This is a genomic window from Nocardia flavorosea, from assembly GCF_015477805.1.
In the GTDB taxonomy this organism is placed as follows: Bacteria; Actinomycetota; Actinomycetes; order Mycobacteriales; family Mycobacteriaceae; genus Nocardia; species Nocardia flavorosea_A.
Window position 1 is genome coordinate 230,687 of record NZ_JADLQL010000002.1, and the last position, 115,343, is coordinate 346,029.

Here is a 115,343-nt window from a genome sequence, read left to right on the forward strand (position 1 = left end):
GTGGGACCCCGGGCCCGGCCCGCAGTGGGAAACCGATGGTCAGCAGGCGCCGAACGGTACGGGTTTCCCGCCGGCGCCGCCCCCGCAGCAGGGATTCACCGGGCCCGCACCGCTCGCCGATGCCCCGGTGCCACCACACGCCCCGGTCCCGGACCGGCCGAGCATGCGAGCCGCCGACTCCGGTTCCGGCGAGTCCGCGTCCACCGCGCCGACGGCCTTCCAGGCCCCGGAATCGAACCGGCCCGGCCTGCCGATACGCAACCCGAGCGAACCGGCTCCCGAGTTCGATCGGCTGCGGCCGCACCATCCGATCCCGCCCCACCCCGCGCCATCGAACGATTCCGCGGGCGCATCCGCCCCGGACCGGCCGGCCGATACGCCCGCCACCGGCGCAGACGATTTCCGGCCCCCGCCGCCACCGCTACCCGACCCGCCTTCGACCGGCGGCGCCCCGGTGACGCAGCAACCACTGCGCAGGCTTCCCGATCTACCGCCACCGCCGCACGAACATTCGCCGGCGGACACGCCCGCCGAGTCCCCGGCGCCGACGGCCGATCCGGCAGTCGCTCCCGGACCGCGGCAGCCCGACTCATCGGACGGCGGTCCGCCTTCCCACAACGACGGTGCACATTCGCGTGCCGGCGGGCGCGTTTCGGCCGACAGCGCCCCGGGCCCGCACAGCAGCGGCGCACACCCGGTCGCAGACCGGGCCGAGTCGGACAACAGCATCGCTTCGCACAGCAGCGGCGCACATCCGGTCGCCGACCAGGCCGAGTCGGCCGACAGCGCCCCAGGCCCGCGCAGCAGCAGTACATACCCGGTCGCCGGCCAGACCGAGCCGACCCGGGCCGAAGGTGCCGGGCCGGACTCCGACCCGCGGTCCGGTGCCGTACCCGAGCCCGACAGTTTTCCGGCCGAGCGGTTCGCCCGGGCACCTGAGTCATCCCCCGCAGTCGAGTGGTCGACCGGCGCGGCCGGCCATTCGATTGCGCCGGCGCACCCTGCGGATGTCACGCCGCAATGGCAGGCGCCGGAGAGCGCACCCGTGCAGCCGGCGCCGAACGCACCCGGACCGCACTGGCAGGCGCCCGAACCCCCCGCCTGGCACTCGGGTTCGCAGCACGCCGTCCCACAGCAACCGGGTCCGGCGGCTGCCCCACCGGGCATACCGGCACAGCACGGTGGTCCGCCGACGGGCCATCCGGCCCCTGGCCCGCACCCGCAACCGAACCAGCCGCCGGCCCAGCAATGGCAGAACCAGGCGCGACCGGCCAATCCGGTACCGCCGCAGCAGGCCGGCCCGGCCGCCTGGCAGCAGCAGGGGCCGCAGGGTGGCCAGTGGCAGAACCCGCAGAATCCACAGAACCCGCAGAATCCACCGCAGCAGTTCGGCCCCAATGGGCCCACTCTGGACAATGTCTCGGTGCGGCGCGCCAAGAAACCGGCCGGCAGCGGCTGGCGCAAGGTGGTGCACCACGCCTCCGGCGGGAAGATCAACCCGGGAATGTCCGCCGAGGAGCGGCGGATGCTGGAATTGGTGGCGCGGATCCGCCAGCCCGTCCGGGGCGACTACCGCATCGCTGTCCTCTCACTGAAAGGTGGTGTCGGTAAGACCACCACCACCATCGGCCTGGGCTCGACCTTCGCCTCCATCCGCGGCGACCGGGTCATCGCGGTGGACGCCAACCCGGACTTCGGCACGCTGTCCCAGCGGGTGCCGTTGCAGACGCGGTCCACGGTCCGCGATCTGCTGCTCGATCCGGCGATCCAGCGGTATTCGGATGTGCGCCGCCATACGTCCCAGGCCACCAGTAGGCTGGAAGTACTGGCCAGCGAACGGGATCCGGCGGCATCGGAGGCGTTCAACGAGGACGAGTACCGGGCGGTTGCCCGTATCCTGCAGCGCTTTTACAACATCATCCTCACCGACTGCGGTACCGGTCTGATGCATTCGGCGATGGCGGGCGTGCTGCAACTGGCGCATTCGCTGGTGCTGATCTCCCCGACCGCGATCGACGGCGCGCAGAGCGCCTCGGCCACGCTGGACTGGCTGTCGCTGCACGGCTACCACCATCTGGTGCAGAACGCGGTGGTGGTGATCAATTCGCCGCGCGACGGCACCCCGAATATCGATGTCCAGCAGTTGCGGCAGTACTTCCTGTCCCGCTGCCGGGCCGTGCACATGATCCCGTTCGACCCGCATATGTCCGAGGGCGCGGAGATCGATCTGCCACGACTGAAAAAGGAAACCAAACGCGCGTACGTGGAACTCGCGGCCACGGTAGCCGACGATTTCGGCCGCAGCTACGGCACGCAGCACGGCGGCTGAACCCCGGTTCGGTGCCGTCCGCCCCGGGCGGCCGGCATCGCGCCTGCCCCGGACCGCGTCGGCTATCTGCCGCGCACATTCACCCGGCGGCCGATCTGCACTTCGAGTTCTGCGACGGCTCCGCTGGATCATCGATACGGCAACCGCAGCAACCTTCGTCGCACACCGCCCCACCGCGAGGTTCGAAGCACATCGCCGCTGCCGGTCGCTCAGGCGGGTCAACGGCACCACCGGGGTAGCGCTGCGACCAGCGCATGGGGACTTGCCGGACACCGGCATCGCCGGCCGGCCGAGAAGCGGGGCCGATGGTCGGCAGCCATATTGCCGATCTCGATATCGACGCCACCCGCCCCGGCGGTCGCCGTCGTGGAACTCGCTCCCGCGGCATCCGCGCGAGTCGGCGGTGCGTGAAGCACGTGTCATCGATGACGCGGACGAGACACCGACCCCGTGCCGACCGGTGAGCGAGCAGGCCCTTGATGCGCGCAGGCACCCGCCGCCCGGTCGGCCGATCCGCTCAGCACAGTCCGGAAAGCCGCCCCTACCGCCGGGCCGGACCGCCGAGCCGGACCGGCTTGTTCACCACTCCGGCAGTCGGCGCCGTCCGGCCATGACGTCCCCCACCAGTGCGTCGTAGGCGTCGGCCAGTTCGGCCAGATGATGCCAGGCGCTGTGCAGGAGTTCGTCGTCGGCGTCCAGGGTCATCAACGCGTGATGCGCGCGGACCGCCGATTCCGCGAGCCGGTCGATGATCGCGCCGACGGTCTCGGTGTGCAGGGTGACCCCGAGTCGATGTTGCGGGACGTTACGTCCCACCCAATCGTCGATCGCCAGCACCAATTCCATCCGCCGGCGATCGATCTCGACCAGTCTGTCGGGGTCGGTGACGATCGACCCGCCGCGTCCCACCAGTCTGCGCTCGTGGAGGACGGCGAGATCGCGGGTGTACCAGAGCAGCTGCCCGCCGACCACCCGATGCCCGCGCGCGGCTCGCACCAGTAGGTCGGAATTGGGCAGCGGACCGGGAGTCCCCTTCTGCGCCAAAGGATCAGCGCCTCGCTGGGCGCTGGGAAGAGCCATTACGACTGTTGTATCCGAACCTGTCACGGTTGCCTCGCCGTTCATCGCCGCACAACACCGGGTCAGTACGTTGATTACAATAAACCGCGAAAGTCGGCTGTCAAGCGATAACGGCCACCCCCGACACGAAAAGCGTACACTTCGTTACCTGGAGACCACCCGAGGAGCACGATGGCGGACGGTCCGACGTATCGACGGATCGCGGACCACCTCCGCGAGGAAATACGAGCAGGTAAGTGGGGGCCCGGGGACCGCCTGCCCAGCCATTCCGAACTCGCCGAGCAAATGCAGGTTTCGCTGACCACGGCCCGTAACGCCATCCAGGTGCTGGTGGCCGAAAACCTCGTCTATACGGCTACTTCCCGCGGCACCATCGTGCGGAGCCGCGAAGTCCTGGAATCCGTGGTGACCGACCATATCCGGCCGGACCGGCCGCGCGCGTCGCACGATATTTTCGAAGAGATCGCCCGCGCTGCCGGGCGTGTCCCGACCAAGGAGTTCAACGCCCGGATGGAGCCGGCGGATCAGCAGATAGCCGAACTGCTCGCTGTACCGGTGGATTCCTGGGTGCTGGCCCGTACGGTCGTCCAATTCCTGGACAACGAGCCGTGGTCCTGGGAAGTGAGCTTCTATCCCCGAGATCTGGCCGAGGCCACCGGAATAGATTCACCGCACGATATCGCCGAGGGAACGACCCGGCGCTTGGCCGACCGCGGGCATGCCGAAACCGCGCACCGCGATACGATCGTCGCTCGCCCGGCGAATGCCGAGGAGGCGACGGTTCTCGGGGTCGCCATCGGGACCGTCCTGCTGGATCATGTGCGCATCGGCGCGAATCACGATCGGGTCACCCGGGTCACCCGGCATCGATCCATCGCTGCCAGTAACCGCTTGGCCTACGAACTCGGTGACGCCGCGGGAACCGGCGTCATTCGTGGCGTGCTCGAACAGACCGAACGGTCCGGGATATGGTTCTAGCTCATGACCGTGCAGATTCGGCCGGCCGCCCCCGATGATCTGAACCTGATCTGTCGCCTGCGGCTACAACGCGCCTCATGGCTCGCCGCCCGCGGCTCCGATCAGTGGTCCACCGAGGCCGCCGGACTGTCGATCGACTACTTCGCGCGGGTGGTCGAGCGGGCGCTGACGGCCGGGGAAACCTGGATCGCGGAGGTGAACGGGGATCCGGCCGGGACGATCACCGTCAACGACCGCGCCGACAAACAACTGTGGACCGACAGCGAACTCGCCGATTCGCTGATCGTGCACTATCTGATCGTCGATCTGCGTTACGCGGGCCACGGCCTGGGCAGCCGGTTGCTCGCCCATGCCGCCACCGTCACCCGTGTCCGCGGCCGGCACTGGGTCCGGCTGGATGCCTGGACCACCAATTCCGAGTTGCACGCCTACTACCGGCGAGCCGGGTTCCGGCTGGCCCGAATCGCCGGCCCGGACCGCCGAAGCCCCTCCTGCGCGCTGTTCGAACGTCATATCGACAGCTGGCCCACCGATGACACCCTGGTCCCGGCGCGGCCGGCGAGCTTCCGGATGAGACCGCTGGCGCGCTACCCGATCGTCCTGCCGGCTTTCGGCTGACCGCCGTCCGGCCGGTGCAGCGCTACCGGCAGGACAACAATCTCCGGCAATTCGGGAGCAGTCGGGTCAGAGTGGATCCAAATGGGCGATATGCACCATCTCGATACCGCGGCTCCGCGATACCAGCACGCCCCGTCCGGGCGGGAGCTTGGTGGGCCGCACATCGCCGACCAGTTTGCCCTCGTCTTTGGAACCGCTCATGATCAGCGTTTCCACCGACATATTCTTCATGGTGCCCAGGATCGGATCGAACAGTGCCCGCGATACCCCACCGATACGGCGGGACACGATCAGATGCATACCGATATCGCGGGCCTGCGGCAGGAATTCGACCAACGGCTGGAACGGGTTCGCGCTGCCGGCGGCGACCATATCGTAATCGTCTACGACGATGTAGATTTCGGGTCCGGTCCACCAGCTGCGGTCGCGCAGCTGCTGTGGCGTGATATCCGACCCGGGAATACGTTTCGCCAGATATCCGGCGACCTCCTTGATCATCGGGCCGCAGGTCTGCGAGGACGTCGAGTAGCCCGCGAGCTGATCGCCTTCGACCACGCCGAGCATGGTGCGCCGATAGTCGATCATGATCACCCGGGCCTGCTCGGTCGTGGAGTTCTCCGTGATCCCCATGACGATATTGCGCAGCAGGGTGGTCTTACCGCTTTCGACGTCCGCGAACGCCATGAAATGCGGCTCGGCATTGAAATCCATGACCAGCGGCTGCAATTCGGATTCGCCGAGCCCCACGACGACCCTGGTGGCGTTGCTCTCGATGCCCCGTGCCCGCGCCTGCTCGAGCAACTCGGCGCGCTCGAACTTCAGCGGCAGCATCCGGACCTGCGGCGCGCGGCGGTTCGGGTACAGCTGCGCCAGTTCGGTCCGGGCCCGCGAAACCCCTTCGGCGAGACTCGCCGGGTCGGAGTCGGAATCGAGCCGCGGCAGAGCGATGAGCATATGCAGATGGTCCGCGGTCAGGCCGCGGCCGGGCCGGCCCACCGGCACCTGGTGCGCCACGCGGCGGCCCATCTCCGAATCGGTGGGATCGCCGAGACGTAGTTCGATCCGGGTGCCGATCTGGTCCTTGACCACCGGCCGGATCTCGGCCCACCGCGATGCGCCGATCAAGAGGTGGATTCCGAACGACAGCCCCTGTCCGGCAATCGCGTTGATCTGCGGCTCGAGCGATTCGAACTCTTCGCGGATGGCGGCCCAGCCGTCGATCACCAGGAAGACGTCACCGAACGCGTCTTCAGGAAAGGGATCGGCTATCCCCTGTTGCAGCGCCGCGAATTTGCGCCGGCGATACTCGGCCATCGATTCGATGCCCTGCTCGGCGAACCGCTCTTCGCGCTGCCGCATGAGCGAGGTGAGCTCGGCGATGGTGCGGCGTACCCGGTCGCCGTCGAGGCGGCCGGCCACCGAACCGACATGCGGGGTCCCGACCAGCCCCGCCATACTCCCGCCGCCGAAATCCAGGCAGTAGACCTGAACCTGTTCGGGGGTGTGGGTGGCGGCGGTGGCCATGATGATCGCGCGCAAGGTGGTCGACTTACCCGATTGCGGGCCGCCGACCACCGCCACATTGCCCTGGGCACCGGCCAGGTTGATGGTGAGCACATCGCGGCGCTGCTCGTACGGTTTGTCGATCACGCCGATCGGCATCCACAACTGGCCGTGCCGGTTCACCGGCGAACGCCAGTCGGGATCGGGCAGCAGCATATCCACCGTCGGCGATTCGTCCAGCGGCGGCAACCAGACCTCGTGCGCCGGCCGGCCGTGGCCGGTGAGCCGTTTGACCACCACGTCCAGCAGAGAATCGGGTACGCCCTCACCGTCCGGTACCGCCACGGCCGGCTGCGACGGCGGTGGCGGCAGTTCGAGCAGCGGGTTGACCGGGGCCGCGCTCTCCGCCGGCTCGGTGTCCTCGGCGTCGACCGTTTCGGGCACCTCGACGGGTGCGGCGGTGAACAGTCCGGGGCGCTGCCGGGCCACCGGGCCACCGTCCTCGGTGGCGGTGCCCTGCGGTGCCTCGTAGGGGCCCGATACGTAGCTGGCGTTGAACCGCAGCGGGTCGGAGGCGTCGCTTTTCAAATAGCCGGACCCGGGCACGCTGGGCAGATGATAGGCGTCGGTGATGCCGAGAACGGCCCGGGATTCGTTGGCGGAGAAAGTGCGCAGACCGATCCGGTAGGACAGATGCGATTCCAGGCCACGCAGCTTGTTCTCCTCGAGCCGCTGGGAAGCCAGCAGCAGATGCACGTGCAGCGAGCGGCCGAGCCGGCCGATCATCACGAACAGTTCAGCGAAATCCGGCTTCTGCGACAGCAGTTCGGAGAATTCGTCGACTACGACGAACAAGGCCGGCAGCGGATCCAGCGGCACGCCCGCGGCACGGGCCTTCTCGTAGTCGTTGACATTGGCGTAATTACCGGCCGAACGCAACAGTTCCTGGCGCCGGTTCATCTCGCCGGCCAGCGCGTCCTTCATCCGGTCCACCAGGGACAGCTCGTCCTCCAGGTTGGTGATCACCGCCGCGACATGGGGCAGCGGGTCCAAGCCGAGAAACGTGGCGCCACCCTTGAAGTCGACCAGCACGAGGTTCAGCGCGTCCGGCGAATGGGTCGTGACCAGGGAAAGCACCAGGGTGCGCAGGAACTCCGATTTACCCGAACCGGTGGCGCCGATACACAGGCCGTGCGGACCCATACCGTTCTCCGCCGATTCCTTGATATCGATCTCCACCGGCGTCCCGTCCGGGGTGATTCCGATCGGCACCCGTAACCGTTCCCGAGCAGTACGCGGCCGCCAGACCCGTGCCGGATCGATCTGGGCGGCATCGGAGATATTCAACAGCGCCATCAGCCCCGGATCGGCGGTGGTCCCCTCGCCCAGGCTCACGATCTGGGCGGCCGTCGCCAGGCGATAGCGTGCGAGTGCACGCGAGAACGCCTCTGCCTCGGCGGTGCTCACCGAATCCGCGGTGGCGAACCGCTCCACGCCCGCGGCGCTCTTCGCCGATACCTCGCCGTGCGAACACACCAGTTGCAGACCGCGCCGCGCAGCCAATCCTCCCTCGGGTGCGGTGAGGTCCACAACGGTCACCGAGTCCAGGCCCGATTCGGCGACCAGACGTTCGTTACCGCTGACATAACCGTCGTCGATGACGACCACCAGATGCAGCCGGCCCTGTGTGGGCTGCGGATTGCGCATGAACCGGCCGCGTTCGAGCAGCTCCGCCGACAGGGCGGTTTCCAGTTCGCCGAGCGACTGGTACATCATCCGCACCGAACCCATACCGTCGCGCTGTACCGGATGCTGTAGATGCGGCAGCCATTTCGCCCACGCCCAGACGGCGGCGTCGGGGTCGCTGCAGACGATCGCGACGGCCAGATGGTCCGGGCCGTGGAAGGCAGCCAGCTCCATGAGCATCGAACGCACCAGGGTCCGCGCCTCCGCCGCGTCGCCACCGATGTTGATGGCGGGGAAAGCGCGCAGCGACACCGCGGTCGGGAGCCGGTGCACCACCGAATGTGTGCGCACGAACCGGCGCAGCGCCACCGTCGAGACGGGCTCTAGATCCTCCAGCGGGCCGGTTTCCGGACGGGCCAGTTTGGTGGCGAGGCGGTGACTGCCCAGCCCGACGCGGACATGGCCGAAATCGGGGTCGTTGGGCCGGCGCTCCCACATGCGGCGGGTGCCGACCAGCGACAACAGATCGGCGGGTTCGGGATGACTCCAGCCGAGTGATTCGAGCTGTTTACCGCCGGTGCGGCGCACTTCCTTACGGATCTGGTCCAGATAACGGAAGTAGTCCTTGCGTTCCTCGTTCAGTTCGACCGCGCGTTTACCGCCGCCGCCCCGATACCCGGCCATCATGCCCACCATCGACATGATCATCATCATCGGGAACATCATCATGAAGGGATTGGCCAGGATATTGCGGCCCATCGTCGCCATCATGGCGATCATGCCGATCACCGCGAGCACCATCACCACCGGCATGATCTTCATCATCAGCGGTGCCGGAACAGCGCGCGGAACCTCCGGGGGCGCCGTCAGCGCGACCTCACCACCCGGTGCCCGCGGCGGGGCGATACGGGGTCGGCGTACAAAGCCTTCGGTAGCCATGGTTCCTTCTCACTTCGGCAGCCGGCGGACGGTCGCGAGCCGGGTCACGGGTCCGGTTCCAGGTCGAGTTCGCGTTGCGGGCGGCGGAACGGGTAGGCGATCGCCGCACCGACGGCCAGCCCGGAGAGGCACACCACCGAACCGATGATCGCGATCCAGCGCTGCCGCGGATCGGGTCCGGGCGGATGGACCGGCGCGGCGATGGGCCGGGCGGCCGCCGCGCCCACCCCGACCGGTTCGGCGGGCAGTTCCGCGGTGAGCGCGGCCAGCGGGTCGATCAGGCCGTGCCCGATCTTGTCGTCGCGGCCGGTGCCGGGACCGTGTGCGGTGCGGGTGATCCGGTCCATCACCTGCCCGGCGGTGAGTTCGGGAAACCGCGACCGCACCAGGGCTGCCAGGCCCGCGACGTACGGTGCGGCGAAACTCGTACCCTCCACCGACCGGATGCCGTCGCTGGTCTGTACGCCGTCGACCAGACCGGTGCCACCGGGTTTGCTGTCCAGCGAAACGATATTGCGGCCGATCGCGGCCACCTGCACCCACGGTCCGTTCAGCGACAACTCGGAGACCTGGCCGTTCGGTTCGACCGAACCCACCGCGAGCACATAGGGCGAGAACCAGGCGGGGCTGGCGACCGTGGCCACCGATTCCCAGCCGGAACCGGAATTCTGGTTCCGGCAGGCACCGTCGCTCTGCAGGTTCCCGGCCGCGGCGACGACCACCACATTGCGGTCGTAGGCGTATTTCACCGCGGCGCCGAGCGCACCGTCGGCGGTGTTCAGACCGGCCTGGGTGCAGGCCACTTCGGAAATATTGATCACCGTCGCCCCCATGTCCACGGCGCGGACCACCGCGCCCGCCAGGGTCAGCACGGTGCCGTAGCCCTCGGTACTGATCCGGCCGGGGGCGTCGCGGTTGTTGTTGTCCTTCTTCTCGTACGCGAGGCTCAACTGGCGGATGCTCAGGATCTCCGCGTCGGGAGCGACGCCGGCGAAGGCGTCATGGGGGCTGGGCTGGGCGGCGATGATCCCGGCGACCAATGTGCCGTGCCCGTCGCAGTCGACCGTGCCGTCGGTATCGGAGACATAGTCACCGCCCGCTTGCAGGCGCGGCAGCCGCGGATGCCGGTTGACTCCGGTATCGATCACCGCGACCTTCTGGCCCGCGCCTCGGCTGAACTGCCAGGCCGCCGGAAGATTCAGCACCTGCTGCGAAACCGGCGGCACACTGGGCGGTGCGCCGGTGAGCACCGGTTCCGCGCAGACCGTGCTCTGCTCGGTGGGTTCCAGTGGGGCCGGCCGGGCGCTGATCGCCTGCGCCGCGGCGAGCGCACCCGGGTCGATCACCGGCGGCGGGACGGCCGCCGCGATCGAACCGGGCAGCGCCACCGCACCGAATACGTTGAGCGCGAGCGTTATTCGCAGCGACCGGCGTGACGGACGGATACTCATATGCTCAGGTTCCGGGCCATACCGTAGATACCCATAATCCACAGCACCAGTGGGATCACCGCCATGATCAGGGCGTATTCGAAGAGTTCGATCGCCCGGCGGACCACCGGGGTCACCTCGACATGCGGCCCGATCACACCGAATCCGACAACCCCGAGAGTGAACGCGAGCAGAAGGCCGGCGCACAGCAGGACGAGATCGTGGTCCCCGATGGACAAGCCGGCGAGCAGCGCCACGCATATCGCGCAGGCGCCGCCGATCAACACGGCGGCCTGGGCGATATCGGCGAACGACCGGCCGCGTAACGCCAGAATGACCGCGGTGATGACCGCCAGGGTGATGCCCTGCCAGCGATAGGGTCCCAACGGGTCGGCGACCCCGAACGCCCCGATCACCGCGGTGGCGGTGCAGGCGGCCACGAGGCCGGTCTGGAACTGGTTCGCCCGCCGGGCCCGCTCCCCGAGCCCGGCCGCGGACGGCAACGCGGTGGCGCCGATCGCGCCGATTCCCTCGATGGTCGGCCGTGGTTCGTGATCGGCCGGATCGATCGCGGCGCCCGCCGTCGGCACCGGCGGCACCGGCAATCTGGCCAGCAGCGCCGCCAGCCGCGGCACCATGGACAGGATCATGATGCCGGCGACCAGCAGTCCGGCGCCGACCTTCGGCAGACCCGGATGCCAGATGAGATAGATCACCGCGGTGACCAGACCGATCACCGCGGCGGCTGCCGCGCACGAGAACAGCGTGGCGCCCACTCCGGTCAGCCGGTAGCCGAGAACCGCCGCCACCAGCAGAACCGAACTCCCCAGCAGCAGATGGGGCGCGCCGAGAGTGCCCGGAACCACCAGTGCGGCGCCGCCGAACACCAGCAGCAACCCGTCGGCCGACAACCAGACGCCGGTGATCTCGTCCCGGTATCTGCGCGCGGTGATCCCCGCCGCCACCAGTGCGCCCGTGCCCACGCCGAGCAACACCAGGCCCGGCGCCAGCGGATCCCCGGCCCCGCGGGACAGAACCAGCACGGCCAGTGTGGTGAGTACCGCGAGTACCGAGACGACCAGCCCCATCCAGCGCGCCGCCGCACCCGACCATCCGGTGAATTCCTCGGCCGTGAGCCGGGATACCGCATCGATCACATCGTCGAACAGCGCGGGCGCTTCCTTCGCGCCGACCTTGCGTAGTACCAGGAGTTCACCGTCGTACACCTCGGCCTCGGTGAGTGTGCGACTCGGCGCGATCGACGCACGACCCAGCCGAGCCAGGGTCCAGTGCTGGGCATCGAGCGGCCCCGTATCGTCCTCGGAATCCGGCAGGCTCGGGTTGCGCGATTCGATCAGCGCCACCAGCTCGCCGATGAAGCTCGCGATCGGCACCGTAGCGGGCAGCCCGACGTCGACCTGGGTATTTCCCCCGATCACCGAAACTCGGCTCAGTTCCGGTTCTTGCGCGCGGGTGGCGCTCGGCGTTTCGACCATTGCACTCATCTCCCCACCCACCTCCCGATCAGCAATTCACACTTCGGCCGCCGACAATTCATTTTCCCGCCATCTACAATTCGTTGCCGATTACCGGGTCGCGGCGAAATACGGTGTGTATCAGCATTTTCGGCAATTGTCGAGCACCTTCGGCTTGGCTGAACTGGCATTGCGTTCTCCCCGCAACCGAGCCTAATGTAACGGAGCGCCGACACGTGCGCGATCGGTACTCTGGTATCGGAGATAAACGTTCTCTATACGCCAATACAAGAATTCGGGGAGCGACTGCAATGACCGGCAATCGGCAAGCTCAACGCGCATTCGACGCCGGGGTTCTGTCGCTCGGATTGTCCATCGAGGGGCAGGAGTCCGCCCGCGACCTCGAGTACGCCAAACTGGCGTTCCAGCGCGCCACCGAATGGGATCCCGGTATGTGCGACGCCTGGCTGGGCCGGGCGGCCGCCGGTGAACTCACCAAGGAGGTGCTGTTCAACCTGCACAAGACCTGCGACGGCACGCTGTACCGGGAACAGCGCCGGGTGGGGTTGCGACCGCGGGAACTCGCCGGCCGCTTCCAACCCGGCCTCTACATCGACTACCCGCTGTCCAGTCGCACGGAGATCTTCCTCGCCTGGGCCGCGCAGTTGGTCGCGGACAAGGATTTCGACGAGGCCGAGCGGGTTCTGGACCAGCTGGACGAGTATCGCAAGGGCCAACTGGGCGACGCCGAACGCGAAGCCGACGGCCGGATCGCCGCGTATGTGCGCGCCGTGCTGCACTACACCACGCAGCGCTGGCCCGATGTGATGACCGTCCTCGCCGGATCGGCGGAATGGGACGACTCCTACCTTGCCGCGGGCGCGCATGTGATGGTCGGAACCGCTTGCGCCCAGCTGGGTTTGTTCGCCGAGTCGATCCGCCGGATGCAGGCCGCCGAACAGGGTCCGATCCCCGCCGCCCGGTCCACCGCCATGTTCTGCCGCGGCCTGTGCCTGCGCGAAACCGGTAACGAGGACGAGGCCCAGGCGCTGTTCGAGAAGGTGTACTCGCAGGCGCCGGATTTCGAGGCCAATGCTTCGGCCATGCGCGACCGTACCTTCCGTATCACGGTCACCAGCCGCGATGTCATAGCCGCCCGTACCGACAGGTGGGATCCGGCCAGTTCGCCCACGATGGAGCAGATGAACCGGGCCGAGGTGCAGGACAGAGCCAAGGAGACCCTGGCGGAAGCACGCGCGGAGCTGGACTCGCAGATCGGGCTGGCGTCGGTGAAAACCCAGGTCGCCAAACTACAGTCGACGGCGCAGCTGGCCAAGATCCGCGCCGAGAAGGGGCTGGCCAGTGTGCCCCGCGGCCAGCATCTGGCCTTCACCGGGCCGCCCGGTACCGGTAAGACCACCATCGCCCGGGTGGTGGCCAAGATTTACTGTGGTCTCGGTCTGTTGCAGTCGGAGAAGATGGTCGAGGCCAAACGCGCGGATTTCGTGGGCGAACATCTGGGCAGCACCGCGATCAAGACCAACAAGCTGATCGACAGCGCAATGGACGGCGTGCTGTTCATCGACGAGGCCTACACCCTCATCCAGACGGGCCTGTCCGGCGGTGACGCGTTCGGTCGCGAAGCAGTGGATACCCTGCTCGCGCGGATGGAGAACGACCGCGACCGCCTGGTGGTCATCATCGCCGGCTACGACGGTGAAATCGACCGGTTGCTCGCCGCCAACGACGGTCTGGCCTCCCGCTTCGCCAAACGCCTGCAGTTCCCGTCCTACAGCGCGAGCGAACTGGGGCGGATCGGCGAGGTGATCGCGAAGAAGCGCGATTCCGACCTGTCCGAAGCGGCGCTGAAGGTGCTGGTCCGGGCGTGTGACCGGTTGTACGCGATGGAGAGCACCGACCAGAGCGGACAGCCGCGCCGCGGGGTGGACCTCGCAGGCAACGGCCGCTTCATCCGCAATGTGATCGAAGCGGCGGAGGAAGAGCGCGAGTTCCGGCTGGCCAACGACGAATCCCTCGATCTCACCGATATCGACGAGGCGGTCCTGCGGCGTATCGAGGAACCCGATATGCGCCTGGCGCTGGCCACGATCCTGGAATCGCTGAACATCGGCTGGACCGACCCTGATTGATGCGCTGTCACCGGCCGCTGCGGCAGCCCTGCTGTCCGCTCCCGGTCCGAGCCGCACGGCGGGCATGGGTGACATTCACGTGCCGTCGTCGACCGGCGCGGCCAGGGCGGTCTGCCCGCGGAGCGCCCGGACGGTGCAGAGGTGCCCGCTCAGCCTTCGGTCAATGAATCGTGGCTGACCAGCGCCTCGCGGGGGTCCAGAGTGGGCCCCGGCACGAGCTGGCCGATGATCGCCCACGGCGCCAGATGCGGCGTATCGCCCAGGCCGAGAACACCGGCGGTAGCGGGATTCGGAACGCCGTACCGGATTCCGTTGTCGGCCACATAGAACAGGCTCCCGCGCCGCGGGCTACCCGGTTCCATACCGGTGATCTGGACATATTCACCGTGGGTGGGTTCGACGTATACCGCGTCCACCCGGTCGCCGCCGCTGTCGGCGGTGGCCAGCCGGACGGGTTCGGCCGAATCGGGCACCGGCAGTTCGGTGCCGATCAGCAACCCCACCGTGGCCCGCTCCCCCGGGCCGTCCCCGGCGCCTTCCTCCGCGGGCGCCGTACCGGGTGATTTGGACCAGGCGATACAGGTGACCGGCCCGTCTTCGGCGGGAACGATCCGCGGGATCTCGCCGGGGAAATCCGCTACGGGTAACCGCTGCACCACCGGAATCTCGTCCAGGACATCGGGAGGCAGCACCGGGACCTCGCTCATCCCTTGCGAATCGGCGTGGCGGATGACCTCGGCGGCAAAGGGCGAAACCGGCTGCACTCCGTCGGCGAGTACGACATACATCTCCGGGCGGACCTCATCGCCGACACCGGACACGGAAATGATTCCACCGACCGGCACGTCGGCCAGCAGACCCGGGCCCGGCTCGCCGGCGCGGTCGATGACCGGCGCCCGCAGTGGGGCGACCTGCGTGGTGGCGCCGAGGAAACCGGTGCCGACCGGTCGCGGCCGGTGAGCGGACAGACCGAGGGCGCGGGCGATCACCGAATCGCCCGGGTCGATTTCGGCACGCTTTCCGTCGTAGACCAGATAGGTCTTACCGTCGCGGGCCACCAGCAGCGCTTCGGCCGGAGTAGCCGCGCGGATCCGGTCGGTGAGGTTGGGCGCGCCGCCGACAACCGTGGTGGTCGCACCGGCCGCCGACGCCGCGCTTCCACCGGCCGGCAACTCGATGCTTTCGCACAACGACCAGTACGAATCACCACCCTGCGCCGAACCCGGGAGCGCGGCCGGAGCGCCGGGTATTCCGAGCAACGGACCACGCGGAATATCACCCAGTTTGTCGTCCTTGACCGCATGCGGCTCGGCATTGCTGCCGGTGATCAACCGTGCGGAGGCCAGGTTCAGCACCGGGTGCAGGGTCCGGCTGCCGTCGTCCTTCTCGACCACCACATACAGCGCCCCGCTGGACTTACCCGAGACGATCAATGCGTCACCGATCGCGCCTTGGGGCCGCAGGAAGGCCAGGATCGCCGCGCCGGCGGTGACGAGGATCCCGAGCACCAGACCGACCAGCAGGGAACGAATCTGGGAACGCATGGGATCGTGCAGCATCCGCACATCGCGGCGAACCAGGGCGTGGTCGAGACGGCGTAGCAGGAAACGGTACCCGTTCACCTGGGCACGGGTAGTCAGCTGTGCTGGCACTCGGGAACTCCATCGCGCATTCGACCGCAATCTCTTTCGACACGGTACCGTAATTCCCGATGGTTACGTCGGTCGATCTCGCCGAAATCGTCAATGGCACAACAGTCGGCGAATGCGGCCGAGGCAGGAACAAACAATTGTGAATGAAACAGTGAACGCTGATCGATCTGCAGGTGACATCTATTCTGAATCCCCGGTTCCGGAATACACCGACCGAACGGTCTCTCCGGATTCGGTGAATCCTCGCCGGTCGGCCTACGACACCTTGCGGGATCCCGAATTCTGGTTGTTCCGAATTTTTCCGCTGCGATTCGTCCTCTCCGGCGTACTGGTCGCGGCGGCGGTCGCCTGGATCGTGCTGGCGTTCGGTGCGTCGGCCTGGTACGCGCTCGGCGCGGGGGTCGTGGTCGGTCTCGTCGGTCTGGCGCCCATCGGTGGCCGGACCCTGATCGCGCGGATCGGCGGGGCCGCGGCCCGGCGCCGGCAGCTCCCTGCCGACCAGTTGGAACAGGCCGCCGCTTTCGATGTCCCGCTTCCCGAGGGCGGTGGTTACGGGGTCTGCTGGGACGGGGACCTGCTGCTGACCATGCTGCGCATCGATCCGCCGCCGGATACTCTCACGCTGTTGCAGCCCGGTTCGCTCAGCACCGAACAACTGCTGCCACTTCCCGAAATAGCCCGCTGCCTGGATCAATTCGATCTCACCCTGGCCGGTATCGATGTGGTGAGCACCGGAGCGCGCACCGCCGGCACGGGGGTCGCCGCCCACCTCTACGACCGGATCATCGGACCGCTCCCCGCGATCGCCCACCGCACCTGTTGGCTGGTCCTGCGACTCGATCCGCTCGCCAACGCCGAAGCGGTGGACAACCGCGGCGGTGGCGGCGCGGGCGCGCTACGCGCCGCCATCATCGCGACCCGGCGGGTGGCGAACCGGCTGGCCGCCCACGATATCGCCGCCTCGGTGCTCAGCGCGGCCGAAATGAACGCGGCGGTCCGCGAACTCACTCACGGGTTCGCGGTCGATATGATCACCGAATCACCGAAATGGCTCGAATCCCAGGGCCGCTACCTCGCGCAGTATCAGATCGGCGCCGATATGGTCGGCCCCCGCGGGCTCGCCGATATCTGGACCGTGCCCAGTCTGTCGACCACCGTGACGCTGCGCCTTCGGCCCGGTATCGGCCGCAACGATCCGCATACCGAACTGGCCGAGACCGTGGTTCTCAATGCCGTGGTCCGCTTCGATACGGTCGCCCCGCCGCAGCGTCCGCCGCTCGACGGTTTGCGCGAACTGTACGGAAATCAGCTGCGTATCCTGCTCGATACGCTGCCCGTCGGCCGCACCGGCCGCTGGGGGCGCGATGTGGCCTACCGCGGCACCCTGGCCGCGCTGAGCGAATTCACCGTGCCCACCGCCGGCTGCGGCCAGCTCATCGGCGCGGACGACCTGGGGCAGGGTATCGCCGTCCCCCTGATCGGCGAGGGGACCCGCCAACTCGAGGTGATCGGCACCTTGGACCTGGCGCAACAGGTCATCCTTCGCGCCACCGCGCTCGGCGCACATGCCATCGTGCACACCGCGCGGCCGGAGGCCTGGCAGACGATGGTGCGCAATCTCGACACTCCGCAGCTGCTCACCATCGCGCCCCGCGCCGCGGGCGCCAGCTACCACCCGCCGGGACCGCCGCCGCTGCCGACGGCTCCCTACCCGAGCACCACACTGCTCGTATTCGACGGTGTACCGGCGGTTTCCCACGCCGGTGGTGCGACCATAGTGCACGTGCGACAGCCGCACGAACCACCGGGCTCGGTCGATGCGGACGTTTCACTGATCCAGGACCCCGCCACCCCCAATCGCATCACGGTGCGCACGCCGGCGGTGACGACAACGGTGAACATGGTGACCACCCGCGAGGAAATGCACTACATCGGCGAATCGCTCGCCGCCCGCTGATCCGGGGTGCCACGGCCGCGCTCGCCGCGCCCGGTGAACGACTCTCGTCGCCATCGCGGGGATTCACCGCGCGCACCGATTCACCGCGCGCGGGATGACCCGGACGCTGTGCAGATCCTTTTCGGTGCTCTTGTCGACCGACTGGCCGAAGTAGACGCCCGGCGAGCGGACCAGCTGAGACACCACCGGGAACCGCTCTGCCCGGCCGGTACGAAGGGGGTTCGCGCAAAGGCCGACGGCCGGTTGGATCCTCATCCGATCCAACCGGCCGTGGCCGTAGGTACGCCGGAACGCCGGTTCCGGTCAGCCGAAGGCGGCGAAACCGTCGCCGATCTTCTTATCCGTCTCCAGCGCGCGCTGCAGCGCGTTCTCGACCGCGATGGCGAGCTGGTCCAGCTTGTGCAGGGTGTCCTCGAGTTCGGTGTTCACCGAGGCGTGCGCGGCCGTGAAGCCCTCCTGGGCGCCCTGACTGGCCATGGCCTGCAGGAAGTTGTCCTTGGCGGTGCCCAGGGCCTCGATCTCGCCCTGGATCTTGCTGCCTTCGGTCTTCAGCGAGTCGAACAGCGCCTCCATGGTGGGGCGGTCGTACAAAATATCGCTCATGTTCCCAATTCCTTCTCGGTCGAGCAGATAGGTGTCAGTGCTACGAAGCGGGATCTACAGGCTGGTGTAGCCGCCGCCGGGAATGAACGCGTCCTCGTCCATGCCCAGGATGGTCGAGGTGGCATCCTCGGTGGCCTTGGTCAGCTCGTCCAGCTTCTGATTCAGGCGGTCGGATTCGTCGCTCCACGCCTGCGAGGTGGTGACGAACGACGCGTTCGCATCACCTTTCCAGCCCGCACGTGCCGCATCGCCGGCCGAATCGACGGCCTTCACCGACAGCCGCAGGTTCTCGATGGCCGTGTACATTTCGCCGGTCGCCTTCTTGACCAGTTCGAGGTCGAGATCAACACCCTGAGTTGTCATTACGGTGTTCCTTTCGTGAGGTTGGTTTTCCGCCGAGATCGCGAGATCTCGGGCCGGTGGGTTGTCACCTGGGGAATTACGGTGTCAGCCACCTCCCCCCGGGCAGGCCGTCGAGCAACGTGGCGATTGCCTGCGTCACCCGGTGATCGCTACCCGTTGTGACCGTCGACCAGATCTGTTGATCCGGCGAGACCGTGGGCGCGACCGAGATCCGGCCGCGGTCGGTGTCGTAGACCGCGACGGCGCCCGGCGCGCGCGTGGTGCGACCGTCCGTATGGCTGTAGGCCACGATTTCGGTGAAGCCCCGGCAGGAGAAGAAGGCCGCGGCCAGCACCGTGGCGTCACGGTCGCCCACGCCGAGGGCGTAGATGGCATCGGCGAAATCGCCGGTGGTTTCGGCCCGGTCGAGCCGGGCGGCGAGGTCGTCGGCCGGTGCGCTGAACCCCGCGACCGCGGCGGCCTCGGCCGGACCCAGCGCCACGAGCAGTGGGCGGGCCAGCGCCTCCGGTGAACCGTCGCACCAGATCGTCGCGATATCGAAACGATCTCCCTCGCGCACCGCCAGAGCATGCTGTTCGCCGCGCCGGGCCAGGCACAGCCGTAGCGTGCGGTCCTCGGCGAAACCGCGGGCCACCAGCTCGCGGTCCGGCTGGGCCAGCACGAACAACGCCTGCGCTGTTTCGGGGTCGACATCGCCTTCGGTGTCGAAAACCCCCGCCGCGGTGAGCTCGGCGACGGCCCGCTCACGCGCCGCCCGCCATTCTTCGTAGGAGTCCTGCTGTGGTCCGGCGGCGAGTACCAGGGGCAGTGTCTGCACCCCCAGGCGTTCGGCGACCGCGAGCAGCGCGTCGTTTGTCAGGGTCGTCACGATGCACCTCCGGCCCGCGTCTCCGGTCCGGGAGCCGCCGGTTCGACACCACCCAGTACCGCCGGGGCGGCACGGAGTTCGTTCTCGGCGCCGAGGTGATCACCCTCGTCACCGGATAGCCCGGCGCGGGGGAAGCGGGAAGCGTCCGGAGCCGGCCCGCCGGCGCCGGCAGTCGCGCCCGGTGCAAGTGGGGCGGCGTGGGAAGAGGCTCCGGCACCAGTGACCGGGGTGGTTTGCGGGGCCGTTTCCGGCGTGGTCGCCGACTGGGCGTACAGGGGGGCGCTGTAGGCGGACGGTACCCGCGGCACGGCGGCCGGGATCGGAACGGACCCGATGCCCATGGCCGCCGGCGGCATGCCGCCTCGCACAGGTGGCGACGTCGCGGTAGTCGCCGTTGCGGCCGCGGCATGTTCGGCAGCCAGCGCGGTCTCCGGCGCGACCACCGGCGGTGCTGTCTGCTGCCACGGCAGCGCCAGGGGTTCGGTGGCCTTTTCGTAGTTCTCCATGACCCGGGAGGCCACGGCCTTCGCCACGTCGGAATCCTTGTCCGTCTCGGCGGCCACGGCTCGGATCGGCGCACCGACCATACCGGCGACCGATTCCAGCATCCGCTGGACCTGCTGGATCTGTTCGAGATCGGCGGTATGCGGCATGGCCAGCCGCGCCACTTCGTAGGCGGCCACCTGTGCCTGGAATTTCGCCGCGTTGGCCGCGGCAGCACCCGCCGCTTCCACCAGCCAATCCCGCAGTGTCGAAATCCGCTGCAGTACTTCGTTACTGCGCCCGGACCCCCATGCGCCGCGCATATCGGCGACGGCCTTCTCGTATTCCACCACCGCGGCCCCGAAAGCGGCAGCCAGCCGCGTCCATGCCTGTACGGCCTCGGCCATCGGCACCGACCCCGGACCGGTGGAGAGCTCGCGGGCCAGCCGGTCGGCCGGGCGCGCGGGCCACACCACACCGGTGAAGCCGGGTTGTGGCGGTTCGATCATCGCTGGGAAATATCCTTCGCTCATCGGCACTGCGGGAGCCGGTCAGACCTCGAACCCGCCGAGGTTCGCGGCATTGTCGGTTTCCATACCGTCGAACCGGCTGGTACCGAGCCGCAGCGTGGCCGCCAATTTGCGCATTTCCTGCACACTGGCCTGGGCGCTGGTCAGATACGACACCGCGACATCGTTGTGGGTCTGCGACGCCCGGCCGGATACCTCGTCCACCCCCGCCGGCCCCACGGTCAGCGCATCCTGAACCGCCGTCAGCTCGGCGGCGAGCCGATCGGCCAGCGAGTCCAGGCCCGACGACGCCTTCCCGGCCGCGGCCGGGTCGAATCGGACGCCGTCGTACACCTCGCCCATCTCGTTCTCCATGAGACCCTCCTGTGTTCTGGTTGCCGGCTCGTGTCAGAGCGTGAGTTCTTTGTCCGGCGGGGGCTCCGAGGTCGATTCCGCCGCACCGACCACGGGCACCGCGATACCTTCGATCGGCCCGACCACTTCGTCACCGTGTTCGGCCGAGACCGCACCGCGCGCCGAACCGTCGGTGACCGATTCGCCGTCGCGCGCCATCCCCGCCGCCCCCATCCCCGCGCCCATCGGCATATAGCCCGGGCTGTTCCCGGCGGCCGAACTCGCGGCGGCGGGGGCCGCCGCGGACGACATACCCGCGACCGAACCCGGTGACGTCGCGCCGAGCGCTCCGACCGGGCCGAGCGGGCCGGGTACCGCCGCCTTGGACCCGGGGAAGGCACCGAGCGGTGCGGGCGCGGCGCCTACGACACCGGGGCCCGCCCCGAGACCGCCGCCGGCACCCAGGCCACCCGATGCACCGGGCTCATCGGCATCCGGTGCACTGGAGTCGCCGTCGCCGGGCTCGCCGGCCGGCGGTTTCGGCGCGGACAGTGCGGTGTTCGCGGGCGCGAGTTTGCCCAGTGCCTGCGCGGCCTGGCCCGCCGAGCTGATCAGCGGCGTGACCATGCCGATCATCTGCATGAGCTGCTTCATCTGCTGGCTCGGGTCGACCCCGGTCGGCGCGTTGGTGATCTTCACCTTCTCACCGGTCCGGGCCAGCGCGGCGCCCTCGATGCCGAGCTCGCCTTTGGTCTTGACGGTGATGGCCAAGGCTTCGGCCGCCGCCTCGATCGCCGACGCCACCAGGTACGCCGCGCCGCCGCCCGAGCCCGCGTAGAGCGGGGCCAGTGCCAGTTTCGCGGAGAACGCGCCGATCACCACGGCCATTTCCCCGCGGCCGATCGCGACGCTGGTCGCGCCCTTGGCGAGATGGAGCTTCTCACCAGTGCTCTGCGCTTCGAGCTTCGCGGCATCGGTCTGCGCCTGACCGGCCTTTTCCGCTGCCTCCGTGGCCCCCATCCCCTGCCACAGGCTCATCGCGGCCTGTAACGCGGAGGTGCCCAATTGCATCACGGTCTGCATCACCGTCGACACCTGCGACAGCAGCTGCGTCGGGTCGATCCCCGGCGGCGGGGCCGGCGCGGCGGCCGCATCGCCCTCGGCGAGCGGCGGAGCCGGAGCCGGAGCCGGGGCGCCCAACTGCCCGGAGCCGAACGCCGATGCGAGATCGGTGAGCGGTCGCATGAGCGCACTCAGATCGAGCATCGGCAGCGGCGGCAGCTCCGGCAGCCCGGGTAGGTGCCCGAAGGCCGGCAGTTCCGGCAGATTCGGCAGGCCCATGCCGTTGAGAATGTCGTTCACCGGCATATCGAGCATGGGCGCCAGCGCGCTGCCCCGCAGCAGCTCCAAGACCGTCGGATCGAGTGGATCCGCGCCGGGGGGCGGCTGGGCGCCCGGGAGCGGGGCCGCTCCTGGAGTGCTCATGATCCGGGGTTCACCGCGCCGATATTCGCCGCGTTACCGGCGTCGGTGAGCTCGTAGTTCGCGGCGGCCTGGTGCGCGGTGAGCGCGGTGCCGGCGTGCACCGCGGCGAGCTCGGCGACCGAGGACAGGTGGTTGGCCTGCGCATAGGCGAAGGCGACGAGGAATTCCTGGCCGATCAGCCCGAACGCCGGTACCGCGAAACCGACCGTCGCCGCTTGATCTACGGCAGCGGTCGTCGCGATTCCGGCGGCCATGGCCGCGGATTCGCTGCCGTACCGGCGAACCGCATCGGGCACAACGTGCACGTTGTTCATGTCTGTTGTCCAATCCCGAAACATCCCACAATGTTTCGTCGTCAACGGTACCCAGCGGGCACCTCCGGTCGCGATCGCCGACCGGTTAACAGTCGGTGACTACCTCGTGCTCTCCGAATTGAAGGTGTCGATCAGCGCGGCCTTCTCGGCGATCGCCCGAGCAGCGGCCGCCCGCGCGGTCGCGACCAGTACTTTCTCGAACTCGGCGGGGCTCAATTTGTTGATCCCATCGGTGAAATCGAGCCCGGTGAGGGCCGCGTTTGCGTCCACTTCCACCGTTACCGAACCGTCCGGGGAGGTCTCGCCGACCACGATCGCGGCCATCGCCTCCTGCAGATCGGTCAGCCGATAGACCTGCTGCTGAACCCGGGCGATGAGTTCGTCCATCGTTTCGACCATGACAACCCCTCGAAATCCCTTCCGGACCCTAAACAGAACGGAGCCAGCTCTCCGGTTCGGTCTCGTACTCCTGCTCCTGCACCAACTCCTGGCGAGCAACCTCCGCCTCGGTCGGAAGACCCGCCAACTTCAGCATTTCGCTGGTGAAACCCTTTTCCTGGAGGTGCCTGCGCCGCTCGAGACCGGCCCGGGCCGCGGACTGCCGGCACAGCCGCAGGATTTCGGCGGCGAGCGAATCCGGGTCGCGGCGGAGTTCGCCGGGTTCGACGGAAATTGCGGTGGGCAGGCCCATCTCGGTGGTCCGGAGCCGAATGGATCCGTTGAGTGAATGGGCGGTGAACTCGGTGGGGAACTCGGCGTCTCCCGGAACTGCTGCGCTCATCGTCCTCCTGCCTTCGCTGGGGCGCCGCCGCCGGCGACGCGTGATCCGGACCCCGCCCGAGTATGGATCGGGAAGGTGAACCGGCGGTTATCGGTCGGCGTGGGATGTGGTGGGAATCGGTGCATGCTGCGCGAACACGGTGGACCGCCGGCCGATTTCCAAGGGTGGGAAGACATGTGGCGTACACGGTCACGCGCCGGATATACGCTGTCGCAGTCCAATCCCGGGACTCCCACCCCCGGACCCCACAATCGAATAAGAAATCGACCGGCGCGGCGCCGGCCGATCTGTCACGGTACGGCCCCGGTACGTTTCGGGTCGTCGGCAATGCCGGCGACGGTGTGCTCGCCGGTCCCACTGGGCCGGAGGGCTTCCGGCGACGGCAGCCGAATACCCGAATCGATCCGATACCGGCGAATGCACACATATTCGCCGCGCCGACCGCGGAACGCCCGATTCGTGCCTCCGGGCCGATAATCTGCTCTACGTGTACGAACGGACGGAAGATCCGCAATGAGGCGTATCGATCTGAACTCCGACGCCACTGCGATCGGCGACGACCTACGGCTCGAGTACGACGGTGAGCCGTTCACCGGTGAGGTAGTCGAAGAACTCGTACCGGGACAACTGCTGTCCCAGGAGTTCTACGTAGACGGCCTTCCACACGGCAGCACGCGAGAATGGTGGCCCGACGGACGCCTGAAATCCGAGGGCGAGAACTACCGGGGTCGACCGCGCGGCGTGCTGCGACGGTGGCACCCGGACGGGCGGCCCGCCGCGGCCGTCCTCTTCGACGACCACGGCGGATCGGTGGATGTCCGGGAATGGAACCGATACGGGCAACGGCGCTGAGCCGGTCCGGTCATCTTCGCTGCCGCTCGTCCTTGATCACCCGGACGATCTGCGCGATCTTCGAATTGATGGTCCCGGTGAACACTGACGCGTCCGCAGCGACTGCGACGGGCGGGTCCGAGTCCCGGATGAGATACCGGCCGTCGTCGACGAGATCGCGCCACTCGAGCTGAAACCGGGCGATCCCGCGTGGGCCGTAGATCGATGAGCCCTGCTCGACATGAATCGTGCCCGCCCGTTCAGCGGGCACAGCGAGAAAGGCGGCGCTACGCTGCGCGGGAGTCGGTGCGAACGAATCGTGCACAGCCGGGCCGCCCAGGGAACGGTCCGGTACCGCAGCGGGGCTCCGGGCCGGGAGGATCACCTCGGACTGCTTACCCATCTCACACGGCGGCATATTCGCCACCATTACCTCGGCGAGGCGTACGGCGTCGCATTCGACGACTGTGAAACCGCCGCTGTACCAGAAGTTCTCGTCCGGAAGCGTCCGCACGACGACACCGCGCGATTCCCTCCGCACCCCGATCAACCGAGTGGGGCTCTTGGGATCATCGGGATCACGGTGATCGCTTCCGCCGATGCCGATGCGGATATCGGGCGCGGTGAGCGCGGTGAGCGCTGGTTCGAATGCGGTACCCAGCCTGTCTCGCAGTTCATTGCGCGCCTGTCGCATATCCCTGCGGAACCGGTCCGGATCAGCGGTACGGGCGGTGTAGCGAAGCGGGAACGGCAGCCGGCCACCGGTCCGCTCCGACCACAGGGCATAGAACTCGATATCGGTGAACGACCACCGACGCGGCTCGGAGGTCACTGGTCGACCACCGGCTTCGCGACGATGGACGGGTCGCCGATGCCCTCCTCGAGCCATTCGGTCGAGTCGAGATAGTCGGCGCGTTTGTGGTCTTTCTGCTGGCCACCCTGGGCAGCGCCGGCGCCGCCGCCACCCATCGGCGCTCCGCCCATGGGCATACCCGGCTGCGACGCGGCGACCACCCCGGTGCTCTGTCCCGTGGCAGCGCCGGTCGCGACGGTCGCGCGGGGGAACAGCTTGGCCGCCTTCTCCACGTTGGGCACCGGCGGCGTCTTCGCGCCGGCCGGGCTACTACCACCAGCAGCTCCGCCACCACCCAAGCCGGCCGGCAGTTTGCCCGCTTTCTGCAGGGCCGACTGATAGTTCTTCACCGCATCCTGTAGCGCGGGCATACCGGGAAGACCGGTGATTCCGGCCTGCTGCAGCGCCTGCTGCGCGGCCGTCGACAATTGCTGACCCATTTGGCCCAACTGCTGCAGACCCTGCTGCGCCGCCTGCATCATCTGCTGCGACGACGCCTGCTGTTGCATTTCCTGCTGTTGCTGTTGCAGCGCCGCCTGCTGCAACTGCGCCTGTTCTTCGAGTTCGGCGCGCGCCTGTTCGATCTCGCGCAGTTGCGCCTGCTGTTCAGCGGTCAGTTGATGCTGTGGCTGCTGCAGCCCTCCGGTGGGCATGCCGGCACCGGTGCCGCCGCCGGCGCCTGCACCGCCGCCACCTCCCCCGCCGCCGCCGTTGCCGTTGCCGTTGCCATTGCCGTTGCCGTTGGTGTCGCCCGGGGGCGTAGGGGCCGGGAACTTCGGGATCACCCCATCCGTCAGCTCGACCCCCTGCTTGTACCAAGCGTTGTAGTGCGCCTGCGCTACGCTCTCGTATTCCGAAACGGCGGTTTCGCCGCCCTCGTTGTACGCCTCGTAGTACATCAACCGCGGCATCCCTACCCAGGTGCCCATGATCCATTGGGCCATATGCATGAGGTTGTCGGCCATTTTGCCCATCGCGGTCGTCAGACCCGCGCTGGTTCCCAGATAGCTGTTCACCGCCTCGCGGGCCCGGCCGGCGCCGGTGCCCCGCCAGCGATCGGAATCCACCAGGCCGCGCATCGCTTCGCCGAACGTGATGAAACCGGTGTCGAGCTGGATCTGCATCCGGTACCAGTAGGTGGCCCGATCCTCCATGAACGACGACTTGCCCGCGAGATGCTCGCCGAGGTAATAGGCCTTCGGATAGTCCAGATACTCGCCGGGGGGCACCTGCGCCGAGAAAGAGTAGGCCTGAGGGGTGCCCTGCAGCCCGGACAGACTCGCGGGAAGTGTGTACTGATTACCCGCTTCGCCGAAGTTCCCCAGATCCGGCCGCTTGGTATAGGTTTCGTCGACGAAACCGTCGATGGAATCGTAATGCCCGAAGACATCCCGGATATCATTGCCTGCCGAACTGGCCCGCACCCGCCGTGCGAACTCGCCCGCCGCATCCCGGTCCGTATCGGAGTACAACTTCCCGGCCAGGACGAATGCTTCGCCGAGATCGGTGACGTGCTGCCGGTGTTTCGGCATGACCTCCTCGTCGAAATCCGTCGCGGCCTCGTCCAGCTTCTCCTGCAGGCGCACCGCACCCGGATACTCCCCGACAATGGGTTTCCCGAACTCGGGCACCGGTTTGGTCAGCGGCGACAGCTCCTTGACCACATTGAAGATGCTCATCAGATCGGCACACAAATCCGCGGCCTCGCCCGCGACAGCTTCATCGAATACGAAACCGCCGCCGGCGGCGCTGTCCCTGAGGGCGCCCCAGGGGTTGTCGCCGGCCATATCTCACACTCCTGCCGAATCGGACATACAGGTGCCGGTTGTCGCCTGTGTCGGAAGTTCACCGAGACCGGCGGGCAACCGGGACAGCACGAGTCGCCACCGAAGATCGCATTCGGTACTTACCGTCGCCCCACCACCGGCTGAACATGCGCCGAATCCTTCTGATACGGAAGGTACCAGCGCATGAACGTTGCCGGATCGCCTCGCCTCCGACAGTGTTCGCCGCTAGATGAGCGTCCGGTTTCGATCGCGGAACCGACGCCGGAATTCCGGCAGATACTGCGACGGCGCGACCGAGGACGACGAACGTTCCAGCACGCCGTCGTCGGCCAGATAGAAGATCGCCCGGCCGGTCGCTATCTCGCCCGGCGCCACCGGGGCGAACACCATCCAGCCCCCGTCCACTCGGTCCGCGCGCAGATCCGCCACCGGGTATCCGGAGGTATCCGCACCGCTGTCGGTGAGGTAGCTGCGGACCCGGTCGATCGCCTGCTGCTCCGGGAGCGGTTCCGCAGCGGTGACACCGCCGAGAACCAGCTGGTAGAAAGCACTGTCGATATCGAACCCGTCCGCTTCGGGAAAGACATCGGTCAACATGGCACGCGTGACGGTGCCGGATTCCGCAGCGGCGACAAAGGTTTCGATCGCCGCCCGCCGCTCGTCGGACGGGTCCGTGTCCAGGACCAGGCCGGTCACGATCCGGACCACGGTCGCCGCATCCCAGACACCCGGGACCGCGGCAGCGACGGCCTCCGGCGCCGGGGATTCACCCCGGTACCAGCGGCTGCCGTCCCACCAGTAGCAGAAGGTGAGTTGTCCCGTGGCGGACCGATCGTTGAGTACCGGGCCCGCGACCCATTCCGGCGCACCGCGGAACACCGCCGGTAGCGACGCTTCACCGTTGTAGGCCGCGTCCAATTCCGGAGCGTTCCACACCCCGCCCGACAGCACGGCGCGACCCCCCGGCAGCGAATGCAAGGTGCTCCCGCTTCGGCTCGCGCCCTCGAACCAGCGCAGCCCCGGGGTGAGACGGGGGCCCCACTCCGACCGGACCGCGACGAACGCCGCGCACAGGGCGGCCCAGCGAGCAGCCATCACCGGAAACGGGGGCAGGCCCGCGACCGGGTCGCCGCTGACACCGGCCGACCGGTCCGCGGCAGCCCGGACCGCCGCCACCGACGGAGATCGCTGCTGACGATCTCCATGGAAAAGGTAGGCGGCCAGCCACACGGGAAGGGTCGCGCGGGGAAACGCCTCCAGATCGGCGCGGTAGATCTCGGGCGCGAACAGCTGGTCGTCGGGGAAGGGCTGGTCGCCGTAGTCGTGGTCGACTTCGATCTGCCCCGAGCTGGTCAACGTGAGCAGCAACCGCCACCACGGCCCGTCGCCCAGTCGAGCGGACAATTGCCGGTGCTCGCGGACCAGGGCCAGCACCTGTGGTGTCGGGGTCCAGCGCACCGCGCGCTGCTGCGCGTCGGAAAAAATGGCGAAACCGATATCGGCCACGACCGTCGAGGCGAAAACCGCGTCCACCCGCTGCCACCCCTCGGGCGCGACCGCACCCAGCTCCCGGGCGACCTGGTGCATGAGAGCACGGGCCTGCTCGGCGACATCCTGTTCCGAAACGGCCGGGGTCAGGGTGAAGCCGACATCGGGGTCGGTCTCCGTGGCCGGGTCCGGTGCCGCCGTCCCCGGTTGCGCCGGGCCACCGGGCGCTCCCGGGGAATCGTCACCGGCCACGGCGGTGCCTGGTACCTCTTCTGATTTCGTCACTTCGGCAGCTCTCCTCGTACCGGTCTCGCTCGGTCCGCATCCGCAATCCGGACGCGGCGCTCAGTCCTCGCCGCGGCGCATTTCCTCGAACTGACGGATCAGTTCCTCCCGATGCCGACGGGCGTTGGAGCCGTCGAGCTGGCCGGCGAACGCGGCGCGGGCAGCGTCGACGAGTTCGCCGGTGACCTCCGGGTAGGCCCGGGCGATATCCCACAGCGCCTCCTCGGTCTCGATGTCGAGACCGGTCTCGGTACGCAAACCGCCCCCGTTACGCACCGATTCGAGCATTTCGGCAAAGTTCTCCCGCAACTCGTCCTCGGTCGGATGGTCGATACGCATATGCTCCGCGCTCCTCACTGATGTCCTCATATGTGCTCCGGAAACCGCACAGCCGTTCCGCCCCCACCGATCATTCCCCGAACACCCGCGCACGGCGCTGCGGATCGGCGAGCACATCGCGCAGATAGGCAGCGAAGTCCAGCTCCTCCGGCAGCGAACGATACGTGAGCTCGCCGAGACGGGTGGCGCCCTGGAACAGCGTGAAGCGAGTGGTCCGATAGGCGACGGTGTCCAATTCGGCGATCACCTGATCGTCGAGGTCGATGGTGTGGGTGCCGATCCGCAGGGCGAGGCGCCCGTGCAGTCGGTACAGGATCACCGGGACTCCGGCAATCTCACCGTAGAGACCGCTGACGCGACCCTGGTTGGTGGGCGCCGCCTGCAATGCCCCGGTGTACGGGTCGAACTCCGAGGGAACCCCGAACCCCGCGAACGGCCGGACGACCAACGGGCCCTCCGCGACGCCCGCCGACCCGCCCCCCGGCGGAACCCCACGGTGCCCGCGGTAGCCGGTCCGCGGGTTCTGTGGCGCACCACCGCTGGGCCCGGGCGGCATTCCCGGTGGATAAGGCATACCTGGCGGGACCTGACCTCCTGGCGGGTACTGATCCGCGGACGCGGATCCACCGGGTGCTCCGGGCAATGGGGAGCCGCCGGGGGGATGACCCGGCGGGTACGGATGAGCCGGCGGCCGGACCTGATCCGGTGCAGCGGGGTACGCGGACAGCGGTGGTTCCGTCGGTTCCGCACGCGGATAGTCCGGCGGCGAACCTTGCGGCGGCGCGGGCACATGGGGAGACACCGGCCACTCCGGCAGCGCCGGTACCGGCGACTGCCCGGGGTACCGAGGTGGACCGGGGTCCGGTGGCGGCATCGGTCCAGGAGGAATCGGCGGAGCAGGCGAGCCCGGCTGCTCGGGCTGCTCCGGACGGCTGGGCGGAACCGGCGGCACCGGCGTTTCGGACGACGCCGGATGCTCCGGCGGCACGGGCGGCGACTCGGGTATGGCCGGCGGAATTGGAGACACGGGTGGTTCAGGCGGGACAGGGAACACCGGCGGCGTGGGCAGTGTCGGCGGTTCGGGCGGTGTCGGCGGTTCGGGCGGTATCGGCGGCACGGGCGGCACGGGCGTAGACGGCTCGGGCGGAACCGGCGGAACCGGCGGAACCGGCGGAACCGGAGGCACCGGCGGAACCGGCGGCACCGGCGGCACAGGCGGAACCGGCGGCACAGGCGGAACCGGCGGAACCGGCGGAACCGGCGGCACCGGAGGAACGGGAGGCTCAGGAATATCCGGGAGCGGCACCGGCCACGGCCGGCGTTCGTTTCGGAACAAGGGCGGAAAGTCCGGATCCCATTCGTGCGGTGGATGCGGGATGTGGGAGCGCAGGGACGAACCGCGTGGCGGTGGGGGCAGCGGGCGACGGTTCCCGGTGCCGTCCTCGTCCGGACGATCCGGATCACCGTTCCCGCCGCGGTCCGCGCGGGCGTTCGATCCGCCACCGGGCTCGCCTGGACGCGTCGCACTGCCGGGCTCGTCGGTACCTGCCTCCGGTTGCTCGGGCTCGCCTTCGGGGCTCGGATTCGGCTGCGAGCGGCCGCGGTCACCCGGCGCCGGACTGTCGGCTTCACCCGGCTGCGCACCGCCACGCTCACCCACTACCGGCTCGGCCCCATCCGGCCGCACATTCCCACGCGCACCGGCGCGCGGTCCGGTTTCGCCCGGCCGCACGGCATCCGCGCCGGAATTCGGGCTCGACAGCCAACGACTACGGTCGCCGGACACCGGACCGGGCACATCCTGCTGCACGGATTCACCGGCTGGGCCCTGATCCGGCTGCGGGCGAGGCCCGTCGCCTGCCGGGAAGCCTTGCTCGCCTGACGGTGCACCGTCACGCTCACCATGCACTCGACCGGTCTCATCCGGCTGTGCGCCGGTCACGGAATCGGCCCCACCGGGTGTGCGCATCCGGGTTTCCGGACGGTCGTCGGGCGAGGGCTCGGGTCCCCGGCGGGGTTGTTCGGCCGGGCAGGAGTGCGCCGGCGGGAGTTCTCGGGGGCCGGTGCCCTCCAGTTCCGGATCTGCGGTGGGCGACGGTCCGCCGTCCGCGAGGCGTTCCAGTTCGGCCGTTCTCCGGCCCAGTTCGGTCTCCGCGTCGATCACCCGTCGGGCCGCCTCCTCGTACTCGGTGAGCCGGCGCTGGTATGCCTCTTGTTCGTCGACTCGCGTGGTCCGTCCACGCAGTTCCTCGAGCCGCCGGTCCAATGCTGTATGCGAGGCCAGATCCGCTTCGTCGACGGGCAGGTCGCGGTGCGGTGGCGGCAGAACTGCCCGGGCGCGTTCGACGGCGAGTTCGGCCCTTTCTCTTTCCGCTACCAACCGGGCTTCGTCCTGTCGCGCCGCCTGCCCGGCGAGTTCGGCCAGGGCATCGATATCACCGGCGCGCCGGGTCACCTCGCCGCGGAGTTCGGCCTGCACCGCGGCGAGTTCGGCCGGTGTCAGCCGTTCGTCCTTGTCGAGCCGGCCGTCACGATAGATCTCGTACACCCGGTTCCAGCGCTGTAGTTCCGCTCGCACCGCGACGACTTCGGGACCGTCTTCGCTCAGTTCACCGCGCCGGAAGCGGTCGAGGACATCGTCCCAGCGTGCGAGGTCGGCGGGCGGTAGGTAGACCCCGATCGTGCGCGCGAAATCGGGGCCGGCACCGAGTTCGCCGGCGGGTAGTAGATCGGATTCCGCATCGAGCAGGCCCATGCGTTGCGGGGCGTCGGCGAGATGACGCAGGTCGGCGATGAGATCTACCAGATGCCGGACGGCCCGGTGATGTACCGGTATCTCGGCCCGGCCCACGCGCGGATCGACGGCGCGATCGCCGTGTACGGCGGGGTCGAAGATATCGATGTCGGCGAGCGCGGAGAGGTAGTCGGTGAGGGCGTCGACCAGGTCGGCGTGTGCGTACGTGCGGTACACGAGATCGCGGATACCGGCGTCGATCCGGCCGGGGTCCGTCACGGCGACCGTATCCGTGCGGGCGTCGAGGCGCCGCATCAGCCGCGCGGTCGCCGCGTCGACTGCCGTCTGGTCCAGTGCGGCCAGCGCCTTCGCGTAGTCGAGCATTCCGGCGATCTGCTGAATCCGGCGTGCCCCCGGCGTAGCGGGGTCGGCGATGATCCGGGCGGCCCGCTGCGCGGTCACCGGTGCCGCGCCGTCGGGGTCGGCCCGATGCGCCAGATTACCGCGGGCCTGGGCGACCTCGTGGTACGTGTCGACGTCCCAGGCCGTGCGGGCATGGTCGATGATCGCCTCGAGTTGGGCGGCGCGTATCTCGTTCGCATCGCGCAGGCCGGACAGTTCTTCGGCGAGGCGGCGCGGATCCGCCAGGTCGTCGTCGGCGATGCCCAGCCGAAGGGCGAGTTCCCGCATACCGGAGTCGATTTCGGCAGGCGTCCGATCGGCTGGACGCGGCCCGCCGGGATCCGGTTCGTCCGGGACGATCCGCCAGCCGTCTCCGTCGTCGACCAGGGTGACGTCGAGCCGGCGACCCTCGATCTGCTCGGTGAGATGCCGGACGCGCGGTGTGCCCGCGTCCGCCACGATGATCCGTTCGGGCCCGTAACCACCGTCGGGTAGCGGGTCGCCCGGGCTGACGTGCGTGACCTTGTAGAGCACGTCCAGGTCCCCGTTGTTCACCGCGTCGGCCAGATCCGGGTGGCGGGCGAGCGCGTCGGCCAGCACTCGATCGTGTTCGAGCCGGCCGTCGAGCACGGCCAACCGCAGTGGGCCTCCCGGCTGTCCGGGCGGCAGCAGCCCGATACCCGGTGGGTCACCGAACATGACCCCGCCGGCGGCGAGCACCCATTCCTGCCCGGCCATATCGCCGATCAGGCCGGTGAGCTCCTCGACCTCGGCATCGTGCCGGAGGAATTCCGCGGCGCGGCGGCCGAACTCGTCGACACGGTCGGCGGCCTGCTGGATCCGGTCCAGCTGCGCTGCCAGGACATCGGCCAGTTGGTCGGGGCCGAGTGTGTTCAGGTCGATATCGCCGAGCACCTGTGCCCAGACGGCGCGTTCGTCGCGGATCTGATCGCGGCGCAGCGCCCGCTCCAGGTAGCGGCGAGTGCCGTCGTCGCGTCCGGGCTGATCGCTGTCGAACAGGTCGCCCCATTCGCGCATCGGTTCACTGCCGTTGCTCACGCCCGCCCAGCCGAGCAGGCTCTGCCGTTCGGGCCACCGGCGCCGCAGTAGCTCCGGCAGCCACTCCGGTGCCCGGGACGGCTCGCCGTATGCGACGTCGACCTCGCGCAGGAACCGGGCCAGCGGGTTCGTATCGAAGAAGCTGGCGTCATCGCCGTAAGCGATATCGGCGTCCTCGGCGTTGTACCGGCGCGCCGCATCGGCCAGTCCGGTCAGCGCACCGATCCGGCGGGCTTGCTGATAGCGGATCAGATCGTGAACGCGCCGGACGTTCTCCGGCGTCGGATCGACCGGATCGACGCCGAATTCGCGGGCCATCTCGGCCAGCACCGCGGCCTGGGCGGCACGCTGTGCGTCGGCTTCGGCCAGTTCGTGGATCCAGTCGGCGATTTCGCCCGCGCTTCGGGGCACCACTTCGCCGTCCGGTCCGGCGCGAGCCGGGGCTTCGGGGATTGCTTCCGGGGCGGGCAGTGCCCGGTCCGTTCCGGCCGCCTGCCGTTTCAGGTCGTCGAGTTCGACCCCCAGCTCCCGGCGCACCAACTCGGGATCGGCTTCGTCGAGCCAGTAGCGGTATTCGTCGCCGTTCTCGTCCCGCGGCGGCGGAATATCGATGCTCTGATCGGCGACCCGGGAGGTGAACCGGCGCACGAACGGCAGCAACTCCCGCTTCTTCCACAGTTCGGCGGTTTCCTTGAGAATGCGAACGGGACTGAACTTGGTCTGCAGAACCTCGTACTCATCGCCGGGTACGCCCGGTGTCGGATCTTCGGTTTTCCGCAGCGGCAGCCCGGCCATATCGGCGAGCACCGACTGTCCGGCGCTGTCTATCCCGGAACCGGACGGATACTTCGGCATCTCGCCGACGTAGGCGCCGGTCACCCATTCCCAGAGCCGGCGCAGCCTGGATTTCCGCCGGGCCGGCGCGGCGGGCTCGACAGCCCGCTCGGCGGGTTCGGGCGCGGCGCTGCGCTCGGCGTGCGCCACGCGCCAGCCATGGTCGTCGTCGGCGACCAAGCGGGCGGGCACATATTCCCCGTCCAACGCAATGTTGTAGCGGCGGGTTTCTCCGGCGGCCGGTGGCTCACTGCCGGATTCCGGCTCCAGCCGGGCCGCCTGGATGGCGTCCGCCAGCGCCGCCAGCGCGTCGGCCGCGCGGACCGCTTCGGTCCGGGCGCGGTCGAGCGCCGTCCCCGGGTCGCGGTTCAGCTCTGCGGGATCGATACCGAGCAGGCCGGCCCAGATGTCGCGGGTGTTCTGCCGGGCGGCCCGGCCGGCCGGATCGGTGGCGGCGTCCAGCCGGGCCTGCGCTGCCGCCAGGGCTTCGACCGCGGCCGCGCGCATCAGGATCCGGTATCGCTGGTCGGCGACCGTCGCGGCCAGCCGATCGGGTGTGAGTGCGGCATCGTCCAGGCCGAGTCGGTGAGCCAACCGGTCGGCGGTGACGGCGACGGGCTCCGCGTGCGGTACGCCGGTACCCGGACGGGTTTCCGACTCCAGAACTCCGCGACCGTCCGCGCCTGCCTGTTCGGGCCGGTCCACCGCACTGGAGGGTGTGGACTCCGCCGCGGATTCCGGCCGAGCGGGTGTTGCGGGTTCGGCGGTACGGCCGGGGTCGGCCGAGTTCACGGGGGCGGCGGTTCCCGGCTCGACAGGCGCACCTGGGTCACCGTCCGCCGGCTCGACAGGCGTCGAGTCACTGTCCCGACCCGGCTGGGCGGCATCAGGGGAGACAGGCGGGCGGGCTTCCAGCCCACCATCGGCCCGGCCCGGTGGCAGCTGCGGTTCCGCCACGGGCAGGCCGGCCGGCCGCAATTCCGCACGTATCCCGGCGGCGAGTTCGGGGTCCGCCTCGTGCTGCCAGTACTGCTCGTCGCCGTAGCGTTCGTCGACAGTCAGATCGGCAAAATCGCCGGGGTGCCGCATCCGCGGGCCGTTGCCGAGATCGTCGAGGAACCCACGGGCGCGGGCGATTTCGGCGAGTTCGGCCAGCGCGGCGAGCGGAGCGCGCAGCTCACCGAAAACGGCTGTGCTGTCCAGCAGTTCGGCGAGGCGGCGCGCGTGGTCGGCGGCGGGCCCGGTCAAAGGCTGCGCAGTGCGCTGAGCGGGCTGGTCGGCCTGATCGCGCAGGAACGCGAGGAGGTCGCGCATCGGATTACCGGTCCGATGCGCCGAAGAACCGGGTCCGACGGGCGGTGGCGCGCCGGGCCCGCCGGGGTCATCCGGGCCGCCCGGTTCGTCCGGGGGCGGAGGCGGAGCCGCCCCGTTGTCCCCCGGTGGTTCCGCACCATCACCGGCAGGGACCGGGGGCCGGCCGCCCGGCCCCCGGGTGGGCGGAGCCCCCGCACCGCCCGGCTTCGGCCCGCCGGTGTCATCGGGGTCCTCCGGATCGCGGCTGCCCGGGTCCTGCGGACGCAACGCCGGCTCCACACCGGAGATCGCAGAGGACTGCTCGCCGGTCTCAGCTGCGGAAGGCAGCTCGTGCGTTTCGCCGTCCCGCCCGGGCGACACCGGCTCAACCGGCCAGACCAGCGTGTCACCACCCTCTGGACCGGACCGATCAGGCTCCTCCACAGTCGGCAACTCGAGCGTGTCACCGTCCCGCGCAGGCAGTTCCGGCGCGTCCGGCAATTCGCGGGTGTCGCCCACCGCGGGCCCAGGCGCACCTGTCTGCTCCACCACCGGCAGCTCAGGCGAATCACCGTCCCGCCCGGGCGACACCGGCCCAACCGGCCAGACCAGCGTGTCACCACCCTCCGGACCGGACCGGCCAGGCCCCTCCACAGCAGGCAACTCGAGCGTGTCCCCGTCCCGCGCAGGCAGTTCCGGCGCATCCGGCAGCTCACGGGTGTCGCCGCCGGCTGCTGGAAGGGGCTTCGGCGCGGCGGTGTCGCGGACAGGTGGGGGTAGGTAGGCGGGGTCCGGCTGGACGGGGAACAGGGCGTAGCGGCGACCGGCGCGCCAGTCGGTGAGCGGCGGGCGCTGGGCGTCCCAGTGATAACCCTGGCCGATGGCATAGGTATTGGCCGCCTGCCAGGTGGCGCCCGGATTGTCGATCAGGTACTGTGCCTCGGCCAGCGCGTCCTGGAGCAGCACGAAATCCGCGGGCAGCGGGTTTCCGTTGCGGAGGCGGTGCCACGCCTCGGCGATATCGGCCAGGCGGTCCATCGGCCGCTGGATCAGCTGCCCGGTGGGGTCGTCCGGGTCACGAACCCAATGGACGTCTCCCATCAGGTGGTTTCTGATCTGCTCGAGTTCGTCCGGGGTGAACTGCGCAACATCGTCGCGCATCCGGCCGACGAGCCGGTCGGCGATCTCGCCGGGATCGACGGCCCGCACGATTTCGTCCGGGTCGGCGCCGGGCACGATATCTGCCGGGTCCACCACCCCCAGCAGCAGCTCGCGGGCCTGGTCCACCGTATTGCGGACCATTTCCGCATCGTCGTCTACGAAACGATCGGCGACCTCCTCGGCCACCCGGTCGACGGCCGCTTCGATCCGCGCCAGCTGAGCCGGAATATCGCCCAGGGGCTCGATCCCGCCCAGTTCCTCGACCAGACGCCGCCGGACCAGATCGACGAACTCGCGGGCCGCCGCCCGCTGCTGATCGCGCCGATACTCTTCGATACCTCCGGCGATGCGGTCCAGGTCGCCGGGGTCTTTCAGGAAGTGGTCGTATTGTTCATCGGCCCAACGCTGCACCTCGGCCCACAGTTCGGCCTCGCGTTCCCATTCGCGGCGTAGCCCCTCCGGGACCTCGTTCAGCGCGGAAGCCGGTAGATGCTCGTATTCCTGCCAGCGGCGATGCATCGGTTGCACATCGGTTTCCGGCGGCGCGAACCATTCGTAGCCACGGAACACCGTGCCGAACGGCGGCAGCTTCTGCAGCCACGGCCGCGCCTGCACCCAGCGCCCGATCTCGGGATGCCGCTGGATCCACGCCTTGACCGCCGGATGCTTCGGTACCAGCGCGGCCATCAGCACCAAACGCATGACGTTGTAGGCGTCTGCGCCCCAGTGCTGGCCGAAGATCGCATTCGGATCGATGCCCGAGGTGTCGTACTGGGTCGGCGCCATCGGCGCGTTCACCGGGAAGGTGCTCTCCGGAATCTTGTGGGTGGGCAGTGCAGCCGACCCTGGCAGCGATACATCCTTGGGCATCGCGGGCACGTCGTCGACGAGCAGGGTGATGTCGTTGATGACGTCCTCGCTGGCCCAGCCGCTGACCCCGTCGGGCAGGTCCTTCTGGCTGTACTTCTTCGGCAGTTCGGAACCGTCGCGGTTGGTCACCCAGTCCGGCCGGGTCGGGTCGACCGGATGCCAGTTGCCCTCGCTGTCGCGCCATCTCGTCATATCGAGGCGGCGACCGGCGACCCATCCGGTGCTCAGCCGTTCGACCTCCGGCGCAGCCATACTGTCGTCGACCCGCCAGTTGTCCTCACGGTCGACGAGCACCCGCCGGTACTGCACCGTCGTCTCCGGGCGTACCAAGGCCTGCGCGACAGCCGAGTTGTTCAGCACCGCGTCGTAGAAGGCCGCGTCGTGATCGGCCCGGGGGTTCGCCGGGTCCGGGCGCGGCCCGAACACGATGATCCGTGGCTCGTCGCCGTCGACCAGGCCGACCCGGCCGGTCACCATCCGGCCACCCTCGGCCTCCACCAGACCGCGCCAGACACCCGCGACACGCGCCATATCGTCCTGCAACCGGCCGATCCGATTGTGTGCCCGGTTCACATCGTCGGCCGCGTCCGCCAGCGCATCGATCTGTAGCAGCCGCCGCTGGTAATGCGAAGGCCGCAGCCGGCCTTCACCGAACTCGCGGTAGGCGCCGTCGCGCAATGCCCGCATCACCGCATCGAGTTCGCCCGGTTCGAGGAAACTCGTTGTCAGTTCGTCGTTTTCGTCTACAAGCCCGAGCCGTCCTGCGAGGTCGTCCCGCATGACCCGGCGCGGTTTGATCCGCTGTAGCTCCGCCGCGCGCTCGCGGGCCAGCCGTTCCAGTTCGGTTGCGACCTCTTCGGGCCGGGGCCGGTCGAAATAGTCCTGATCCCGTTCCGATCCGCTGATCTGCTCGTCCAGTTCCCGTAGCCGGGCGCCGAGCTCGTCGAACTCGGTGGTCTGCCGGATCAGTTTGCGGAGGAGCTCCCGCCGGTGCTGCCGCACCTGCTCGGCGACCGGCGACCGATCCCGGCGCGGTCCCTCGTCGATTCCGCCGTCGTATTCGACAGTGTCGTAGCCGGTTTCCTCGTCGAGACGCAGGATGATCTGTTCGCGGGCATCGGGTCCGAGCGCGGTCCAGCCGGCCGGATGTTCGAGCCCGAGGTTACGGGCGCGATCGGTGATCTTGGCGCGCAGGAACTCCCGTTCCCGGACGAGTCCTTGCCGCTCGCGCTGGAGCCGGTCGTACTCGATCCGGCCGGCCAGGTTGCGAACCTCGGTGTCGGCGCGGATCAGCTGGGGCATGAGCTCGGTGATCTCGTCGACGAGGCGGGTGTCCTCGGTATCGAGATCCCGGCCGCGCAGGTCGCGGACGGTGGCTTCGATCCGTTCGGGTTCGAAGGCACCCGGGGCCACCGCGGTATGCAGGGCCGACGCGAATTCGGCGATTCGCGCCGTGAGCGCGTCGCGCCGCCGGATCGCGTCGGTAAGTGCCTCGGCGAGCAAGTCATCCGAGTCCTGGCTGCTATCCCGTTCTGCTTGCGGGCCGCCGACCGGATCTCCCTCGGCCGCCGGCCCCACAGGTTCGGGCTCATGCCGTTCGGTCTCGGGCTTTTTCCCCTCATCGACGGACTCCGCGTCCGCCGGCTTCAGCCGTCCGTCGCCGGTTTGCGGCCGCTCGTTCCCAGGTATCGGCTGCGGCCCCTCGGGATCCGGTGCATCACCGGGCTCTGGCCCCCCGGCCCCCCGCTCGTCCCCGTCGGACTCAGGTTTCGCACCCGCCGACTCGGATTCCTGCCCGACGGACTCGGGCTTCGCACCCGCCGACTCGGGCTCCTGCCCGACGGACTCGGGCTTCGCACCCGCCGACTCGGATTCCTGCCCGACGGACTCGGGCTTCGCACCCGCCGACTCGGGCTCCTGCCCGACGGACTCGGGCTTCGCACCCGCCGACTCGGGGTCCCGCCCGACGGACTCGAGTTTCTCGGCTGTGGGCTCCGGCTCGTCGCTGCCGGGCCGGGGTTTCTCGCTCGCCGGCACCAACTCGTTCCGGTTGTCCTCGGGCCCAGGCGGAACTTCCTCGGGTTCGTCACCCGCGGACCGCGGCCCCTCGCCCACGGCCGGCAGTTGCTCGCCCGAAAACCTGGACAGTTCCGCGGCGGCATCGGCGGCCGGCACCCGTTGGACGGCATTCGCTTCGCCGCCCGCACGTTCGGGCTCGGAGCCCGGGCCGGCCGGCGGCTCTGGGAGCGAATCGCGCGGCACCGCCCAGCCTACGGGCGGATCGGCGGGTTGCGGCGACGGTTGCGCTTCGGGATCGGATCCGGCGTCCGGGCCGCCGTCATCGGGACGGCTGTCGTCCGGGCCGGAATCCGCGTCCGGGCCGCCGTCATCGGGACGACTGTCGTCCGGACCGGCCGCCGGCCCGGGCGGGGTGCCTCCGTCCGGGCCGCCCAACATCTGTTGCAACCAGCGCGACCGATCCTGCGCCATCCGCGCGACCCATTCGGCCAGCACCGCGCGTTGTTCGGCCAACCAGTTGCCGGGGTCGATATCGGCCAGGAAGCGCAGGCTTTCGGCTTCCATCCGAGCCCGCCACGCGACGCTGTCCGCCTGGCCGAGCCGGACCCGGTCGAGCCGGTCGCGCGCATAACCGAGCTGTCTTTCGGCTTGCTCGGCCCGGAACTGAAGCAGGTGGTCGTCCGGGTGATCCGCGGCCCGGCGCCGGGCCCAGGCGGCCTCGTCGGCGGCGGCGTCGACGGCGATCTCCGCGCGGCGCAGCTCGATCCAGTCCATCAGCTCCGCATGCGTTTCGGGCAGCGGGGCGGCCGGCGGCGCATTCTCGGATCGCCCGCCGGGGTCGGCGCCGTCGTCGGGATCCCCGTCCGCGGCAGGCGGCGCCACCGGTGGTTTCCGGCCGCCTGCGCCACCATCCGAACCCGATTGCGCCGGCGCCCCACCGCCCTTCGGTTGGGACTGCGGCGGCGACTCAGCGATCTCCGGCCCAGGGTTCGACGGTACCGTCCCCTCGACATCCGCCCGGGACAGCACCTCGGCGTTCTCCAGCCCCGGCTGCGGCGGAGTCTCGCTGATCTCCGGCCCGGGCTGCGGCGGGGTCTCGGTGCTCTCCCGTTCCGACCGCGACGGCGTGTCACCGGTCTCCGGCCCGGGCTGCGATGGGATCCCACCACTCTCCGGCCCGGGCTGCGGTGGCAAACCGCGATCCGGTCCGGGCGAACCCGGACCTTCCGGTCCATGCGGCGGCTGCCCGGACTCGTCCACGAGCCGGCCGGGCTCCGCACCGGATACATCGGGCCGTGCGTTGCGGGCGTACTCGTCGAACAGCCGGAGCAGGGACAGGATCCGTTCGGCCCGGTCGCGTACCTCGCGCCGTAGTTTGTCGAGTTCGGCGGCGAGCTCGACCGGTGCCAGACCCTCGTGATTCTCGATCCGGCCATCGCGGTAGGCCTCGTAGATCTCCACGAATTTCGCATCGCCGGCGTCGGTGAGATCGACGCCGACCAATCGGGCCCAGTCGCGGTTCGGGGTGGGCCGCTGATCCGGGTCGTCATCGGGAATCCGGTGGCTGTCCGGCCGGCCCGCCGCGTCGGCGACGGCCTGCGCGAAATCGTCGGCGTCGACGGCCCGGACAGCGTCGGCGATGAGTCCGCGCAAACCGCCCATGGCGTCGCGGTCGTGCATCGGGAACCGGCCGTCGGCGATCCGCGGGTCGGCCGTTCGATCGCCGGCCGGGACATCGGTGTAGGGGTCGATACCGAACAGGGCGGTCACGAACTCGGCGAGCGCATCGCGTACCGGACCGCCCTGGCCGTCACGTTCCGAACGACGCACCAGTTGGAAGAGTTTCCGGGGATCGATCTCCCGGACATCCACCGCGATCTTCAGCGTCCCGTCCGGCATTTCGAGATACCGAGGCCGCAGCAGCGCCGCGACGTGCCGGTCGACCCCGGCACGCTCGGCTGCCGTCACAGTGGCCATCTTCCGCGCCATTTCGTCGGATACCAGCCGCTCAGCCAGGCGGTTTCGCGCCGCATCCACGGCGGCCGCATCGAATTCGCGCAGGCGCTTCGCGTATTCGGCCAGATCACCGAACTGCTGGCCCTGTAGCGCGCGGCGCTGACCGCGGTCGGCCATCCGGTCGGCCACCGTGTTCGGTGTTGCTGTCCGCTCGGGGGCGTGCGGGTCGGGCGCGAGGTTGAGCCCGAGGCGTTCGGCGAGCTGACTGCGCGCGTCGGTGAGTTCGTTGAAGAATTCGATATCGGTGGCGGACCGGATGAAATCGGCCAGCGCCTCCACCTGCACCGCCCGTACCGCATTGTCCAGCAGCAGATCCGCCACGGTCCGGCGCAGATTGTCCGCGAACACGGCGTCGGGACCGATGCCCAGTTCGTGCAGAGCCGCGGCGATATCGGCGGCGATCTGCCGCGCCGGGCGCGGGGCCTGTTCGCCGAGCGCCGCCCGATGGGCGTCCGCGGAGCCGGTGTACTGGTGCCATTCCCCGTCGTCGCCGCGCACCAGCAGCACCTCGAGGTCGCGGCCGGCGATCGTTTCGCGCAGATAGCGCATCGGTGGAACGGCGGCGGGATCCAGGACCGATTCGCCGGTCCAGTCGCGCCGGGCGGTCCGGTAGTCCAGGACCAGTTCGCCGCTGTCGAGTTGCCGCTGCAGGGTGGGATCGGCGGCGAGCGCGTCGGCGAGCACCTGGTTGCGGTCGCGCGGCCCGTCGGCGACGACCAGCCGGTCCGGTTGCCCGTCCCCGCCCGCGATCCGCACGACCTGCCGGTTCAGCAGCTCCCCCACCGGCTCACCGAGCTCGGGTTCGCTATGGGTGCGCCGGACCGCGTCGGCGAATTCGGCGACCCGCTGCGATCGCGCCACGTTTTCGGCACGCAACCGGTCCACCAGTCCCTCGGGATCGGCGAGCAGATCTTGCAGCGAGAGGTCGCGCATCGCGGCCCAGCTCGCCAGCTCGTCGCGGATCTGGTCGCGGCGCAAGGCGTTCTCGAAGAACCGGCGCAGCCCCTGGTCGCGACCGAGTTCGTGGGCGTCGCCCCACATCGGCAGCTGGTCGGCGCCGTTTTCCACGACCGTCGAGGCGAGCAGGCCGGGTTCGTGCCCGAACGCCGCGAGGATCTCGATGAGCAGCCGGCCCATCGGGTTCTGGTCGATGAAGCTGACCTCGTCGAGGAACGGCACCGCCCGGCCTGCCGGATCCGGGGCAGCGAATCGGCGCGGCCGCTCGGAGGCGGGAACGTCCTCGTCGAAGAAACCGTCGTCGTCGAAGAAGCCGTCGAGGTCGTCGTCCGCGTCCTCGGCACGCCGTGGCGGCCAGTCCAGTTCGCCGGGCGGGTCGGTCCGCGGCAGGCCCCTTTCGGTGTCGGCCGCGGGAGGCGGGTCCTGCATGGTGTACGGCAGGGTTTGCTCGACGAGATAGCGCCGGACGGCGGCGGCCAGGCCCTCGATGGCCCCGGCCGCGCGGGCGACCCGGTACTGCTGTTCGTCGATGACCCGGGCCAGTGTGTCCGGGCTGTCGTCGGGCAGGTCGACAGCCAGCAGCCGCCGGGCGGCGTCGGTCAGGCTCTCGCCTTCGGGCGGGGGCCCGACGGGTAGTTCGGGGCCCCGCTCCCGTTCCGCGGCCAGTGCGTCGGCCAGGCCCGCGGCTTCCTCGTCGGAGATGAGCCCGCGCTCGCGCAAATCCGCGAGGATCTGCTGCTGCTGTCCGGGGTCGGCGTCGGGCCGGCCGGCCACCGCCAGCAGATCCCGCAGCGCCGCCTCGGGGGTGATCCGGTCCAGGTCGAGGAGTTCGAGCAACTGATCACGCGCGTCATCCAGGTCACCGTCGGTGAGCCACGGCTGATATTCGGTACCGCTGTCGTCGGAATACATCGGCAGGAATTCGCCTGCCGTATCGCGCATCCGCGCCGACAGCCGGCCGAACAGCGGGATGTGCTCACGGTTGCGGATCCACACCGGTGTCTGCTGGGCGATGCGCAGCAGCGTGGGATCGGGCGGACCTGCTTCCGGCGCCGGCCCCATTACGGGATGGTCCGGGGTCGGCGGCGGCGGTGCGGGTGGCGGCGGCGCCGGGTTCGCGATATCGGGTATCCCGCCGACACCGTCTGCAATGGCCGCCTGTCCCCTGCTGTCCCAGCCGGAACCGGACGGGTACTTGACCTGTTCCTCGCGGTACGGCCACATTCGGCGGATCGCCTCGATTTCGCGGCGTATCTTGGCCGGCAGCGGCCGCTCCGGTTCGGCCGACCGCAGCCCTTTCTCCGGGTCGTCGCGCGTTTCGCTGCGCGGGGCTATCTGCATCTCGCTCTGCGGTACGAGCCGCCAGCGGCCCGGGCCGTCGGGTACCAGGTAGAACGGAATGCGCTCGCCACCGATATCGAGCACCAGCGGAAAGACGACCGCATCGGGAGTGATGGGACCGTCCTGCTCGCCGGATCCGTCGTCCGGTGATCGGCCGTCGCCGGGGTCCTCCGGTGAAGCCGCCGAATCCGGCGGCCCGGCAGGCGGCTTCTTCGCACCGCCCCCGGCACTCGCTTCGGGGCCGGGAGGGTCGGTGTCCCCCTTTTCACTGCCCCGGCCGGCATCCATGCGCCCCCGCTCCGGAGGACCGCCCGGTGCCGCGATACCGGTTTCGTTCTCGGCGTGCCGGATGAGCAGCTCGAACAGTTCACGGACCGGACGGACGGCGGCCGCATCGCGGCTCGCCCGGTCGGTGCCGCCCATCAGGTATTCGGCAAAGGCTTCGGCCACCGCCTCGTCCCCACGCAGGAGGCCGTCGTCCAGGCTGTAACCGCTGAGCTGGCCGAGCCATTCGCCGAAATCCGCGTCGGGGTCCGCGGCCGCCCGTTGCAGGAGATGATTCTGGGCCCCGCCGCCGGCGCGCAGCCCACCGGCGTGGTCCAGCGCATGACCGTATTCGTGGACCGTGACCGCGTAGACGGGCCGGCGCAGCATGGTCGGCGAGAACTGATCGTTACCCACGCTCTCGCGCACGCGACCGACGAAATCCTCGGGGTCGGTCGCATGTTCCCGATTGAGCGTGATATCGCCGGTGTAGAAGGTGGCCGACTCGTTGTCGAAGGCCGGTCCGGCGTCGGCGAGTACGCCCGTGCGCACCTGCCCGATACCGGTCGACCGGATATCGGCCTGCGGAAAGTCGCGGTACATATCGGAGACGGCGCGCGCGAACTCCCGGATGATCTCGTGATTCAGATCCGGTATGTCGAACCCGAAAACCTGGAAATCCGGATTGCCGGTGGCATCGCGCATGTGGTCGCGCAGCCGCTCACCGACCTCCATCGGCCACAAGCCGGACCATTCGTCCTGGTCCGGGACACCGAGCAGTTCGGCGTCGTCGTGCACATCGTCCGGAACCGGCGCCGCCTCCTCCGGCGCAGTGCCGTGGTCCGGGACGTCCCGCGGCGCGGTGTCGTCGTGGGTGTCCGGCGTGTTCTCCGGCGCGGTGCCGTAGTCCGGCTCACGCGCGGGCTCGGCCGGTGGCCGTTCACCCAACTCGGGGTCGGCCGGTGCGGGTTTGTCGAAAACCCGCCACATCGCCTCATACGCGGCCGTTTCCAGTCCGACCCGGGCGAACCGGATCTGGTCCCACATCCGCCCGAGCACCGCACTCGGCGAATTCCGGTCCGCCGCTCGCACCAGCAGATCGTGCAGTCGCACCATATGTGCGCCCGCGGTATCCCGGCCGTGGGTCACCACCTGGTCGAATGCCTCCTCGAGCGCCCAGATGGGTTCCAATTCGCCCGACGTGGTCTCGAAAGCGTGTCCGCTGAATTCGGATTTCAGCCAGTTGGTGTAGCCCTCGTCGGTCGCGTCGCCCAGGTTCTGGCCGAAGTAGTGCACGCGCAGCGCATTATCGACCAGTTTGCGCGCCGACTTGCGGCCGGCGATATCCAGTGCACGCGCCCACTGCTGGACGGCATTCGTATAGACGGGCCGGGTTTGCGCACCGGAGTTCCGGGCGTAGTAGTACTCGATGGATATCGGCTCCATCGCGAAACTGCCGATACTTTTCGCCGACCGTTCGTCGAAAGTGATCTGGGCGCCCCGCCGTGCCCCCGTTTCCGTATCCGGCGCAGGCAAGGTGAGTGCCAGGTGGTAGCCGTAACCGAATCCCACGCTGTGGATATCCGCCATCGGATAGCGGCGGGCCATATCCGTCAATGCGCGAGCATTTTCCCGCACGATGACCGGGTGCAGTCCCGGGCTGTCGAATCCGAACACCGCCAGGTCGGGTTTCCCCAGAATTTCCCGCAGGTCGGACTGCAGTTTCTGGCCCACCTCGCCCGGTGTGAGTGCGGACCACTCGTCGTTGTACGGCGCCCCCAGCGCCCATTCGGCGCGTTCGGCCATGACCAGCCGGTGCAAACCCACATCCGGGTCGAACCCGGTGGCACGCGGCTCGACACCGTCCTGAGCGACCAGGAGATCGTGCAGCAGGGCGAAATGCTGCCCCGCCCGGTCGCGTCCGCGCACCATCACCTCGGCGAACGCATCGACCAGCAGCGTTTCCGGCTTCACACCGACTCTTCGACCGACGCTTTCGGTCCCGAAGATATCGAACGTGCTCTGCATCCAGTCGGTGAACGCGAGCCGGTGCTGTTCGCCCAGCCGGTTGTACGAGTAGTGCGCGGCGAGGGCTTCCCCGACCAGCTCTTCGGCCAGCCGCCCGGTCCGTCGATTGATCGTCGCGGCGACCACGCGGGCGGTGTTCCGGTACGTCGATCCCAGATCTCCCCGCTCGGTCGAGTAGGACCAGCCGGAGACCAACCGCAGTGACCCGTCCACCGCATCGATCGCAGCGGAATGGGACAGCTGCCCGGGCAGGACTTCCACGCCACGCAAGGCAATCCCGGGGTGTCCGGACGCCGAATCGGCTACGGCCCGGGAGAACTCGCGCACCTGCGCCATATCCATAGTTTCCCGCCTGCGCCCTGAGTCGCCGTCCATCGAACGACGTAGCCCGGCATCGGGCGAAGGCACCCAGTCGAAACCGCGCACCTCGAAATCGGGATTCCCGGTCACCGCACGCACGTGATCGCGGAGTCTGTCCCCGATTTCCGCCAGGGTCAGCTTCGACCATTCGTCGTCCCCGGAGTCCCGGCCGGGCACACCGGAATCGACCGGGTCGCCGGGGCGCAGATGATCCAGGGAATCGCCCGGGACACCCGCGACCGGCCCCCGGTCCTGCAGGGGGACATCGAGATGATGGCGTAGCAGGTCGTAGATCAGCATCCGCGGTTCGCTGACCTCCGGCCGCTCCCGGCCAGTGACCAGCCGGGCCATCTCGACCTCGGAGAATGCCTCCGCCAACGCTTCGGCCTGGTCGATCCGGCCGTCCGGGCGCAGGCTGTATCCGGTCAGCGTGTCGCGCAACCATTTCGGGTAAGCCGCCGGGTCACCGCCGGCATTATCGCTGAAGTACCGGCGGAGCGCCCGGTCGAGCGCCGGTCGCGCGGCGCGTCCGCCCGCGTAGTCCACCGCGTGCCCGAACTCGTGCACGCCGACGGCGTAGGCCGGCCGAATGAGAGTGTTCCGATTGTATTCGTTATCCGCTACACCGCTGTGCAGCTTCTGCAGTAACCGATCGGCACTCGCGGCGTAGGCGGCGTCGAGTGCGATCGAATCCGCCCGGACCAGTCCGGTCACCGGGTCGGTCACCGGTTTGTTCACCGCTATCGCGTCGCCGAGATGCCCGATACCCACGCTGCGCAGATCGACCTGCGGATACCGGCGGGACATATCGACGATGGAACGTGCGAATTCTTGCACGACAACGGCGTTCAGCTCGGGCAGGCCGAAACCGTACACCTCGAAACCGTGGTCACCGGTCAGCTCCCGCATCACCTCACGCAATCGCAGCCCCACGTCGACCGGTGCGAGACCGGACCAGTCGTCGTCCGGCGCACCGAGCCGCTGCGCATCCGAGCGGTTGTCGAGCGCGTTCTCGATACTCGACAGCGCCGTCTTGGAGTCGTCGCTGGGAGACGCGCGGTCCGGCGCAGCACCATCCCGGCCGAAGTAACCCGGATCGTCGACCGGGGCAATCGCCTCCGGGTCCCGGCCGGAACGGAAGGACAACCGGCCCACGGCCCTGCTCAATCGACCGCGGGGTTTACCCCGGGAATTCAACTCCGCGGCGGGGTCGTTCAGCACACCGGCAATGCGTGCGGCGAGGCTCTCCGGCGTAGCCTCGGACATGCCCTGGAAATAGCGGGCGAAGGTCTGCGAACTACCGCCGGTGCCGACCGGGGCCGGAACCCGCCAGCCGCCCCGGCCGTCGGGTTCCAGCATGACCGATACGTGGCTCACGCCGAACTTGATGATTTCGAGTCGGTGATGACTCGGCGCCGGCGTGGCATCGGACAGCATGATCTGCCGGGTATGCATCCGGTGGGCCACGGCCGCCGGATGCGGTGCGTCCGGTGCTATCCCTTCGGCGAGGACCCGCTGGTGTCCGCGGTGCACGAACTCGGTGCGCAGCGTCCCGGCCCGATGCCAGCCGGGGCGCCGGGCAGCACGGTCATCCGCTTTCGTGTAGAACGCGTCGGGCCCCAACTGCTTCATCCAGTCGTTGAACCCGAGAGCGGTCTGTCCGGCCTGCCGGAACCGCAGATAGCTGTCCAACATCAAGTCGACGGCTTCGAAAGCGTCCGGGTGCCGGAAGCGGCCTTCGGCCTCGGCGGACGAAATGTGCACCGATTTCGGCTCGCCGTCGGGACCCAGCTCCGCAGTCCGATAGTCCAGCGCATGCGACCCGTCCCACAGTACATTCGAGTACTCTGGATGAGCCACCGCCAGCTCCATGAGGGCGGCGAGATGATCTCCGGGAGCAGCCACGACCCGCAACCACGGACGGCCGTGGCCGGTACTGCCCGGATAACGTGCGACCCGGTCGGTCAACCGCTCCGATTCGTCGCCGGTGGTGTTCCGGCCAGGGTGGTGCGCCACTATCCGGTCGAGTGCCCGACGCGCCACATCACCGTCGTCTTCTGGCCGAGCGGATGTTTCGGGTTCCGGCGTGTCTGTATCGCTACGGCCCGCCTTGGGGATGCCCCATTTGCCGCGGTCGTCGGAGTGGACGGCGCGCACCACGTCCATGGCGATCTCGGCCTCCGCGAGCCCGGTCTTGCGGAGGTAACCCTTCAGCGCGTCGACTCCGGCCTCGTAGGCGACCCGCTCGGGTGCTTCGGCACCGGGCCGCCGATCACGCCATGCCCTGGCCAGAGCTTTGTCATAGGCGTCGGTGTAAGCGCGCTCGGCCGGACCGACCGGCACGAACCGGCCGAGATCGCGCAGCATCCGCTGCGATTCGATCTCCTCGGCGAGGCCCAGTGCCCGCAACGCCTGGTCCCGCGGGTTGTCGCCGGGCCGGGGGCGCGGTGCGGGCGGGTCGGCGGCAAGGGCCGGCGCCACACCGTGGGCACGATCCCAGGAGGCGGCCAAGACTTCGCTGTGCGTCGAACCGTCGATCAGTGGCCCGCGCGTGTCGAGGTGGTCGAGTACGGCGCGGAAACCCGCACGATGGGCGGCCATGTAGAAGTAGCTGTACGAGCCGCCGAGTACTCGGCGATTCCCGTATGCCTTTTCGGCCAGCCGGTACGCGTCCTTGAAGGCATCGGCATACGTCTTCGCCAGCGGATCGGTGAGTTCCGACTTCTCGGTGTCCCGGTGTGGGTCGACGAGCAGCCGGAACGACATCGCGTAGGCATCGGCCAGGCGATCGAGCATCACGTGCACGTATTCGTCCCGGGGCAGGCCCATCCGCTCCCGCGTAACATCCACGTCCGCCAACTGCTCGGCCATCCGGGCCGCCGCGATGAGTTCGCGGGCGTGCTGGGCGGGGGTGTCGGCCGGATCGAGGGCGACCGTCCGGGTGATCGGATCGTATCCCGCCGCGGGGCCTGTCTGTGCCCGCTCGCCCCGGGGTCGGTTCGTCTGGGCGTCGAGATCCGCGCTCGAGCGGATTCGGACGTCGTGCTGCTGCAATGTCTCGGTCACCCAGCGCGGGAATTCCCACAGAACCGCCCGATCGCCGGCTGCGCGCAATGCTTTCAGCGCAGCACTGCGCGTTTCCTCCGCACGCTGCGAGGCCGTACTGCGCTCCTGCACCGGCGGGTCGGGATCGGCGGCCCGCGCGACCACATCCGCCGCGTGTTCCGTGGAATCCGCCGGGCCGGTGTTCTCGACCACGTACAGAACTCCGGATTCGTCCAGGTGCACCCGGACCTGATCCGGGGATATGTCGCCGGAGCCGAGTGTGCCCGCGAGATCCCGGCGCACCGCCGCGGTGATGTCGCCGAGCAGCCGTTCGCGATATGCGACCGCGCGGGCATGCCGGTCGGTCAGGTCCTCCAGTACGCGGATGTCGTGCTTGATACGGGCGTCATCGACGAGCCGGGAGCGCATGTCCAGCTCGTTGTAGACCTCCGCCCGGGACAGCGACTCCTGCCCCGGCCGCAGCCCGAGGGCTTCCCGGAGCCGGCCGGCCACCCGGTCCCACTCCGCGGCGGCGCGCTCCGCCACCCGGGCTGCCGCTGCCTGGTCGCGCACCGCGCGTTCGACGGCACGCGCTGCCTCCGCCGACGAGGGCGTGTACTCCCGCATATTCGTGCGGTTCGAGGGGGCCTGGACCGAATCCCACTCCGAACCCGCCTCCGACCGTCCGCTGAGACCGATCGCGGGATCGTCCGGGTTGTCGAACAGCGGGTTGCCCAGCAGCGCGCGAACACCGGCCGCGTGCACCGATTCGGGATCGGGATCGGAACCGGCGCGGAGCTCGGCGTCACCGGATTCCAGATACGCCTGTTCCACCGCGCGCCGGTGGGCCTGCGCCACCTCCCGGCGGCGCAGATCCTCGATCACATCGATGCCGAGTCCGCCCGGGTGGTCGTACCCGGCGTCGCTCATTTCCCGGTGGAATCCGGCCTGGCGGGCGAAGGCTTCGGCCTCCGCCGCGACCCGTGCCGATACGTGGGCTTCCCGGTCGAGTTCCCGGATCCGGGCCGGCGTCACCTCGACCCGGCCGGCCTGAACAGCTTCCGCCAGCGCCGCCGCCCGGACGATCGCACCGGCCTGCGCCGACTGGTCACGGCCCGCGGTGGAAACCACCACTTCCATGGTCCGGCCGTTGAAACCGCCGGGCCGGTCCGCGCCCTGCGGGTCCGCGTCGAACCGGATCGTCGCGCCGGCCTCTAGTAACACCGCGAGTGCGCGCCGCCCCAGCTGGGTACGCGACAACAACGCGAGCACCTCGGCCGCAGCCGGTTCCATCGGCCGCGCGGACCAGAGTGCATCACCGGCGCGCACGAAGTCGAGCTCTTCGCCGCGCTGCTGCTCCGCCCGGGCATGGTCGGGACCTTCAGCCGGATGATCCGACTCGTCGAACGGTATTTCCAACAGGTCGGGCTCATCCAGATCCTCTGCCGTCCGACGCTCGAAGCGGGGCGCGGCTCCGGCATCGCTGACCGCTGCGGCGGTGGGCGATTCGGGAACATAGGAGAGCAGCAGGTCGTAGACCAACTGCCGCACCGGAGACAGTGCCGGGCGCTCCGGCTCCGGGAGCAGCCTGGCCAGCTCCGCTTCGGCGAACGCCTCGGCAAGTGCCTCGCCCTCGAAGAGTGATCCGTCCTTGTGGAAGCCGTAGCCCGGCAGCCGGCTGCGCAGCCAGTGACCGAACTCCGTCACCGGCCCACCGACCTCGTGCGCGTAATGCTGGAGCAGTGCGTATTCGACAACCCACCGGGCTTCGCGGTGACCCACGGATTCGATCGCATGGCCGAACTCGTGCGCGATGATCCCGAAAACGGGCCGGATGAGAACGTTCTCGTTGTAGTACCCGATTTCGGCACAGGTGTGCACTACTTCCAGGAAGCGCTCCGCACTACGCGCGAACGGGGCGTTCAACGTGATCGATCGGGTCTGCATTTCCCCGGTCACGTCGTCGCGTTCTGTTCTGGCCGAGGCGATCGCAGTGCCGATCTCGGCGATCCCGGCACTGCGCAGATCGACCTGTGGATACCGCTGCCACATCTCGACGACCGAGCGGGCGAACTCCTGCACCACTGTCGGATTCAGCTCCGGCAAACCGAAACCGTATACCTCGAACTCGGGGTTCCCGGTGAGTTCGCGCATCACCTCGCGTAGTCGCAGACCCACTTCCATCGGCTCGAGCCCGGACCACCGATCGGCCGGGGCGGCAAGCCACTCGGCATCGGACGGGTCTACGTGACCGCGGTCGCTGTCGTCGCGCGGTACGTCGGGCCTGCCCAGGAATTCGGGCCTGTCGTCATACCCCTGCGGACGCGTCGCCGAAGGTTCGGGCCGCAGGAAACGGATCACCGCGCCGTCGTAATCCGGCCGCGCGCCGATCAAATCGGCCGGGTCGATGACCACTCTGGTGTATCCGTGCTCTCGCGCCATCTTGCCGGTATGTGTCCAGGCCGCCGCCTCCTCCAGCGTCATCTCCGGGTTGTCGCCGAGCAGCCGGTTGAAGGTGTCCAGGTTGTCCCGCAGCTCGTCGGCCCCGGACCATTCGCCGCGTACCTCGGTCACCAGATGTCCGAGACGGCGCATCGCCTCCTGGAACATTCCCCGGCCGTTGAGCGTCCCCTCCCCGCGTTTGACCTGGAACCGCAGCGCTCCCTCGGAATCGACCGTCGCGTGGACACCGTTGAGGCGGTCCGAACTTCCGTACCGGTTCGTGTACTGGTCGACGACCTGGTAATCGTCCACATCGGATCGCTGGTCGGGGCCGGTATCGGTCCGCAGCGGAGGCAGCGCGTGCTCGCGGAGTTCGGCCAGTCGCCGCATCCCCAGGTCATGCCAGTCCGCGTGGTCGGCGTCGGCGAACTGCTGCCGCACCTCGGCGAACCGCTCGATGTAGGCGTCGACGGCGGACCGGGCCATCCGATTGTTCCGATATTCGACGTCCCCGTCCGCGCCGCGCCGCAGCAGATGGTCGGAGAACGGACCGATATCACCGGGTACGAGACTCCCGTCTGTGAAGGCTGTCCGATTCGCGAAACCGACGGGCTGCCGATTCGGTGCGGACAGCCAGTCCGGCGCGCCGCGAGCCGGGTTGCCTGCCACGACGTCGAGTAGACCCAGTGCCTGTCCGGCCGGAGTATCGGCGTAACCGAGGGTCTCCGGGTCCTGCAGGATGTGTCCGTACTTCTGCTCGGCCGGCGTCCCCTGCCGGATCTCCTGATAGATCACGCCCGGCTCGGCCGTAACGGTGCGCGCCACCGGCGCACCGAGCGCGACGCCGGCGACCGCGGCAAGGTATTCCTTGGTCGCGTCCTCCGGGTCGGCGGCGGTGAAATCCTTGCGGATCAGCTCCCGCCCGTTTTCATACCGTATGCGTTCCACCCGGGCAGGGCCGGAAGTGGGCACCTCTTCCCGGCGCACCACGCCACTGTCCTGCGCCGCTCGCACGATATCGGCGAACGATCGAATCCCCCGCTCGGAATCCCAGGCGGCACCGTAATAGTCGGCATAGGTCCGGCCCGGGCCGAATGGGTGGTCGCCGATCAGCGGACGCAGCGCGTCCAGACCCGCGATATTGGCGAGCGCGTCGCGGTCCGCAGGGGTCCGCCCGGCCGTCCGCGCGTGCTCGGCGTCGAAGGCGTCGACATACGCCCGTTCCAGCGCGAGCTCGGGAATATCGTATCCGGCGGCGCGCAACTGAAGTACCGCGATGATCTCCAGCGCATGCGCACGGGCCTCCACGCCGAGCATGTAGTCGAGATATTCCTGCCGCGACTCGCCGATCCGCTGCTGCAGATAGACATTGCTGCTGCGGTAGTTCTCGGTTTCCACATGGATCGCCGCGTGCACCATGGCCGCGATCTGGACACCGTCGGGCAGAGCCGGATCCGGATCGAACACCAGTGTCCGGCGCGACGGATCGTAGCCGGGTTCGCTGTCGCCGGCGTATTCGAGACGAATATGGTTGTCCCGCAACGTTTGTTCGGCCCACTGACCCGCCGGCGTCGCCGCGAGCGACTCCCGGATACGCTCGGTCCGCTCGGCGGCAGCGGCGGTTGCCGGGTCTTCCGGCGGCGCTTCGCCCGGTCCACCATCGAATTTCTCCGGCGAGCCGGTATTCGATGGATCGAGGCCCTCGTCCGAATCCTGGCGACCACGGCCCGGCTTCGCGGGCGGTCGCTCCTCGGGTGGCTTCGCCGGATCGGCGTCCGGCAGGGCTCGCTCGCTGTCGGCACCGGAGTCGAGCCCCAGATCCGCTGGGCGCAGCACTCCCGCGCCGGTGTCGAACGCGTCGTAGTAGTTGTCGATGGCTTCGCGCCGCAACGCGCCGAAGACGATACGGGCGGGCTCACTGGCACCGGCACCGTTGAGCGCCACATCCAGTACCGCGTCGGCGAGCACCTCCACCCGGTTCAGATCACCGGTGTCGGTGAAGCTGTACCCGCTGAGCTGGTTGATCCACACACTGAATTCGTCCGGATCGAAGTGACCGTACCGCTCGGCGTAGTAGTCGACCAGCAGCTGTTCGACCCGCCCCCGCGCACGCATACCGCCGGCGAAATCCAGCCCGTGGCCGAGCTCGTGCACCGCCGTGGAAAAGGCCGGGCGCCGCGCAGAATTGCTGGGCGAATGGAAGTTGTGTTCCGACCGCTGCCTCGATGCGTAGAAATCGCCGGGGTTGCGCATCAACCGTTCGTTCAGCGTGATCGTATCGGTCACATACCGGGCGATATCGCTGGGATCCAGGTCGTAGGTCGCCGTTCCGCGTGCGTGGTCTCGCTCCTCGATAGGACCGATCCGAAGATTGCGCACATCCAGCATCGGGAACTGCGACATCATCCAATCGACCGCCCGCGCGAAATCCCGTACCAGCGTCAGATCCAGCGGCGGGATATCCGGGTCGGCCGGATCGGCGAAGCCGATGATTTCGGCGAAGTGGTAGCGCTCCCGCAGAGTCGACACGATCTCGTCGAGTCCCAGCCGCGACCACTCGTCACCGGAGGACGGTATAGGCAGATCGTCCCCATCGCGGTCGCCACCCCCGTCCGCGGGTTCCGGGTCGAGACCCGGCCGGTCCCGCGGTGGGCCCGATTGCTCAGCGGTGGCCGGCCCCCCGGGTTCGGGCTTATCCGGCAACCGCCGGGTACCACCGACGTCCGCCTGTTCCCGGTCGGCGACGGTCCGGTCGCCCGGGCGGCCGCCGTTGTCGATACCGCCGATCAGCTCGATACGCACCGGCTCCCCGTCGCGAGTCAGATCGAACCGGCGCACCGTGACATCGCCGTTCGCAGCGGTCCGCACCTCGTGGTATTCGACCTGAAGCAGCCCGTCGAGATGTGCGGTCAGCAGCTCCTCGCGCGCGCGGGTGAGCGCACGCCCCGTATCGCTGTCCGGGTCGATACCGCGGGCGCGCATCTGGTCGGGGCTCTCGGTGAGCACGGTGGCGAGGTTTTTGTCCATGCCGAGGGTCCGGACCAGATACTCCGGCGAACCTTGTTGCGCGGCGGAAATCCTGGACCCGCCGAGCGTGGAACCGACGCCCTTTGCCTCGACCACCAGCAGTTTCGGTGGCGAATCGGCGGTCGCGGGCACCAGCACCGCGATATCGACAACATTCTTCGCGCTGCTCCCACCCTCGAACGGCGACAGCTGGATCGCGCCGGGATGCAGGTGCGGATCCAAGGCATAGGCGAGACCACCGAGTTCGCCGAGCCGCTGCGAGGTGAGGACCTCCTGCCGAACCAGATCGTGGTATTGCTCGGCGTGGGAGCGCAGATCGTGCAGCAGCGCCAGGCGCTCCTGCCGATCGTCTTCGCTCCGGCTCTCGTCGTTGCGGACCTGCTGCTCTTCGCGCGCTATTTCCCCGGCGAGCTTGTTCGGCGTGAGGTAGCGGAGATCGGTGAGGTCGGCGTGGGCCACCACCCCTGCCTCGACGACGAGCGCTGTGAGGTTCTCGGCGAGCCGGTCACGCCGGGCCTGCTGTTCGAGGCGAGCGGCGGAAACCTCCGCCAGCTGTTCGGCCAGTGCCGGATCGACCGGGGTATACGGGGTGGCCTCGCCGGGCTGCGCCCGATGCCGGTACCCGCCTCCGGACAGCGGGTCGGGTACCCAGCCGTGCTGGTCGCGGAGCCGGAAATCATTGTCGCGGTAGGTGTTCGGTGGGTCGTTACGATGGTGCAGCCGACCGCCGGAATCGCGATAGTAGGAATCGTCGCCGGGTGTTTCGCCCGGTCGCGCGGCCCCGGGTTCCGTATCCGGCCGACCGTCGACCCCATCGTGCTCCGGCCGGTCGCGCTCGGAATCCGCCCCCGACTCCGGCGTGAGCGCATCCGGGTCCCCGCTGTCGTCCCCGCGCGTAGGCGTCCCGCGATCGTCCCGGCCGCCGCCCGCCTCGGCCTCCTCCGAGGCGAGCTGCGTTGCCGCGCCCCGGTCTGCGGGCTCGTCCTCTTCCCGGCCGGACGACTCACCCTCACCCCGGCCCGACGACTCACCCTCACCCCGGCCCGATGACTCACCCTCACCCCGGCCCGACGACTCACCCTCACCCCGGCCCGACGACTCACCCTCACCCCGGCCCGACGACTCACCCTCACCCCGATCCGACGACTCACCCTCACCCCGGCTCGAATCGGTGCCGTCGTCCGGCATTGTCCGTTCGTCGTCGCGCGGCCGATCCGAGACCCGTGTTTTCGGTGGGCGGCGCGCCTCGTCCCAGCGGTCGTCGGCGGTGGCGCGATGTTGTTCGGCGCTACGATCGGCCGCGTTCGCTCGCTCACGGAGGATATCGCCGAGGCCGGCCGGCCCCTCCTCGTCGAATCTGTCCGCGGACAAGCGCAGGACCTGTCCGCGCCGACGGTCCAACAGCGATTGCAGATCGGCGGCCTCGGCGGCCCGCCGTGCGGCGTACTGGTCCTCGGTTTCCCGGCGGCCCTGCCGGTTGGCCCGATAATCGTCCTGGTTGTGCCGCAGGTACTCCTCGACCGACGGCCGGATTCGCGCGTCGTGCCCGGAGGGCGGAACCACTCGCCCGGCACCGTCCAGGATCGTTGCCGACACCTTGCGGACCTCCGCCGGTGCATCCGGCGGGTAGCCACGGGTGGGCGGCGTCCCGGTCGGGTCCGAGACCATGATCCGGTATTCGCCGGTGAACCGATCGGCCACCACCCGCATCGAGTAGGCGTGCGATCCCACCCCGTGTTCGTCGACCGGCCCGGCATAGGTGTCGATCACCAATGCCCGCGGTCCCTTGCCCGCAGCCACCAGTTCCGCCGGCATTCGAGCAGCCTGCCGTATCAGTTCGTCGGCGACGGCCTGGTGCCGCGGCTCGGGCTCACCCTCCTGGTTCTGTTCGGGGGCCGGATAGTCGTAGAGCTTTGCACCGAGCGCGTTCTCGATGTCGGAGCGGTCCATCCCGCGCGGCCCCACCGGGTTTTCCGGCGGGGTGATCCGGGTGTTTCCGGTTTGCTCTCGCAGCTCGCGCAGGGTGAGACGCGCGCATTCGCCGCGGTTTCGCGGTTCGCCGGTCCCTTCGGGCTCGCCGGGATCACGGGGCCGGGTGTCATCGGTGTCATCGGGCGAAGGGCCGAGGTGCCCGGGATCGTCCGGGCTCGGGTCGGGATCGTCGGTGGCGTCCGGCGAACGGTCCGGATTGCTGTCGCCCGGATCGGTGCCGGGCCGGGTATCGCGGCGCGGCCCATGGGATTCCGGGTCACGGGAGCTGCCGCGCGTCCCGGAATCCCGCGACGCCGCGGTATCCCCGCGACCGTCGGCCGGTACCGGCAGCGGCAGCACGTCTTCCGGACCGATCCGGCCGTCACCGACATCGCCGGGCAGCCGGGCTGCGGCCGGCTCCTGCCCACGATCGGCCGACGAAGCATCATTGGCATCATGAGCGGGCACGCCGGTGTGACCCGCGCGGACACCTTCGGTGCCCGGGTACGGCACCCGATCGCCGGCACCCGCACGATCGGCAGCACCCGCACGATCACGATCACCGGCACCCGCACGATCGCTCGTCCGCGCGCGGGATCCGCTGTCGCCGGGGTTCGACGACGAGCGCGAATCGCCCGGGGTCCCGGGCTGTGCCCGGGAATCACCGCCACTGCCGGGAGCCTGGGACGAGCCGGTGGCAGCCGGACTCGAGCCGCCGGGAGTCGTACCCGTAGTGGCGGGCGAGGCGCCCGGGGCAGGTGTAGCGCCGGGCGCCCCCGCCGCCGGCGGCATCGGAGCCGCCGCCACCGGTCCGGCGACCGGCGCGCCGAGAACCGTCCCCGGGACCCCGGTCCGGTCGCCTCCCTCCGCGCGATCCGCGGTCCCGGTAACCCCGTCGCCGGGCGTTCGATCTGCGCTCTGCTGCGCCGCTCCGGTCTGCGTATCTTGTTGCCCGGCCGTACTTTCGGTGTTTCCGGAACGGTCTCGCGAGGAATCCGAACCGGTTTCCGCAACCGGTCCGCCGGGTTCGTCGCTCCCGGAGCGGTCCGCGATCCCGGCACCGGATTCGGAACGGCCGGCAGCGCCGGTCGATCCTCCCGCCCCATCCGATTCCGCGGAATCGTCACCGCGAGATTGCGCGCCGCCACTGTTGTCTACCGAATCCGAGGGTGACGAGCCGGTACCGGAATCCGCGCGTCCCGCACCCTCCCCGCCGGCGGTGCCGGCCGGCGAATCCGAGGAGCTTCCGCGGTCACTACTGCCGTTGCTCGAACTATCACCGGCTGTCGAGTTGTCACCGGCCGGGGAACTACCGGCGGGCGGCAAACTGCGGCTGCTCGACGAATTGTTTTCGCCGGTGACCCCGTTCCCCTCGGGACCGCCCGGGGTCCGCGCCGGGCTGCTGGTCTGCGAACCGTCGCCACTGGAACCGAAACCGGTGCCTGCACCGGAACCGTCTGCGCCACCGGGCGAACCGGCACCGGGCGCGGAACCCACGCGGGGCCCCGATCCGTACACCTCCGCGTTGATCCGGTCCATGAGGGTCCGGTCGCCCCACTTGTTCTGATAGCTTTCGCTGTGCACGCCCCAGCCGAATTCGGCGGACATACCGTGCGAGAAGCCGCGAGCGCCACCGGAAAGCATCCCGTTGGTGGCACCCGACACGATCCCCAGCGGACCGAACTGCTGCGGCAGCGTATCCAGCGTCTGGTCCCATGCCTTGTCGAAGCTGCCGGTCTCCGCCCAGATGGCCACGAACTGGGCCGGGACGGCGGCAGCAGTGCCGGCCAAACCACCGACCAACCCGGCACCGGCTCCGGTGATCAATCCGTCCATCGTCTGCCGCAGTACCCCGCTGCCCTCGCGGGACAGAGCGTTGCCGATCACATCGCCCACCGGCCCCGCAGCAGCACCACCGGCGGCCGAGGCGACGACCGTGACGCCGATCTGCGTCAGATCGAAATCCGGGCGGTGGCCCTGGCTGATCTGCCATCCCTGGATACCGACTTCCTGCAGCGTGCCCAGGATCGTATCGATGGCCATGTGGCGCAGCACGAATTGCATGAACTTGTTCGACGCGATCCGCAGAATCGCCTGCATGACCCGCTGGCTCAGCAGGCGTACGGCGATCCGCGTCGCGGCGACGGCCATGGCCTGCAATGCCGGCGCCGCGGGCCCGCTGGCCAACGCAGCCGCGACCTCGGCCGCCAGCAAGGCCAGCGACGAGAGGTACATCAGCTTGGTGTATTCGATTTCGGTGCCGGTGTTGTACGCCGAATCGCCGAGCTGCCGGAAGTAATCGGCCAATTTCGGCACCGACTGATCGTTCTCGGAACCGTCACCGGAGATGAGGCTGTCGAAGGCCTTGATCATCTCCTCGACGCCGTCACCCTCCGGATAGGCGTACAGCGAGGCACGTTTGGCCTCGATGATGTCGGAGACGATATCGTCGAGTGAATCCCCAGCGCCCCGCCAGTCGCCGCCCAGGGCCCACATCTCGTCTTCGTTGCCTTCGGGCCATTCCACGCCCGCAAGGATTGCGAAATGCTGTGCCCAGCCGGGGATCTCGATCATGGAGGACTGCTCGGATCACCAGCTGGAATCGGTGACCGAGCCGCCGCGTCCGCTACCGTCCGCACCGGCGAGCGGCAGGCCGCTGCCGTCGGGCACATCCCGGATGTGCGCATTGTCCGGCCGCGTGGTCGAGGCCGGGATCACGCCCGGAATTTCCATCTCTTCCATGCCCTCGACGAGATCGGAGAGTTTGGGCAGCCGGGCCTTCTGGGTTTCCAGCGGCGCCATCAGATCGGTGGTCTTCTCGGCGACCTGTTTGCAGGCCCGCTGGGTGGCCTCGATGATCGCTTTCGCCAGGTCGGAATAGTTCAATTCGTCGATATCGTCGGCGAATTTCACATCGACCACCACATTGTCGGCATTCACCGTGACGCGGACCTTCTTCCCGCGCGCTGTGCCGGTGGCGGTGAGTTCGGCACGCTGCTGCTGGATCCGGGCGAGGGTGCGCATCTGCTCCCGCACACCGCCCATGATCGCGGCGAAATCGGCTTTGGCCTGTTCGTTGGTCATCGTCGCGCAGGGCCCGGTCAGCGCAGACCGTCGCGGTTGCCGTCTTCCATATCCTGCAGGTAGTCGGCGCTTTCGACCTGCCCTTCATAGAAGGAGTTCATGGTGCCGGCGACATTTCCCGCGCTGCCGATGAGGTTCGTCTTCCCCGCCCCGTAACCGTCATTGTCCTGCCCGTTGAAGAAGCTGTTTCCGAGCGTATCGTTGCCCCACGGTTCACCACGACTGTTGATGCTGGTGGTGAGGGTATCGATGACGCCGTTCACCCGGTCCCGCACACCGCCCGTGCGTTCCGCGGCAGCCCGGAACGCTTCGTCGTTGTAATCGACCCTATCGGCCATCGCGTCCACTCCTCCCGCGGTGCCGAGCCACCCCGCACCGTTGTACAACTGTCGGAAGCGACGATGGCAGCCAGGAGCGAACCCGGCATGATGCGAGCGTGAACGGCAGCTTTCCCGCCGTTTTCGAACAAGGAATCCGCGCGCACGCAAAAACTTCCGTACGATGGCAGCGGTCATCTCGGGATAACCGTCCGGCGGGCGGGAATTCGATGCGCGTCGACCCACCCGGCCCTATGGTGCTCGGCTCTTCCGCCACCCACGGGCATCCGGCGTCCCGCCGCACACGGACAACTTGCGGCAAGGCATGATCGAGCGATATGCGAGCCCTGATACAGCGTGTGACCTCGGCGCAGGTGCTGGTGGACGGCGAACTGGTCGGCCGGATCGATCCGGTGCCTCAGGGAGTCCCGCACGGATTGCTGGCACTGATCGGGGTCACCCACACCGATACCGCGGATACCGCTCGCGCCATGGCCGAAAAGATCTGGCGGCTGCGGATTCTCGCCGAAGAACGTAGCGCGGCAGATCTGTCCGCCCCGGTGCTCGTGGTCAGTCAGTTCACCCTGTACGCGGATACCCGTAAGGGCCGCAGACCGTCCTGGTCGGCCGCCGCGCCCGGCCCGCTCGCGGAACCTCTCGTAGAAACGGTCGCCGGGACGCTCCGGCAATTGGGCGCCGCGGTCGCCGGTGGCCGCTTCGGCGCGCATATGCAGGTGGAACTCACCAACGACGGACCGGTAACGGTCCTGCTGGAACTCTGATATCGAAGGGAGTTCACCGCGGGCCTCTGCGCAATCGGCCGGCCACGCAGGGGAAGTACGTGCCCCTACTCGGAGCCCGCCGGACGCAGGGTCAGAATCCGCGGACCGTCCTCGGTCACCGCGACCGTATGCTCCCAGTGCGCGGCACGCGAACCGTCGGTGGTCACCACGGTCCAATCGTCATCGAGAACTTTCGTATCCGAGGTTCCCAGGGTGAGCATCGGTTCGATCGCGAGCACCGAGCCCACCACCAGCCGCGGCCCCTTACCCGGCTGTCCCTCGTTCGGCAGGAAGGGATCGAGATGCATTTCGCGGCCGATGCCGTGCCCGCCGTAACCGTCGACGATGCCGTAGGACCGGCCGTGCTCGGTTTCCGCGGCCCGTGTTCCCAGCTCGATCGCATGGGAGACATCGGTGAGCCGGTTGTCCGGCACCATGGCCGCTATTCCCGCCACCATCGATTTCTCGGTGGCTTCGCTGAGCATCCGGTCGGCCTCGGATACATCGCCGACACCGAACGTCCAGGCCGAATCGCCGTGCCAGCCGTCCAAGATCGCACCGCAATCGATGGACACCAGATCGCCCGGCGCCAGTACTTCGGCATCGGTCGGGATACCGTGCACCACGCGGTCGTTCACCGAAGCGCAGATCGAGGCCGGGAAACCGTGGTAGCCCTTGAACGACGGGACCGCACCGGCGTCCCGGATCACCTGTTCGGCGACCCGGTCCAGTTCGAGCGTGGAAACCCCGGGGGCGGCGGCGGCACGGACCGCCACCAGCGCACGGCCGACGATCGCGCCGGCCGCCGCCATGGCGTCGAGCTCCCCGGCCGTGCGGAACGGTACGACCTTCTTGTTCTTACGTCCGAAGACCACGGTTCTCCCTCGTCGAAGAATCGGCTCCGGACCCGGAACCCGAGCTAACCGGTTGTGGCATTACGGCCCAGTGCCTCCAAGGCCCGCGCGTTCACCTCGTCGACCTCGCCGATACCGTCCACCGAGACGACCAGACCGTCGTAGTAGTTCAACAGCGGTTCGGTCTCCTCGCGGTAGACGCGCAGCCGGGTCCGGATGGTTTCCTCGTTGTCGTCGGAGCGTCCACGCGAAAGCATCCGCTCGACCACGGTGTCCTCCGACACCACGAAGCACAGCACCGCGTCGAGCTGATTACCCAGTTCGTCGAGGATCTTCGCCAGCGCGTCGGCCTGGTCCACCGTGCGCGGGTATCCATCGAGGACGAAACCGCGGGCGGCATCGGGTTCGGCGACCCGGGACCGCACCATCCGATTGGTCACATCGCTGGGCACCAGCTCACCGGCGTCCATATAGCGCTGGGCCTCGAGCCCCAGCGGCGTCTGCTCGCTGATATTCGCGCGGAAGAGGTCCCCGGTGGAGATATGCGGTACGCCCAGCTTTTCCGATAGCAGCACGGCTTGAGTGCCCTTGCCCGCTCCCGGCGGCCCGAGTAGTACAACTCTCACTTGAGGAACCCTTCGTAATTGCGATTCATGAGTTGGCTTTCGATCTGCTTCACGGTGTCCAGTCCGACACTGACGATGATCAGTACCGCAGCACCGCCGAACACCATGCTCTGCGCGCCGCCGGTGGAGCCGAGGAACACACTCGGCAGTACAGCCACCGCACCGAGGTAGATCGAGCCGGGGAGGGTGATCCGGCTCAGTACATAGCTGAGATGATCAGCGGTCGGTTGACCGGGCCGGTAGCCCGGGATGAAACCGCCGAACTTCTTCATCTCGTCGGCCCGTTCCTCCGGGTTGAAGGTAATGGCCACATAGAAGTAGGTGAAGAACACGATCAGCCCGAAGTAGATCGCGATGTACACCGGGTTGGTGGGATCCACCAGGTAGGTCTGGATCATCTCCTGCCACCAGCTGGGATCGGTGTCGTTCGTGGACCCGACCAGCTGTACGACCAGATTCGGCAGATAGAGCAAAGACGACGCGAAGATCACCGGGATCACGCCGGCCTGGTTGACCTTCAGCGGCAGGTAGGTCGAGGAGCCGCCGTACATCTTACGGCCGACCACGCGCTTGGCGTACTGCACCGGAATCCGGCGCTGCCCCTGCTCGACGAAGACCACCGCGATGATCACCGCCAGGGCCGCCGCGCACACCACGCCGAAGAGCAGACCGCCACGACTGTCCAGGATGTTCTTGCCCTCGGAGGGAATCCGGGCCGCGATACCGGCGAAGATCAGCAGCGACATACCGTTGCCGACCCCGCGTTCGGTGATCTGCTCACCGAACCACATCACCAGGGCGGCGCCCGCTGTCATCACCAAAACGATGGTGATCATGCCGAAAATACTCGTATCGGCGAGAATATCCTGCTGGCAGCCCTGCAGTAGCTGTCCACGCGCGGCCAGCGCGACCAGGCCCGTTGCCTGCAGAATCGCCAAGGCGATCGACAGGTACCGGGTGTACTGCGTCATCTTGGTCTGGCCGGCCTGGCCTTCCTTCTTCAGCTCTTCGAACCGCGGGATGACAACGGTGAGCAGCTGAACGATGATGCTCGCGGTGATGTAGGGCATGATGCCGATCGCGAACACCGAGAGCTGCAGTAGCGCACCACCGGAGAACAGGTTGATCAGCTGGTAGATCCCGGCGGAATCACCACCGGAGACCAGGTCGATACATTCCTGGACCGCCCCGTAGTCGACGCCCGGCGAGGGCAGCGCGGCACCGGCGCGGTACAGCGCTACCAGCCCCAGCGTGAAGAGAATCTTCCGCCGCAAGTCCGAGGTCCGGAAGGCCGTAACGAAGGCGGAAAGCACAGATCCTCCTGGCGAACGACATGGTCAGGCCATGGAAATTTCAGCGTGTCCCGACTCGGAAATCGCCGAACCCATGACGGGTTTTGGCAGAACCACTTGAACTCTAACAGTGACGCCGGACGAGCCTGCACTCGTCCGGCGCCGCTGTCGTCTATGGGCGAACGTCAGCCCAGTTCGGTGGCGGTACCACCGGCGGCGGCGATCTTCTCCTTGGCAGAGCCGGAGAACTTGTCCGCACTGACCTGCACGGCGACGGAGATCTCTCCCTCGCCGAGCACCTTCACCAGCTGGTTCTTGCGCACCGCGCCCTTGGCGACCAGCTCGTCCTTGCCGATGGTGCCGCCCTCGGGGAACAGCTCGGCAATGGTGCCCACATTCACAACCTGGTACTCCACCCGGAACGGGTTGGTGAAGCCCTTCAGCTTCGGCAGGCGCATATGGATGGGCATCTGGCCGCCCTCGAACGCGGCAGGCACGTTCTTGCGGGCCTTGGTGCCCTTGGTGCCGCGGCCGGCGGTCTTACCCTTGGAGCCTTCACCGCGACCCACGCGGGTCTTATCGGTTTTGGCGCCGGGGGCCGGGCGCAGATGATGCAGTTTGATGGTCATGTCAGACCTCCTCAACAGTTACGAGGTGGCGCACGACATTGATCAGACCACGGTTCTGCGGGTTGTCCTCCCGGATCACCGACTTACGGATCCCCCGCAGACCGAGGGTCCGCAGGCTGTCCCGCTGATTCTGCTTGGCGCCGATCGAGCTCTTGATCTGGGTCACCTTGAGATCTGCCATATCAGACTCCTTGTCCGGCACGGGCACGCAGCATGCCCGCGGGAGCGACGTCCTCGATCGGCAGACCGCGGCGTGCCGCGACCTCTTCCGGCCGCTGCAGCATCTTGAGTGCGGCGACGGTCGCGTGGACGACGTTGATCGCATTGTCGCTACCGAGCGACTTGGCCAGGATGTCGTGGATGCCCGCGCACTCCAGCACGGCACGCGCGGCGCCACCGGCGATCACACCGGTACCCGGGGTGGCCGGGCGCAGCATGACCACACCGGCCGCCGCTTCGCCCTGCACCGGGTGGGTGATGGTGGAGCCGATCATCGGGACGCGGAAGAAGCCCTTACGCGCTTCCTCGACGCCCTTCTGGATGGCCGCGGGAACTTCCTTGGCCTTGCCGTAGCCGACACCGACCAGGCCGTTGCCGTCACCCACGATGACCAGGGCGGTGAAGCTGAAGCGCCGACCACCCTTGACGACCTTGGAGACACGGTTGATCGCTACGACGCGCTCGAGCTGATTCTTCTCGGCCGCGTCGTTGCGACGATCACCGCGGCGGTCGCCGCCGCCCCTGCGATCGCCGCGGCCGCCCTCGGGGGCGTTGGGGTTCTGTCCGGCGGGTCCGTTTCCGCCGTCACGCCGTTGACGTCCCGGCATCAGACGTTCCTTCCGTTCACGCTGGTATGTGCAGTGGTGTTGATCATCAGAACTTCAGCCCGCCTTCCCGAGCGGCGTCGGCGAGCGCCGCGATCCGGCCGTGGTAGTCGTGACCACCGCGGTCGAACACCACGGCCTCCACACCGGCGGCCTTGGCACGTTCGGCGATCAGTTCGCCGACCTTCTTGCCCTTGGCGGTCTTGTCGCCGTCCAGCGCCCGCACATCGGCTTCGATGGTCGAGGCCGATGCCAGGGTGTGGCCCGCGGAATCGTCGATGAGCTGCACATGCAGATGCCGCGAGGAGCGGTGCACGATCAGCCGCGGCCGAACGCTGGTGCCCTCGATCTTCTTGCGCAGGCGGAAATGACGCCGCGTCTTGGACAGCCGACGGCGGGTCGAAGCATCCTTGCCCAGCGGAATCCGCTTGGCCTTCTGGTTCTCGGTTTGCGCCATGATCACTTACCCGTCTTTCCGACCTTGCGGCGAACGACCTCACCGGCGTAGCGGATGCCCTTGCCCTTGTAGGGGTCGGGTTTGCGCAGGCCGTGGATAACCGCCGAAATCTGGCCGACCTTCTGCTTGTCGATCCCGGATACGGAGAATTTGGTGGGCGATTCCACCGCGAAGGTGATGCCCTCGGGCGCCTCGATCGGCACCGGATGGCTGTAACCGAGGGCGAACTCGAGGTTGCTGCCCTTCTGCTGCACGCGGTAGCCGACGCCGAAGATTTCCATCTTCTTCTCGTACCCCTTGGTGACACCGGTGACCATGTTGTCGACCAGCGTCCGGGTCAGGCCGTGCAGCGAACGGTTGCGGCGTTCGTCGTCCGGGCGGGAGAAGACCAGGCGGCCGTCCTCCTGCGTGACGGTGATCGGCTCGGCGACGGTCAGCGAGAGCTGACCCTTCGGGCCTTTCACGGCGATATCCTGGCCGTTGATGGTCACCTCGACACCCGAGGGGATCACGACGGGATCTTTGCCGATACGCGACATGTCCGTACCTCCCTTACCAGACGTAGGCGAGGACTTCCCCGCCTACTCCCTGCTGAGCCGCCTGACGGTCGGTGAGCAGGCCGGTCGACGTGGAGATGATCGCCACGCCGAGGCCGCCCAGGACCTTGGGCAGGTTGGTGGACTTCGCGTACACGCGCAGACCCGGCTTCGAAACCCGGCGCAGACCCTGGAGGCTGCGCTCCCGGCTGGGGCCGTACTTGAGGTCGACGACGAGGGCCTTGCCCACGGTTGCGTCCTCGGTGCGGTAATCGGCGATATAGCCCTCACGCTTCAGGATCTCGGCGATATTCGCCTTGAGCTTCGAATGCGGGGCCTTCACCTGATCGTGGTACGCCGAATTGGCGTTGCGCAGACGTGTCAGGAAGTCTGCGATCGGATCGGTCATGGTCATAGTTCGACCTCGACACCTTTCTCGCTGCGGTTCCCATACAACACCCGCGCCACGCGGGCGCCGGCCGTGGGCCTACAGCAATTCGGCTGGTCCGGACGGCAGTCACCGCCGGATGAGTTCGTATCGCCCGGGGGCCCACGCGGGGCCGCCCACGGACACAGATGTGCCCTGGCAACCGGTCTAGTGTAGGAGCTGGCTCGTTTACGACAAAATCAGCCCCCCGGAATACCGCCGTGACCAGGTACTCTGGCCGTTATATGACAGAGAAGGGGAACTTCGAGGAGCGGCTCACCGCCCTCGAAGATGAGGTGGGAGATCTCGAGCATCGGCTGCAGCGCAGCGAGAAGGATGCTGCTGCCGCGCGGATCCTGGCCGGAGGGGCGGACCGCGATACCTCGGAACTGCGGATCGAATTACGCGAGTCCCGCGAACAGAACATGCGTGTGCACAACGCGACCAGGTCCGATATCGCCGATCTCCGGGGGGACATCATCGAGATCCGGGGCAATATCACCGGGATCCGGGGCGAAATCGGGCAGCTGAACAACAGAGTCGACACCCTGACTCTCGAGATGCGCAGCAAGTTCGACATGCTGGCCGCCGGGCAACAGCAGATCGCGAACCTGATCACGCTCGCATCGACGGCAAAAGCAGCGAACAGTAGCCTGGCCGCCGCTGCGCCCTGCTGATCACCACGGTCAGCGACGACCCGGCCGAGCTGTGTCCTCGAAGTACGGTGCCCGACAACCGTGACCGCCGTGTCGACCGTGCTCGATATTGCGGGTAGCCGATCGATGGCGGATCCAGGTCCGCCAGGCTGTAAGCGGTGCAGACCGAAAACGTCGCGTTCGACAGGCCGGTTTCGTTCGGCGAGTACCGCTCGCGGTCACCGGACCGAAGCGGGCCCCGGAAGCCAGTGGCTCCGGGGCCCGCTTCGCTCGGGTTCGAACGAGCTCACAAAGAACTCTTGTGCACCTCGGGCAGTTCGTCGAACTGGCCGGTTTCCGGATTGCCCGGCTCCACGGGTTCGTCCGCAGCGGCGCGCAGTTCCATGTCGAGACCCTCGATATCGTGCTCATTCACCCGCACCTGCGCGCTGGCCGGTGCGTAGCCGGTGGCGACCACGGTGTAGCTGCCTTCGGCGAGATTGCCGAAGGCATAGGAGCCATCGGCGTCCGTGGTCCGGCTCTCGATCACATTGCCCAGCGAATCGGTCAGCGTCACCAGCGCACCGGCCAGCGGACGCCCGCCACCGGCGACCACGCCCGCGACCCGCACGCCGGGCCGCAGCAATACCTCCACGCGAGCGGTGTCGCGCCCGGTGACCTGCGCCGATACGGCGGTCGGATGGTAACCGAACGCGCTCACCGCGATGGTGAATTCACCTTCCGGCAAGCCGGTGAGCTCGAACCGCCCGCTGTGATCGGATTCGCCGGCGGCCATGACCTCACCGCGCAGGTCCAGAGCGGTGATCATCGCCGCGGATACCGGTGTGCCGTCGCCGATGCGCAGGACCGTGCCTTCGAGACCGGTCAGCGCGCTGAGCGTGACGTCGTAGGACACCGGGTTGCTCCCGAGCACAGCGGTCGAGGCGTCCGGCCGCCGTCCTTCGGCCGAGGCGATCAGCACATATGATCCCGGCGCCGGAGCGGCCAGTTCGTAGAACCCGTCCGGCCCCGACCGGGCCCGGCCCAGTTGCTGCCCGGCCGGCGAGATCAAGGTGAGGGTCGCGCCGGCGACGGCACCGCCGCGGGTATCGGATACCCGCCCGAACAGCACCGATCCGCCAACCGACGGCTGCGGGGCAGGTGCGGTCGCACCGTTGCGTTGCGCCGGAGCGACGGCCGGGGTCTCGGGTGCGGCATGCCGCGGCCCCGGGGCGGTGGCGGCGTCTCCGGTGACCGGCATCGCGGCCGCGGCGTCGTCGATCACCTGTTCGGCTTCCACCGACAGTCCCGCGGGTGCGGCCGGAACCGCTTCGGCCACCGCATGCGCCTCGGTTTTCGCCTCGTCCGGCCGGGCACCCGCGAGCGCCGCGGCGGCGGCGCGCTTGGCCGTCGGGATGGTCAGTGCGACCAGTGCGGCCGCCACGGCGACACCGCAGCCGATCAGGATGCCGGTCCGGAAACCGTTCTCGGTCGGGACACTGGTTCCACCGGCGAAGCTGACGCTCATCTGCGCCAGGACCGCGCCGATGGCGGCGGAGGCCACCGAGGTGCCGATCGAACGCATCAAGGTGTTGAAGCTGTTGGCTGCCGAGGTTTCGGTGATCGGCACCGAGCTCATGATCAACGCGGGCATAGCGCCGTAGGCGAAGCCGACACCGAGGCTGATGATGATGGCGCCCAGCATCAGACCCCAAGGCTCGCCCATCATCAATACCGAAGCGCCGTAGCCGAGGGCGATGATGACCGAGCCGACGATCAGCGTGATCTTGGGACCGGCGAACGCGGACAGCTTCGCACTCAGCGGTGAGGTGAGCATCATGGTCAGACCGCCGGGCGCCATCCACAGACCCATCGCGACCATCGACTGGCCCAGACCGTAGCCGGTGGCCTCGGGCAGCTGCAGCAGCTGCGGGAAGATCAGCGCCTGCGCGAACATCGACATACCGATGACGATCGAGGCGAGGTTGGTCAGCAGAACCCGGGGTCGGGCGGTGACCCGCAGATCGACCAGCGGATCACGCGACCGCAGTTCCCACAGGCCCCAGAGCAGCAGTACCACCACCGCGGCGACGAACAGCGAGATCGTGGTGACACTGGTCCAGCCCCAGTCCGCGCCCTTGGAGACGGCGAGCAGCAGGCAGACCAGTGCGGCGCCGAGACCGAGGGCGCCCAGCGCATCGAAGCGGCCGCGGTCGGCACGCGGCGGAGTCACCGGGATCACCAGGAAGATCAGCAGACCCGCGATGGCGGCGAGTGCGGCAGTACCCCAGAACAGGTACTGCCAGCTGCTGTATTCGACGACCGCCGCGGCCAGGGGCATACCGAACGCACCGCCGACACCGAGGGAGGAGCTGATCAGCGCGATCCCGGAGCCGAGTTTCGCCGGGGGCAGCAGATCGCGCAGCGCGGCGATACCGACCGGGATCAGGCCCACGGCCATCCCCTGCAGGGCGCGGCCGACGAGCATCGGCCACAGCGACGTGGACAGGGCGCACACTATCGACCCGACGATGAGCGGCACCACCGAACCCACCAGGACCAGGCGTTTGCCGTAGAGGTCCCCCAGGCGGCCGGCGACCGGCGTGGTCACCGCGCTGGCCAGCAGGCTCGCGGTCACCACCCAGGCGGCATTCGAGGGGTCGGTGCTCAGTATCTCCGGTAATTGCCCGAGCAGCGGCATCACCAGGGTCTGCGTCAGTGACGCCACGATCCCAGCGAAGGCGAGCACCGCAAGCACCGCCCCGGGGCGGACAGCGGGTTCGGTTTTGGTCACGAGCTTGCTCCTCGCAAGAAAAGTTCAGTCGATGTGCATAATACACATAACATGCATGATGCAATCTAACCAATTCGACGCCCCACATTCCCCGGCGCGCCGGGCAACACCCGAGCCGGACGTCGCAGCCACCGACCACCGAGGCCGGAAAAGGCTCGGATACTGCACTATTGGAGGCGATGCCGTACACACTCGCCGATATCCTGCCGTCCGTCGCCGCGTCGTTCGGACTGGATGTTCCCAACCCGCTGGCGCTCGCACCGAACCGTGATGTCGTAGTGCTGCTGATCGACGGACTGGGCGCCGAACTGCTCACTCGGCACCGGACGATCGCGCCGACGCTGTCCTCGCACGTCACCACCACGCTCACCGCCGGTTTCCCGGCCACCACCGCGGTCAGCCTGACCAGCCTCGCCGTGGGCGCTCCCTGCGCGACGCACGGCATCATCGGCTACAGCTTCGCCGTGCCCGGTACCGACGGCCCGCGAGTGTTCAACTCTCTGCGCTGGCGCTTCGATTCCGCAACCGGCGACGATGCTCGCGCCGCTTTCCCACCGGAAACCGCGCAGCCCGGATCGAGCCGTCTACAAGATCTCGCCGCGCACGGAGTGGGTATCCATTACGTCGTGCCGGAGTATCAGATCCGTTCCGGGCTGACCCGCGCCGCTTTCCGCGCGCCGGGCACCCTGCATCCGGCCGCAACCCTCGCCGAGGTGCGCGCCGGCATACTCGCAGTGGCCACACATCCGGGCCGCGCGGCACGATTCGCCTACGCTTATTTCCCCGAACTGGACAGCAACGGCCATCTGCACGGCCCCGAATCCCCGCAGGCGCTGGAAGTCCTGCGCGATATAGATGCCTTCGTGGCCGACCTGCTCACCGACCTGCCCGATACCTGCACGCTGCTGATCACCGGCGATCACGGCATGATCCATGCCGATACCTTCATCGATCTGGATTCCCGGCCGGGATTGCACGACGGGGTGCGGTTGATCGCGGGCGAGGCGCGGGTACGCCATATCTACCTCCGCGATCCGGGCGCATCGGCCGGCGCGTTCGACCGGTGGACCGGCGAACTGGCCGGCCACGCCCGTGTGGTCACGCGCGAGCAGGCACTGGACGAACACTGGTTCGGCCGCACACCGCCCGGCCCGGTGATCGAGCACCGCATCGGGGACCTACTGGCGGTGGCCGAGGGCAGTACCGTCCTGGTCCGGCCGGAATCCGAGCCACTGGAGTCGGCGATGGCCGGTCATCACGGCGCCTGGACACCCGACGAACAATTGGTACCACTCATATCCTCATAGGCACCGGCCGGATCATTCAGCGCACGAACCACATACCTTGACCTCAACCATAATTCAGGTTTTACCGTCGGGTCATGCGCACCGAAACAATCCCGGAAACCGACCCCACCGAACCGGCCCTGCACCAGGTGATGCCCGACCTCTGGGAGACCCGCGAGTTCGTGGTCCCCGGCGGGCCGCGAACACACGCTTACCTGTGGACCCCGCCCGCCGGACAGAACATCCTCTTCTACTCCCCCGGCAACGACCAGGACTTCGACCGGCTCGACCGGCTCGGCGGAGTCGCCCGCCAGTATCTGAGCCACCAGGACGAAGCCGGCCCGATGCTGCGCGCCGTGGCCGGGCGTTTCGGCAGCCGTCTGTATGCCCCGGCCGCCGAAGCCGCCGAAATCGGAGCCCACACACCGATCGATATCGCGGTATCGGAACGGGGCATCGACGACGCGGGCGTGGAAGCGATTCCCACACCGGGCCATTCGCCGGGCAGCACCTGCTATGTGGTTTCCGGCCACGACGGCCGCCGCTATCTGTTCACCGGCGATACCCTGCTGCGCTACCCCGACGGGTGGCGGATGGGATACATCCCGGGGTACAGCGATAAGGACGGCCTGCTCGCCGCCTTGGACATCCTCGAAACCGTCCAGCCGGACCTGGTGGTGTCCAGCGCTTTCGTCGCCGGCACATCGGGTTACCACCACGTGGACCGCGACGCCTGGCAATCCCACCTCGACGAGGCCCGGGCGGCGCTCGCCTGACGCCGCAGGCACCGCTCGGCCCACCCGGACCGAGCGGTGCCACCATTCACCGCGTCACGGGATGACGGTTACTCCGACACCCGGCGGCGCGCCCACCGGCCGATCGATGATCACCGACAGCGTCGAGCCCGGGGTACGAGCGGCCCGACCGGCGTATTCGGCCAGGTTCTCCCCGAGACGCTGTTTCGCCTCCGGCGTGAAGTTGGGCGGCAGCGCGCCCAGGGCCGGGCCCAGATTCAGCGCGTCGATCATGCGCGCCTCCACATCGGTGAAGTTCACCGTGACCGTGCCGGGTGCCTGTTCCGTCGTCACCGCCGCGGCGGTACCGGCACCGAAGAACAGACAGCCGATCGGCACGGCTAGGGCGATCAGTGGGGTAAGGGTTCTCACGGAAGATATCTCCTGATTGGTTGTGCAAAGCGTTGTTGCACTGCTGGATTCGAGTAGACGGCGTTACGCCGGCCCGAATAGGGCACCCGGGACGCTTTCGGTAGAACACGAAGCAATGGCCACCCCTTCTCATCGGCAATTACCTCCGCCACCACGAATACGCGCCGAGCGAAAGCTGCGCCCCCGCACCCGTTTCCCGGCGGCCACGCGGGCGCGCTCGACGCCGAGTGGCCCAGGGCATACGGGGGGATGGCCGCAGGCGCTGCGCTCCCACCCGGTCCGTCAGCGCCGGCAGACGCAGAGACGCAGCAGCAACTCCGCGCCCGCGGTTCCGCCCGCAGTTCGACCGGCAGTGCGGGGCCGGACGTGCCATCGGCGGGAACACGCACTCGCGATCAGCAGTCCGGCGACCAACAGGGCTGTGTACCAGAGATAACCCGCCCGCGGGCGAACACCGGGGACGCGGAGGCAATGATAAGGACAGTGCACGGCCTCGCCGCCCGGATCCGCAGTCTCCGAGCCTGCGGGACCGGCCGATTCCTGGACGGCGATTATCGAGTGGACGAACGAAAGCTCTTCGGAAGAAGGCTGTTCCAGGCTCGGGCCGTGCTGGATTCCGAGCGTCAGGATTACGGCGGCGAATACCAGACCGACAACCCGCACCACGATCGGCGGCTGCCCGATATGCCTCACAACCGCCGATACTAGGGGTCGGTTTCCACACCGGGACAACCGGGACATTTCCGGCACTGGGAACGATCCGGGCGCCACCGTGACAGTTACCGGGCAGCGACCGCCCGCGGACCACACAGCCCCGGATCCGGCGGCGCACGAGGCCGGTTTATTTGCGGTGCGATAGGACCACCGGCCTCCCTGGAGGGCACGGTCCGAACCGGGTACCGCGGGGGCGAAACCCGGTGTCGCGGTCGACGGAGCGACGGCGGTCGCGGTTGTGCCGACAGCATCGGGCAACAACCGGTCACCGGCGCTTGCCCGCGAGACATGCCGGCCTCCGGAACGAGGTCGTGCTCGACAGTTCACCACACCTCATAGACATACATACGGCATGTATGTAACTATCGATGTGGAACCGACCTGGGAGGAAATATGTCGAACACCAACGAACTCGGTCGCACCGATATCGCCCACCTACCCACCGCGGCGATCCGATACAGCGATACCGGCAGCGGGCCACCGATCGTGTTCGTCCACGGACTACTCGTCAACTCCGGCCTGTGGCGGCATATCGTCGCCCCGGTCGCGGCAGCCGGGTACCGCTGTCTCGTCCCGGACTGGCCGCTCGGATCCCATTCGATCCCGGTACCGGACGCGGACCTCACCCCCACCGGTGTCGCCGGGCTCATCGCAGATTTCCTGGACCATCTCGACCTGCACGATGTCACGATCGTCGCCAACGACACCGGCGGCGCCATCACCCAGATATTGCTGGCCCACCGCCCGGAACGGATCGGCCGCGTCGTCCTCGCCGCAGTCGATTCCTACGACAGTTTCCTGCCGCAGCCGTTCACCCTGCTCCCCCAGCTGGCCCGAGTACCTGGGGCGGTCCGGCTCATGACCGAACTGCTGCGCGTCCGTTTCCTGCAACGCCTGCCGATCGCACTCGGCTGGTTGAGCAAACGGCCGATTCCGCCCGGGATCGTCGATTCCTATCTGCGGCCCAGCCGCGAATCGGCCGCCATCCGCGCCGACCTGCGCCGCTTCCTGCGGCACGCGCAGCGCCGTTACACCCTCGACGCCGCCACCCGGTTCGACTCCGTAACCGTGCCGGTACTCGTGGTCTGGGCCCGCGAGGACCGATTGTTCCCGGTCCGCTACGCCCACCGCCTCGTCCGCGACCTACCCGGGGCCACCCTCGATTCGATCGACGATTCCTACACGCTGATCCCGGAGGACCAGCCCGAGTTGCTCGCCGGACGAATTCTGGAGTTCACTCGGCTGCATGCCACGCCGTAGCCAGGAGGACCGCTCCCGCACCACCCGCGCCGCGCTCGAACACGCAGGCCGCCGCCTGTTCACCGAGCGCGGTTTCGCGGGCACCTCCGCGGAACAGCTGGTGACCGCCGCCGGTGTAACCCGCGGCGCACTGCACCACCACTACGGCGATAAACGCGGCCTGTTCCTGGCGGTACTGGAACAGCTGGAAACCGAGATCACCACCGAGATCGAGAGCGCACTGCGCGCCGCCCCCGCCGCGGACATCCTCACCGCCATGGCCGCCGGCCTGAACACCTTCCTGGAGATCTGCCAGCGCCCGGAGATGCTCCGCATCGCCCTGTTCGACGCCCCCGCGGTCCTCGGCTGGCAAGCCTGGCGCGAACTCGAAGCCCGCCACGGCCTGGGCCTCATCACCGCCGAACTGGAACGCGCCCGTGACGCCGGCCTGATCACCGCCACCGCCGTCCCCACCCTCGCGCAACTCATCCTGAGCGCCGTCTCCGAAGCCGGCCTGATCGTCGCCCACGCCGAGGACAAGGACACCGCCCGCCGCCAGACCCAGGAATCGCTGCTACTTCTCGTCAGTGGTTTACTCCGCACCTGACCGGCCCGGGCACGGCTCAGTGATCAGGAAAACCCGTTGCCCACGGCCCGGCGAAGCACGCAGGGCGTGCCTCATGCCGGACTTCGCCGATTTCGATCGACGCCGTTATCGCGCCGTCGACGTCGCCACGGGATACGACGGCTGGGCCCCCACCTACGAGCAGTCCGTCCTCGACGATATGGATCGGGCTCTGCTGAGTCGTCTGAACCGGCCACGTTGGCACCAGGTCCGCCGCGCAGCGGATCTGGGCTGCGGTAGCGACCAGGTAGCCGCGGGTGCCGGGGCCGGTTGGCAGCTCGCCGAACTGACCGAATCCGCGATCGATGACATCTGGATAGCCGCGAAGCCCAGATGGGCACACCTGCGCGGCCATCCGTTCACCATGGCGGCGGTATGGGTATGAGGCCGAAGAGCCTCGCCGCATATGGCGAGGCGGCCGATGGCCCGCAAGCGCGAAAAGGACCCGAGCCGTAGCTCGGGTCCTTTTCAGTGGTGTGGGATCCCGGGCGAACAGTGCCGCCCGGGATCAGCTCACCAGGAGCTCTTGTGCACGCCCGGCAGCTCGCCGCGGTGCGCCATATCGCGCAGGCACACGCGGCACAGGCCGAACTTGCGGTACACCGCATGCGGCCGGCCGCAACGCTGGCAGCGGGTGTAGGCGCGAACAGCGAACTTCGGCTTGCGGTTGGCCTTGTTGACCAGTGCTTTCTTGGCCATGTCTCAGTTCTCCTTGAACGGGAAGCCGAGGTGCTTCAGCAGGGCACGGCCTTCTTCGTTGTTGGTCGCGGTGGTGACAACGGTGATGTCCATACCGCGCGGACGATCGATCTTGTCCACATCGAGCTCGTGGAACATCGACTGCTCGCTCAGACCGAACGTGTAGTTGCCGTTGCCGTCGAACTGCTTGGGCGACAGGCCGCGGAAGTCGCGGATACGGGGCAGGGCGATCGAGACCAGCCGGTCCAGGAACTCCCACATCCGGTCGCCGCGCAGGGTGACCTTCGCGCCGATCGGCATACCCTCACGCAGCTTGAACTGCGCGATCGACTTGGTGGCCTTACGGATCTGCGGCTTCTGGCCGGTGATCAGGGCCAGATCCTCGACCGCGCCGTTGATCAGCTTGGCGTCGCGGGCGGCGTCGCCGACACCCATGTTCACGACGACCTTGACCACGCCCGGGATCTGCATGACGTTGGCGTAGTTGAACTCGTTGTTCAGCGCGTCCTTGATTTCCTCACGGTAGCGCACCTTCAGCCGCGGCTGGATCTTCTCAGTGGTGGTCATATCAGATGTCCTTCCCGTTCTTACGGGAGATCCGAACCCGCTTGCCGGTTTCTTCGTCGGTGCGGTAGCCGATCCGGGTCGGGTTACCGTCGGAGTCGACGACCATCACGTTCGACACGTGGATGGGCGCCTCCTGGGTAACGATGCCGCCCGACGACGCGCCGCGCAGGTTCGCGGAGTTCGCGACATGCTTCTTGATCCGGTTCACGCCCTCGACCAGGACCCGGTTCTCCTTCGGGAAGGCCTGGATGACCTTGCCCTTGGCGCCCTTGTCCTTGCCCGAGACGACGAGCACGGTATCGCCCTTGTGCACCTTCATGTCAGAGCACCTCCGGGGCCAGCGAAACGATCTTCATGAACTTCTTGTCGCGCAGCTCACGGCCGACCGGGCCGAAGATGCGGGTGCCGCGCGGATCGTTGTCCGCCTTGATGAGCACGGCGGCGTTCTCGTCGAAACGGATGTAGGAACCATCCGGACGGCGCCGTTCCTTGCTGGTGCGCACCACGACGGCCTTCACGACGTCACCCCGTTTGACGTTGCCGCCGGGGATCGCGTCTTTCACAGTGGCGACGATGACATCGCCGATACCGGCATAACGGCGCGACGAACCACCGAGAACGCGGATGCAGAGAATCTCCTTGGCACCCGTGTTGTCGGCGACGCGCAGCCGCGACTCCTGCTGAATCACTTCAGCCTCCTCGACCTGGACGTAAAGCACGCCGGATTGCCGACCCGACGGGCATGGTCTGCTACCACCCGAACGCGCGCCTACCAGCGGTTTCGTCTGATCTGATCCGATCAACCACCGGGGGTTCGCGGCCGAATCGCGGGCTCGGGGCCCGCAGGCAACCGGTCAAGGATAGCGAACCTGCAGCTCGGGGGGAAATCGGGGGGTGTGCGGTGAGGGTCGTGTTGCCCGGCGCGACGGCGGGGTGGTGCGCCGGTAGCCTCATGTGGCCGGTTCGCCTAGTGAGGTGCGGGTCCCGCATCGGGGAGAGGGTTGTGTGAGATCAACAGATCGTCGAGTGGTGCTCGATCGCCGTTCGTTCCTGGTGGCGCTGGGGCTGGTGCCCGCGGCCGCGTGGCTGGCCTCCTGTTCCGAGGAGGAGCCGGCCCGGCTGGTCAGCGTGGACATGGACGGGTCCGATCCGGCGGTCCGGCCGCAGGACGATCTGTATCGGCACGTCAACGGTAAATGGTTGCGGGAGTATCAGCTGCCGCCGGACAAGACCTCCTACGGTGCGTTCAGCGAGGCCGCGGAGCGCACTCAGGCGCAGCTGCGGGAGATCATCGAGGGGATCGGCGATCCCGAGCCGGGTAGCGAGGCCCAGCAGATCCGCGATCTGTACGACGCGCGGATGAACCTCGACGAAATCGAACAGCTCGGTTTGACGCCGCTGGATTCCATGTTCGCCGAGATCGATGCCGCGAAGGACAAACCCGCGCTCGCCGAGGTGATGGGGCGGCTGCCGATCGGCGGGCTGATCGGTATCGGGGTGAGTATCGACCGGAAGAATTCCTCGGCCTATATCGCCTCGATCGGCCAGGCCGGGATCGGCCTGAACGAGCAGTACTATCGCGACCCGCAGTTCGCCGAGGAACTCGCCGGCTACCGGAGCTTCCTGGAACGTCTCGCCAAGGCCGCGGGGCTGCCCGATCCCGCCGCGATCGCCGCCCGGCAGGTGGATCTGGAGACCCGGATCGCCGCCGCCCATTGGGACAATGTGCGCAACCGCGATACCGAAGCCACTTACAACCTGATGACCTGGGAGCAGGCCACCGGGCTGGCGCCGGAGTACAACTGGGAGCCCTGGCTGGCCGGGATCACCGACCGCCCTCGCGACCTGTTCGCGAAACTGGTGGTGAATCAGCCGTCGTTCGTCCCCGAGGCCGGGAAGATCTGGGCCGCTACCGATATCGCGGTCTGGCGCGAATACCTCAAACTGTCGGTTCTGCAGACCTACGCCCCGTACCTGCCCAAGGAACTGTCGGACGCCAATTTCGATTTCAACGGCCGGCTCATGTCCGGTTTGCAGCAGCGGCCCGAATTGTGGAAATCCGCGGTCGGCACGGTGAACGGCAATCTCAGCGAACAGCTCGGCAAGCTGTACGTGGAGCGGTATTTCCCGCCGGAGGCCAAAGAGCGGGTGCAGGTCATGGTCGATGATCTGATGGCCGCCTATCGGGACAATTTCACGAATTCGACCTGGATGTCACCGGAGACCCGGCAGGCCTCGATCGAGAAGTTGGAGAAGATCGGCCTCAAACTCGGTTACCCGGACAAGTGGGTGGACTATTCGAAGTTGACGGTCACCCGTGGGAAATTGATCGAATCGCTGCGGGCCATCAACGATTTCGAGGTGAAACGCGCGTTCGATCGGCTCGGCGAGCCGGTGGACAAATCCGAATGGAGTGCCTCACCGCAGACGGTGAACGCCTACTACTCTCCCACCGGGAACGAAATCGTATTCCCCGCCGCTTTCCTGCAGCCGCCGTTCTTCGACAAGGACGCCGTGCCCGCGGTCAACTACGGCGGTGTGGGCGCGGTGATCGGGCACGAGATCGGGCACGGGTTCGACGATCAGGGCTCGAAGTTCGACGGCGACGGTAACCAGCGGGATTGGTGGACCCCGGCCGATCGCGCCGCGTTCGACGCCAAGTCGAAACAGCTGATCGACCAGTACAACGCGCTGGTGCCGGAGGGCCTGGCGCCGGACCAGCATGTGAACGGTGAACTGACCGTCGGTGAGAACCTCGCCGATCTGCGTGGTCTGCAGATCGCACTGGCCGCCTTCCGGCTGGCCGAGGAGCGGGCAGGGGTATCGCCGCCCGACTTCCGCACCATGTTCCTGTCGTATGCCCGGATCTGGCGGTCGAAATCGACACCGGAGGTCACCGAGCGGCTGCTCCATGGGGATACGCACGCCCCGGACGAGTTCCGGGTGAATCAGGTGGTGCGCAATATCGCCGAGTTCTACCGGACGTTCGGCGTGGTCGAAACCGACGCCTTGTTCTTGCCGGAGGACCAGCGGGTCGAGCTGTGAGCTCGCGGGGAGCGACCGCGCTTCCCGATCAGGGCACGAATTGCCCGGGTGCCGGCATCACACCCGTGGTGGTGGCCAGGTCAGGATCCGGCAGGTTCCAGGGCCAGGCCGCCGTCCGCGCTCCACAGTGCGTGCGCCGCGCGGGGCGAGACTGCCTCGGATACCGGTATATCGGGTGATTCGACGAACGTCGTGAACAGTTCTTCGAGATACCGTGCAAGCAGTTCGGTGGTCCGCTCGTCGTACCGCGCGGCTTCGGCGCGCACCGAGGCGTGCAGACCCCCGTCGCTCGCGGAACCGAAGGCGAAGACGAGCCGGTGCGCGATTGCGGGCGCCGCATCCGTGATCCGCGCAGCCACCTCGTCGCCCAGCCAGATCTGCTGTGGTGGGCAGAGTTCACCGAAATCCACGACGGCCCGGCACAGGTCGTACGGTGAACGTCCCGGGCATACGGCTGCCGCGATCCCGTCGATGAGCATGTCGTGGCCGCCGTACACCCCGAATGCGGTACCGCGCGCCCGGTCCAGGACCGACCGCAGTGTCGGGTCGCCGGACAGATCGTGGCGCAGCACCACGGCCGCGGACAGCGGGCCGACCACCTCGGCGACCGCGCTGTCGGCCCGGCCGGAGATCGGCGCCCCGAGCGCGATATCGACGCCCGCCCCGAGCGCGTGCAGCAGGGCGGCGACCACCGCCTGGTAGAGCATGTATTCGGAGGCGCCGATTGTCTCGGCGTGGGCACGCAACCGGCGGCGCAATGCGCCCGACACCGTGAATTCCGCCGATCGCACGGGCTCGGCGGCCGGCGAGCTCACCGTCGCGGCCGGGTATTCGGGCAGCCCACGCAGGCCCGCGCGCAGTCGTTCCAGCTGCGGCCCCGCCGCTTCGACGACGGTGGACTGCCACAGCGTGTAATCGGTGTAGTCGATGGCCGGCCCCGGCCAGCGGGGCGCCGAACCGGTACCGGCACGGCTGCGGTATGCCGTGGCCAGGTCGGTGAGCACGATCCGCAGCGACCATTCATCCACCACGAACCGGTCGGCCGTCAGTTCCAGCGCGTATCGGTCCACACCCAGAACGCAGAGCCGTGCGTGCAGAAGTGGGCCCGCCGTACGATCGAAGGCTGCCCGCATACCGCCCGGCTCCTCGACCGTGCGCACCCCACTCGGCGGGTCCGCCGCGGTGGCATCCGGCAACGCCGATGGATACCCGCGTTCCCCCTCGATCACCGTCATCTTCGGTAGCGGACCCGGCCGGGCCGCTTGATACTGTCGATCGCCCGCGGTGGCCGCCACCGTCCGCAGGATCTCGTACCGGTGGACCACATCGTGCAGCGCCGCTGTGAGCGCGTCCCGGTCCAGCGGTCCGTCCAGATGAGCCACCAGCCGGACCGCGCCGCCCTCGCCACCGGCCAGAACCGCTCGCTGGTTGTAGGACAGCGGGACTCGCTCGGGGCGCGGCCGGCGATCCAGTGCGGGCCGGCCCGCCGCGGTGACCGGTGTTGCGTCCACCAGAGCCGCGAGCCCCGCGACGGTCGGGGTATCGAACGGCGCGCGCACATCGATTCCGACGCCGAACTCCTCCCGGATCAGCAGTATCAACCGGTTGGCCAGCAGTGAGTGCCCACCGAGTTCGAAGAACGAATCGTCGGCGCCGACCTCCGCGCAGCCGAAGAGCGCACCGAACAACCCGGCCAGCCGGATCTCGGTAGGCGTACTCGGCGGGCGTCGCTCTTCGGTGGCGAGGCGGCGCGGTTCGGGCAGTGCGCGTTTGTCGAGCTTGCCGTGTTCGGTGAGCGGGATCTCCGCGAGCACCGCCCACGCCGTGGGCAGCATGTAGTCCGGTAGCGATTTCGCCGCGAATGCACGGACTTCTGTCACGTCCAGCGTTTTCCCGGCGGGTACCAGATAGGCCGCCAGCCCCGTTCCGGTCACCGGCTCCCGGTAGGCGACCACCGCGCAGGCCCCGACTCCCGGATGCGCGGACAGCGCCGCCTGTACCTCACCGGATTCGATCCGGTACCCGCGAACCTTCACCTGTTCGTCGGCGCGGCCGGCGAATTCGATCTCACCGCGGCTGTTGCGCCGCGCCAGATCACCGGTCCGGTACAGCCGCTGCCCGGCGAGGAACGGGTCGGCGACGAACCGCTCGGCGGTCGGGCCGGCGCGGTGCAGGTAGCCGCGGGCCAGCTGCGTACCGCCGAGGTAGATCTCGCCGAGTACACCGTCGGGAACCAGCTGCAGACGGTTGTCCAGCACGTAGACATACACATTTCGGTTGGGCACACCGACCGGGACCATCCCGGTGCCCTGCGGCCCGCGCACGGTCAGATGAGTGGCCGACACCACGGCTTCGGTCGGGCCGTAGTGGTTGCGCAGTTCCGCGTCGAAAATCCCGGCGAAGCGATCGGCCACCTCACCGAGCAGCGCCTCGCCACCCACCGGGACCCGGCGCAGCGCACGCCATTCGGTCACTTCCGGCAGCATAAGGAAGGTGCTCAGCAGCGAGGGCACCATATGCAGGACGGTCACCCCGTACCGGCCGATGAGGTCGGATATGTACGGAATATCGCGTAGTGCATCGGGTTTCGGTACCACCAGGCGAGCGCCGAGGGAGAGCGTGACGAAGATATCGAGCAGCGAGGCATCGAAACCGACCGAGGATGACTGCAGCAATCGATCCTGCGCCGTCATATCCCATTCGGCGGTGAAACCACGCAGATGGCCGGTGATCGCCGCATGCGCGACACCGACACCCTTCGGGGTACCCGTGGAACCCGAGGTGTAGATGACGTAGGCCAGATTGCCGGGGCGCAACGGTCGCACCCGTTCGTCATCGCAGAGATCGTGGCCGGGTAGAGCGGCCGCGTTCGCCTCGGCCGCTGCCAGTTCGGCGCGATCGAGCACCAGCCGGGGCCGGGAGTCCTGGTCCAGGAATGCGATCCGCTGATCGGGGTAGGAGGGATCGACCGGCAGGTAGGCGGCCCCCGCCTTCAGCACGCCCAGCACTGCCACCACGAATTCGACGGAATTCGCGATCCGGACGGCGACGAGATCCTCGGTGCCGATGCCCTGGGCGACGAGTCCCCGGGCCAGGCGGTTCGCCCGGGTGTTGAGTTCGCAATAGCTCAGTTCCAGGTCCGTGCCGCCTGCCGGGGCGGGTGCCAGCAATGCGGTGCCATCCCCGGCGACGCCGACCCGCTCCTCCAGCAGGGCGACGAGCGTCGCCGGAGCCTCGGGCACAAGCTCACCGTGTGAACTCGCGAGCACCGCAGCCCGGCCTCGGTCACCGAACAGGTCGATTTCGCCGAGCCGGGCGGCCGGATCACGTAGCGCGCTGTCCAGCAACTGTAGGTAGTGCCCGAGCAGTTGCTCGACCAGCGACCGGTCCAGTTGTTCGGACCGGTGATCGGCGACCAGCCGCGGCCGGTCCCGGTCGAGGACCACGGTGACCCGCAACGGCACCGGCGCAGCCGGTGCACCGGACTTCTCCAGGGTCGCGTGCACACCGGCCAGATCCGGTACGGCGATCGGTTCGCGTACACCGAATCCGATTCGTGCCAGCTGTTCCAGGCCGTCTCGCGCACCGGTACGGTCCGGGTTGATCGCGTGCACCACCTGGTCGATACCGATATGGCGATGCGCACGGCCGTCGGACACCGTGGCGGCGAGGCCGGTGTGGAATTCGGCGAAGGTCTGATCGGGCCGCGGGGTCGCGCGGATGAGTACCGTATTTCCGAAATAGCCGATCACCCCCGCCGCCCGCGGGCCGCGGGTGCCGGCGGGCACGGCCACCAGAAAATCACCGGCACCGGTATAGCGGTGCACGAGAGCGGCGAAAGCGGTGAGCAGCAGCGTTGATTCCGCGGTTCCGTAGCCGGCGGCGGCCGCCCGCACCCGGTCGAGCAGGGACGCCGGCAGCGAACGCGACGTATGTTCGATCGCCCCCGGCCCCATACGGTGCGCCACAGGCCGGCCGGGCAGTTCGAGCGCTTCCGGGAGCGGAGTCAGGACCTGTCGCCAGTACTCCGAACCGCCGGTATCGACTGTTTCACCGATGTGTTCGATGAACCGCACGGTGTGCGGGCCGGGGGATGTACCGGCGTACGCGGCCGACAGGTCCGCGGCGAATACGGAGGCCGATTCGTCGTCCCACGCGATCGTATGCACCACCAGCAACAGCAGATACTCGCTAGCGCGCAGGCGGATCAACGTCGCTCGCAGCGGTGGTTCGGCGGCCGGATCGAATGGCCGGGCCAGGGCTCGCCGGGTGAGCACCCGGGCGCGGCGGTGCGCGGGTTCGGTCGCCAGGTCCGTTAGATCGTGCTCCTGCCATTGCGGGGCAAGATCGGTGCGCACCTGTTGGTACGGTTCGCCGTTCGCATCCAGTCCGTAAGTAGTGCGCAGAATCTCGTGTCGATCGGTGACCGCCGCCACGGCGGCGCGCAGGCGTTCGCTGTCCAGCGCGCCCCGAAACCGGTAGAGCACCGGCAGATTGAGGGCGGTGCCCTCGGGGTCGCGGGTCTGCAGGAACCAGGCCCGGCGCTGCCCGGACGAGAGGGCGTACCGGTTCGGTGGGGCCGGGTCGCTCTCGTCCGTCCGGGCCTCGCGGTTCGCGTCGTTGGCGATAATCGACATGCTTCTCTCCGGCCCTGTACTGGTTCGAACGGCGGCTCCGGCCGGTGCGCGGGCAACGGGCGGGAGCGGACGCTATTCCGGCGTATCGGTCAGATATCCGCCGCGCCGGAAGAATTCGGCACCGGTGTGCTCGGTACCGTCGGCCGCGCGGACCCGGGTGATCAGCAGACCGCGGTTGTCTCCGCGATAGGCATCCGGCCCGCACACCACGACCCCGCCGCCTTCCTGCACGATGACCCGGCCGGGGGTACCGCCGTAACGGGCCGCCGATACACCGGATTCCAGCACCTCGATCCGCTCACCGCGGTAGTGGCTGAACGCGCGGGGATAGGGCGCGGACAGGGCTCGCACGAAACGTTCCAGATCCGCAGCCGGCCAGTTCCAGTCCATCCGGCTGTCCCGGTCGGAACGCTTGTGGAAATAGGTGCGGGCCGCCTTGTCCTGCGGGCGCCACTGCGCGGTACCGGAGGCGAGGGCTGCCAACGCCTCGTGCACCGCGCCGGGAATGAGTTCCATCCCGGCGAGCACCAGTTCGGTGCCGGTGGCGTCCGGGCCGATCGGCAGCGAATGCTGCACCAGGATGTCGCCGGTGTCGAGCTGTTCGTCCATCCGGTGCACGGTCAGGCCGAACTCGGTGGCACCGCTGATCAGAGCCCACAGCACCGGGGAGAAACCGGTGAACTTCGGCAGCAGCGAATCGTGCAGGTTGACAGTGCCGTGGGTCGGCATGTTGTACAGCTCCGGCGGCATCCAGGTGTACCAGCTGTTCACCACGATCACATCGGGTTCGGCACGTTTGACCAGGTCGATCGTTTCGGTATCGGCCCTTTCGGTGAGATGGACCGGGATACCGTGTTCGTGGGCCAGCTCCTCCACCGAATCCGACCAGATTCCCTTGTAGGAATCCTCACTGGCGGGGTGGGTGACCGCGAGCACCACCTCGTGCTCGGAATCGATCAGCGCCTGCAGAGTCTTTCGGCCCCAGGTCTGGAACCCGAACGACACGATACGCATCAACGAACCTCATCTATTGTTACCGAATAAAGTAAGGGCAGCCTAGCCTAGGGTCGGCTACGGGTGTGCCGGGACGTGTTCGCGCACCTCCGGACGCACCGCCCCGGACCCGGATGCCGGCACACTCGCCAGGATCCGGTCGGAAAGTTCGCCCAGGCAGCTGAGATTCGGGAACCCCGGCCCCTGCGCGAGGCCCGACATATTCGGCAGGTACAACTTCGCCGGCAAGCCCTCGACCGCCAGATCGAACCCCATCGCCGCCTCGATCCGATCCTGCGTGACCGGCCCGCCGACAGCCAGTTCGAACAGATCCGCGACCTCGTCGTCGAACAGGTCCAGGAACCACAGCGGCTGACCTCCGATCGCGTCGACCACCAGATCGAAGGCATGCGTCTGATCGGGGCGGGATTCGTTGCGCAAGGTCAGCGCCACCCCATCGCCCTGATCGGCCACCCGGACCACCCGGCCCTGCAGATGATGCACCCGATTGTCCGCGAGCAACGTCTCCTGCACCCGTACCGAGAAAACACCCCGGTCGGTCCGCCGCACCACATCCCGGCGTTCGGCGACGCTGAGCGCCCGCCATTTGGCGGGATCGCTGAACAGGGAATTCTCGAAATAGCTTTCACCGCGCGTGTAGATGGTGGCGGCGGGCGAGATCACCGAAACCGTCAGGACATCGTGCCGGACCAGCTCGTCCATGGCCGAACCCGCCGTTTCACCGCCGCCGATCACGGCGGCCCGCGAGGACGGCGGTAGTTTGCGCCGCCCCGCCAGATCCCAGAAATCGGCGATGCTCAACAGTTTCGGATGTTCGGCCAGCGCCCGCCTGCTGTCGCCCGGCCCGGTGATCATCAGTCGCCGCGCGTCGATCTCGGCTGTTTCGCCGTCCGCGGCTTCTACACCGACCCGCCAGCCCGCCCCCTCGGCACGAATCGTGCATACCCGGCCGCGCACCACCTCGACCCCGGACTTGCGCGCCACCCACTGCAGGTATTTCGCCCACAGATTGTGTTCCGGGCTGGGCCGTCCGCGGTCCACCCATTCCGCATAGGTGCCGCGATCGACCAGGAAAGCCGTCCACCCGAACGCCATCATGGCCTGATTGAGGGCGTGATTGTGCCCGCGCGCCCAAGTCGAGTGATACGGGAACCCGATATCTTTTTCCGGACTGGTCCCCAGCCGGTGCCGGCCGTCGGTCCAGCCACCGGTCGCCAGCCAATTCCCGCCTACCGCATTGGGTTCCACCACAGTGACCTGTGGCGCCGGCAAATCCAGCTCGCGCAGCACGGCCGCCTTGGCCGCAACTGCCATGGCCTTGGGACCCGCGCCGACCACCAGAAGTCTGTCCACTGGTTTCCCCACTTTCCCGACAGCCCGATGGCGTCGCGCCTCGTTCTACACGGTGGCACCTGTCGCACCGGACAGCCCGAACCACCCGAGTTCGCATAGGCTTACCTTACATGAGGTCGGGTGCCGAAACCCTCGGTCCGATCGGGAAATTGCGCTTCAGCGGCGTTGAGCAGCCCGTGAACAGCGCGAATATCCACTCGAGAGGCCCATTCGAGGCCCACCCAGCGAGACCCGCCAGGAAAACGCCCGCGAGCGGGCCTATCCGCTCCACAGCAGCCGAACCCGGAGCGCACCCACTTCACCCCATCGGTGACGCTCCGGGGCACCACTCCAACCGCCGGTCGGACCGGCGACCGATTGCCCCGGTGATGTCGGCGACAGGCCCCGATCCGCCGGCCGGGCTCGGATGGCGGAGGGCCACGAAAACCGCGGCCGCGTGAAGTTCCGACTCGCCACCGGGGCCCGAACGCCCGGCGGAGAACGGCCGCGGCACACGCTTACTCACCTTGGCAAGGTAAACACTTGCGACCCGCCCCTGCAGTCGGGAAATCAGGATTCGATGATCAACCGGCCTTCAGAAGTCCACCAACCCCGCTGCCCCGTCCGGAACAGACGCGCACCGGGGTCATAGGGATCGCCGACGAACCGCTCGCGCTCCAGACCGCCGGCGAACTCGGCGCCCAGCGCGCGACCACCGACGTGGACGTCACCGACCACACCCGGCGGAACCAACCGGTCCTCGTCCAGCAGCAGCACCTTCGCGCCGGGTACCGGACGCGTCCAGGCGGTCGCCGCGAGCGGCCCGCGCGCAACCGCGCCCAAGTAGGCCGGGGCGTGATAGGCGACAGTCGCCACCGCGTCCGGCGACAACCGGCGGACCGCTTCCGGCAGCGCCGAACCGCCGTCGGTACCGACCAGATCCCAGCGCGCCACGGTCGGCAACCGATCCGTCCCGGCCTCGGCGAGACGGATCGGGAGTGCCGCCTCGGCCACGACCTGCGATACCGAGTAGGTCTCGATCAACGCAGCGAGCGCGGCCGGATCCCGGCGCTGACTCTCGGTCGGCACCACCACCGACGCGCCCGCGGACCAGGCCGCCAGCAGATCCGCGGTGTTCTGCGGATCGCCCCACGGCAACGCGAGCAGCCGGACGTCGGCGGGCCGCATCGCGGGGTCGACCCGGCGCAGGCGACGGTCGGCGGCGACACCACGACGGTCGGCGACGGCCACCGCGAGCGCGTCGGCGCCGAGCAACAGCCCAGTGCATCCGAAGCGGCCGACTCCCACTCGGGCAGCGGTGACGAATTCGGCGAGCAACGCGGCCAGTCCGGCCGGGGTGGGCAGCGCGGACGAACCGCGCACACCTTCGATCCCGTCGAGGCGGCCGAACAGGTCGCCGTAGGTCACCACGTCGCCGCCGCAGCGGGCCGCGACGCGCGTACCGGGCACCATATGACCGTGCCGGATCACGGTGACCAGCGGAGACAGGTCATACGGTTCGACCCCGGTGGCCCATTCGCCGAGGATTCGTTCCCGTTCACCGGCGGTCGGGCTCGCGACGAGCGAATCGATTGCCCGGATATCGTCGACGACGGTCATCAGTCACCTCCTGGCGCGGGCAGCGCCGGCACCGATCGCCACCGGATCGCTCACCGCCGCTCCCGCCTCATTGCTCGGCACGGTCACCACCGAACCCCTGACACGATATTGCGCTTAGCCTTACCTTACATTGCGAGAGTGTGATTCTCTATATCGAGATTCAGCATTCCAGCTCGCAATTCGCTTAGGCTAAGCTAACACCTATACCGAGGTCGTGGACAGCCAACCCGGAATTCGGCGCGGCACCGATCCGGGGCAAGAGCAGCGCTCGTGCCCGGCCGGCGCCGAGGCCGGACCCGCTGCAGGTGGCGCTATGCTGCCACGATGCGAAGAAGGCAGCAGCCGCCGCTGCCGAAGCGGTACGGACTGGACCCGGCCCGGCTACGACTCCCCGAGGACGGCGACTGGCCGAGCCTGCGCCAACATCTGATCGACCGGTTGCCCCGCGTCCAACCCGCGCGGATCGACGAAATGCTGCGGGCAGGGGAAATCGTCGATCTGGACGGTCCGCTGGGCCTCGATGCGCCGTATGTTCCCGGCGGCGCCGTCTGGTTCCATCGCGACCTCCCCGCCGAGCACCCGGTCCCGTTCGATATCCCGATCGTCTACCGCGACGACACCATCCTCGTGGCCGATAAACCCCATTTCCTGGCCACCATCCCCCGCGGCAGCCATATCCTGCAGACCGCTCTGGTCCGGCTGCGCCGTGAGTTGGACCTGCCCGATCTGATCCCCGCCCACCGGCTCGACCGCGCGACCGCCGGACTGGTGCTGTTCGTGATCGACCCGGCCTCCCGCGGTGCGTATCAGACCATGTTCCAGCGGCAGCACGTCCGCAAGGAGTACGAGGCCGTGGCCGGCTACCGGCCCGCACTGAACTTCCCGATCGAGCTGACGAGCCGGATCATCAAAGAAAAACACGTCCTGGCTGCCCAGGAAGTGCCCGGGCCGCCGAATGCGCGCACCCGCATCGAACTCGTCGAACGGCGCGGTGAACTGGGCCGCTACCGGCTACACCCGGCGACCGGACGCACCCACCAGCTACGCCTGCATATGAATTCGCTGGGAATCCCCATCCTCGGCGACGACTTCTACCCGGTGATCACCGATAAACAGCTCGACGACTACCGCCGGCCCCTTCAACTTCTTGCCGCGGCCCTCGAATTCACCGATCCACGCACCGGCGAGCTCCGGCGATTCGAAACCACACGCTCACTCCAGGCATGGACCGACCCTGACGGCTGGGCCGCCTGCAGCCGGTGAGTGCCGACCGCCTGCCGGTCGCGCCAGGCCATGCCGGTGGACCCGAACCGAAGCCCGCTTGCACCGCCCAGCAGCCGGCGCTCCGAGTCAGGGCAGTGAGCCTGACCGCCCCGGGACAACCGGAACAGCGTGGTGGTGAACACGAAGGCCGCGGCCGTGCTGTCTCAGGACACGGTCCCCGGGCCGGGACCCACGCCAGGAAGCGGTGCCGGTGGCGGTCGGCCGGGCCGGCCCCACCGCCACCGGACGGCTGAGCTGAACCTCAGGTCACGGCACCGGCCGGTCCGCAGTGCAGGTGATATCCGTGGCGGGCAGCTGCCCGGTGCCCAGATAACCGTTGATCGCGTTGTTCACGCAGCTGCTGAGTCCGGGCCGGAAGGTGAGGTGGATGCGGACATCCCGCAGGGTCACCAGCCGCGACCCGGCGAGGTGCCGGTGCAGCGCGACTGCCTCCGCGTAGGGAGTGCGCGGATCGCCGGTCGCCTGGACGATCAGTACCGGCACATCATTGCGCACCACGGTCGCGGGTTCCACCGGCGGCGGCCAGAACGCGCACGGCTGAATATTGTTCGCCAGCGCCCCGAACAGCGGCTGGGTGGCGCGGGTGGCTTCGATATTGCGCCGGTACCACTGCGGATCGTCCGGCGCGTCCGCGTCGCCGCAGGCCACGAACATCAATTCCGAATTCTCTCCGGTGAACAACGCCTCCAGCAGGTCCGCCAGCCCGGACTCGGCCGAACTCCGGGTATCGCCCGCGACGGCATCGGCGATATCGCGCACCGTCGCGGCCAGTGTTTCGTTCACCTGGTAGCTGCGCAGCAGGTTGTGCAGGATGAACGGAAAAATATGGTCGTCGATCGGGTAGCCGTCGAGCACGATCGGTTCCCGGGCCGTCCGCTGATACAGCGCGTTCACCGTCGCGCGGACCTCCGGCGCGGTGCCGCCCAGACGGTAGGTGGCGTTGCGTGCCGCTACCCAGCCTGCCCAGTCGTCGAATGCGATCTCGTCGGCCGGGCCCCAATCCTGGACGAGGCCGGTCCAGTAGCGGTCCGGGTCGATCGCGCTGTCGAGCACCATCCGGTCGCTGCTTTCCGGGAACATCTCGGTGAACACCGCACCGAGATACGTCCCATAGGACAACCCGAAGTAGTTGATCTTCTCCTCCCCCAGCACGGCCCGGATCAGGTCCATATCGCGCGCCGTATTGCGGGTCGTGAGGTGACGCAGCTTCTCGGTATCACCGTCCAGGCAGGCCGCGGCCAGCTCACCGGCGAACACCACTTCTTCGTCGAAACCGGCCGGAGTGGGCCCGGCCGACCGCACGGCCTCCGACACCGGCCAGCCGCAGGGCGGCGCGGGGTCGGAGGCACCGATACCCCGTGGGTCCATGCCGATCAGGTCGTACTGTGCGAGCACATCAGGGCTCAGCACATCGCCCAGCAACGCCGGGCTGTCCAACCCGGTCGCCCCCGGACCGCCCGGATTCGACATCAGGATTCCGCGCCGCCGGCCTGGGTCGGTGGCCGGTACCCGGGAGATCACCACGGTGAGGGTGCGGCCGTCGGGGTCGGAATAGTCGAGCGGGACCACCACGTCCGCGCATTCGACGCCGGGCGTACCCACCGACGGCGTATCGCACAGTGCCCAATCCAGTTCCTGGCTGTAATACGGAAACCGCATCCGATCACCGGCCAGCACCGGCAGCACCGCCACCAGCACGACCACCGCGAGCAGCCACCCCACCGCCCGCCACCGGGCACGGGCGGGACGCCGCTCGGCGTCCGTATCGCCGGTCGACATCACAACCCACTTTCCCCGGAAAACAGCTGGTTGTACCGCTGGACAAACGAGCGCGCGGCCGTGCCGCGCCGCATATGCTAATCGACCATCGCAGGTCTCGCCGGGCGAACACGAACGCCCGGCACGTCCCGGCCAGTACCGCCGGCGAATCCGTACACTGGGCCGAATGCTCCACCCGGTTCCCGAGAAAACGGCTGCTCCGCGGCGCAAAATCCACGCCTATATCGACGTCGCGGTCGTCGTGGTGGTACTCACCTGCACCAACCTGATCGCCCACTTCACCACGGTGTGGGCCAATATCGTCAGCGTCCCGGTGGCCGCCCTGGTGCTGCTGGCGCTGATGCGCCGGCGCGGCCTGCACTGGTCGGAGCTCGGCCTGTCCCCCAGACATTGGCGTACGGGAACCAAATACGCTCTCGCCGCCGTCGGGGTGGTACTGGCCGCGGTCGCCATCGGCGCCGCCCTCCCCCTCACCCGCCCGTTCTTCCTCGCCGACCGCTACGCCACGATCTCCGGGGCCCTCATCGCCTCGATGATCGTCATCCCCCTGCAAACCGTGATCCCCGAAGAACTTGCCTTCCGCGGCGTACTGCACGGCACCCTCGACCGCCTATGGGGCGCCCGCGGTGTCTTTGCCGCCGGGTCGCTGCTGTTCGGCCTCTGGCATATCGCCTCGTCGTTCGGTCTCACCACCGGCAACCGCGGCCTCTCCGGTGTACTCGGCGGGGGCCTACCCGGACAACTCGCCGGAATTCTGCTCGCCGTAGCCGCCACCGCCGCGGCTGCCGTGGTGTTCACCTGGCTCCGTCACCGCAGCGGCAGTCTGTTGGCCCCCATCGCCCTGCACTGGGCGGTCAACGGCGCGGGCGCGCTCACCGCCGCTTTCCTCTGGCATACGACTCTGGCCTGAGTTCGCGGTCACGCCGGATCGCACGCGCACAGGCGACCGCCTCGCCGCAGGAGGCGGGCCACTGCCGCGGCGCGTGGCCGTCGGCACGACGGGACCGCGATCGACACGACACTGATTTGTGCCAGGCCGACACCTGCTCGACACGAGACCGCCGATGCCGCACCCCACATGGTCGCCGACTGCGGCGAATCCGAGGCGATTCGCCGCGGACGGGTCACCCGGAACAAGCCGAATTGCCTCGCTTTGCAGCAAACGGCCGACAGCTACGTGCTCGCGTGCGGCGGCCGGTGACTGTCTGAACTCGCCCGGGATAACGCGGTCCGATGATCGCCGCCGGACCGACACGGATTCAGCAGTGTTCGCAGATCCCGGTGGCGGGCAACTGGATGAAACAGCTCTTGCACACGACCGCCCGCGATTCGGTTTTGGGCGCGGCCGGCCGGGTCGCGACGGACCCACTGGAACGCTTGACCGAGCCGCCCCGCGCGATCAGCGGCGGCGTGCCGCCGTCGGCGGGCACATCGGCACCGTGCGCCGAATAGCAGGCCCAGCGGGCATACGCGGCGTGGGTTTCGATATCCGCCGGCACCGGCAGCGCGGCCAGCTCCAGCACATACTTGTAGCTGTCGCTCACCTTCAGATTCCGCTTCACGCACAGCGCGGTCAGCGGCGGCTCTCCGGCGTTGTGGCAGCGCCGGGCCACCTTCCGCAGAATCGCGTCCATCCAGGTGCGGGTCGGCGCGTCGGTACGCACCCCCGACATCTCCTGCACCCGCTCGGCCAGCTCCTGCACCGTGACGAAGTACCCGTACTCCGCCGCGGTCTCCGCCAGCACTTCATGAGCGGCCATAGCCCAGGCCACTGCGGCATCACGGAAGGCGACCGCCGTTCCGTCCTCGCTCCGCCAGGCCCCCGAAATCGTTGTCGCAGCGTCCCTCATAGCCCGTACACCGTAGCGTCAACCGCTACCGGCCGATCAACCGCCCTCCCCTATATCACATTTCGCGTTGCTCGATTGCCGCGGCGACGGCCACCGCACGCACGACCCGCATACCTTCGAAGCCGATACCCGCGCGGCCGGCCCGCCGTCGCGTCGTCGCCGATATCGTCCGGACGTAGATCAGCGACCTCCGCTTCGCCGCACTCGCCCCGAACTCACCTCTGCGGCAGCCTTGCCCGAACCCGCTACCGGCTCACCGTGTTCCAGGTAGACCGGCACCGCATTCGATCGGGCAGCGTGTGCACGGCGGAGCCGACGGTCCAACCTCGGCACCACGAAATCACCGATGGTGTCGATATCGACCCACTCCCACCGATCCAGCTCGGCCGCCTGGAGAACGATCGAATCCGCGACCGCGCCCAGCGCGCCACCGTCGAACACATAGAGGATCTTGTCGCCTTCGGCGGAACTCGGCGCCCAATCGTGCACCAGCAGCCTGCCGGGTGCGCGGTCGAGACCGAGTTCCTCCCGGACCTCACGACGGCATGCCGCACTCGGCGCCTCGCCGGGCACCACATAACCCCCGGGGATATCCCAGCCGTCCCCGTAGACCTTGTGCACCAGGAGTATGTCGTTTCCCCTGACGAACAGCGCGCCGGCCGCCAGCCGGGCCAGTGCGGGGCTCGCCGTTTCATCGATCGTCGCCACCTGGTTATCGGATCACACTGCGTTCGCCGTGACGCGCGCGTTCCAGGATTGCTGATTCGCGAGCGTCACATCGGGAGTCAGTAACGCGCGATCGAATTCGGCGGGATGCGCGCCGGCGGCGATCACCTTCGGCCAATCCGGATTCGCCAGCGCACCCCGGCCGAGCGTGAGCATATCCGCGTGGCCCTCGTCGAGCACGGTCCGCGCCAGATCCGGTGCGTGCATACCACCATTCGCCAGAACGGGGAGGCCGGTGACGGTCCTGGCCAGTCGCGTGATCGTGTCACCGGTGTCCAAGGTGGCGGTTTCATACCAGTCCCGCCCCTCGCTGGCGAGATGCAGGTAGTCGACCCCGGCGACCGTCACCGCTCGAAAAATCGTTTCGGCTTCCACCGCCCCGGACCAGCGATAACCGAAATCGTTCACCTTGGTCTGCGAGAGCCGTATTCCCACCGGGAAGTCGGCTCCGACCGCTGCCCGCACCTCCTCGATCACTTCGACCGCGAACCGCACGCGCCCGGCGGGCTCACCGCCGTATTCGTCGTCACGCAGATTGGTGTATCCGGTCAGGAACTGATCGATCAGGTACCCGTTGGCACCGTGGATCTCCACCGCATCGAATCCGGCCGCCCGAGCCTGCCCGGCCGCGAACGCGAACCCCTCGACAAGGTCACGAATATCTGTCCGGGAGGCCGCATCGGGCAATGCGAACGGCCCCTCGCCACCGTAGGCAGACATCTTGGCGCCCTTCGGCGGCACCGCGGACGGCGCAACCGTCCGATCGCTGTGCCGGTTGCCCTGAACGAGCGCTCCGGCGTGCATCAACTGCAGCGCGATCCTGCCACCCGCTGCGCGCACGGCTTCGGTAACCCGGTGCCAGCCCTCGACCTGTTCCGCGGTCACGATCCCGGGCTGATCCGGATATGCCTGGCTGAATCGCTCATCGATGTATGTGCCCTCGGTGATGACCAGCCCGAATCCGCCCGCGGCGAATCGCGCGTAGTACTCGGCCATGGCCGCCGTCGCCACACCGTCGCCCCGGGTACTCACCCGCGACATCGGCGCCACGGCGGCCCGGTTGCGCAATTGCAGACTGCCGATTCGTGCAGGGGAAATAACAGGGTGGACAGTCACGGGAATCTCCTCGGACACACTGGACAACTGGCTCGGGAACAGATTCCGCGCTACCGACTATCGCTACAAGTACGGTCTTTTCTGTGTCGTAGGCACATCCCGTATACCGATTGAGGTCGTATGCACGCCGACAGAAAACACATGACCGAGAACACACCGGATTACTGCACCATCGAAGCCGCGATGGAAGTGGTCGGTGGCAAATGGAAGATGGCCATCGTCAACCACCTCTTCGACGGCACCATGCGCTTCGGCGAACTACGCCGCGCCATGCCCACCATCACCCAGCGCATGCTCACCCGCCAACTCCGCGAACTCGAAGCCGACGGGGTGATCCGCCGCACCGTCTACGCCGAGGTACCGCCGAAAGTCGAATACGACCTCACCGAGATCGGCGAGAACCTGCGACCGGTGGCCGGGCTGCTCGAATCCTGGGGTGAGCAGTACCGACGAAGCACTGCTCCGACCGCCCGGTAGTAAGGATGAGGTCGGGGTACACCACCGAGAGGAAGACCTGTAGCGTCTGCGTAGCACCCCCGTAGCAGTTGAGCTAGTCTCAGATTATGACATCGGCAGCCGAGTTCTCCGAGATTCCACAGCGCGAACTACGCAACGAGGTGAGCCGCGTTCTCCGAGAGGTCAAGGCCGGCCGGTCCTACACGGTCACAGTCGACGGTTCGCCGGTCGCCGACCTGGTGCCCCACCGTCACGCCAAGCGCCGGGTGTCGGTGCCCAGGGCAGAGGTCCTGTCCGCATTCGGCGATCTGTCGTCGTCGCAGAGCTATCCCGCGGATCTGGATCGGCACATCGACGATTCGCTCTACGATCCGTACGACCGCGCCTATCGGCGTGGTGAGTTCAGTGCGGAATCAGGCGCATGACGACGCCGGGCCGGGGTCTCGTCGATACGAATGTCCTGATACTGATCAGTCGCTTGATCCCCGAAGAACTTCCCGACGAGATTTCGGTCAGCACGATCACCATGGCCGAACTCGCCGCGGGACCGCATTACACCGATGACCCGATCGAACGCGCCGAACGCATCGAAAGACTCCAGAATGCCGAAGCGCACTTCGATCCGCTCCCCTTCGACACGGCAGCCGGCCGCCGCTACGGCCACCTGGTGGCTGCCGTCCTACAAGCAGGGCGCAATCCGAGGCCGCGCCGAATCGACCTGATGATCGCCGCGATCGCCTCGGCCCACCGCATCCCGCTCTACACGGTGAACCCGAAAGATTTCAGCGCACTGGACGGCCTCGTCACGTTGGTCCCGGTGACTCACCCCGACGAAGCCTGAGCGAGGGCCTTGCGTCGATGCCACCTAGACCCGGCGGGCTATCGGCATTCGGTCGAGAATCCCCGAGGTCGGTCGATCGCCGCACTCGGGAGCTGCCCGTTCTATTCGCGCCGCGAGATCGGTGCAGTCGACCGGCCCAGTGGTGTCGACGCACACAGTAGGCACGATCCCGAGTGGTTCAGCATGCTCAGCCCACGTCTCCCAGTGGTTGCGAAGACGCTGACTGTCCTGAAAGTACGCCGGCCTGCAACGCGCCTCATACCGTGCCCGAGCGATCTCGGCCGGTACGCGACACCACACCTCGACCACACGGTCGACCCGAGCCCGTTCAATGCCGGCCACGGCGAATCGCAGATCACGGGGTTTGAACCACCACGAGTCGATCACGACGGACCGTGGGACCGCTGACGCCAGCGCCCACACGGCATCCATTGCGACACCGCCCAACTCCGGAACCGCCTCCGCGTCATCGACGCATGCCGCCAGCGCCTCCTTCACCGCGTCCTTCGACAAGAACTGGGCATCCATCGTCGTCGCCAGGGACCGACCGAGCGTCGATTTCCCAGAACCCGGCAACCCGTTGACCAACACCAGGAGTTTGTCCACACAGTCATCATGCCGAAGCCACCGACCCCGACCCCTGCAGGTGAGTCCGTCGGTACGACATATCAACTCCGTGTCGGTCGATCAGTCGGACACTATTTGTCAGCGGGAAAGATGCGAAACGAACGGAGGCCCGGGGTCAGCGGTTCGATCGCACGGAAATCGCGTTGATCGAGCGTGAAGATGCAGTCGGTTTTGTACCTGTCGGCAAGCGCCACGCCCACCGCGTCAGCGAGGTCGAGTTGCAACCCTTCGTACTTGGCTCGGACCGACTGCGCGGCGGACAGGTCTATATGCTTCAGCTCGGCGAGCCGATAACTTCCTTCGATCGCGCGCGCCAGCAGCGCGTCGGTGATCTTCATTGCCGCGGAAAAGCCGAGATCGCGGCGAGTCAAATGATCGAGTTCTGTCAGCACGAGCGGCGAGATGATCAGCGTCTCGTTCTCCATCACCGACAGTGCCTGTTCGTGTTCGTGCTGGTCGGCATCGAATGCGGCGAACAGTGCAGAGGTATCGGCGACGATGATCACCGGCGAGCCGACCTCTGCTTGATCTGACGGTAGATATCGTCGCGCATCTCGTCGACGCTGCGTGAGCGCCCGCTGTGGAAGACCGGAAGTGGGGCACTGTCGCGTGGACGCTCGGAGGCGTCCAGCAGCATCGCGATACCGCGGCGGATGAGTTCCGCCTTGCTCACTCCGGTGGCCGCTGCCTCGGCATCGAGCCTGACCTCCAAGTCGTCAGGGAGATACACGGTCGTCTTTATCACGATACGTATGGTACCACCCGTATGGCATCCTGCCCGGAGGTTCGGGGTATTCAGCCGGCAAGCGGACCAACGACGAAGGCCCGCTTCCCGAAAACCGGGAAAGCGGGCCTTGCGTTTATCGACTCGACAGCCGAGAAGAAGCCCTTACTTGGCCTTCTCCAAAACCTCGACCAGCCGCCACCGCTTGGTGGCCGACGTGGGCCGGGTCTCCATCAGCTGCACGCGGTCACCCACACCGGCAACCTCGTTCTCGTCGTGCGCCTTCACCTTGGAGGTGGTGCGGATGATCTTGCCGTAGAGCGCGTGCCGGTTACGGTCTTCCAGCTCCACGACGATCGTCTTGTTCATCTTGTCGGAGACAACGTAACCGACCCGAACCTTGCGGCGGCCGCGCTGCTCCTGCTCTTTCTCGCTCATGCCGCATCTCCCTTGTCAGCGGGTCCGGTGGCCAAACCGAGCTCACGCTCACGCATGACCGTGTAGATACGCGCGATCTCGTGACGCACCACACGCAGCCGGCGATTATTGGTCAACTGACCCGTCGCCATCTGGAAGCGCAGGTTGAACAGCTCTTCCTTCGAGTCACGCAGGCGCTGAACGAGCTCGTCCTCGGTCAGCTCGCGGAGCTCTGCGGCCGGAGTACCGGTAGCCATCAGAACTGCTCCTCCCTCGTCACGATCCTGCACTTCATCGGGAGCTTGTGCATCGCGCGGCGCAACGCCTCACGAGCGATCTCCTCGTTCGGGTAACTCATCTCGAACATCACGCGACCGGGCTTGACGTTCGCGACCCACCACTCCGGCGAACCCTTACCGGAACCCATACGGGTTTCGGCCGGCTTCTTGGTGAGCGGGCGATCCGGGTAGATATTGATCCAGATCTTGCCGCCACGCTTGATATGGCGGGTCATCGCGATACGCGCCGACTCGATCTGCCGGTTGGTCACGTAGGCGGGCTCCAGAGCCTGGATGCCGAAATCGCCGAACGCCACCGAGGTGCCGCCCTTGGAGATACCGCTGCGGCTCGGATGGTGCTGCTTACGGAACTTGACCTTGCGGGGCATCAGCATGGGTCAGCCCTCCTGCTTTTCTGCCGGGGGCTCGGCCACCGCGGTAGCGGCGCGCCCGGCCTCGGTGCTGGTCGCAGTGGTGCCGGCGGAACCGGAACGACGCGGGCGGTTCGGCCGCTCCCGGCGCGGACGATCGCCGGCCGGGGCGCTGGGTGCGGGCAGCTCACGCTTGCCGCCGACGATATCGCCCTTGTAGATCCAGACCTTGACACCGATACGACCGAAGGTGGTCTTGGCCTCGTACAGGCCGTAATCGATATCGGCACGCAGGGTGTGCAGCGGAACGCGGCCTTCGCGGTAGAACTCCGAACGCGACATTTCGGCGCCACCGAGGCGGCCCGAGCACTGCACGCGGATGCCCTTGACGTTCGGCGAACGCATGGCCGACTGGATGGCCTTACGCATCGCGCGACGGAACGCCACACGGTTGGACAGCTGTTCGGCGACACCCTGGGCAACCAGCTGGGCATCCGATTCGGGGTTCTTGACCTCGAGGATGTTCAGCTGGACCTGCTTCTTGGTGAGCTTCTCCAGCTCGGCGCGGATCCGGTCGGCCTCGGCGCCGCGGCGGCCGATGACGATGCCCGGACGCGCGGTGTGGATATCGACGCGGACCCGGTCGCGGGTGCGCTCGATCTCCACCTTGGAGATACCGGCCCGCTCCATGCCGGTGCTCAGCAGTTTGCGGATGGCGACGTCTTCCTTGACGTAGTCCGCGTACTGCTTATCGGCGTACCAACGGGACTTCCAGTCGGTGGTGATCCCGAGGCGGAAGCCGTGGGGGTTGATCTTCTGTCCCATTTACTTTGCCCCTCCCTTCCGGCGAGTTCGAGTTGACTCTGCCGGAGCGGAGCCTGCGGAGCGACCACGAGACGCAGCGGGGACGCTCTCGACCTCGATGGTGATGTGGCTGGTGCGCTTGCGGATCCGGAACGCCCGGCCCTGGGCGCGCGGCTGGAACCGCTTCATGGTCGCGCCCTCGTCGACATAGGCCGTCGAGATGACCAGGGTGTCCGGGTTCAGGCCGAGGTTGTTCTCGGCGTTGGCCGCGGCACTGGCCACGACCTTGGCGACCGGGGTGCTGGCGGCCTGCGGGGCGAACCGGAGCAGGTCGAGCGCATCGGAGACGCGCTTGCCGCGGACCAGGTCCACGACCCGGCGAGCCTTCATCGGGGTCACGCGCACGTGCTTGGCGGTCGCGCGCGCAGTCGGATTCTGCGTTTCTGTGCTCATCGCCGCTTGCTCTTCCGATCTTCTTTCACGTGGCTACGGAACGTCCTCGTCGGCGCGAACTCACCGAGCTTGTGCCCGACCATGTTCTCCGAGACGAACACCGGCACGTGCTTGCGGCCGTCGTGGACGGCGAAGGTGTGGCCGATGAAATCGGGGGTGATGGTCGAACGACGCGACCAGGTCTTGATGACCTGTTTGGTGCCCTTGTCGTTCTGCACGTCCACCTTCGCCTGGAGGTGGTCGTCGACGAACGGGCCTTTCTTGAGGCTGCGTGGCATTTCTTACCTCCTCCTTAGCGCTTCTTGCCGGTGCGACGGCGACGGACGATGAGCTTGTCGCTCGGACGGTTCGGCTTACGGGTGCGGCCTTCCGGCTGACCCCACGGCGAGACCGGGTGGCGACCACCGGAGGTCTTGCCCTCACCACCGCCGTGCGGGTGGTCGACCGGGTTCATGACGACACCGCGGACCGTGGGACGGCGTCCCTTCCAGCGCATACGGCCGGCCTTGCCCCAGTTGATGTTCGACTGCTCGGCATTGCCGACCTCGCCGACGGTGGCGCGGCAGCGCACGTCGACGCGGCGGATTTCGCCGGAGGGCATACGCAGCGTGGCGTAGGGGCCTTCCTTACCCAGCAGCTGGATGCTGGCACCGGCCGAGCGGGCCATCTTGGCGCCGCCGCCGGGACGCAGCTCCACCGCGTGGATGGTGGTACCGGTGGGGATATTGCGCAGCGGCAGGTTGTTGCCGGGCTTGATATCCGCGGTCGGGCCGGACTCGATCTTGGTGCCCTGCACCACGCCGCGGGGGGCGATGATGTAGCGCTTCTCGCCGTCCAGGTAGTGCAGCAGCGCGATATTGGCGGTGCGGTTGGGGTCGTACTCGATATGAGCGACCTTGGCCGGTACACCGTCCTTGTCGTGCCGGCGGAAGTCGATCAGCCGGTAGGCGCGCTTGTGACCGCCACCGCGATGCCGGGTGGTGATGCGGCCGTGGCCGTTACGACCACCGCTCTTGGTCAGCGGGCGGACCAGCGACTTCTCGGGGGTCGACCGGGTGATCTCGGCGAAGTCCGAGACGGACGACCCGCGGCGGCCCGGGGTAGTCGGCTTGTACTTACGGATTGCCATGAGTTCTTCTCTGCTTTCTGGACTCCCCGCCGCTTACGCGACCGGGCCTCCGAAGATCTCGATGGGCTTGCTGTCGGCCGAGATGGTCACGAGCGCGCGCTTGGTGTCCTTGCGCTTGCCGTAACCGAAGCGGGTCCGCTTGCGCTTGCCCTGACGGTTGGCGGTGTTGACGCTGGTGACCTTCACCCCGAAGACCTTCTCGACCGCGATCTTGATCTGGGTCTTGTTGGAGTCCGGGTGGACCAGGAAGGTGTAGGTGCCTTCCTCGATCAGGCCGTAGGACTTCTCCGAGATGACCGGCGCCAGCAGGATGTCGCGCGGATCGGCAATGGTGCTCACTTGCTCTCCTCCTGTGCAGCCTCAGCCGGGCCGTGCACGAAGGCGTTGAGCGCCTCGACGGAGAACACGACTTCGTCGCTGTCCAGCACGTCGTAGGTGTTCAGCTGGTCCGGTGCGATGGTGTGCACGTATTCCAGGTTGCGGGCACTCTTCCAGGCGGTGACGTCCTCGCGGCCGACGACCAGGAGGAACTTCTTACGGTCCGAAAGCTCGGACAGGAAGGTCTTCGCGGTCTTGGTCGAGGGGTCCTGGCCTGCGACGAGCTCGCTGATCACATGGATCCGCTCGCTGCGCGCCCGATCCGACAGCGCACCACGCAGGGCGGCCTGGATCATCTTCTTGGGGGTGCGCTGGCTGTAGTCGCGCGGCTTGGGGCCGTGCACGGTGCCACCGCCGGCGAACTGCGGGGCGCGCGTCGATCCCTGGCGGGCGCGGCCGGTGCCCTTCTGGCGGTACGGCTTCTTACCACCGCCGCGGACCTCGCCGCGGGTCTTGGTGGAATGCGTGCCCTGGCGGGCGGCGGCCTGCTGGGCCACGACCACCTGGTGCATCAGCGCGATATTCGCGGTGGCATCGAAGATCTCGGCGGGGAGATCGACGGTGCCGTTGGTTTTGCCACCGAGTTCCTTGACCGGCAGCGTCAGATTCGCCTTCTTCTCGAGGCTGGTCATGCGTGCGCACCACCCTTCACGGCGCTCTTGACGATCACGACGCCGCCCTTGCGACCCGGGATCGCTCCCTTGATCAGCAGCAGGCCGTTCTCGGCGTCCACCTTGTGAACCGACAGGTTCTGCGTGGTGACGCGGTCGTTACCCATCCGGCCCGACATCCGCATGCCCTTGAACACGCGGCCGGGGGTGGCGCAGCCACCGATGGAACCCGGGCGCCGGTGCACGGCCTGCGCACCGTGCGAGGCGCCCTGGCCGCCGAAGCCGTGGCGCTTCATGGTGCCGGCGAAGCCCTTGCCCTTGCTGGTGCCGGTGACGTCGACGTAGGTGCCCTCTTCGAACGCGTCGGCCGAGATCTCCTGGCCGACCTCGAAGGTGGAGGCGTCCGCGACGCGGATCTCCGCGACATGGCGACGCGGGGTGACACCGGCCTTGGCGAACTGGCCGGATTCCGGCTTGTTCACCTTGCGCGGGTCGATCGCGCCGAAGGCGACCTGCACGGCGCTGTAGCCGTCGCGCTCGACGGTGCGGATCTGGGTGACCACGTTCGGTCCGGCCTTGACGACGGTCACCGGGACGACCCGGTTCTTGTCGTCGAACACCTGGGTCATGCCCAGTTTGGTGCCCAGGATGCCGGCCGCGGGCCTGCTCTTGTTGTCAGTCATATCGAGAGTCCCCGTCACTGGATATTGACGTCGACGCTGGCCGGCAGGTCGATGCGCATGAGGGCATCGACCGTCTTCGGCGTCGGGTCGAGGATGTCGATCAGCCGCTTGTGCGTACGCATCTCGAAGTGCTCGCGCGAGTCCTTGTACTTGTGCGGCGAACGGATGACGCAGTACACGTTCTTCTCGGTCGGCAACGGCACCGGCCCGACGACCCGGGCCCCGGTGCGGGTCACCGTTTCGACGATCTTGCGTGCAGACGCATCGATCGCCTCGTGGTCATAGGCCTTGAGCCTGATGCGGATCTTCTGTCCCGCCACGCTAAGTGTCCTTTTCTCCGCTTTCGTCCGTGATCCGGAAACCGGCTAGGGCGTCCGTACCACCTTCATTTGCACAGCCCGAACACACGATGACGTCCCGTGCCCGATCGGTCAGGGCCCCGATTGGGCACCGGACCGACACGGCGGAGACCACGACCGGGCATGCCCGATCCGCGCCGCTGTTCATCTGTCATGGTTCTCCGGTCCACGCGGTCGGGCGTGTCGCCTTTCCGCTCATTCCTCGGCCCCGGAAGAAAACTTCGATCTGGCCTGCGGAACTTCGTCCCGGACGTACCCGCACCGTATTCGGTGAGGTACTCGCTGGTTTTACTCGCCCCGCCCAGCCGTGCCGTTTCATGGAAACGACGGCGACCCGGGGCAAGGCAACCCGAACAGTATGCACGAGGCCCCCGAGGCGATTCAAATCGGGGTCGGCCGAGGTCCGGCACTGCGTCGACCATACCGCCGAACCGGTATCTTACCGCTGAGTAAGATAGCCGCATGACGAACCTCACCGGTACCTACCGCGGCTGGCGCAAACTGCCGGACAACCCGCTCGGCCACGGCCTGTTCTCCCTGTCGATGGTGGCCCGCGTCCCCTATTTCGCCACGGTCCTACCCCGGGTGATCCGGCTGGAACCCGGCCGGTGCGAGGTCAAGGCCCCGAAATGGTTCGGCGTCCACAATCACCTCGGCACCTTCCACGCCATCGCCGCCTGCAACCTGGCGGAGATCGCCATGGGCATGCTGAGCGAGGCAACGGTCCCCACCACGCACCGCTGGATCCCCAAGGCCATGCAGGTCCAATACCTGACCAAGGCCACCACCGGCCTGCGTGCGGTGGCCGAACTCACGGAGATCCCCGACTTCGCCGCCATCACCGAGGGCCGCGACCTGACCGTCCCCGTATCGATCTACGACAAGACCGGTCGCGAGGTGGTGCACGCCGACATCACCACCTGGGTGACCCCCAAGCACTGACTCCCGGCCCGGCCACAACCGAGCGCCGGTCCAGTAGGCGCGACGAGGATGCCCCCGCACCCGAAAAAAGACACAGCGCCTTCGCGAGCAGGGACACCCATCGCCTCTGCGATCCAGCTCACAACCACCGCAAACAACCGCCTGTTGCTCTCCCCGGGTCGACCCCGTTGAATGCGTTGTATGGCCGGTACCGACAAGTTCGATCTCTGCGTCGTCGGGCTGGGCCCGTCCGGGCGGGCTCTCGCCCACCGCGCCACCGTGGCCGGGCTGCGGGTGGCGGCCGTGGATCCGCGGCCCGACCGGCTGTGGCCGCCGACATTCTCCTGCTGGATCGACGAACTGCCGGAGTGGTTGCCGCACAGCGTGATCGCGAGCCGGATCCCGGCACCGGTCGTCTGGACCACATCCGAGATCCGGATCGAACGCCCCTATTGCGTGCTGTCGAAACCGTTGCTGCGGGACGCGCTGGCACTCGACGACGCCCAGGTGTTCGCGGGGCGCGCGGCCCGGGTGGATGCGCACGAGGTCGAACTCGCCGACGGCACGGTGATCCGCGCGACGGTCGTGGTCGATTCCCGCGGTATGCCCGGCCCTGGCGAGCGCCGCACAGCCAGCGCACATGGGATCTTCGTCGCTGCCGAAACCGCCGAGCCGATGGTCCGCGAGGGTACGGGCCTGCTGCTGGACTGGCGGCCGGAGAACGGTGCGGGCCCCGACGAGCCACCGTCGTTCCTGTATTCGGTGCCGCTCGGCGACGGCACGGTGATCTTCGAGGAGACCAGCCTCGGGTTGCGGGGCGGGATGCCGCAGCACGAACTGCGTAAACGCACCCTGAACCGGCTCGCCGCGCACGGTATCGAACTGACCGGGGAGGAGCCCAGCGAGGCCGCGCACTATCCGCTGGACACACCACCACCGGCCAAGGGCGTCGGCCGGGTGGTGCCGTTCGGCTCCCGCGGCGGGATGATGCATCCCTGCACCGGCTACAGCGTGGCCGATTCGTTCGCCCTCGCCGATACCGCGGTCGACGCGATCCAGCGGGGTCGGGACCCGATCGCCGCGCTGTGGCCGTGGCAGGCGCGCCTCACCTACTGGATGCGTATGCGCGGACTGTGGGGCCTGGGCCGGTTGACCACCGAACAGTCCATCGCCATGTTCGATTCCTTCTTCTCCGCGTCCCCGCGCGGGCAGCGCGCGCTGCTCTCGGCCCATGACGACTACGCCGCGCTGGGGGCGGTGCTGTTCGGCACCGTCGCCCACACCTGGCCGTTCCGCTGGCGCTACGACCTCGTCGGCTGGACCAACCGCAACCGCTGGGCCGATTACCCCTTCGCCCCCGCGGTGCGGGCCGACAGCCGGAAGTAACCCCGAGCCCGCGGCGGGGCCTCAGCCGCTGGTCTCCGAAGCCTTCCGGTAACCGCGGACCGCCGGATAGCCGAAGATCAGGAGCACCCCGCCCACCCACAGCAGGGTGTCGATAAGCGGTTCGGCGACGGGACCGCCGTAGGAGAGCCCTTTCATCGCCTCGATTGCGCAGCTCATGGGCTGGTTCTCCACGGTGGAACGCAACCAGGCCGGGTATGCCTCGATCAGTACGAAACCGGAGTTGAAGAACAGCAGCAGATTGGTGAGCAGACCGACCAACTGCACCAGCAGCGGCCCCTCGGCGATGGTGGCGATCGCGGTGATGAACACCGCGAATCCGATCCCGAACAGAATCGGGATCCCGATCAGGCCCAGCGCGGCCAACGGCCCCTGTTCGAAACGAAAACCGAGACAGAAGCCCACCGCGATCACGATGAGCGTGGTGACCAGCACCCGGATCGCCTCGGCCAGCAACCGGCCGGTGAGCCCGGCCGCGCGATGGATCGGCATGGTCCAGAAACGGCCGAGCAGCCCGGTGGCCTTCTCGGTTTTGAAGCCGAGCGCGCTCACCACGGCCCCGCTCATCGCCGCGATCAGCGTGATCATCGGGACGGTGCCGTAGACGGCGGGCTTCCCGGAGAAACTCGAAATGGACTCGTCGAGCACGATCCAGAACATCACCAGGGTCAGCGCCGGGTACACGATGGTCTGGATGGTGGTCGACGGATCGCGCAACCAGCCCATCAGCAGCCGCTTGCACTCGATCCAACTGTTCACCGCCCAGGCCGCCGGCGAACCCTCGGTCCGGGTAGCCGCCCGCGGCAGGTCCATCGCGGCGGCCGTGGGCGCGAACCGTTCACGGCCACCGGAACTCTTCGGGACCGCCGGGGTATCGACAATGCTCATGCTCGCCTCACATTCGCCCAGACCGCGAACGGGACGAACAGCACCGTCCCGGCGACCAGCCAGATCAATCCGACCCGCAGTACCTCCCAGCTCACCCCGTCGCCCGCCATATCCCGCAGCGCGTAGGCGAACTGGGTGATGGGCTGGTTACGCACGAACGGCTGGACCCAATCCGGGAACTGCGTTTCCGGTACGAAACCGCACGACATCATGCCGAAGATCAGGGTCGGCAAGGTCAGCGCCTGGCTCAGCGCCTGCGGGCTCTTCGTCAGACTGCCGAGACCGTCCGCGCCGACGGCCAGCATGGTGCCGACAGCGAGCGCGAAGGCACAGAACCCGACGGTTTGCCCCCACCCGGCCGTGAATTCGAACCCGATAATGTGCCCGTAGATCAGCGCGGCGGTCAGTGAAACCACCGAGCGGACCAGTCCGGCGGCGATCCGTGAGGTCAACGGCACCAGCAAGCCGATCGGCATGGTCTGCAACCGGGTGCTGAATCCGACGCGCGCCTCGAAAGCGGCCAGTTGCGCGTTCGACATCATGGTGAAAGCCATGGTCTGCAGGACGACGATGGGCATGACGAACTGCGCGTAGTCGATGCCCTGGAACTGCATCACCAGGCGCAGCGGGAGATAGAAGCCCACGGTGAAAACGAGCGGTGTGAGGATCGCGCCGATCAGCTCGCCCTTGCTGACCATGGTCCAGACGACCCGCCCGGTGAGAGCCCGCCACTGCGCGAAGTACGAGACATGGGTCCGCGGCAGTTCGGCGAAGAGTCCGGTGCGGTCGACGGCGGGTGCGCTCACCGGGGTTCACCCGTCCGCTCGGTGCTGCCGCTATGGCCGGTGATGGACAGGAAGACATCGTCGAGGGAGGGACGCCGCAGCCCGATATCGGCAAGCCGGATCTCGGCGCCGTCCAACCGGCGCAACGCCTCGGCGAGTGTCGCGGCACCCTCGGGCGCGGGAATCGACATCCGTTCCGAACCGTCGAGGTCGGCGGCGACCGCGGGCGGGACGAGATCGCCGAGCGCGCCGGCGGCGCGACGTAGTTCGCTGGGATCCAGCGGCACGATTTCGCAGTAGCTGCCGCCGGTCTTCTCCTTGAGCTCGTCGGCGGTACCTTCGGCGATCACCGTGCCCTTGTCGATCACGATGATGTTGTCCGACAGCACATCGGCTTCTTCCAGGTACTGGGTGGTCAGCAGCACGGTGATGCCCTGTTCTTTCAGCGCGTTCACCAGCTCCCAGACGCCCTGCCGACTGCGCGGGTCCAGACCGGTGGTCGGTTCGTCGAGGAACACCACTTCCGGCCGGACCACCAGCCCGCAGGCGATATCCACCCGCCGCCGCATGCCCCCCGAGTACTGGTGCACCGGACGCCGTCCGGCCGCGACGAGATCGAATTCGGCGAGCAGGGTGTCCGCGCGGCGCCGGGCCGCCGATTTACTCAGGCCCATCAACCGGCCGAACAGTTCGAGGTTCTCCCGGCCCGACAGATTCAGATCCAGCGCCGCGTACTGGCCGGTCATCATGATCGAACGTCGCACCGCCGCCGGATCCTGCCGGACATCGTGACCGGCCACGATCGCGCGGCCGGCATCCGGCCGCAGCAGGGTGGAGAGGATTTTCACGGTGGTGGTCTTGCCGGCGCCGTTGGGTCCGAGGATGCCGAGTACGGTGCCGCGTTCGGCGCGGAAACTCACCCCGCGCAACGCGTGGACCTCGCCGAACGATTTGGCGATCCCGTCGACTTCGACCGCCGCCGCAACCGTGGCCCCGGGACCGGGTGTCCGGGGGGTCGCCCCCGTGGGCGGGCTGTCCGGCCGGGCCGGGGCGCTGCCGGCCGGCTCGGCGGGTATATCGCCCGGCGCAGCCGGAGAGACATCGTTTCGGGCGGCTGTCCCGGCATCATTCGAACTCGGCATCAACTCTCCACTATCGGCCGGATGGGGCGGTGGGGCGGACCGGCGCACCGGTATCCCGCTGGATGATCCCCGGCGCCGGACGCGATGTTACCGATCGGCGTTTCGGCGCCCGGGTCGCCGCCGATACCCCGAGCAGAACGCCGATCAACTGTGTGCTTGCTCACAGCAGCATATGGGCGGGTCATCGGTCCTGGTCGGCGGTGCAATGACAGCGCACGGGCAGTGCGAGTGTCTTGTCGGCGTGGCCGCCACCACCATAATCTGGCTTGTATGGCCGATACCGCGCAGCCCGAGGTGGCGGCGCGTTCGGGAGGATCCGGCCGACCGAGCGTGCTCACCTCCTACGATCCCCGCACCGGCGAGATCGTCGGCAACTATTCCATCGCCGGTCCCGGCGAACTCGAACGCGCCGTGTCCGACGCCCGTACGGCCGAGAGCTGGTGGTCGACAGCTGGTTTCGGCCCACGCAAACGGTTGCTCCTGGAGTGGAAACGGGTTATCGCGCGCCGTGCAGCGCAATTGGTGGAGATCCTGCGCGAGGAAACCGGTAAACCGGAGGCCGATGCCGCGATCGAGGTGATGCTCGCGGTGGAGAACCTCGATTGGGCGGCGCGTAACGCGGGCCGGGTACTGAGCCGGCGCACGCTGGCGTCGAACTGGCTGACCCGCAACCAGCACGCGTCGGTCGGTTATCTGCCGCTGGGCGTGGTGGGAGTGCTGGGGCCGTGGCAGAACCCGGTTTTCACGCCGATGGGATCGATCGCGTATGCCATGGCCGCCGGTAACGCCGTGGTTTTCAAACCGCACGAGCTCACCAGTGGTACCGGTTTGTGGCTGGCCTCGACCTGGCGGGAGGTCGCACCGGACAAACCGGTGTTCGCGGCGGTCACCGGTGACGATTCCACCGCCGCCGCGCTGTGCCGCGCCGGTGTCGACAAGATCGCGTACGCGGGTCCGGAAGCCCAGGGCCGCGAAGTGATCTCACTGTGCGCGCAGACGATGACCCCGGTCGTGGTGGAGAACTCCGGTAAGGGCGCCATGATCGTGCACGTCGACGCGAAAATAGACGAGGCCGCCGAAGCGGCGGTGTTCGGCGCCATGGCCAACGCCGGCCAGAACGCGACCGGCGTCCAGCGCGCCTACGTCGCGGCATCGATATACGACCAGTTCCTCGACCTGGTCGTCGACCGGGCGCGGGCGCTGCGTCCCGGCGCCGACCGCCGCTCCTCCTACGGCCCGATGATCCTGGAATCGCAGGCCGAGGTCGTCCGTAAACAGGTCCGCGATGCCCTCGCCCGGGGCGGCCGCGCGGTCGTCGGCGGCCTGGATTCGATCCGCGAGCCGTACGTGGAACCCATCGTCCTGGCCGATGTCCCCGAGGAGAGCATCGCCATCACCGAGGAGGGGATCGGCCCGGTCCTCATCGTGAACAAGGTGCGCGATCTCGACGACGCTGTCACCCGCATCAACGATGCCGGGCGCGGTATCGCGGTTTCGGTGTTCACCCGCGATATCGCCGAGGTCGAAATCTATGCCGAGCGATTGCGGGCGGGAGTGGTCACGGTCAACACCGCCACCACCTACGCGAGTATCCCGGCGCTGCCGTTCGGCGGGGTCGGCGAATACGGGCAGGGCCACAGCCACGGTGATCTGGGCCTACGCGAATTCAGCCGGACCCTGTCCATCGCCCGCAACCGCTACGGAGAAGCACTGGGCTTGTCCAGTTTCTACCGGAACGCGCGGCGACTGCGTGTCGCGCGCACTGTTTTCCGGTTCCGGCACGGGTAGCGCCCGCCGTCCGAGCGGCCGGCTTCAGCCGGCGTAATCGCGCACGAGCGCGGCCAGTCGATCCCAGGCAGGCGAGGTGATACCGGCCCCGTCGGTTATCAGGCGGATCAGCGCGAGGTCCACTGTCGAGGTGGCCGCGCTGCCGCCTGCCGACCAGCGCGCCGCGCGTTCGGCCAGGCCGGGCAATCGCGGATCGTCGGGCGACCAGTCGAACGCGGCGTCGTAATCGAGATACAGAGCCCGGAAGTCCGGGTCTTCCAGATCGGCCGCCTTGTCCGCGACCCACTTCGCCGCCTGCTCCGGCGCCACCGACTGCAGCAGAATCCAGATATCGCGCTCCGTCCGCACTGCCCGTGCGCTCACTCCGAGCCGCCGCAGCCGGTCGAGATACTCGGCGACAGCCACGGAGACGAAAAGACGGTCACCACCGGCCAGCTCGGCAATCCGCTTCCGGGTCGCCTGAATCTGCTCGGCACGTTCGGCGAGCGCGGTATCGATCTCGGCAATCGCCGCCGCGAACTCGCCGGGGCCCGCGGCCAGTAACTCCTTGATCCGCGCCAGCGGCACACCCGCCTGCACCAAGGTTTTGATCTTGACCAGTTCGACGGCGTCGGCGGCGGTGTAGCGCCGGTACCCGGAAGCGTCGCGCGGCGGCTCGGAAAGCAGGCCGCGCCCGTGATACACCCGAACGGCCTTGATCGTCACGCCCGCATACCGCGCGAGCTGTCCGATGGTGATCACCAGTATCCCTTCCTCCGCCGCGCGACCGGCCGTCAGCGGACCCGGCCGAAGAGCCGGCCGGCGAGGTCGATTCCCGCTATCGAGCCCGCCTCGTCCCGGGTAAAGTACCCGCGCTGTCCGCCCAGGCCCCCGGCGGTAACGATGTATTCGTCCGCGTCACCGGCCAGCAGACCCAGGGGCGCCGGCGGCAGGTCCGGCGGAAGTTCGGTATCGGCGGCGGCCCGGACCGCCGGTTTGATGGCGCATCCTATGGTCAAACCGTCATGCTGCGCGGCCAAGGTGAGTCGCATCATCTCGTTCTCATAGATTCCGGCGACTTCCGCGGCCCTCGCCTCGTCATAGGGCAACGGCTCAGGGTCGCGTTCCACTACGCCGAGATAGTGTTCCAAGGCCCAGCGCACGATCGCGCGATTCAGGGAAAGGCCGGCATCAGGGCCGGCGTTCGACAGGGCCACCACCGCGAAATCGCGGTCCGGCACGATCAGCAGATCGGCGAACTGACCGTTACCCGATCCGCCGTGCCCGATGGTCGCGACGCCGTCCACTTCGCGCAGGAACCAGCAGGTCCCGAACGCATCACCCAGTGTGCTGGCGCGAAGTTCCACGGTCTGCGCACGCATCCCGTGCAGGAGTTCGGCGGATATGATCCGGTCGCCCGCACCGGTGCGGCCGTCACCGAGATGGAACCGCGCCCACCGGAGCAGATCAGCCGCCGAGGACACCGCACCGCCACCGGGATTGTTGGAGCGGTTGTCCTTCCATTGCGTCGCAACCAGCAGCGCACCGCTGTCGTCGAGATTGTGTCCCACCGCGAACCGGCGGGTCATCGCATCGTTGAGGGCATAGCAGCTGGCGTTCAGGCCGAGGGGGTCGAACAGCAGCGTGCGTACGGCTGCCTCGAAGGTGCGGCCGGTGACATTCTCGATGATCCGGCCGGCGAGGTTGAAACCGGCCTGACTGTAGGACGCGCGCGCTCCCGGTTCTGTGAGCAGTTCGGATCCGGCGAGCAACTCCGCGTGCCGGGCCAGCGCATCATCCCCTTCACCGGTATCGGCGCTCAACTTCCATTCCAATCCGGCGGTGTGGTTGAGCAGCTGCGCCACCTTGATCTCGTGTGTCGCGACCCCCGGTCCCGTGAATTCCGGAACATACCGCTGTACCGGCGCCGCCAGGTCCACCTGCCCCGCATCTACCAGCCGCAGCAGCGCGGTCGCGGTGAAGGTTTTGCTCACCGAGCCGATGACGAAGCCGGTGTCCCGGTCGACAGGCAGCGGGTTGCGTACGCTGGTCACGCCGTGGCAGGCGAAATATTCTTCGCCGCCGGCCAGGATTGCGACGGCCACACCCGGCACGCCCAGTTCTGCTGCCTGCGCCGCAACGAATTCCTGCAGTTTCTGTTCCATCTCGGTCATGACTCGATGGTCGAGGCTTGCCCCAGGGGCAAGGTCAAGCCCCGAACCGGAAAATTATCCGCGGTGGACGGTAGTGCGGTTCAGCGCGGTCCGGAACCGAGCAAAGTGGCCATCATCAAGGTGTGCAGCCTGGCCATCTGCTGCGGGCGGGAATCGAAGCGGATCAACCGGCCCACATCGATCACCTGACCGATCGCCGAATGCACGCGGAAACGCGCCTCGGTGGGATCGTCGTCGAGCAGGTTCGCCCATTCGTGCACGTTCTGCCGTTGGATCGCGCGCAGTTTGTGCTGTTCGGCCTGGGGCAGGTTCGGGAATTCCGCGTAGTACACCGGCATGATCTCCGGCATGGCGAAACTGAGTCGCACATACCGGTCGGCGATCTTGTTCACCGCATCCGCGCGGCCGCTTGCCTCCGCCAATGCTTCGGTGATCGCGAACGCCAGCCGGTCGCCGGTGCGGTGGAACGCCGCGGCCAGCAGATCGGATTTACTGCTGAAGTACCGGTAGACACTGGAGGCGTTGATACCGACGGCCGCCCCGATCTCCTCGATACTGGCCTCGTGGTAGCCGCGGCGGCCGAAGATACGGATGGCCTCGGTGAGCAGCTGTTCCCGTTTGGAGGTCACCGGCAGGCCACGCGGCTGCGGATCGGGCTCCCCCGGGCCGGGTGCGGGCGGAAGTTCGGTACGCACGATCGCCCACGCCATATCGCACAGCAGCGGCAGGAGTTTGGCGCTCGACAGAGCGGTGCGGTGGGCCGAGATACTGCCGATCACACTGAGCACCGCGGCGGCCAGCAGGGCGATGTCCTCCGCCGGCGCGTCCGGCCGCAACTTCTCGATCGGCCCGGCGAAGGCACGGTTGATTTCGTTGTAGAGGGTGCGGATCCGGGCGCGGTCGGGCTGCTCCAGGTAGCGGCCCTCCCACCGGTACAGGCCGGCCTCGCGGCGGATATCGATGGTGTGCTCGGCCACGGCACGGATCAGCGCGTCGAGATGCTGTTCCGGGGTCGCGCCGGGTTCGTCCGCGCCGCGCGCGGCATCGAGCAGCTGCCGGGCGCCTTCCTCGGCCGCGGCCACCAGCAGCGCGTATTTGTTGGCGAAATGGCGGTACAGCGCCGGGCCGGAAATTCCGACCTCAGCCGCGATCTCGTCCACACCGACCGGGTAGTAGCCGCGCTCGCTGAACGCGCGGGCGGCCGCGCGCATGATCTGTACTTTGCGATCCTTGGGCCGCCGCCGCCCGCCCTGGCCGTTGCCACGGTCGGCCGGACGAATGCGCACCGGGTCCACCCGGCTGCTCTCCGCGACCATGCATTCTCCGTTCGCCTCGGCAGCGCCGCCGGTGTTGACAGCGCCCGACAAGTCAACCTAAGTTAACCACAATTCGCAATGTTAACCGGTATTCGCAAGCCGGTCGGCACCGGACAGCACCCCATGGAGCGCATATGGTCAACACAGATTCCCCCACTACACAGCCGGCGGGTTTCTCCGCGGTGCACGACGGCCGGGTGCTGCGAGTGACGCTCACCAAACCCAAGCGCAAAAACGCCCTCGACTACGACAGCCTGGTCGCACTCGGCGATACCTTCCTCGCCGCCGCCCAGGACAAAACGGTCCGGGTCGTCGTACTCACCGGTGAAGGCGGCGATTTCTGCACCGGAGCCGACCTGGCCGCCAGCGCCGAGGAAGGTGCCCGCGGAATCACCCCGGAAATGGTGATGGATGCCGCGAACCGCCTGGTCCGCGCCATTGTGGATATGCCGGTCCCGGTGATCTCCCGGATCCGGGGCGCCGCCGCCGGTGTCGGCGTCGGTATCGCGCTGGCCGCCGACCTGGTCTACGCCGAAACCGATTCCTACCTACTGCTGGCCTTCATCAATATCGGCCTGATGCCCGACGGCGGCGCCGCCGCACTGATCGCCGCCGCCGCGGGCCGCCCGCTGGCCGCCCGCCTGGCACTGCTCGGCGAACGCCTCCCCGCGCCGGCCGCCCACGCCGAAGGACTGTTCACCGACGTCCTGGCGACCACCGCGGAACTGGACGCCGCCGTAGAGGCCGCCGCCGAGAAGATCGGCCACGGTCCCCGCCGGGCGCTGGAACTCACCAAGAAGGCACTCAACCGCGCCACCCTGACCGCACTGGACACCGCCCTCGCCGACGAGAAGGCCGGCCAGGTCGAACTGTTGCAGTCACCCGATTTCTTCGAAGGCGCCGCCGCCATGCTGGGCAAACGCAAAGCGGTCTTCGCCGAGTAGCACCCACACCGGAACGTTCTGCCCGGGGACCAGTTTCGGCCGACCGGCTGTGCGGCCGGAAAACAATGGCGGCCCGATCGATCGACCGGGCCGCCATCATCGTTTCCGCTTCACATCTCGCTCATCGGCGAGACGGGATCACAGACCCAGGCCGCGGGCGAGCACCGGCCAGGAGACCAGGAACTCGTCTTCCCAGTAACCCCACGAGTGGGTGCCCGAATCACGGAAGTTGAAGGTCGCGGGGATCCCCAGCGAATCCAGCCGGTTCTTCAGGTTGTGGGTGCAGAAATTCGTACCCGCCTCGATGACACCGCCGACCAGGAGCTGGTTGGCCAAGCCGTAGGAGCCGGGCAGAGTGTGCGGGCCGTTCAGGGTGTCCCAGCGGCCGGGCAGGCCGTTACCGGTGGACACATATAGCTCCATACCGCGCAACGCCTCGGCGTGGACATACGGGTCGTTCGCGACCCACGCCTCGGAGCCCTGCGGGCCCCACATGTTCATCGTGTCGCCACCGCCCCAGGTCTCGACAGTCAGCTTCACGAATTCCGAACCGACCGGATCGCTGGTCTGCGCGCAACCGCTGTAGGCGGCGGCCGCCTTGTACAACCCCGGATTCCCGATCGGCAGGGCCAGCACGGTGGTAGCGGAGGTGGACAGGCCGGCGAGGGCGTTCACCCCGTTGGTGCCGAGCGCGCCGTCGACCAGCGGCGGAAGCTCCTCGGTGAAGAAGGTCTTCCACTTGTTGCGGCCGAGCGCCGGATCGTCCTTGATCCAGTCGGTGTAGTAGGTCCAGCTACCGCCGATCGGCTGGATGACGTTCACGTTCTTGTCGGACAAGAACTCGAGCGTATTGGTTTGCGCCTGCCACGACGCGGAATCCTCACCGCCGCCCGCACCGTTGAGCAGGTACAGCGTGGGCCGGGGCACCGAGGCATCGGCCGGACGCTGGACG

General features: G+C 68.0%; 89 protein-coding genes and 1 pseudogene (2 of these 90 running past the window's edge). 24 read left to right on the forward strand and 66 right to left on the reverse strand.

Annotation, left to right across the window (positions count from 1 at the left end; translation table 11 throughout):
• Nucleotides 1-2,329 carry the 3' portion of a MinD/ParA family ATP-binding protein gene (locus tag IU448_RS29550; protein WP_324188558.1) on the forward strand. It extends 557 nt beyond the left edge of the window, so the window shows 2,329 of its 2,886 coding nt (coding positions 558-2,886); the start codon falls outside the window, past its left edge; it ends in the stop codon at nt 2,327-2,329.
• Between the two features lie 579 nt (nt 2,330-2,908).
• On the opposite strand, the gene IU448_RS10060 is transcribed toward IU448_RS29550, so the two are convergent.
• On the reverse strand, nt 2,909-3,409 hold the full coding sequence (locus IU448_RS10060; protein WP_195055328.1) for a DUF4254 domain-containing protein: 501 nt from the start codon (nt 3,407-3,409) through the stop codon (nt 2,909-2,911).
• 171 nt (nt 3,410-3,580) lie between these two features.
• Here IU448_RS10060 and IU448_RS10065 point away from each other — a divergent pair, with 171 nt between their 5' ends.
• On the forward strand, nt 3,581-4,387 hold the full coding sequence (locus IU448_RS10065) for a GntR family transcriptional regulator (RefSeq protein ID WP_195055329.1): 807 nt from the start codon (nt 3,581-3,583) through the stop codon (nt 4,385-4,387).
• 3 nt (nt 4,388-4,390) lie between these two features.
• Nucleotides 4,391-5,005, forward strand: coding sequence for a GNAT family N-acetyltransferase (locus IU448_RS10070; RefSeq protein ID WP_195055330.1), 615 nt, complete (start codon nt 4,391-4,393; stop codon nt 5,003-5,005).
• 66 nt (nt 5,006-5,071) lie between these two features.
• Here IU448_RS10070 and eccCa read toward each other — a convergent pair whose 3' ends face one another.
• From eccCa to eccD, 3 genes are read right to left on the reverse strand one after another with little or no spacing between them, the layout of a single operon-like run.
• A complete protein-coding gene (gene eccCa, locus IU448_RS10075; protein WP_195055331.1) occupies nt 5,072-9,133 on the reverse strand; it encodes a type VII secretion protein EccCa in 4,062 nt (1,353 codons plus the stop codon).
• A 44-nt stretch (nt 9,134-9,177) separates the two neighbouring features.
• On the reverse strand, nt 9,178-10,584 hold the full coding sequence (mycP, locus tag IU448_RS10080; RefSeq protein ID WP_195055332.1) for a type VII secretion-associated serine protease mycosin: 1,407 nt from the start codon (nt 10,582-10,584) through the stop codon (nt 9,178-9,180).
• Nucleotides 10,581-12,068: a type VII secretion integral membrane protein EccD gene (gene eccD, locus IU448_RS10085; protein WP_228812584.1), complete on the reverse strand. Its 1,488-nt coding sequence runs from the start codon at nt 12,066-12,068 to the stop codon at nt 10,581-10,583. Before eccD ends, mycP begins: the two co-directional genes overlap by 4 nt.
• A 281-nt stretch (nt 12,069-12,349) precedes the next feature.
• Here eccD and eccA point away from each other — a divergent pair, with 281 nt between their 5' ends.
• On the forward strand, nt 12,350-14,188 hold the full coding sequence (gene eccA, locus IU448_RS10090) for a type VII secretion AAA-ATPase EccA (protein ID WP_195055333.1): 1,839 nt from the start codon (nt 12,350-12,352) through the stop codon (nt 14,186-14,188).
• 149 nt (nt 14,189-14,337) lie between these two features.
• On the opposite strand, the gene eccB is transcribed toward eccA, so the two are convergent.
• Complete coding sequence (eccB, locus tag IU448_RS10095) at nt 14,338-15,840, reverse strand: type VII secretion protein EccB (protein WP_195055334.1); 1,503 nt, start codon at nt 15,838-15,840, stop codon at nt 14,338-14,340.
• A gap of 235 nt (nt 15,841-16,075) precedes the next feature.
• On the opposite strand from eccB, the gene eccE reads away from it, so the two are divergent.
• A complete protein-coding gene (gene eccE, locus IU448_RS10100; protein WP_324188559.1) occupies nt 16,076-17,797 on the forward strand; it encodes a type VII secretion protein EccE in 1,722 nt (573 codons plus the stop codon).
• Between the two features lie 303 nt (nt 17,798-18,100).
• Here eccE and IU448_RS10105 read toward each other — a convergent pair whose 3' ends face one another.
• The 9 genes from IU448_RS10105 to IU448_RS10145 all read right to left on the reverse strand — a co-directional run bounded on the left by IU448_RS10105 (nt 18,101) and on the right by IU448_RS10145 (nt 23,557).
• Complete coding sequence (locus IU448_RS10105; RefSeq protein WP_062977189.1) at nt 18,101-18,400, reverse strand: hypothetical protein; 300 nt, start codon at nt 18,398-18,400, stop codon at nt 18,101-18,103.
• A 54-nt stretch (nt 18,401-18,454) separates the two neighbouring features.
• Complete coding sequence (locus tag IU448_RS10110) at nt 18,455-18,763, reverse strand: WXG100 family type VII secretion target (RefSeq protein WP_195055336.1); 309 nt, start codon at nt 18,761-18,763, stop codon at nt 18,455-18,457.
• Nucleotides 18,764-18,839: 76 nt separating this feature from the next.
• Nucleotides 18,840-19,631, reverse strand: a complete 792-nt coding sequence (locus tag IU448_RS10115; protein ID WP_195055337.1) for an ESX secretion-associated protein EspG — start codon at nt 19,629-19,631, stop codon at nt 18,840-18,842.
• Nucleotides 19,628-20,623, reverse strand: a complete 996-nt coding sequence (locus IU448_RS10120) for a PPE domain-containing protein (RefSeq protein ID WP_195055338.1) — start codon at nt 20,621-20,623, stop codon at nt 19,628-19,630. Before IU448_RS10120 ends, IU448_RS10115 begins: the two co-directional genes overlap by 4 nt.
• Nucleotides 20,624-20,665: 42 nt before the next feature.
• Complete coding sequence (locus IU448_RS10125) at nt 20,666-20,998, reverse strand: PE family protein (RefSeq protein WP_228812586.1); 333 nt, start codon at nt 20,996-20,998, stop codon at nt 20,666-20,668.
• Between the two features lie 33 nt (nt 20,999-21,031).
• Nucleotides 21,032-22,462: a hypothetical protein gene (locus IU448_RS10130; RefSeq protein ID WP_195055339.1), complete on the reverse strand. Its 1,431-nt coding sequence runs from the start codon at nt 22,460-22,462 to the stop codon at nt 21,032-21,034.
• Nucleotides 22,459-22,776 carry a type VII secretion target gene (locus IU448_RS10135; RefSeq protein WP_195055340.1) on the reverse strand — a complete coding sequence of 106 codons (318 nt, stop codon included), beginning with the start codon at nt 22,774-22,776 and terminating at the stop codon, nt 22,459-22,461. The genes IU448_RS10130 and IU448_RS10135 overlap by 4 nt, the downstream gene beginning before the upstream one ends.
• A gap of 99 nt (nt 22,777-22,875) precedes the next feature.
• Nucleotides 22,876-23,175 (reverse strand): YbaB/EbfC family nucleoid-associated protein, encoded by a 300-nt coding sequence (locus IU448_RS10140; protein ID WP_195055341.1) that lies wholly within the window; start codon nt 23,173-23,175, stop codon nt 22,876-22,878.
• Nucleotides 23,176-23,203: 28 nt separating this feature from the next.
• Nucleotides 23,204-23,557, reverse strand: a complete 354-nt coding sequence (locus tag IU448_RS10145; protein WP_195055342.1) for a hypothetical protein — start codon at nt 23,555-23,557, stop codon at nt 23,204-23,206.
• Nucleotides 23,558-24,070: 513 nt separating this feature from the next.
• On the opposite strand from IU448_RS10145, the gene IU448_RS10150 reads away from it, so the two are divergent.
• Nucleotides 24,071-24,409 carry a toxin-antitoxin system YwqK family antitoxin gene (locus IU448_RS10150; protein ID WP_195055343.1) on the forward strand — a complete coding sequence of 113 codons (339 nt, stop codon included), beginning with the start codon at nt 24,071-24,073 and terminating at the stop codon, nt 24,407-24,409.
• Between the two features lie 10 nt (nt 24,410-24,419).
• On the opposite strand, the gene IU448_RS10155 is transcribed toward IU448_RS10150, so the two are convergent.
• The 7 genes from IU448_RS10155 to IU448_RS10185 all read right to left on the reverse strand — a co-directional run bounded on the left by IU448_RS10155 (nt 24,420) and on the right by IU448_RS10185 (nt 60,385).
• Nucleotides 24,420-25,220 carry an ESX secretion-associated protein EspG gene (locus IU448_RS10155; RefSeq protein WP_324188560.1) on the reverse strand — a complete coding sequence of 267 codons (801 nt, stop codon included), beginning with the start codon at nt 25,218-25,220 and terminating at the stop codon, nt 24,420-24,422.
• Nucleotides 25,217-27,028, reverse strand: coding sequence for a hypothetical protein (locus IU448_RS10160; RefSeq protein ID WP_195055345.1), 1,812 nt, complete (start codon nt 27,026-27,028; stop codon nt 25,217-25,219). The genes IU448_RS10155 and IU448_RS10160 overlap by 4 nt, the downstream gene beginning before the upstream one ends.
• Nucleotides 27,029-27,253: 225 nt before the next feature.
• Nucleotides 27,254-28,801, reverse strand: coding sequence for a hypothetical protein (locus IU448_RS10165; protein ID WP_324188561.1), 1,548 nt, complete (start codon nt 28,799-28,801; stop codon nt 27,254-27,256).
• A 60-nt stretch (nt 28,802-28,861) separates the two neighbouring features.
• The gene (locus IU448_RS10170) at nt 28,862-29,140 is read right to left on the reverse strand and encodes a hypothetical protein (protein WP_195055346.1); all 279 of its coding nucleotides are present in this window, start codon (nt 29,138-29,140) and stop codon (nt 28,862-28,864) included.
• Between the two features lie 70 nt (nt 29,141-29,210).
• Entirely contained in the window at nt 29,211-59,537 is a 30,327-nt protein-coding gene (locus IU448_RS10175) for a hypothetical protein (protein WP_195055347.1), read from the reverse strand.
• A gap of 15 nt (nt 59,538-59,552) precedes the next feature.
• Nucleotides 59,553-60,047, reverse strand: coding sequence for a YbaB/EbfC family nucleoid-associated protein (locus tag IU448_RS10180; RefSeq protein ID WP_195055348.1), 495 nt, complete (start codon nt 60,045-60,047; stop codon nt 59,553-59,555).
• Nucleotides 60,048-60,064: 17 nt separating this feature from the next.
• Nucleotides 60,065-60,385 carry a hypothetical protein gene (locus IU448_RS10185; RefSeq protein WP_195055349.1) on the reverse strand — a complete coding sequence of 107 codons (321 nt, stop codon included), beginning with the start codon at nt 60,383-60,385 and terminating at the stop codon, nt 60,065-60,067.
• Between the two features lie 317 nt (nt 60,386-60,702).
• Between IU448_RS10185 and dtd the strand changes: the two genes are divergently transcribed.
• On the forward strand, nt 60,703-61,146 hold the full coding sequence (gene dtd / locus IU448_RS10190) for a D-aminoacyl-tRNA deacylase (protein ID WP_195055350.1): 444 nt from the start codon (nt 60,703-60,705) through the stop codon (nt 61,144-61,146).
• A gap of 65 nt (nt 61,147-61,211) precedes the next feature.
• Here the strand turns inward: dtd and map are convergent, their stop codons facing one another.
• From map to rpsH, 9 genes are all read right to left on the reverse strand, one after another.
• Nucleotides 61,212-62,021, reverse strand: a complete 810-nt coding sequence (map, locus tag IU448_RS10195) for a type I methionyl aminopeptidase (RefSeq protein WP_195055351.1) — start codon at nt 62,019-62,021, stop codon at nt 61,212-61,214.
• A 44-nt stretch (nt 62,022-62,065) separates the two neighbouring features.
• Nucleotides 62,066-62,626, reverse strand: coding sequence for an adenylate kinase (locus tag IU448_RS10200; protein WP_195055352.1), 561 nt, complete (start codon nt 62,624-62,626; stop codon nt 62,066-62,068).
• On the reverse strand, nt 62,623-63,939 hold the full coding sequence (secY, locus tag IU448_RS10205) for a preprotein translocase subunit SecY (RefSeq protein ID WP_195055353.1): 1,317 nt from the start codon (nt 63,937-63,939) through the stop codon (nt 62,623-62,625). Before secY ends, IU448_RS10200 begins: the two co-directional genes overlap by 4 nt.
• Nucleotides 63,940-64,103: 164 nt before the next feature.
• A complete protein-coding gene (rplO, locus tag IU448_RS10210) occupies nt 64,104-64,547 on the reverse strand; it encodes a 50S ribosomal protein L15 (RefSeq protein WP_195055354.1) in 444 nt (147 codons plus the stop codon).
• A 1-nt stretch (nt 64,548) separates the two neighbouring features.
• Nucleotides 64,549-64,728, reverse strand: a complete 180-nt coding sequence (gene rpmD, locus IU448_RS10215; protein ID WP_195055355.1) for a 50S ribosomal protein L30 — start codon at nt 64,726-64,728, stop codon at nt 64,549-64,551.
• Nucleotide 64,729: 1 nt separating this feature from the next.
• The gene (gene rpsE, locus IU448_RS10220) at nt 64,730-65,374 is read right to left on the reverse strand and encodes a 30S ribosomal protein S5 (protein WP_195055356.1); all 645 of its coding nucleotides are present in this window, start codon (nt 65,372-65,374) and stop codon (nt 64,730-64,732) included.
• Nucleotides 65,375-65,420: 46 nt separating this feature from the next.
• Nucleotides 65,421-65,828, reverse strand: a complete 408-nt coding sequence (rplR, locus tag IU448_RS10225; RefSeq protein ID WP_195055357.1) for a 50S ribosomal protein L18 — start codon at nt 65,826-65,828, stop codon at nt 65,421-65,423.
• Between the two features lie 2 nt (nt 65,829-65,830).
• On the reverse strand, nt 65,831-66,367 hold the full coding sequence (gene rplF / locus IU448_RS10230; RefSeq protein WP_195055358.1) for a 50S ribosomal protein L6: 537 nt from the start codon (nt 66,365-66,367) through the stop codon (nt 65,831-65,833).
• Between the two features lie 13 nt (nt 66,368-66,380).
• Nucleotides 66,381-66,779, reverse strand: a complete 399-nt coding sequence (gene rpsH / locus IU448_RS10235; RefSeq protein ID WP_062977139.1) for a 30S ribosomal protein S8 — start codon at nt 66,777-66,779, stop codon at nt 66,381-66,383.
• Between the two features lie 257 nt (nt 66,780-67,036).
• On the opposite strand from rpsH, the gene IU448_RS10240 reads away from it, so the two are divergent.
• Nucleotides 67,037-67,468, forward strand: coding sequence for a hypothetical protein (locus tag IU448_RS10240; RefSeq protein ID WP_195055359.1), 432 nt, complete (start codon nt 67,037-67,039; stop codon nt 67,466-67,468).
• 265 nt (nt 67,469-67,733) lie between these two features.
• Here IU448_RS10240 and IU448_RS28830 read toward each other — a convergent pair whose 3' ends face one another.
• Nucleotides 67,734-68,687: an MSCRAMM family protein gene (locus IU448_RS28830; RefSeq protein ID WP_228812834.1), complete on the reverse strand. Its 954-nt coding sequence runs from the start codon at nt 68,685-68,687 to the stop codon at nt 67,734-67,736.
• Between the two features lie 126 nt (nt 68,688-68,813).
• Nucleotides 68,814-70,220: pseudogene (locus IU448_RS28835) on the reverse strand (MFS transporter); the annotation flags it as partial.
• Between the two features lie 179 nt (nt 70,221-70,399).
• On the opposite strand from IU448_RS28835, the gene IU448_RS10250 reads away from it, so the two are divergent.
• Together IU448_RS10250 and IU448_RS10255 are read left to right on the forward strand one after the other, a co-directional pair.
• Nucleotides 70,400-71,527 (forward strand): alkaline phosphatase family protein, encoded by a 1,128-nt coding sequence (locus tag IU448_RS10250; RefSeq protein WP_195055360.1) that lies wholly within the window; start codon nt 70,400-70,402, stop codon nt 71,525-71,527.
• Between the two features lie 119 nt (nt 71,528-71,646).
• Entirely contained in the window at nt 71,647-72,282 is a 636-nt protein-coding gene (locus tag IU448_RS10255; RefSeq protein ID WP_195056204.1) for an MBL fold metallo-hydrolase, read from the forward strand.
• Between the two features lie 54 nt (nt 72,283-72,336).
• Here the strand turns inward: IU448_RS10255 and IU448_RS10260 are convergent, their stop codons facing one another.
• Nucleotides 72,337-72,672, reverse strand: a complete 336-nt coding sequence (locus IU448_RS10260) for a hypothetical protein (protein WP_195055361.1) — start codon at nt 72,670-72,672, stop codon at nt 72,337-72,339.
• 471 nt (nt 72,673-73,143) lie between these two features.
• Between IU448_RS10260 and IU448_RS10265 the strand changes: the two genes are divergently transcribed.
• The 4 genes from IU448_RS10265 (at nt 73,144) to IU448_RS10280 (ending at nt 75,635) form a co-directional block, all read left to right on the forward strand.
• Entirely contained in the window at nt 73,144-73,380 is a 237-nt protein-coding gene (locus tag IU448_RS10265; RefSeq protein ID WP_195055362.1) for a hypothetical protein, read from the forward strand.
• Nucleotides 73,381-73,779: 399 nt separating this feature from the next.
• Nucleotides 73,780-74,646 carry an alpha/beta fold hydrolase gene (locus IU448_RS10270; protein WP_195055363.1) on the forward strand — a complete coding sequence of 289 codons (867 nt, stop codon included), beginning with the start codon at nt 73,780-73,782 and terminating at the stop codon, nt 74,644-74,646.
• Nucleotides 74,633-75,232 carry a TetR/AcrR family transcriptional regulator gene (locus IU448_RS10275; protein ID WP_195055364.1) on the forward strand — a complete coding sequence of 200 codons (600 nt, stop codon included), beginning with the start codon at nt 74,633-74,635 and terminating at the stop codon, nt 75,230-75,232. The genes IU448_RS10270 and IU448_RS10275 overlap by 14 nt, the downstream gene beginning before the upstream one ends.
• A gap of 73 nt (nt 75,233-75,305) precedes the next feature.
• Nucleotides 75,306-75,635 (forward strand): hypothetical protein, encoded by a 330-nt coding sequence (locus tag IU448_RS10280; RefSeq protein ID WP_195055365.1) that lies wholly within the window; start codon nt 75,306-75,308, stop codon nt 75,633-75,635.
• A 128-nt stretch (nt 75,636-75,763) separates the two neighbouring features.
• Here the strand turns inward: IU448_RS10280 and IU448_RS10285 are convergent, their stop codons facing one another.
• From IU448_RS10285 to rplN, 4 genes are read right to left on the reverse strand one after another with little or no spacing between them, the layout of a single operon-like run.
• Nucleotides 75,764-75,949 carry a type Z 30S ribosomal protein S14 gene (locus tag IU448_RS10285; RefSeq protein WP_195055366.1) on the reverse strand — a complete coding sequence of 62 codons (186 nt, stop codon included), beginning with the start codon at nt 75,947-75,949 and terminating at the stop codon, nt 75,764-75,766.
• A gap of 3 nt (nt 75,950-75,952) precedes the next feature.
• The gene (gene rplE, locus IU448_RS10290) at nt 75,953-76,516 is read right to left on the reverse strand and encodes a 50S ribosomal protein L5 (RefSeq protein WP_195055367.1); all 564 of its coding nucleotides are present in this window, start codon (nt 76,514-76,516) and stop codon (nt 75,953-75,955) included.
• A 1-nt stretch (nt 76,517) separates the two neighbouring features.
• On the reverse strand, nt 76,518-76,835 hold the full coding sequence (gene rplX, locus IU448_RS10295) for a 50S ribosomal protein L24 (RefSeq protein WP_195055368.1): 318 nt from the start codon (nt 76,833-76,835) through the stop codon (nt 76,518-76,520).
• 1 nt (nt 76,836) lies between these two features.
• On the reverse strand, nt 76,837-77,205 hold the full coding sequence (rplN, locus tag IU448_RS10300; protein ID WP_195055369.1) for a 50S ribosomal protein L14: 369 nt from the start codon (nt 77,203-77,205) through the stop codon (nt 76,837-76,839).
• A 316-nt stretch (nt 77,206-77,521) separates the two neighbouring features.
• On the opposite strand from rplN, the gene IU448_RS10305 reads away from it, so the two are divergent.
• Nucleotides 77,522-79,561: a M13 family metallopeptidase gene (locus IU448_RS10305; protein WP_280456826.1), complete on the forward strand. Its 2,040-nt coding sequence runs from the start codon at nt 77,522-77,524 to the stop codon at nt 79,559-79,561.
• 80 nt (nt 79,562-79,641) lie between these two features.
• Here IU448_RS10305 and IU448_RS10310 read toward each other — a convergent pair whose 3' ends face one another.
• From IU448_RS10310 to IU448_RS10325, 4 genes are all read right to left on the reverse strand, one after another.
• Entirely contained in the window at nt 79,642-84,198 is a 4,557-nt protein-coding gene (locus tag IU448_RS10310; RefSeq protein WP_195055370.1) for a non-ribosomal peptide synthetase, read from the reverse strand.
• A 72-nt stretch (nt 84,199-84,270) separates the two neighbouring features.
• Nucleotides 84,271-85,212, reverse strand: coding sequence for a methionyl-tRNA formyltransferase (locus IU448_RS10315; RefSeq protein ID WP_195055371.1), 942 nt, complete (start codon nt 85,210-85,212; stop codon nt 84,271-84,273).
• A gap of 57 nt (nt 85,213-85,269) precedes the next feature.
• Nucleotides 85,270-86,565 (reverse strand): SidA/IucD/PvdA family monooxygenase, encoded by a 1,296-nt coding sequence (locus IU448_RS10320; protein WP_324188562.1) that lies wholly within the window; start codon nt 86,563-86,565, stop codon nt 85,270-85,272.
• A 549-nt stretch (nt 86,566-87,114) separates the two neighbouring features.
• Nucleotides 87,115-88,164 carry an AMP-binding protein gene (locus IU448_RS10325; RefSeq protein WP_195055372.1) on the reverse strand — a complete coding sequence of 350 codons (1,050 nt, stop codon included), beginning with the start codon at nt 88,162-88,164 and terminating at the stop codon, nt 87,115-87,117.
• 324 nt (nt 88,165-88,488) lie between these two features.
• Between IU448_RS10325 and IU448_RS10330 the strand changes: the two genes are divergently transcribed.
• Nucleotides 88,489-89,427: a pseudouridine synthase gene (locus tag IU448_RS10330; RefSeq protein WP_195055373.1), complete on the forward strand. Its 939-nt coding sequence runs from the start codon at nt 88,489-88,491 to the stop codon at nt 89,425-89,427.
• 267 nt (nt 89,428-89,694) lie between these two features.
• Here the strand turns inward: IU448_RS10330 and IU448_RS10335 are convergent, their stop codons facing one another.
• Entirely contained in the window at nt 89,695-91,227 is a 1,533-nt protein-coding gene (locus tag IU448_RS10335; protein ID WP_195055374.1) for an alpha/beta hydrolase, read from the reverse strand.
• 166 nt (nt 91,228-91,393) lie between these two features.
• Here IU448_RS10335 and IU448_RS10340 point away from each other — a divergent pair, with 166 nt between their 5' ends.
• The gene (locus tag IU448_RS10340) at nt 91,394-92,137 is read left to right on the forward strand and encodes a CPBP family intramembrane glutamic endopeptidase (protein WP_195055375.1); all 744 of its coding nucleotides are present in this window, start codon (nt 91,394-91,396) and stop codon (nt 92,135-92,137) included.
• A gap of 349 nt (nt 92,138-92,486) precedes the next feature.
• Here the strand turns inward: IU448_RS10340 and IU448_RS10345 are convergent, their stop codons facing one another.
• From IU448_RS10345 to IU448_RS10355, 3 genes are all read right to left on the reverse strand, one after another.
• Nucleotides 92,487-93,077 (reverse strand): hypothetical protein, encoded by a 591-nt coding sequence (locus IU448_RS10345; RefSeq protein WP_228812588.1) that lies wholly within the window; start codon nt 93,075-93,077, stop codon nt 92,487-92,489.
• Between the two features lie 180 nt (nt 93,078-93,257).
• Nucleotides 93,258-93,785: an NUDIX hydrolase gene (locus IU448_RS10350; protein WP_280456834.1), complete on the reverse strand. Its 528-nt coding sequence runs from the start codon at nt 93,783-93,785 to the stop codon at nt 93,258-93,260.
• 12 nt (nt 93,786-93,797) lie between these two features.
• On the reverse strand, nt 93,798-94,919 hold the full coding sequence (locus IU448_RS10355; RefSeq protein WP_280456835.1) for an NADH:flavin oxidoreductase: 1,122 nt from the start codon (nt 94,917-94,919) through the stop codon (nt 93,798-93,800).
• A gap of 141 nt (nt 94,920-95,060) precedes the next feature.
• On the opposite strand from IU448_RS10355, the gene IU448_RS10360 reads away from it, so the two are divergent.
• From IU448_RS10360 to IU448_RS10370, 3 genes are all read left to right on the forward strand, one after another.
• Nucleotides 95,061-95,396, forward strand: coding sequence for a winged helix-turn-helix transcriptional regulator (locus IU448_RS10360; RefSeq protein WP_195055376.1), 336 nt, complete (start codon nt 95,061-95,063; stop codon nt 95,394-95,396).
• An 86-nt stretch (nt 95,397-95,482) separates the two neighbouring features.
• A complete protein-coding gene (locus tag IU448_RS10365) occupies nt 95,483-95,800 on the forward strand; it encodes a type II toxin-antitoxin system Phd/YefM family antitoxin (RefSeq protein WP_195055377.1) in 318 nt (105 codons plus the stop codon).
• Nucleotides 95,797-96,216, forward strand: coding sequence for a type II toxin-antitoxin system VapC family toxin (locus IU448_RS10370; RefSeq protein WP_195055378.1), 420 nt, complete (start codon nt 95,797-95,799; stop codon nt 96,214-96,216). The genes IU448_RS10365 and IU448_RS10370 overlap by 4 nt, the downstream gene beginning before the upstream one ends.
• A 24-nt stretch (nt 96,217-96,240) precedes the next feature.
• Here IU448_RS10370 and IU448_RS10375 read toward each other — a convergent pair whose 3' ends face one another.
• The 14 genes from IU448_RS10375 to rpsJ form a co-directional block, all read right to left on the reverse strand.
• Entirely contained in the window at nt 96,241-96,822 is a 582-nt protein-coding gene (locus tag IU448_RS10375; protein ID WP_195055379.1) for an AAA family ATPase, read from the reverse strand.
• Nucleotides 96,823-96,914: 92 nt separating this feature from the next.
• Complete coding sequence (locus IU448_RS10380; protein WP_195055380.1) at nt 96,915-97,349, reverse strand: type II toxin-antitoxin system VapC family toxin; 435 nt, start codon at nt 97,347-97,349, stop codon at nt 96,915-96,917.
• A complete protein-coding gene (locus tag IU448_RS10385) occupies nt 97,346-97,588 on the reverse strand; it encodes a ribbon-helix-helix protein, CopG family (RefSeq protein WP_195055381.1) in 243 nt (80 codons plus the stop codon). Before IU448_RS10385 ends, IU448_RS10380 begins: the two co-directional genes overlap by 4 nt.
• Before the next feature lie 144 nt (nt 97,589-97,732).
• Nucleotides 97,733-98,005, reverse strand: coding sequence for a 30S ribosomal protein S17 (rpsQ, locus tag IU448_RS10390; RefSeq protein WP_195055382.1), 273 nt, complete (start codon nt 98,003-98,005; stop codon nt 97,733-97,735).
• Complete coding sequence (rpmC, locus tag IU448_RS10395) at nt 98,002-98,241, reverse strand: 50S ribosomal protein L29 (RefSeq protein ID WP_033244240.1); 240 nt, start codon at nt 98,239-98,241, stop codon at nt 98,002-98,004. The genes rpsQ and rpmC overlap by 4 nt, the downstream gene beginning before the upstream one ends.
• Complete coding sequence (gene rplP / locus IU448_RS10400; RefSeq protein WP_195055383.1) at nt 98,241-98,657, reverse strand: 50S ribosomal protein L16; 417 nt, start codon at nt 98,655-98,657, stop codon at nt 98,241-98,243. Before rplP ends, rpmC begins: the two co-directional genes overlap by 1 nt.
• A gap of 3 nt (nt 98,658-98,660) precedes the next feature.
• The gene (gene rpsC, locus IU448_RS10405) at nt 98,661-99,458 is read right to left on the reverse strand and encodes a 30S ribosomal protein S3 (RefSeq protein ID WP_195055384.1); all 798 of its coding nucleotides are present in this window, start codon (nt 99,456-99,458) and stop codon (nt 98,661-98,663) included.
• Nucleotides 99,459-99,890: a 50S ribosomal protein L22 gene (rplV, locus tag IU448_RS10410; protein ID WP_195055385.1), complete on the reverse strand. Its 432-nt coding sequence runs from the start codon at nt 99,888-99,890 to the stop codon at nt 99,459-99,461.
• The gene (gene rpsS, locus IU448_RS10415) at nt 99,887-100,168 is read right to left on the reverse strand and encodes a 30S ribosomal protein S19 (RefSeq protein WP_030522695.1); all 282 of its coding nucleotides are present in this window, start codon (nt 100,166-100,168) and stop codon (nt 99,887-99,889) included. The genes rplV and rpsS overlap by 4 nt, the downstream gene beginning before the upstream one ends.
• Before the next feature lie 14 nt (nt 100,169-100,182).
• Nucleotides 100,183-101,019, reverse strand: a complete 837-nt coding sequence (gene rplB, locus IU448_RS10420; protein WP_033244236.1) for a 50S ribosomal protein L2 — start codon at nt 101,017-101,019, stop codon at nt 100,183-100,185.
• Nucleotides 101,020-101,052: 33 nt separating this feature from the next.
• Nucleotides 101,053-101,358, reverse strand: coding sequence for a 50S ribosomal protein L23 (gene rplW / locus IU448_RS10425; protein ID WP_019045018.1), 306 nt, complete (start codon nt 101,356-101,358; stop codon nt 101,053-101,055).
• Nucleotides 101,355-102,029 carry a 50S ribosomal protein L4 gene (gene rplD / locus IU448_RS10430; RefSeq protein WP_195055386.1) on the reverse strand — a complete coding sequence of 225 codons (675 nt, stop codon included), beginning with the start codon at nt 102,027-102,029 and terminating at the stop codon, nt 101,355-101,357. Before rplD ends, rplW begins: the two co-directional genes overlap by 4 nt.
• The gene (gene rplC / locus IU448_RS10435; RefSeq protein ID WP_195055387.1) at nt 102,026-102,691 is read right to left on the reverse strand and encodes a 50S ribosomal protein L3; all 666 of its coding nucleotides are present in this window, start codon (nt 102,689-102,691) and stop codon (nt 102,026-102,028) included. The genes rplD and rplC overlap by 4 nt, the downstream gene beginning before the upstream one ends.
• 14 nt (nt 102,692-102,705) lie before the next feature.
• Nucleotides 102,706-103,011 (reverse strand): 30S ribosomal protein S10, encoded by a 306-nt coding sequence (rpsJ, locus tag IU448_RS10440; protein WP_003938093.1) that lies wholly within the window; start codon nt 103,009-103,011, stop codon nt 102,706-102,708.
• 501 nt (nt 103,012-103,512) lie between these two features.
• On the opposite strand from rpsJ, the gene IU448_RS10445 reads away from it, so the two are divergent.
• Entirely contained in the window at nt 103,513-103,992 is a 480-nt protein-coding gene (locus tag IU448_RS10445; RefSeq protein WP_195055388.1) for a hotdog fold domain-containing protein, read from the forward strand.
• Nucleotides 103,993-104,172: 180 nt separating this feature from the next.
• Nucleotides 104,173-105,357, forward strand: coding sequence for a lycopene cyclase family protein (locus IU448_RS10450; protein ID WP_195055389.1), 1,185 nt, complete (start codon nt 104,173-104,175; stop codon nt 105,355-105,357).
• Between the two features lie 21 nt (nt 105,358-105,378).
• On the opposite strand, the gene IU448_RS10455 is transcribed toward IU448_RS10450, so the two are convergent.
• The 3 genes from IU448_RS10455 to IU448_RS10465 are packed head-to-tail and all read right to left on the reverse strand — an operon-like array spanning nt 105,379 to nt 108,190.
• Nucleotides 105,379-106,263 (reverse strand): ABC transporter permease, encoded by an 885-nt coding sequence (locus IU448_RS10455; RefSeq protein WP_195055390.1) that lies wholly within the window; start codon nt 106,261-106,263, stop codon nt 105,379-105,381.
• Nucleotides 106,260-107,069: an ABC transporter permease gene (locus tag IU448_RS10460; RefSeq protein ID WP_195055391.1), complete on the reverse strand. Its 810-nt coding sequence runs from the start codon at nt 107,067-107,069 to the stop codon at nt 106,260-106,262. Before IU448_RS10460 ends, IU448_RS10455 begins: the two co-directional genes overlap by 4 nt.
• Nucleotides 107,066-108,190, reverse strand: a complete 1,125-nt coding sequence (locus IU448_RS10465) for an ATP-binding cassette domain-containing protein (protein ID WP_195055392.1) — start codon at nt 108,188-108,190, stop codon at nt 107,066-107,068. Before IU448_RS10465 ends, IU448_RS10460 begins: the two co-directional genes overlap by 4 nt.
• A 270-nt stretch (nt 108,191-108,460) precedes the next feature.
• On the opposite strand from IU448_RS10465, the gene IU448_RS10470 reads away from it, so the two are divergent.
• Nucleotides 108,461-109,978, forward strand: a complete 1,518-nt coding sequence (locus tag IU448_RS10470; RefSeq protein ID WP_195055393.1) for an aldehyde dehydrogenase family protein — start codon at nt 108,461-108,463, stop codon at nt 109,976-109,978.
• A 24-nt stretch (nt 109,979-110,002) separates the two neighbouring features.
• On the opposite strand, the gene IU448_RS10475 is transcribed toward IU448_RS10470, so the two are convergent.
• The 3 genes from IU448_RS10475 to IU448_RS10485 all read right to left on the reverse strand — a co-directional run bounded on the left by IU448_RS10475 (nt 110,003) and on the right by IU448_RS10485 (nt 113,447).
• Nucleotides 110,003-110,719 carry a MerR family transcriptional regulator gene (locus IU448_RS10475; RefSeq protein ID WP_195055394.1) on the reverse strand — a complete coding sequence of 239 codons (717 nt, stop codon included), beginning with the start codon at nt 110,717-110,719 and terminating at the stop codon, nt 110,003-110,005.
• Nucleotides 110,720-110,751: 32 nt separating this feature from the next.
• Nucleotides 110,752-112,131, reverse strand: coding sequence for a serine hydrolase domain-containing protein (locus tag IU448_RS10480; protein WP_195055395.1), 1,380 nt, complete (start codon nt 112,129-112,131; stop codon nt 110,752-110,754).
• An 80-nt stretch (nt 112,132-112,211) separates the two neighbouring features.
• Nucleotides 112,212-113,447 carry a TetR/AcrR family transcriptional regulator gene (locus IU448_RS10485; protein WP_195055396.1) on the reverse strand — a complete coding sequence of 412 codons (1,236 nt, stop codon included), beginning with the start codon at nt 113,445-113,447 and terminating at the stop codon, nt 112,212-112,214.
• 134 nt (nt 113,448-113,581) lie between these two features.
• Between IU448_RS10485 and IU448_RS10490 the strand changes: the two genes are divergently transcribed.
• On the forward strand, nt 113,582-114,391 hold the full coding sequence (locus IU448_RS10490) for an enoyl-CoA hydratase-related protein (RefSeq protein ID WP_195055397.1): 810 nt from the start codon (nt 113,582-113,584) through the stop codon (nt 114,389-114,391).
• Nucleotides 114,392-114,529: 138 nt separating this feature from the next.
• Here IU448_RS10490 and IU448_RS10495 read toward each other — a convergent pair whose 3' ends face one another.
• Nucleotides 114,530-115,343 carry the 3' portion of an alpha/beta hydrolase gene (locus tag IU448_RS10495; protein ID WP_195055398.1) on the reverse strand. Its footprint extends 212 nt past the window's final position, so the window shows 814 of its 1,026 coding nt (coding positions 213-1,026); its start codon lies off the right edge, out of view; it ends in the stop codon at nt 114,530-114,532.

Bases quoted from the DNA above. Each gene is read 5' to 3' on its own strand.
- IU448_RS10060 (WP_195055328.1), bottom strand. From the start codon at position 3,409: ATGGCTCTTCCCAGCGCCCAGCGAGGCGCTGATCCTTTGGCGCAGAAG.
- IU448_RS10065 (WP_195055329.1), top strand. From the start codon at position 3,581: ATGGCGGACGGTCCGACGTATCGACGGATCGCGGACCACCTCCGCGAG.
- IU448_RS10070 (WP_195055330.1), top strand. From the start codon at position 4,391: ATGACCGTGCAGATTCGGCCGGCCGCCCCCGATGATCTGAACCTGATC.
- eccCa (WP_195055331.1), bottom strand. From the start codon at position 9,133: ATGGCTACCGAAGGCTTTGTACGCCGACCCCGTATCGCCCCGCCGCGG.
- mycP (WP_195055332.1), bottom strand. From the start codon at position 10,584: ATGAGTATCCGTCCGTCACGCCGGTCGCTGCGAATAACGCTCGCGCTC.
- eccD (WP_228812584.1), bottom strand. From the start codon at position 12,068: ATGAGTGCAATGGTCGAAACGCCGAGCGCCACCCGCGCGCAAGAACCG.
- eccA (WP_195055333.1), top strand. From the start codon at position 12,350: ATGACCGGCAATCGGCAAGCTCAACGCGCATTCGACGCCGGGGTTCTG.
- IU448_RS10105 (WP_062977189.1), bottom strand. From the start codon at position 18,400: ATGAGCGATATTTTGTACGACCGCCCCACCATGGAGGCGCTGTTCGAC.
- IU448_RS10110 (WP_195055336.1), bottom strand. From the start codon at position 18,763: ATGACAACTCAGGGTGTTGATCTCGACCTCGAACTGGTCAAGAAGGCG.
- IU448_RS10120 (WP_195055338.1), bottom strand. From the start codon at position 20,623: ATGATCGAACCGCCACAACCCGGCTTCACCGGTGTGGTGTGGCCCGCG.
- IU448_RS10125 (WP_228812586.1), bottom strand. From the start codon at position 20,998: ATGGAGAACGAGATGGGCGAGGTGTACGACGGCGTCCGATTCGACCCG.
- IU448_RS10130 (WP_195055339.1), bottom strand. From the start codon at position 22,462: ATGAGCACTCCAGGAGCGGCCCCGCTCCCGGGCGCCCAGCCGCCCCCC.
- IU448_RS10135 (WP_195055340.1), bottom strand. From the start codon at position 22,776: ATGAACAACGTGCACGTTGTGCCCGATGCGGTTCGCCGGTACGGCAGC.
- IU448_RS10140 (WP_195055341.1), bottom strand. From the start codon at position 23,175: ATGGTCGAAACGATGGACGAACTCATCGCCCGGGTTCAGCAGCAGGTC.
- IU448_RS10145 (WP_195055342.1), bottom strand. From the start codon at position 23,557: ATGAGCGCAGCAGTTCCGGGAGACGCCGAGTTCCCCACCGAGTTCACC.
- IU448_RS10150 (WP_195055343.1), top strand. From the start codon at position 24,071: ATGAGGCGTATCGATCTGAACTCCGACGCCACTGCGATCGGCGACGAC.
- IU448_RS10160 (WP_195055345.1), bottom strand. From the start codon at position 27,028: ATGGCCGGCGACAACCCCTGGGGCGCCCTCAGGGACAGCGCCGCCGGC.
- IU448_RS10170 (WP_195055346.1), bottom strand. From the start codon at position 29,140: ATGCGTATCGACCATCCGACCGAGGACGAGTTGCGGGAGAACTTTGCC.
- IU448_RS10175 (WP_195055347.1), bottom strand. From the start codon at position 59,537: ATGATCGAGATCCCCGGCTGGGCACAGCATTTCGCAATCCTTGCGGGC.
- IU448_RS10180 (WP_195055348.1), bottom strand. From the start codon at position 60,047: ATGACCAACGAACAGGCCAAAGCCGATTTCGCCGCGATCATGGGCGGT.
- IU448_RS10185 (WP_195055349.1), bottom strand. From the start codon at position 60,385: ATGGCCGATAGGGTCGATTACAACGACGAAGCGTTCCGGGCTGCCGCG.
- dtd (WP_195055350.1), top strand. From the start codon at position 60,703: ATGCGAGCCCTGATACAGCGTGTGACCTCGGCGCAGGTGCTGGTGGAC.
- rplO (WP_195055354.1), bottom strand. From the start codon at position 64,547: ATGACCATCAAACTGCATCATCTGCGCCCGGCCCCCGGCGCCAAAACC.
- rpmD (WP_195055355.1), bottom strand. From the start codon at position 64,728: ATGGCAGATCTCAAGGTGACCCAGATCAAGAGCTCGATCGGCGCCAAG.
- rpsE (WP_195055356.1), bottom strand. From the start codon at position 65,374: ATGCCGGGACGTCAACGGCGTGACGGCGGAAACGGACCCGCCGGACAG.
- rplR (WP_195055357.1), bottom strand. From the start codon at position 65,828: ATGGCGCAAACCGAGAACCAGAAGGCCAAGCGGATTCCGCTGGGCAAG.
- rplF (WP_195055358.1), bottom strand. From the start codon at position 66,367: ATGTCGCGTATCGGCAAAGATCCCGTCGTGATCCCCTCGGGTGTCGAG.
- rpsH (WP_062977139.1), bottom strand. From the start codon at position 66,779: ATGACCATGACCGATCCGATCGCAGACTTCCTGACACGTCTGCGCAAC.
- IU448_RS10240 (WP_195055359.1), top strand. From the start codon at position 67,037: ATGACAGAGAAGGGGAACTTCGAGGAGCGGCTCACCGCCCTCGAAGAT.
- IU448_RS28830 (WP_228812834.1), bottom strand. From the start codon at position 68,687: ATGCCGGTCACCGGAGACGCCGCCACCGCCCCGGGGCCGCGGCATGCC.
- IU448_RS10250 (WP_195055360.1), top strand. From the start codon at position 70,400: ATGCCGTACACACTCGCCGATATCCTGCCGTCCGTCGCCGCGTCGTTC.
- IU448_RS10265 (WP_195055362.1), top strand. From the start codon at position 73,144: ATGATAAGGACAGTGCACGGCCTCGCCGCCCGGATCCGCAGTCTCCGA.
- IU448_RS10270 (WP_195055363.1), top strand. From the start codon at position 73,780: ATGTCGAACACCAACGAACTCGGTCGCACCGATATCGCCCACCTACCC.
- IU448_RS10275 (WP_195055364.1), top strand. From the start codon at position 74,633: ATGCCACGCCGTAGCCAGGAGGACCGCTCCCGCACCACCCGCGCCGCG.
- IU448_RS10280 (WP_195055365.1), top strand. From the start codon at position 75,306: ATGCCGGACTTCGCCGATTTCGATCGACGCCGTTATCGCGCCGTCGAC.
- IU448_RS10285 (WP_195055366.1), bottom strand. From the start codon at position 75,949: ATGGCCAAGAAAGCACTGGTCAACAAGGCCAACCGCAAGCCGAAGTTC.
- rplE (WP_195055367.1), bottom strand. From the start codon at position 76,516: ATGACCACCACTGAGAAGATCCAGCCGCGGCTGAAGGTGCGCTACCGT.
- rplX (WP_195055368.1), bottom strand. From the start codon at position 76,835: ATGAAGGTGCACAAGGGCGATACCGTGCTCGTCGTCTCGGGCAAGGAC.
- IU448_RS10310 (WP_195055370.1), bottom strand. From the start codon at position 84,198: ATGTCGATTATCGCCAACGACGCGAACCGCGAGGCCCGGACGGACGAG.
- IU448_RS10315 (WP_195055371.1), bottom strand. From the start codon at position 85,212: ATGCGTATCGTGTCGTTCGGGTTCCAGACCTGGGGCCGAAAGACTCTG.
- IU448_RS10325 (WP_195055372.1), bottom strand. From the start codon at position 88,164: ATGACCGTCGTCGACGATATCCGGGCAATCGATTCGCTCGTCGCGAGC.
- IU448_RS10330 (WP_195055373.1), top strand. From the start codon at position 88,489: ATGCGAAGAAGGCAGCAGCCGCCGCTGCCGAAGCGGTACGGACTGGAC.
- IU448_RS10335 (WP_195055374.1), bottom strand. From the start codon at position 91,227: ATGTCGACCGGCGATACGGACGCCGAGCGGCGTCCCGCCCGTGCCCGG.
- IU448_RS10340 (WP_195055375.1), top strand. From the start codon at position 91,394: ATGCTCCACCCGGTTCCCGAGAAAACGGCTGCTCCGCGGCGCAAAATC.
- IU448_RS10345 (WP_228812588.1), bottom strand. From the start codon at position 93,077: ATGAGGGACGCTGCGACAACGATTTCGGGGGCCTGGCGGAGCGAGGAC.
- IU448_RS10360 (WP_195055376.1), top strand. From the start codon at position 95,061: ATGACCGAGAACACACCGGATTACTGCACCATCGAAGCCGCGATGGAA.
- IU448_RS10365 (WP_195055377.1), top strand. From the start codon at position 95,483: ATGACATCGGCAGCCGAGTTCTCCGAGATTCCACAGCGCGAACTACGC.
- IU448_RS10370 (WP_195055378.1), top strand. From the start codon at position 95,797: ATGACGACGCCGGGCCGGGGTCTCGTCGATACGAATGTCCTGATACTG.
- rpsQ (WP_195055382.1), bottom strand. From the start codon at position 98,005: ATGAGCGAGAAAGAGCAGGAGCAGCGCGGCCGCCGCAAGGTTCGGGTC.
- rpmC (WP_033244240.1), bottom strand. From the start codon at position 98,241: ATGGCTACCGGTACTCCGGCCGCAGAGCTCCGCGAGCTGACCGAGGAC.
- rplP (WP_195055383.1), bottom strand. From the start codon at position 98,657: ATGCTGATGCCCCGCAAGGTCAAGTTCCGTAAGCAGCACCATCCGAGC.
- rpsC (WP_195055384.1), bottom strand. From the start codon at position 99,458: ATGGGACAGAAGATCAACCCCCACGGCTTCCGCCTCGGGATCACCACC.
- rplV (WP_195055385.1), bottom strand. From the start codon at position 99,890: ATGAGCACAGAAACGCAGAATCCGACTGCGCGCGCGACCGCCAAGCAC.
- rpsS (WP_030522695.1), bottom strand. From the start codon at position 100,168: ATGCCACGCAGCCTCAAGAAAGGCCCGTTCGTCGACGACCACCTCCAG.
- rplB (WP_033244236.1), bottom strand. From the start codon at position 101,019: ATGGCAATCCGTAAGTACAAGCCGACTACCCCGGGCCGCCGCGGGTCG.
- rplD (WP_195055386.1), bottom strand. From the start codon at position 102,029: ATGACCAGCCTCGAGAAGAAGGCGAATCTGACGCTGCCGGTCAAGGAA.
- rplC (WP_195055387.1), bottom strand. From the start codon at position 102,691: ATGACTGACAACAAGAGCAGGCCCGCGGCCGGCATCCTGGGCACCAAA.
- IU448_RS10445 (WP_195055388.1), top strand. From the start codon at position 103,513: ATGACGAACCTCACCGGTACCTACCGCGGCTGGCGCAAACTGCCGGAC.
- IU448_RS10450 (WP_195055389.1), top strand. From the start codon at position 104,173: ATGGCCGGTACCGACAAGTTCGATCTCTGCGTCGTCGGGCTGGGCCCG.
- IU448_RS10455 (WP_195055390.1), bottom strand. From the start codon at position 106,263: ATGAGCATTGTCGATACCCCGGCGGTCCCGAAGAGTTCCGGTGGCCGT.
- IU448_RS10465 (WP_195055392.1), bottom strand. From the start codon at position 108,190: ATGCCGAGTTCGAATGATGCCGGGACAGCCGCCCGAAACGATGTCTCT.
- IU448_RS10470 (WP_195055393.1), top strand. From the start codon at position 108,461: ATGGCCGATACCGCGCAGCCCGAGGTGGCGGCGCGTTCGGGAGGATCC.
- IU448_RS10480 (WP_195055395.1), bottom strand. From the start codon at position 112,131: ATGACCGAGATGGAACAGAAACTGCAGGAATTCGTTGCGGCGCAGGCA.
- IU448_RS10485 (WP_195055396.1), bottom strand. From the start codon at position 113,447: ATGGTCGCGGAGAGCAGCCGGGTGGACCCGGTGCGCATTCGTCCGGCC.
- IU448_RS10490 (WP_195055397.1), top strand. From the start codon at position 113,582: ATGGTCAACACAGATTCCCCCACTACACAGCCGGCGGGTTTCTCCGCG.